Origin of the sequence: Paenibacillus sp. J22TS3, assembly GCF_018403205.1 — a bacterium.
GTDB classification, from domain to species: Bacteria; Bacillota; Bacilli; order Paenibacillales; family Paenibacillaceae; genus Fontibacillus; species Fontibacillus tuaregi.
Map to the genome: position 1 here is coordinate 1 of NZ_BOSF01000001.1, position 115343 is coordinate 115343.

Here is a 115343-nt window from a genome sequence, read left to right on the forward strand (position 1 = left end):
GGAACTATACGACTACGTCAACTGGTTTAACAAGCATCGAATTCATGGATCTCTGGGATACATGACGCCTGTTCAGTATCGTCAAGCAGCCCTTAAAAAAGCTGTCTGATTTAATGTTGACAATTCAAGGAGTTAGCAGATGACAAATCATATTTATTCCAGAGTTGTAATCAAAGGGACTGTTGGACAGCTGAAGGATATTATCAGAAGGGCGACTGTCGCAGATAGTGAAGAGGATTTGATAGATTTTAACCTTCTATTCCCTATGCCTGAAGCACTTAATAACACCGTTTCCCCTGTAAGAATTGTAACTGAAGAAGAGTACGCACAAGCTCGAAATAAGCAGGCTGAACTTTTAGCAAAGAATGCGCGTGCGGTAACATCAGGGTTACCGCTAACTAGAGAAATGTATGATTCCATAGTCCAAAAATATGGGTGTGCTGATTGGTACACATGGGCTAATAAAAATTGGGGTACAAAATGGGGGACTTATGATGTCGAATTCGAGCAGGCAGAGAGCATTCAATATAAACTAGATAATGACCCTGAGGATCAAATGATGGAGATATCATTTAGCTTTAAGACAGCTTGGTCACCTGCTAACGGCTTATGGATGAATATTTCAGGTCAATACCCTGAATGCAGCTTTGAGGTAGCCTTCTGTGAAGAGTTATGGAGTTTCTGCGGTAGAACTTCATATGTAAATGGAGAAGTCACTGAACATAGTGAAGTAGACTGTGGTTCTCCAAAAGGTCTCCAAATAGCATCTGAAGTAGGGTACGAAATAGAGCAAGACGACGAATAATTGGACCGCTGGAACAATTCTGAGAGGGGCCGAAATACTGTGAACTCTGCGTACAACCTTCCTTATGGACATTCGTATATAGCACTGCTATAATGGACTTATGAACACATATGACAAAATATTGGCAGCTGCTCTTAAGGTACTCGAAGAGGAGGGAGGAGCCCAGTTTTCGACGCGAGCCGTAACTGCGATCGCCCAGGTTACGGCTCCTACGCTCTACCACCATTTCGGCAATGCCGATGGACTTCTGAGTGCAGCTATAGTAGAAGCGTTCAAACAGTTATTTGAAAGCAAGATTGCCGCAGTGGAGTCGACCATTCCAGAAATGGCCCTTCGGCAAGGATGGGATGACTATGTTCGCTTCGCGGCAGCCCGTCCTCGGATTTATGCGGCAATGATGGGGCGGTTGCTCGAGGGCGCCCATATCGAGGCGGCAGATCAGTCGCACCAAGCACTAGTGCAAAATGTTCAGAGAGTCGATGCCGAAGGCAAATTGGCTGTGTCAGCCCAGGCTGCGGCAGATCTGGTCTGGGCTTCTGCCAATACGGCCTCTTGGCTGTATGTGACTGCCCAGATTCGTAAGACTCCCCCACCCCAACCCGACGTCATTGATCTCATTCGGGAAAGCGTGATGCAGATCATTTTGATCCAAAGGCCGGACGCCGATTCAAAATGAGGGATTCGGGTGACGGAGCCTTGAGACTCCAGGCAAAGCCCCGATTTAGGGGCTTTGTTTTATGGTAGAGGGGAAGCTTCCGAATAGAGAGACATAAGAAAGATCGCCTATCCAACCTGGTCCTCCAGGAGGGTGGCGATCTTTTTCATGTTTGGGGATGCGAGCATTAGTTCTCTTGAAATAATGTTGTGTGACAAGTTATTTGGAGAACTGCGGCAGACTTGGCGCCGGAGAGGCTGACCTCCACTTCCATAAGTTCCATGCAGCGATAAATCTAACCCCTCCCGCCATGGTACTTGGTGAGGGCCGAGTACATCTCGCTACGCCCGTCAAAACGATGTTCGGACCGCAGAACAACACTCCGAGAAAAATATAGCACTGCTATAGACAGCTTTGTATAACGGTGCTATAATGAACGTATAGCAGTGCTATACAGTGATCCACATCTTTTTAAACCTAGGAGGGTTACTATGCCATTCAAAACTCAAGAGATGGTCGTCGTCACAGGTACGTCCAGCGGTATCGGCAGGGCTACCGCGGAGCAGCTCGCCGCTGAAGGATTTCATGTTTTGGCGGGGGTTCGTCGTCAAGAAGACGCCGACAAAATCAAACGCAAAAATATCGAACCGGTGATCGTCGATGTTACCAATATCAACACACTAAAGGCGCTGGCCGAACGGGTGGAGCAAGATCCGCTTGGTCGCCCTTTGCGGGCCGTGGTCAACAATGCTGGCATCGCCGTTAATGCACCTCTTGAGATGGTTCCACTGGATGAATTTCGCCGCCAGATCGAAGTCAGTGTGATCGGGCAGGTCGCGGTTATTCAGGCGCTTACCCCGGCCCTGCTGAACAGCGGCGGGCGCGTGGTCAATATCGGTTCGCTTGGCGGCAAGGTCTCCATGCCCGGTTTCGGAATTTATTCGGCTGCAAAGTATGCTATGGAAGCGATCAATGACAGTCTCCGCAGGGAGATGTCCTCGTTTGGCCTCAAGGTAATCATGATCACTCCGGGTGGCGTCAGCACAGGCCTGTCGGAGCAAGGGATTACGACGGCGGAGCGGCTGGCCAAGTTAATGACACCGGACCAGCACAAGCGCCATGATCGTCTTTTTGATGCCGTGAAGGCTCAGGCTGAAACGTGGGCAGCGGACGGTATCCGCCCCGAGAAAGTGGCAGCAGTGGTTTCACGAGCAATCCACGTAAGTAAGCCGCGCACCCGCTATACGGTTGGTCGCGATTCCGCGCTGCTGACCCGACTAGTCCGAATTCTCCCGGATAAACTCCTCGATCGGATGCTCCGCAGCCAGATGAAGCTGCAGTAACGAGCATTTTTACCTGGAATTTCAAGCATAAGCGGGGAATTTGCCCATTTGAGAAAAACGCAAAAGTACAAATTATTTTATAAATTAGGAGGATTTAGTATGAACGATACTAAGAACGGTTACGTTACTGTACTCTGGGAGGCGAGGGCTAAGGCAGGGAGAGAAGCCGAGATGAAGGCATTCATGACTGCTGCTGTCACCCCGTCGCGCAACGACCTGGGCAACATTGACTACGAGGCTCACGAAGTAGAAGACCAGCCAGGCACATTCATCATCTACGAGCGCTGGGAAAACCGGGATGCTCTCGATCGGCACCTGAACGCCCCCCGGATGCAGGAACTGGTGCCCCAGCTCTTAGAACTAATGGAGGGATCTATTGAGGAAGGGATAAGGCTCCTGCAGCCGTTCCGCCCAGCTCAGTAAGAGCAACACCGAGTGGAACTCGTTAGGTTCTGTCGGGAAAGCGTGAGAGATATTTTCGTGAGCGGTTAAAAACTTTAGCGGAGGAGGCTAAGCGTTGGCAACGATCGATGATTTTGCAGCATTAGATATCCGTGTCGGAACGATTAGGGAAGCGGAGTTTTTTGAAGAAGCAAAAGTCCCTGCGATAAAGCTTAAGATTGATTTTGGACCGGAGATCGGGATGAAATCCTCAAGTGCACAACTAACTAAGCGTTACAAGGCTGAGGAAATTATAGGGAAGCAAATTATAGGAATCGTCAATTTTCCTCCTCGGCGCATTGCTGGATTCAAATCAGAGGTATTAGTGTTGGGAGCAGTCCCGGAAAAAGGAGATGTTATTCTATTAAAGCCCGATACTGAAATACCCAACGGTACGCCTATTGCGTAAAAACAAGGGTCGATCATTCTACACTTCATTCATGCAAATTCAGATCGCACAGCGTATCGCTTCGAAACATTGTTTTCATCAGAGGAATAATGCTTGGAAATAAAGGAATTTAAATTTTAAAAGCGTTAGCTTTAGGAGGTAAACATGGATCTTAAATTATCCAACAAAGTAGCTGTCGTTACCGGAGCAAGTAAAGGAATTGGACTCGCTATCGTTCGAAAATTTATCGAGGAAGGGGCAAGTGTCGTCGCGGTAAGTCGGACATTAACGGAGGAATTAGCTGATCTTGTTGAAAACAAATCAGTCAAACATCTACCTATTGATGTCAGTACGGAACGCAATACCGTTGAACTTTCTAAAAAACTCGGTGGCGTATTCGGCAGAGTCGACATTTTAATCAATAGTGTCGGGGCGGTTGACAAGAGGAGAGGAGAAGGTTTTTTGGCTACGCCAAATGAGGAATGGGAACAACTTTTTGATTTAAACCTGTTTAGCATTGTTCGTTTTACTCAAGCAGCATTACCGCATATCCTAAAGAACAATGAGGGTGCGATTGTAAATATCTCTTCAGTAAATGCACAAATGCCCGAATTGTTATTGCCTATTTATGGCACCACCAAAGCGGCGCTTAATAATTTGACGAAAATGCTGGCTGGTGAGTTTGGACCTCGTAATATTAGAGTTAACTCGATCTCACCTGGACCGGTAGTAACACCGTTGTGGCAAGACGCTGAGAATGGAATGGCCAAAACCATCGGTTCAGTTGCAGCGATGGATTCCGAAAAAGTTTTTGAAGAGCTGCCTAAAATGGCTGGTATAACATTGGGGAAATTTGCAGAAGCCGAAGATATTGCGAACCTTGCCGTGTTCCTTGCTTCAGAGCGAGCTTCAATGATTACCGGAGCAGATTACGTTATTGATGGAAATATGATTAAAACGATTTAAACCGAAATAGTTCAATAAATTAAATTTGAACTTCTAAACTGGGCTCTAGGCTAACGTGAAAAGAAAAGCCTACCGTTTCCGGTACGCTTTTTCATGGAAAGAAGTGATGTAACGGAACAGGGATTTACCGTCATCCTTAACCTCAAAGTCCGGCACAAGCGGCAGAAACAAGGCCCGATAAGGCTCAGGCACCCAAATGTAAGGATGTACGTAAGCTGTTGCTGTAAATCCGCAGCTTTCCCAGAATTGAAGGCGTGCCCTGTTGGTTTCATTATCTTCGGCTTCCGCTTCAATAATGATCGCTTTGATTCCGTGCTCCTGCACAGCCCAATCCTTAATCTGCTGCAGAAATTGATAACCTAAGCATTGCCCGCGAAGATCGCGGCGAACCGCCATGTAATCGATAATCAGCGTCGGCTCTTCCTCAGACCCGCTTAATCCGGTAACGGCCATGGCTGCAGCTTCTCCACCTATATCCCCCCCGTGGATGCACGCAATTCCCCGGTCCAGCATGCTGCTTAAAATGGATTCCGGTTTCGCTCCGTGCGGGAAGGCTTCTTCATAGATGGGTTTCAGCTTTTTCCACCAGCTCTGATCCCACTCCGTAAAGGTGGTAAATGACAAATTCATCGATGTATGTTCCTCCATTGTTCCAGCAGTAAAGCTTAAGATTATATTTTATCACAGCTGCACCCGTTACCCGCAAATGAGAGTATCAAAATTGATATAACCTTTTCATGAGATCGTAACCCCTTCACAGGAGGCGTTCGTTATAGTAGAGATAGCTTTTGAGACATCAGGGTAAAAGGAAAAGAAACCTGGCAGTCAATAACAAAAAAATTATGGGTAAATAAAATTGGTGAGAGTCATAAAAGGAGAGATCATCATGAACTTAAAAACACCATTCAAAAAAGCAGCTATCGCATTAACTGCAGCCGGCGTAATCGGCGCGGGCTCAGCAGGCTTGTACAGCACTGTAGTACCTGTTCCACAGGCCCACGCAGCTTCGGTCAGCCAATCGGATTCCCAGAAAGCATTGAATACGTTGAACAGCTTTTATAAACCTGCCCTTAACGGCCACTTTCCCGGTGTTGTAAGCAGCTTCACAGTCGGCAAAACGACTAAAGAAGAAGTGGTTAAGACTATCGGCAAAGCGTCAATGCCGGCTAAAGACGCCGATGGCTTCGACGTTTACGGAGCGGACATGGGGACACCGGGATACGCCTTCAGCTATAAGCTGGGTAAAATCCGTGAAATGCGTTATTTCGGAACCAATGTAGAACGTCAAACGAACATCGGCGGCATCACGATCGCTATGGTGAAGAAAAACTGGTTTGCGCCAAACTCGGTCACTACGATCAGAACGGGCAAACTGACCCAAACTAAGCTGACTTACATCCGCGGCGCTTATAAACTTGAATTTATTTTTAGCAGCAGCACGGAACTGGATCATATCAATCTTCTGAAAAAATAATAAAGGTTGGACGAATACGCTAACTTCTAATAACGGTAAACGGCCAGGCATCTTCTGGGATGCCTGGCTCAAGAAAGTGCATGAAAGTAACTTGAAGAGCTTAAAAAAATGTCCCAAAAAAGAGGGTTTGAAAATAAAGGCGATTTCCAGCAGTTACTGGAAGATGTAAGGATATAACGTTGACAAATGAAGATGTTGAATTTTTAATAGAACTATATTTTAAGGCTAAAAATTTGTACGCAACTCAATATTGAAAGCACTTGTGTTCTGTGAAGATATTGATTTAAAGGAATTCTTCTTAAAAGCGTTTAAAAAAGAGCGCTACCTAGATATGAGATTGACTGCAATTCGAGGCTATGCAAAGTATGCGACTGAGAAAGAAGTAGAGAAACTGATGTCTAAATTCACTGAAATTCTGATGAAACGTCCTGAAAGCACAACACGCACAGATTGTCTAATGACACAAAGTTACCTACATGTTAATTTAATGAAAGCCTGATTTAGCAGGCTTTTTTGTTTTTATGTAGGTATATTTGTATGTAAAATGCACAAAAGTGCCTACATTCAGGTGGAATACTGGTACGTATATCAAAGGACAATAACATATCTGCTTAAGTAACCGATGCCATTAAGCTAACGGGCAGGATACATCCAACTTCGTAAGTTGCAACTAAGATAGTTCATGATATTCTTATTGATAGAATAAAGCGACAGATCCAAGAAAGGCAGGCACATGTTATGAAACTAATGTTCCCACGCGTGAACACAGCTGAAGAAACTGCTGAGGTTGCCCGATTGGCGGCAGAAATATGGCAGGAGTATTATATTTCCATTATTACAATCGAGCAGATTGATTACATGATTGAAAAGTTCCAATCGGTTAGAGCGATTACGGATCAGATCCATCATCTGGGCTATGAATATTACTTGGTCCATAACCATGGCTCCGCAGTGGGATACATTTCGCTCAGACAAGAAGAGGGGAAGCTCTTCCTAAGCAAGTTTTATATAGCTAAGGAATATAGGGGACGCGGCTATGCCAGCCAAGCGTTGGAATTCCTGGAGAAGCTGTGTAAAGATCGAAACCTAAGTCATATTTGGCTAACAGTCAATCGTAATAACAACTCCAGTATAGCGGTATATGAGAAAAAAGGCTTCCAGACTGTGCGGGAACAAATTTCGGATATTGGAAATGGATTTGTCATGGATGATTTTATTATGGAAAAAGAGGTTTGTTCTTAATTCGGTTGCACTTTTAATTTCCCTACAATTTATCAGAATAATGCTGAGAAGTTGGGCGAAACAGGATATTACATCACCTAGTGACGAAGAAGAGAAGAAGCAGACTACTTCGCTGAAAGGAAACATTGCGGCATGATTGTGATCCCTGATACTTTTATTGAAAGAATCAATGAACTCTACGGTGAGCAAGGCGTAGCATGGTCGGAAGCCCTACCTGGGTTGCTTAACGATTATGCAAGCCGGTTCGACTTCACACCGGAATCTCCATTTCCTAATTTAACCTATAATTTTGTGCTCCGCGCAAAGCTCAACGGCGGGAAACCAGTAGTCCTAAAATCATCTTTCATGAAGGACGAGCTTTCTAGGGAAGTTAGTGTGCTACGTGCCTATCAGGGCCGGGGGGCGATTCATGTACTAGATGCAGACGAGGAGTTGGGCATGGTCCTGCTGGAGGGTGCCAACCCTGGTACTCCGTTGTCTACAATTGAAGATGATGAACGTGCGACTGATATCTTTTGTAAAGTATTTCGCCGCCTTCACCTTCCTGCACCAACTGGTAGTCTGTACCCGTCAATAAGACAACACTTCGCGGCAATTGAGCGATACCGCGAGCGATTCGACGATGTGAATATTGCCGCGCCACTGCCTGAGAGCTGGGTGGAAAATGCCGAAGAATGTCTGGCGTATCTCATTACGACCACGATTGAGAATCATCTACTGCATGGCGATCTGCATCATGATAACATCCTTCGCCAAGGCGAAGAGCAATGGGTTGTCATTGACCCCAAAGGACTGATTGGCGACATCCATTTTGATACTATCCAGTATCTGCTTAACTACGAAGATCGAGGCGGTGATTGCGAACAGGTACTGCGGGGTCGGATTGCGATTATGGCCGATCGCCTCGGCTTGGACCCTCGCCGTATCGCAATGTGGGGTGTGGCACGAGGCGTGCTCGAGGCATGCTGGACGATTGAAAACGGAGGGACTGATTGGCACAGGGGCATCCAAATAACTGAGCGCTTCGCCAAATGCCTGGATTGAGGTCTATCCAAAAAGCAGGCTAGAATCGTTGAGCTAAGGGAGAACGATCGTTGAATAAAATCTCAACTATAGTGACATTAACTTCTCAAACAAAGGAAGCGAGAGAGTAACCTTAAAGGTGAACAATTTAGATGAGGCTGAAGATGAGGCTCATATCTTATCTTGCCAGCAAAACTCCATTGAAACGGAAGAATTAATATTAAAAAATGCTCCTGTTCATGATATCCTCCATGGGCAGGGGCATTTTTTGTTCGGGGATCAGGGGATACCCACAAATTTATAGAAATTATTGATAGAGCTCGAGAGCAGAGTTAGAATGCCATTTACTTGAAAGGTTCGCCTGAATGAAAGACCGCTCTGTCCCGAGACTGATTCCAGCATACGCATTCTTACAGACTAGATAAAAAATTCGTGTGCAATGGCCATAACGAAATAGGAGATTCGATAATTCTTCCGTTCCTGTCGAGAAGAAAATAACTGAACTATTTGTAACCCTCTTTAATGGAAATATTTGTTGACCTTGTCTAAAATCATATGGTATATTTTGTTCGACTTTAATTGTAATTATTACGAATAAGGTTGAACATCTCTGAAGTGAGGTCGTTGCCGTGAGAAGGGAAATCGACTTTGTCAAATGCAGCCCCACCCAGAACATGACGATTTTGGTGGCAACCCGGCATCCGACGCGGGAGCATGCCCTCATCGCATCCAAAATCATGTCTTATGACAGCGTATATGCCGAGCAAGTGGGGTTTATCGAAGAATCGAATCTGGGTGCGGCTCGCGCCGCGTTAAGAATGGCAGGAGGTGAATTTTGCGGGAACGCCTGCATGGCCTTGGCAGCCCACATTGCAGCGGAAGAAAATATAAAACCCCATGCTTCGACCCGTGTTTTGCTTGAAGTCTCAGGAACCGATCAATTGGTATCGTGCGAGGTCAAAAACAAGAGGGATGTTTACGTCTGTCAGGTAGAAATGCCGCTACCGAAGCAGATCGAACGTAAAACGATACCCTTTGCGGAGGTGTCTCTGGATCTAGCGATTGTCAGATACGAGGACTTCATACATATCGTCATGGAAGTGGAGCAATTTGATGAGCCATCCCGTATCAACGCGCAAACCATAGCCAGGGTGATCGGAGCCGCAGCGGGCTCCAAATTGATCGGAATATTACTGTATCAACCCCAAGTCCAGGAACTTCAGGCGCTGATTTATGTTCCGAATCTGGACAGTTTAATCTGGGAGCGGGGATGCGGTTCAGGGACAGCTTCTCTTGGAGCCTACTTGGCATGGAAAAACCAAAAATCCATCGAGGCTTCCATCCGGCAGCCAGGGGGAACGATTGAAGTGGCAGCCTACTGGAATAATAGGGGGCTGGAGACCGTTACAATCTCCGGAAACGTCAGCATTGTAGCCAGGGGTAAAGCATTTGTGGATATATAGTCATTATATTAGGAAAAGAGGGACAGCGGAATGTTGACTGCCGTAGATTTTCATCAATGCCTGCAAGGTTACTTGGACAAATTTGATGACTTGGTACACAGATACATTCAGACAGCCTTGCATTACGAAGAGCTGAAGCTGGTCATCGATGATTATTCCAGATTTGTTACTGACGAAGACAACAGGAATGCCTGGGAACAGCTGGAGCTGGATCAATCCGATGCGCTGACCAGCATTGCCGGGCAGCTGAGAGCCATATCTGCGCGCTGCGTCGCCATCATAGAAAAATACCGGGCCCTCCGTCTGCAGCAAGGGCATGCCGAAATCACCGATTACTTCAAAAACATTGAAGCCTGCATCGAAAAAGAATTCGGCGGCTTTCAAATCACTTCCGCTTCCAAAGTGTTAATGGTGGGAGCCGGCTCGTTTCCAATGACACCGCTGTTGATCGCGAGGCGCACAGGAGCGGAGGTTGTGGGCATTGATATCGATGAGGAAGCGATTGCGCTTGGATCCAGTGTCGTCAAGCAATTGGGACGCGGCTTGAACATCCGTCTGGAGAACAAACGCGTGGAGCAGCTTGAACATTTGGAAGGGCTGACCCACATCATTTTCAGCTCTACGGTTGAACAAAAATATGACATCCTGGACCAGCTCTATCCCTTGACCAACGACGAGGCGGTTGTCGCGATGAGGTACGGAGACGGATTGAAATCGGTATTCAATTATCCCATGAAAGAACTTGACGGGCGAACCTGGAAGATTGCAGAGTACGTGCTGCGGCCAGACGATGTGTTTGACATTGCGCTGTATCAAAAATGAAAGGGCAAGCCGGAAAGGAGACACTTCATGGATCATCTCCAGCGTATTTTGTTGCTGGGAACAGGCCCAGCGACCATTCAACTGGCGATCCTCTTCAAAAAGTATATGAAATGCCATGTGGGGATCGTAGGAAGGGATTCGGTTCGTTCCACCGACTTTTTTGAGGCGCTTGAGCGCAGTGAACGACGGATCCAGGCTGATGTTCAAAATGAGCAGCATCGAAGGATGAAAGGCGAGTGCATCATTGATCAGATTTTTCATGGATATGAAACCATAGAGGGCGAATGGGACACGTATATTTTAGCGGTGACCACGGATGCCTATGTCGAGGTTTTGGACCGAATACATGCCTCGCTTCTGCACAACGTGAGGTGCACGGTGCTCATCTCCCCGACGTTCGGGTCAAACAGCCTGGTCAGCAACTATTTGCGCCGTATGAATATTGATGTGGAAGTGATCAGCTTCTCTACCTATTTGGGGGATACCCGTTGGCTGCATGGCATTCCCTCCAATCAAGTCATTACTACCGGTATCAAGAAGAAGGTGTTTATCGGTTCAACGCAGCAATCTTCGGCAGCTGTTCACAAGCTGCGCAGCATGTTTGAAACATTGGGCATTGCTTTGGAGGAGATGGCCACCCCCTTTGAGGCGGAGACCCGGAATATCTCGTTGTACGTTCATCCGCCGCTGTTCATGAATGAGTTCACGTTAGGGGCCATCTTCGATAACCCGGACACCCCCAAGTATGTATACAAGCTATATCCCGAAGGTCCGATTACACAGTACCTGATTCGTGACATGCTGTCCCAGTGGAAAGAAATTATGGATATTACAGACCGATTAAATATACAGAAGTTAAACCTTCTCCGATTCATGACGGATGATAATTACCCGGTAAGAACGGAGAGTTTGTCCCGCAACGACATCGACCGCTTCAATAAGTTGGAGGCCATCCATCAAGAATACTTGCTGTATATCCGGTATTCGTCGTTACTAATTGATCCATTTTCAGAACCGGACGCAGATGGGAAGTACTTTGACTTTTCGGCGGTGCCAATCCGATCGATGTTTCTCAATAAAGAAGGCTGCCTGGATATCCCAAGGATGCCCAAGGAGGATTACTACCGCATTAAAGTGATTCGGGGCATAGCCCATTATCTGGAGTTGCGATGTCCCACCATAGACCGGTTCGTCAAAACGTATGAGCACAAAATTACAGAAGTGGCACAAGCACATCAGGGCGAGCTGCTGTCGGATGCATTCACTGTTCAGGATTTTCAAGAACATATCAGCATGATTTGCCGGGAAATTGCTCACATCCGAAGTTAGATCAATGATCAATACAACCATTATAGTAAAGTTCAGGAGGGTAACTTGTGAAAAAAAGAGTTGCTGCGGGTCTGCTGCTTGCCTTTGCATTCCTTGGTGGATGCAACACTACCGATGAATCCCATGAAGGAGCGGCATCGGAAATCGGCCAAGCGGAAAGCAGGCCGGAAACGGAAATAACTTATGCTTCATCTAAAGATATCAATGACATGAATCCTCACTTATACTTGGGGTCCATGCCAGCCCAAGGCATGGTATATGAATCTCTGGTCGAAAACACGAAGGACGGGATCAAGCCGTTGCTGGCTGAATCGTGGGAAAATTCGGAGGACGGCAAAACTTATCTTTTCCACTTAAGAAAAGGAGTTACATTCCACGATGGAGAGCCCTTTAATGCGGAAGCTGTGAAGCGAAATATAGATGCTGTTCAAGCCAACGCCGACAAGCATTCATGGATCAAATTATCCAGCAAGATCAAGAGCGTCGAGGTGGTCGATGAGTACACCGTGAAGTTATCATTGACCGGGCCTTACGATCCAACTTTGGTTGAACTGTCCATGACCAGGCCCTATGTTTTCGTGTCTCCCAAAGATTTCAAGAACGGAGGAACGAAAGATGGATTGAACGGCTACCATGGTACGGGTCCTTACAAGCTGGCTGAGCATAAAGTGAATCAAATTGCAGTCTTTGTTGCCAACGAAAACTATTGGGGCGGCCCGCCCTCGATCAAACGCATCACCGCAAAAGTCCTTCCCGCCGGGGAAACCACTTTTTTAGCGCTGCAAAAAGGAGAAGTGAATTTTGTGTTCACCGATGACCGCGGTGCGGACAGCGTTGATCCTGAATCGATGAAACAGCTGGCTGATTCCGGGCAGTTTCAAGTCATTCGAAGCGAAGCGATGAATACCAAGATGATCGTTGCCAATACCAGCAGAACCGACAGTCCTGTCCATGAGACGGCGGTCCGGGAAGCTCTGTGGTACGCGATCGATCGTGAAACTATAAGTCAGGATATTTTCGACGGAATGGAAACACCAGCAAGTACACTGTTCTCGTCCAACGTCAATTACGCCAATGTGGAGTTGAAGGAGCGCGGTTATGATGCGGAGAAAGCGGAACAAATTCTGCAGGACGCCGGCTGGGTAGCCGGTAATGCGGAGAGTGCCAGAGTCAAAGAAGGAAAACGGCTTGCCATGAACTTGTACTACGACAGCAACTCTTCATCCCAAAAAACGGAGGCTGAATACATACAGCATGCTGTCAAAAACATTGGCATGGAACTGGAAATCATCGGAGAAGAATCCTCTTCCATCGCCAATCGTAGAGCCTCGGGGGACTATGATCTGCTGTTCAATCAATCCTGGGGACTGGCCTATGATCCGCAAAGCACCATTGCAGCCTTCACATCCACGTCATCCTACCTGCATGCGACTAAGGGGATTAAAGAAGCCGACAAACTGTACGGTGATATCGAAGCGGTCATGGCGTCAACGGATGAGAAGGCTCGGAAAAAGCTTTACGCCGACATTTTAACCATCGTTCATGACGAAGCGGTCTTTATTCCGTTAACCCATGGCCGGGTTACTGTGGTAGCTCCCAGCAGTTTACAAGGAGTTTCATTCAAACAAACGCAATTTGAGCTTCCTTTTGAACAAATGCACTTCACGCCATAAACGGTAACGCAGTTTGAGCCAAAGGAGATCTTATGGGAATTTATATTGTCAAAAGATTATTGATGTCTCTCCCGCTTCTTCTCCTGATTTCATTTCTGACCTTCATCCTCGTGAATCTGTCACCTATGGACCCTGCTGAAGCGGTGCTGCGGGCGCAGGAAGTCCCGGAAATCACGGATAAGCTGATGGCCCAGGCGAGAGAAGATTTGGGATTGAATGAGCCGTTTATCGTGCAGTATGCAAACTGGCTGGTAGCATGCTTGCATCTGGATTTTGGAGATTCCTATGTGAACGGGCAACCGGTGCTGTCATTGATCGGTCCGGCATTTCTCCATACGCTGCAGCTGACTCTCGTCTCATCGGTCGTCATTATCGTACTGTCGATCATTTTAGGTGTTCTCTGTGCCATCAAGGAAGGAACCTTGGTGGACCATTCGGTCCGTGCGGTTTCTTTCTTCCTGATCTCCTTGCCGTCTTATTTGCTGGGCGCTGTGATGATCTGGTTTTTCTCGGTGAAGCTGGACCTGCTGCCGACAAGCGGTATGGAGACGATACGCAGCTATATTCTGCCTGTTTCCGTCATATCGGCAGGCTATGTCGGCATCTATTTTCGAAATATAAGGAGCTCCATGCTGAACAATTTACATGAAGATTATGTGCTTTATGGAAGAGCAAGCGGATTACCGGAAAAGAAAATCGTCCTGCATATTTTGAGAAATTCACTGCAAGTGACTGTCTCCATCTTTTGCCTGTCCGTTCCTGCGATCCTGGGCAGCACGGTCGTTGTTGAGAATGTGTTTGCGTGGCCGGGCATCGGCAGGCTCAGCGTTCATGCCATTTTGAGCAGAGATTTCCCGATCATACAGGCGTATGTTCTGGTATTGGCGGCGGCTTTCGTTCTCTTTAACGCTCTGTCCGATATCGTCAATGCCGCGCTTAATCCCAGACTAAGAAAGGAGATCGGATGAGAACCATACGAAGTCTAGGCCAAAATAAGCTGACGCTGGCATCCCTGATGATTGTGCTTGTGATTCTTCTTGCAGGCATATGCGCCCCGGTGTTCGCCCCGCATGATCCGAATGAAGTCAACATGAAGCTAAGATACTCGGGCCCGTCCTGGGATTATTGGCTCGGGAACGATCATTTGGGAAGATGCGTATTATCCCGGTTAATCTTTGGCATTCGTCCAAGCGTGCTGTGGGTATTGATCACACTGGCCATTTCGGTAGGGATTGGGGCTGTCGTAGGCTTTATCGCGGGTTATTTCAAAGGAAAGACAGATAACCTGATCATGCGAACTTGCGATGTCATGCTTTCGTTTCCCGGTTATGTCATGACGCTGGCTGTCGTTGGCATTCTGGGTCCCGGCCTGTGGAACATATTGATTGCATTCGTCGTTATGAAATGGGCATGGTTCGCCAGAGTCATCCGCACATCCGTCATGCAGTATTCTGAGATGGGTTATATACAGTTTTCAAGAGCATGCGGTATCAGTCATGTCAACATTATACGAAAGCACCTCATTCCTGTAACTCTTTCAGATATCGCCGTGATCGCGAGCAATTCCATTAGTTCCATGATATTGCAAATATCCGGCCTTTCTTTTCTTGGTATGGGCATTCAGGCGCCTAATGCCGAGTGGGGCATGATGCTGAATGAGGCCAAGTCCGTGATGTTCTCGCATCCGGAGCTGATGCTGGCACCCGGCGCGGCCATGGTGATTATGGTAACGGCATTTAACTTTTTGGCGGATGGAATCCAGATTGCGCTGGATCCCAAACGGATGCGCTCCCAAGACAGCCGTCAAGAGGAGAAGGTGGAGAAATCAGTTTATGAATATGTTGGAAGTTAAACATCTCAAGGTTTGGGATTCAAGGACCCATCAACCGATTATTCATGGCAGTTCTTTTCAAGTGGAGTCGGGAAAATGCCTTGCTATCATAGGGGAGAGCGGGAGCGGTAAGTCCGTGACGTGCCGGTCGGTGATTCGCTTGAACTCTCCGTCCCTTGCAAGTTCCGGAGATATCTTTTTTCAGGGGGAAAACCTGACGGACCTGTCCGACCAAGACATGCGGAAGCGGAGAGGGAAACAGATTGGCATGATTGTACAAAACGGCATGCGGGCGTTTGATCCGTCCTGTGTCGTTGGCGTTCATTTCAAAGAAACGCTGAAAACCCATTATGGTTGGAGCAAGAGCGAAATGGAAAGAAACATGTCCCAAGCTATGGAAAAGGTAGCGCTGAGAAATCCGCTGGACCTGATGAACCGGTATCCTTTTCAACTGTCGGGGGGAATGCTGCAGCGTATGATGATTGCCTTGACTCTCGTCCTGGAGCCGGACTTGATCATCGCAGATGAACCTACGACGGCACTGGATACGATTACGCAATTTGAAGTTGTCGAGCAATTGAGGCTGCTGCGCGAACGACTGGATTGTTCCATGCTCTTTATTTCGCATGATCTGGGAGACGTAAAGAAAATCGCCGATGACGTGCTGATCATGAACCAGGGAAAGATTGTGGAACGGGGGGCTGTTCAAACCGTTTTTGAACAGCCCAGCCATCCGCATACGCAATTTTTGGTCTCGACGCGGATGGAGCTCGCCTCCCATTTCGAGCAGATCATGGAGGAGGACGATGCGCCATGCTGAACGTCGTGAATGTCGACAAGTCGTACAAGACTGGCGGGATGTTCACGGGGAAACCCCGGAAGATTCTGAAGAATGTGAGCTTCGAGTGCTTCAGCGGCGAATGTCTCGGGATCCTCGGTGAAAGCGGAAGCGGGAAATCAACCCTTGGCCGCCTGCTGCTGGGATTGGAGAAGCCCGATCGCGGCAGCGTTTTATTCGAAGGGAAGAACGTAATCCATCGAACGGTGAGAAAAGGTAAGCTGAGTGCCGTATTTCAAGATTATAGCTCATCCATCCATCCCATGTTTACCGTGGAGCAAGCCATTCTGGAGCCGCTGCTGAATGCACAGCAATCATTATCTCGGAACGAGAAACGAAGTAAGGTCGACCTGCTATTGACTCAAGTTGGATTGGACCCTGCCTACAAGAACAAGTATGCGCATGAGTTATCGGGTGGAGAAGCTCAAAGAGTATGTATCGCAAGGGCGATATCGACCGAGCCCCGATGCATCGTATTGGACGAAGCGGTCAGCTCTCTGAATGTTTCGGTTCAAATTCAGGTCCTGAAGCTGTTAAAACAGTTAAAGCAGCTGTACGCTATGAGCTACATTTTTATTACTCATGACATTATGGCGGCGTCCTACATTTGTGACCGGATTCTTGTTGTCAAGGATGGCCAGATTGAAGAATCCATAGGAGTGGAGAACCTGAAAGAGGCGCAGTCCGCCTATACGCAGCGATTGTTGAAATCCTTGATTTCGTTTTAAACGGGAACATGTATCGTCCAGATGGATAAGAAGGGAGGGAGAAGCGGTTGAATCAGGCAATGTCTTGGCCCTTTATCCGGTTGTACCTGCTGGCACTGCTTTACTTTAGCGCCAACGCGATACTGAATGTCATAATTCCGCTGCAGGGAAAAGCGTGGGGAGCGAGCAGCACGTCCATCGGACTGATCATGGGAGCTTATATGTTCACGACGATGTTTTTTCGGCCGTGGGCAGGCCGGATCATTCAAAAGCATGGACCGGTGAAAGTGCTGCGTCTCATCCTGATCACTAATGGCATTGCTTTGGTTCTGTATACCATCACGGGATTTAGCGGTTATTTGGTCGCGCGGATTTTGCAGGGCGTATCGACTGCATTTTTTTCCATGTCACTGCAAATTGGCATCATCGATGCGCTCCCCGAGAAGGAGCGTTCGCAAGGCATATCCTTTTATTCCTTGTTCACCTATATTCCCGGTATTCTTGGTCCGCTCCTGGCATTGGCATTGTGGCAAAGCGGAGGAATGAGCTTCTTTACCATAACCATGATCACCATAGCGATCATCACGGGAATGTTTGGTTACAGTATAAAAGTGGAAAGAACCGGCGATTTGCAAACAGCACCGGCTGAGCAGGGAGCAGGTCTATTGAAATCTTATGTCCAATTGGTCAGAAATCCGTTCCTGTTTCAGTGCAGCCTGCTCATGCTGACGGCTTCCATGGTATTCGGAGCAACGACGGCTTTTATTCCTGTCTATGCTATTTCGCTGCCACAGGGGAATGCCGGCATCTATTTGGCCATCCAGGCAAGTGTCGTCGTGATTGCTCGATATACATTGCGCAAAAGAATTCCGTCAGACGCTCAATGGTGCTCTTCCTTGATGATGGGAATGATGCTGATCCTCGCGTTTGCGGCCGGAAGCATAAGCTATTCGATCCATGGCGGGGCTGTTTTCCTTTACGCTGGCGCGGTTCTGATGGGCGCTGCCCAGGCCATTATATATCCGACGTTAACGACATTTTTATCCTTCGTCCTGCCGCAGCCGGATCGCAATGTTCTGATCGGTTTATTTATCGCCATGGCCGATCTCGGTGTCTCATTAGGCGGTGCGGTGATGGGACCGGTCGCTGATCTGACTTCCTATTCATGGATGTATATGTTTTGTGCATTTCTGGCGGGGGGGATGACACTTGCCGCCTATGATCGCCGTAAGTGGTTTCGGGGGGGAAAGCAAGCGGAGAGCCTGAGACATCCGGAGCGGATTCACTAATATGTCTGTAAAGGGATTACATCGATGGCTGAAACCCCTGATTAAAATCAGGGGTTTTTCTTTTTTTACAAATTCGGCAAAAGGAAGCTTAGCCAATGAGTTCTTGGCAAAAGCATATTGACCCTTATAATGTGCAGAGAGAAAAAAATAAGCCTGGTGAAGAAACAATTTGGTCAGTTATTTTAATACATGAGAGGAATTACGATCAATTAAGCACTATATTTTTAATTTCGTTCTTAATAAGGGGACGAAACTCGCGAACGCGTAAGCTTCTACAATCGGTGCCACAATGATCCCAAACTAATATATTATTTTCACCGAGTACCTGCGACTTATCTCATTGGACCAGGGGTGCAACAAATCGTCTGCTTCCAGTGTACACAAAAAAACAACGCGCAGCGATTCCTCATTCGCCAACGCGCTGTTTTATATTACCCAATCAGAATGCCGGTGTCCACTCCCCGCCGTTCTCCCGGGTTTGAACCGTAAATTTCTTGCTCTGCAGATTGGCGGACAGCTTGGCTTCGGTGTGCTCATGCGTCCAGACAATTTCCAGCTCGTGTTCGCTGCTCTCCTGGATGCTGATTTCACCGTTAAACGCCGGGCAGCTGTTCCGGAACCGCAGCAGCTGGAACAGGCGCTGCACGACCGGACGCTCCACTTCCGCGTCGATTTCCGCCTGGGAGTAATAATGACGGTTAATGTTGCGTCCTTCCTTGGTGTTTTCCAGCAGTTCAATGTCGTTTTCCCCGGCAAGCAGGCCGACATAGTAAATTTGCGGAATACCCGGAGCAAAACACTGCAGTGCCCGGGCGAGCAAATAAGCCTGGTCGTCGTTGCCGAGTGCGGAATAATACGTGCAGTTAATTTGGTAAATATCCAGGTTGTTGTACGCTTCGGTGCTGTAGATTTTTTTGACATTGGCTCCTTGGCTGTACAGGGCTTCCCGCGTCATTTCTGCTTCTTCATCCGACAAAAGATCCTTAACGTCCACAACGCCGATGCCGTCATGCGTATCCAGGGTCGTGAACTGCTTACGCGGGCAGATCCGCAGCCAGTGGGCCAGGCGGTTCACCTTGCCGCTAAACAGCGCATGCAGCACAAGCATTGGGAGCGCAAAATCGTACACATAATAGTCCTGATCGGCAATCTTCAGCTGAATGCTGTAATGCTCATGGATTTCCGGCAGCACCGTGATGCCATTAGGACGGACGATATCTTCGGAGAATTTGAGCATTTCCCAAATGTCTGGCTCGACGAAAAAGCAGTTGGTTCCGATTTTTTTGTTGGCATAAGCAAATGCGTCCAGACGGATGATCGAAGCGCCTTTTCCGGCCAGGAACGTTAGGTTGTCCCGGATGAAGTCTTTTGTCGTTTCGGTGGTCACATCGAGATCGATCTGCTGCTCGTCAAAAGTACACCATACTTTTTCCGTTGTGCCGTCCTTGAAGGTCACTTCCACATAAGGCGCACGCGGCTTGCGTTTATAGATCAGATCAACGTCCGCTTCCGTAGGTTCGCCTCCGGGCCAGAAGTTTTTGTAGCGGATGAACAAATCGGCGTAAGCCGACTCGTCTTTTTTCTCCAGGAAGTCCTGGAAGTAAGGGGACTGGCGGGAAATATGATTAATCATGAAATCGTACATCATATAAAATTTTTCGCTCGTAGCTTCCACTTCGGCCCAGTCACCAAATGCTTCATCCACTTTGGTATAATCCATAGGCGCAAAGCCCCGGTCGCCGGACGAAGGGTAGAAGGGCAGCAGATGGACCCCGCCGACGACCCCCTGAAGATGTTTGTCCAACACTTCATTAAGCTCCTTCAGATTGCTGCCCAAGCTGTCCGCGTAGGTAATCAGCATCGCTTCATTTTTAATTTGCATAGCGACAAGCTCCTTTCTGTTCAAATTATGGCCTTTGCGTAAACTTCCACACCATGCTTTCATAGTCTTCTTTCCACAAAGCGGGAATAGCAAGCCCGCTGCTCATCAATTCGTCGCCGCCGTACACTATTCCTTGTTCGCAGGCGTAATCCGCCTGTTCATCCAGTCCCTGAAGCAAAATGCGGCTGATGCGACTGTTCGCTTCCGCCCCTGTCCGGAAGTAAAAGACGAGCGCTTCACACTTGTCCTTGGACACGAACATCCAGGCCGTTTCGCTGCCCTCAAACGGACTGAGCAGCCGGTACAAATCGCCGAACTGGATCAGCGCACGATGGGCGGAATAAAATTCGATTTGACTCCGGATCGCCGTCTGTTCTTCTTCGCTTAAAGCTGTCACGTCCAGCTCGTAGCCGAAGTTCCCGCTCATGGCGACATGCCCGCGCATTTCCAGCGTTGTGGTGCGGTGCACCTGGTGGTTCGGAACGGCGGATACATGGGCGCCCATGGTGCTGACCGGGTAAACGAGGCTGGTGCCGTATTGAATTTTCAGGCGGGACACGGCGTCCGTGTTATCGCTGGTCCAGGTTTGGGGCATGTAATACAGCATCCCGGGATCGAACCGGCCGCCGCCGCCGGAGCAGCTTTCAAACAGCACATGCGGGAACGCTGACGTCAGCTCTTCCATGATTTTGTATAAACCGAGCATGTAGCGGTGTGCGGTTTCGCGCTGGCGTTCCGGCGGCAGGGCGGGGGAGCCGATTTCCGTCATGTGGCGGTTCATGTCCCACTTTACGTAAGTGATTGGAGCGGAGCGCAAAATATCCGATACGCTGCGTACAATCTCGCTGCATACTTCATCCCGCGTAAAATCGAGCACCAGCTGGCTGCGCCCCTCCGACCGGCTGCGGCCGGGAACATGCAGACACCAGTCGGGATGCTTGCGGTACAGCTCGCTGTCCCGCGAAATCATCTCCGGCTCAACCCATAAGCCGAACCTCATGCCTTTATCCACGATGGAGCCGGCCAGTTTGCCGAGCCCGCCCGGCAGCTTGCTTTCATTCACAAACCAGTCGCCGAGCGATGTTTTATCGTCATTGCGTTTGCCGAACCAGCCGTCGTCAAGCACAAACAGCTCCATTCCGAGTTCGCGACCCGCTTCCGCAAATTGTTCAATCGACTCCGCGTTAAAATCAAAATAGGTGCCTTCCCAGTTATTGATCAAGATCGGACGTTCCCGGTCGCGGAATTCGCCGCGGCACATCCGCTCGCGGAACAGGCTGTGAAAGGTCCGCGACATTCCGCCAAGGCCGTCCGCCGAGTAGACAAGCAGCGCTTCCGGACATTGGAAGGCTTCACCCGGTTCGAGCCTCCAGCTGAAGTCGAAATCGTTTAGCCCGATCGAAGCCCTAGCGGTGGAGAACTGGTCCACTTCCACTGAAGCGGTGAAGCTGCCGCTGTACACCAGGCTGAAGGCGTACACTTCGCCGGACCGCTCGGTGGCGTCTTTGCGCGCCAAAGCAAAAAATGGATTATGCTGATGGCTGCTTGCGCCTCTGCGGCTTTCGATGGACTGGATGCCGGTATGCAGCGGCTGGCGTTCCATATGCCGCTCTCTGGCCCAGGCCCCCGGGAGATGCACCAGGTCGAAGCCGTCGTCGCGGAAATCGACGTTTGCGCTAAAGGCCCGCAGCACCTGCTGCGGCTGAGTCCCTTCATTGCGCAGGAGAACGGAGCGGGTAATCACATTCCGCTGTTCATAGACGGTGTAAGACAAGGTGGCGGCCAGGCCGGACACCTCGTCCGCCAGCTCGATCAGCAGCGTTTCCGCTTCGCTGCCGTCTTCGGCGTAAGCGGCTGGCAGCCCGGGCAAAGCTGGTTTCCCCGCAACGATCCGGTGCGAACGCACCCGAAGGTCGGAGACGGTGGTGCCGTCCTGCAGCTGGACCTGATAAGCCGGATTGCGGAAATCCGTTGCGCCGTAGGCGGGATATTCCTGCGGCAGCGTGTCCAGCGAAAAGGTACGGTCGTCCGGATCGGGATTCGGAGAAAACCCCCGGTCCAGGTATTGAAGCTCGTTGCTGCCGGCATAGCGGCGGAGCCGTTTACCCCAGTACAGATGGCTCAAATAACCGTCACGGATGATTTGCATAACATAGCTGGTGCCGCCCGCAGTTAAATGAAAAATGCGGGATTCGGCATTATACTGAATACTCAAAAGGTCTCACTCCTTAGATGCATAGTTGCTTGCTGCTGTGAAGGGATCTGCCCGGCAGTGCCCGAGCATATCCGAAGCGGCGGAATGCCCGCTGCGCGGCGCAGCTCCTGCTGTGCGTTATGATGTCCGCAGCATTGTAACTCCCGTTAGGCGGCCGGGATGCCGACAACAAGCGGATCAGCTCTTGACGGCTCCGGCCGACAGGCCGGCGATAAAGAAACGCTGAAGGAACAAATACAGCAGGGTCAGGGGCAGCATCGACATTAAGGAACCGGCGGCTACCCAGCTTAAGTTACTGGTGAACTGGGAGAAAAACGCCGACAGCGCCACGGTGAGCGTGTGCATGCGGGTCGACTGCAGGAAAAATAGCGAAAACTGATAGTCGTTCCAGATCGACACGCCCGACAGAATGATCGCCGTTACCGTAACCGGCTGGAGTAGCGGCAAGATGATTTTGAAAAAGAGGCCGACACGCGACGTCCCGTCAATCATCCCGGCTTCGTCCAGCTCTTTTGGAATGGTGCCGATAAAACCGGTGTAGAGGAAAATCGTCATCGGCAGGTTGAAGGTAACGTTCAGCAAAGTCACGCCCCAGTAGGTGTTAAGGCCGTTCAGGTCCACGACGAACTGGTATAGTGGCACCAGTACCGTCAGCGGGGGCACGATCAACGCCGAAATAAAGACGATATAGACGAGTTTGTTCAAACGCGTCTGAAAACGGGACAACGGATACGATGCCAAGGAGCCGATGGCGATAATCAGCAGTACGGAACAAAACGTAATGATGATGTTGTTAACGAACGCGCGGTCAAGGTTGGCGTACTGCCAAGCGTTCTTGAAGTTGTCCATGTTAAGGTACCCCGGAAGAGTCCATTTGGAGCTCAAATCGCTGTCTTTTTTCAGGGCCGTGCTGACAAGCAAATAGAGTGGGATGATATGAATAAGTCCGATCAAGCCCATTAAACCGATTTGCCACTTTTTAGCTTTCGTTAGGTTCATGATGCATTCTCCTTTTTCCGCAGCAGAATCAGGGCGCCAATGCCAATGACGCTGGTAATAAAGAACATCAGGTTCCCCATAGAAGCCGCGTATCCGGCATCTTGTCTGGAGAAGTACATTTGATACATCATCGTCGACAGCGACTGGGACGCATAACCCGGACCGCCGTTGGTAAGCGCGACGATCACGTCGAACAGCTTCAAGCCGCCGATAATGTTGATGACGACGTTAATGGTGATAGAAGGAGCCAGCAGCGGGAAGGTGACACTTTTGAACCGCTGCCAGGCGGAGGCGCCGTCCAGCGAAGCGGCCTCGTAGTATTCGGCGGAAATGGACTGCAGCCCCGCCAGATAAATAATCATCGCCGTTCCGACGAACTGGAAGGTATTCACGAAGGTAATCAGCCAGACGTTCCACTGCGGGTTGGCCAGGAAGTTGACTGGTTCGCCGCCGAACAGCTTTACGATATCGTTCAAGGCTCCACCGTTCATTTGAAAAATAAAATACCAGATGTAACCCATAATCAAGGGACTGATGATGACCGGCAGATAAATGATGGTTCTAACGATCCCTTTGCCTTTGATGCTCATGTTCAGGAGCAGGGCGTAGAGCAGGCCGATCAGGTTCTGCAGAATGGTACTGCCGATGCCGTAAATCAGCGTATTGCGCACAACCGTCCAGATGTTCGGGTCGGTGAACAGGCGTTTATAGTTGGAGAGACCGACCCATGCGGACGATTGAGAGTACCCGTCCCAGTTCGTGAACGAGATCCGGATGCCGTTTATAAATGGAAAAAAAATGAACACGGCGAATAAAATCAACGCCGGGAAGTACATCAGGTTTATGCTGAAGGTTAATTTCTTCACGCTTATCCCTCCTATATCAGGAAGAGAGAGCCCTCCTTACCGCGAGGACCCTCCGCTTCCTTTCTCTTTTGCTTATTTATGCTGCGATTTCAAGCGTTCAACTTCCGTTTTCATGTTTTCGCTGTATTTCTGCGGGGTGATGTTGCCCGCCAGCAGTTCCTGGGCGTTTGTGATCATCACGTCCCACATGCCGTTTGGCAGATAAACGCGGTCGAAATAAGGCAGCACCTTAACGTCTTTGTATTTGTCGTAGTATTCGCTGAATGCGCCGCCGCCCGATACGTCTTTAAACGCGGCCGGCGACAGGGTGGCGTCGGATACTTTTTTTACGTTGTCCGGCTGGGCCAGATAGTTCAGGAACGCTTTGGTTTGTTCCGGATACTTCGTGTCCTTCCAGGCGGCCAGGGCCAGGCGTTCGCCGCCGGCAAAGGTAGGCGGATCGCCTGCTTTGATCGCGGGCAGCGGGGCAATCCCCATTTTTACGTCCGGATTGATTTTCTTGATATCGGCGTAGGAGGCCGGCGTATGGAATGCGAACGCCAGCTTGTCCTCGGCGAACAGGCGGGCTTCATCGGCATATTTTGCCGTCAGCAGGTCCTTGTTCGTGTAGCCTTTTTCGTAAATTTCTTTGAATTTCTCAGGCAGGTAAGTCCACTTGTTCCAGTCGAAGGTGCCGTTCAGCAGCGCCTGCGCTTCATTTTGTTCAGGCGTGATCAGCAGCGGGTTCGCCATCATGTCGAAAAATTGGCCGATCATCCAAGGATCCAGGCCGGAGAAGAACATCGGCGTGACTTCGCCGCTGCTTTCCGTTTTGATTTTTTCAGCGGCAGCCAGCATTTCATCAAGCGTAGTTGGCGGCGTAACGCCGTATTTTTCAAGCACGGCCGCATTATAGAACAGGCCGTCTTTTGCTTCATTCAGCGGAAGCGCATACACTTTACCGCTTTCATCTTTAAGGATCGGTTTGATGGAGTCCGTCATATTGGCGGCCCAAGGCTCGTTCTGCAGATCCATGGTATAAGCGCCGTAGCGGACTTTCGCCCAACCGTGTGTATCAAATATATCCGGCAGCTCGTTAGAAGCCATTTTCATCTTCATGATGCTTTCGTAGTTGGAGCCCGGAAATTGAATTTCGATTTGTGTATCCGGATGCTCGGTCTGGTAGTTGTTCACGATTTCCTGAATCGCATCCCGGACGCCTTGTTCGCCGACGGTCAGCATCATGGTAAGTTTAGCGGTCTCCGCGTCTCCGGCACCCTTGCTGTTTCCGCAGGCGGCCAGTCCAAGTGCGAGAACGATTGACAGTGCCGATAAAAGCCGTTTTTTCTTCATTGTTCATCCCCCCAAGTTTGTATTGTTGCGCTTACATAGATCAGAATAACATGGATAAAAGCGCTCACAAATGACACCAATCTACGATAAAAGTGCTCATTTCTCGAATTGACTTCTCCCCATGCTTTCTCTATTCTTGTTGTAGCAAAGGAGAGGCTTCCTGTGAAACTGCATACGCTGCGATCCAAATTAACCTTGTCTTACGCGCTTATAATCGCTATTCCGGTTGCGATCATCATGATCTGCATGCCTGCTTATTATCAGTACCTGCTCGAGCGGGAGACCGAAGCGCTCACCCGGAACACGATGACGTCCATGACGGAACATATCGTCACCTATCTTGAGCAGCTGGAGCAAATTACTTATCTTCCTTATTTTAGCCCCAAATTGATGCAGGCATTAATTACTAAAAATTCGACGGATTACGCTGGCGGCACCGACTTCGTAAAATATCCCGTTGAAATGACGTTAAATTCATTCCTTCCGGCTTTTTTTCTGACTTACGGCAACAATTTGTCCGCCGCGCTGCTGCTAACGGAAGACGGCGGGGTGTACAGCCAGACCAATCTGGCCGATATCGTGGAGGACTATCCGTTCCGGGAACAGGCCTGGTACCGGCAGACGGTGCAGGCGGACGGCAAAGCGGCCTTTATCAGCAGCCACCGCCAAAATTATTTGACCACACCGATTACGCAGCGCGTATTTTCAGTTGCCCGGCTGATCAAGGATCCAGAGACGATGCGGCCGCTGGCCGTGATTATGGCTGATGCGGAGACGTCCCTGCTTGACGAGATCGTCATCAAGGATTTTGGCGTCCGGTCGATCAGCGCTATTCTTAACGAGCAGGGCAAAGTCTTTTACGCCACGGCACCGCTTTCTGAGGATATTGTCCGTAAGATTTCAGTGGAGGGAACTTCCCAAGTAGAGGATGCGGAGGATTCGTATGTTGTCATATCCAAGCCAATCCGCCAGGCGAACTGGAAGATGGTAGTGCTGCTGTCCAAATCGGAGCTTCGGGAAAAAGTCGAATGGATGTATATTGTCGGTGTGCTGTTTGCCTTTATCGGTCTCGTGCTGACGCTGGTGCTGCTGCGTTATGTGTCCCGCTGGATCGTCGGTCCGTTTCAGCGGATGAAGCAGGCGATGAAGCAGGTGGAGCGGGGCAACTTCCAGGTTCGCCTGGAGCCTGACGGCAAAGATGAAATCGCCAGCCTGGGTTATACCTTCAACCATATGATCGATACGATCAATGATCTGATCCAGAAGGAATACGTCGCCGTACTGAATCAAAAAGAAATGCGGTTCCGCGCGCTGCAGGCCCAGATTGAGCCGCATTTTCTGTTCAATACCTTAAACGGGTTTGTGGCGCTGAACCGGATGGGGGAGAAAAAAAAGCTGGAGAACGCCATACTTTCGCTCAGTCAGCTGCTGCGGTATACGCTTGTTCAGGAGAACTGGACAACCATCGGCGAGACATTTGCGTTTCTGCAAAAATACTGTGGCCTACAGCAGCTCAGGTTTGACGACCGCATGCAGGTTGATTTGCGTTTCGATCCGCTTACCGCGGAGATGCGGATTCCAAAGCTGCTGCTGCAGCCGCTGGTGGAAAATGCCATTATCCACGGGATTGAGCCGTCCGCGGAGCCCTGCCGGCTGATGGTTGAAGCTGGCCTTGAGCAGGGGGACGAAGAAATGCTGCGGATTCGTGTGATGGACGACGGCGTTGGCTTCCCGGATCCGGCGGAGGAAGCCAAAGATAGCATCGGGCTGCGGAATGTCGAAGAGCGGCTGAAGTTTGCTTACCCGTCCGCCGCTTTTGACATCTGCAGCTCGCCAGGCAAAGGGACAACTGTCACAATTGAAATACCGGTGAAGGAGATGCAGGAATGAAAGTATTGATTGCAGACGACGAGAAGCTGTCCCGTGCTTTTTTGATCAGCATGCTGGAGGAAGCCGGGCGCGGCATTTCCATTGCCGGTGAAGCGGCTAACGGGGAAGAGCTGCTGGAAGCGCTGATTCGCCTGCAGCCTGACGTGGCTTTTGTCGATATCCGCATGCCGCGGATGAATGGGCTGGAAGCGATTGAGCGCGGCCGCAAGCTGTCGCCTCATACTGAATGGGTAATTTTATCGGGATACTCCGAGTTTGAATATGCGCGGCAGGCGATTAGCCTGGGCGCCTCAAAGTATTTGCTGAAGCCACTGGGCTTGGAGGAGCTGGAAGAGGTTCTGGATGAGCTGTTTATCCGGATGGAACAGACCAGCCGCAGACTGGATGAGGAATTCGGGCATCAGCTGCTCAGCACCATACGGAGTGGTCCGCCAGCGATAACAGAGGGCTTGGGGCAAAACGCCGAAGAGGAAGGCTGCCTGTACAGAGGGCTGCTGGCTGTGGCCGACACGGGAGCGCCGGCGGTGGACAAAGAGCGGATCATGCGGCAGCTGAGCGAAGTGCTGCGGGACACGGCACGCGGCAAGTCGGGTCATGCGCAGCGTATCGCCGTGATTCCGCTGGCAACCGGACAAATTGCGGCGGTCGTCCTCCGGCCGGCCGGCGTTTCGGCGGAAGATCCGCGGATGGACGGCTGGGCCGAAAGCCTCTACACCCGGGTGCAGCTTTTATCCGACAGCCGGACTGTTTATACGCAGATTGACGGCGGATTATGCGCAAGCCGGACAGAACTGCTGAAGCAGCTTGCGGACATGCATCGTCTGTCTTCGCTGCGCGCCGTGATGGGCGTGGGCCGCAAACTTCCGCTGGATGAGCTGCGGCGTCAGCCCGACCAGACGGTGCGCTTGGGACAAGTCCTAACGCAGCTGGCCGACGACTATCATCGGCGGCAGTATATGGACTACTGCAGAGAGCTGGAGGAGCTGACCGTTCTGCTGCGGACGAATGCGTATCCCCCGGACACGGAAAAAAACATCCGGCAGTATATCCGGTATGGAATCCATGAAGGGAATGCAGGGGAGAGGGAGGACCTGAAGGATATAAATGGTTTGAAGACCCTGCTGACCCGGTATGCCGACAAGCTTTTGGCCGACAAAAATAAAGCTAAAGGCGAGCCCGCGGACATGATTGCGGAAGCGATCCATTATATTGAGCGGCATTACGCAAGCGATGTCACCATTGCCCAGCTGGCGGAAAAGCTCGGAATCACGCCCAATTATTTGAGCACCGCTTTTCACAAAAAAACAGGGTCCACCTTCACCAAATACCTGACCCGGCTGCGCATTCACCGTGCCAAAGAGCTGCTCAGCACGACCAGCCTTTCGGTCAAAGACGTCGCACTTCAGGTCGGGTATTATAGCACCCGGCATTTTGTCAAATTGTTCAGCGAATACGAGGGCTGCTATCCGACGGAATACAAGAAGCAGCGCAGGCTGGCGGAAGAACGATGATTCGGAATGACGGCCTATCCTCACCTCAGCATGGTGGCCTTCAGCGGGTCCAGGCTTCTCTTTGGTCTATTCAGGTATTTCGCTGTAAAATGTTGTAAATTAAATATTTGTCTAATGACACAAAGTAACCTAGATTCTCGTGGGACTACTGGTACGTATATCAGAGGACAATAACTAATTCCTGAGATGGTTAAAAAGGCATTTGGGATTACATTAGATGAGATCAGTCCTATGATCCATTCGGAGTGGCCATGGATGTATACTCAAATCCGACTAGAGAAAACAAACCGCTTAAAAAGCACGTAGACCAGTATGTAGCTCAATATAAAATTAAGTCCAAAGAGATAGGGAGAGGATGAGCGGAACATGAATGTGGAAGTGTATACGTTAAATGCGTTTGCGAAAGGGGAGCGTGGTGGTAATCCAGCAGGCGTTGTCTTGGAGGGTGGCCTTTCGCTGTATGCTGCCGATATGCAGCTTATAGCGAAGGAATTGGGCTTTTCGGAGACGGCCTTTATGGAAAAATCCCTGCTTGCGGATTACAAAATCCGCTATTTCACCCCCGCCAGCGAAGTTGATCTGTGCGGACATGCCACGATTGCTGCATTTGGACTAATGCATTCGCTTGGCTTGGCAAAGGAAGGGACCTCCTATAAGATAGAAACCAAGGCAGGGATTTTGGATGTCGATATTAGCTCTGAGGGTCTTGTTTATTTGTCACAAGCCTTACCACAATTTCTTGAAAGGATATCCTGTGAGGAAATCGCTCCATCTTTGGGGATGGATGCCGAGGATCTGGAAACCGGGTTGCCCATCCAGATTGTTTCGACGGGGCTGCGGGACATTTTGATCCCGATCCGCAGCAGGAAGCTCTTGAATGAAGTTCAGCCAAATTTTGACGCCATAACCGCCATCAGCAAAAAATATGACGTGGTTGGGTATCATCTGTTCACGATGGATACTCCAGACGATACTGCTGCGGAATGTCGGAATTTTGCGCCGCTGTACGATATTCCCGAGGAGAGCGCGACAGGAACATCCAACGGTGCCCTTCTCAGCTATTTGTACCAACATGGCCAACTTTCTTGGCGGGAAGTGGAGCACGTCATGTTCAGGCAAGGGTATTCGATGAATTGTCCTTCTGAAATTAAGGTAGGAATGCGCCTGAGCGAGAGCGGTGAAATCAACCAGGTTCGGGTTGGCGGAGCAGTGGTTGGCATTGAACGAAGACATATCACGATATAAATGAAATCAAACAGGCTGTTTGCAGCTACGGTACCTTACGGGGCAACGGGCGTATTTTGCTACTGGCGAGTCTAGATAGCGGAGGATGCTTGCGTGAGCAGACGACGGGTTAACATTTCTTCATTCAATCTGTCGTTTCCCTTGATTTTATCGTTTTGCGGCGTTTCTTTCCTTCCTGAAAACAACAAATGTCGAGGGACAAGAACTTGGTCCCATTGAAGTCGCTATTTTAGCGGCTTTTTTGTTTTATCGGTACAAGTTCTTGTGTCCCAAGCCAAGGACAGGAACTTGTACCGATTACCGGAATGGACAAGAACATAGTCCGATTACTGATTAGATGTTTATCTAAACACAGCATCCAGCGACATACGATACACTCTTTAAAATGGCTACAGCATTAGAAATTGACCCATCCGATCCAACAACGTAATTTTTTCCGTATTATGATACGAGTGCATTCATTGAACCACTTAGGCTGCAAAATAACTATTTAGATTTAAGCAAGGGATCGAAAACATATAACTCATTCATGAAACTGGCAGGAAATGAGTTGCCTGGCGGTCAGCGTAAGTAATCTCACGGGGCGGATCTATAACTGGGGCCAAATCCTCCTCCAGCTCTCCGTCTTCTTCCCCGATCGCATCGGTCAGCATTTACGCTAAGATTCCACTGTTGGTGGGTTTACACAAAATTATTGACAGACCCTTACATTACAGGATGATGTGCTATATCCCAGAACATGCTACAAGACCGTTTCAGCAAGTCGATACATGCCTTCCACGATAAGCCTTTCGTCTACCTTGGCAAAGCCCAATACCCATCCTTTGCGTCTACTCTCCAAACAATAGGAATGAAGCTGGTGTACCCGAACTCCGCCCTGAAGCGCCCGAAGGGTCATCGTATCCTCGTCAAACGATTCATCCGCTTCCAGAAGTACATGCAAGCCGGTTTCAATCCCTCGCAACGTGAATTTGTTTCCGAGACCACTGGCTGTAATCGCCTTTTGCATGACTTCATGACGACGTCTATAAATATTTCTGGCTCGTCGCATATGGCGCATAAAATACCCATGCTCGATGAAATGTGCTAGTGCCACTTGTTCCATGATCGGGAGGTGGCGATAGGTGAATGCTTGCACGCGAGCCAGTTGTGCAATGGCTTCGGCAGGTCCAACAATTGCGGATATGCGAATGCCCGGCATGGTCAATTTCGAGAAACTCATTAAATAGAGACAATTTTGTGGAAGTTGGCTAAATAAAGTGAGCATCGGATCTCCACGGTATCGGAATTCACTGTCATAATCATCCTCGACAATCCATGCACGTTGCTGAGCGGCTCTATGCAAAAGCTGTTGCCTGCGTGGTTCTGATAACATTACACCTACAGCACACTGATGAGCAGGGGTCACAAGTATGAGCTTCGCGTCAGCGGGCACCTTCTCTATGACAAGACCGTGCTCATCAACAGGAACTGGAGTAACCTTCATTTGCCGGTATTTCATCGTCATCCAAGCAACGGGATAGCCTGGGTCCTCGACGGTTACGATATCTCCTTTGGTCAAAAGTGTTTGTGCGATGAGATCAATACTGTGCTGGGCTCCGGATGTTAGCAAAATTTGATCCGTTTGCACATGAATCCCGCGTTCTAGCGATAAATATCGTTGGATTTGTCGGCGTAACGGCTCAAAGCCATAAGCATCCCCGTAAAACCAGGAAGAAACATTGAATTGGGAAGAGGCATTCAAATACGATTTGCGCCACGCTTTTAACAACTGCGTATCTACAAAAGGTTGATAGGGACTAAAATCAATGACCGATTCCTGATTATCCTTACTTCTAAACCAGTGTTGGGACTGTTCGACTAGCAACGGCAGTTCAGGAAGCTGTGGCGGATCAAGCGAGGGAGCGCTTTTGTCAATGATCTGAATCCAATCATTAACGCGTGTTCCCCCGCGTCCTGATGTTACCGTATAACCACGGGTTAGCAGTTCATCATACACAATTTGGATGGTGGAGCGGGACACTCCCAACTGCTGAGCGAGCTCTCGAGTGGGCGTCAAGAGCTGTCCTGGCTTCCAGACACCATGGGTAATATGATCGATGGCCTGACCGAGCAATTGCTGCCATAGGGGTCTTTTATCGTCCCGGTTTACTTTCAGCAATTTGATCCCCCCGTATAGAATGAAGTGAATTCAGGCCTCTTTTGGATTGCTCAAATACATATTTATTGGACGTATGTAACCAATCCACTTATTGATATACTAGCATAGTGTTTTTCTTCTTTGCAATGCTGTACAGTTTTCGCATAGTGAACGGTCGATGCAGTTTTATATCTTGATTCGTCTCCCGCAGGAGTAGAGGATGATTTGGAGTTGACGATATATTATGCCGATATTCATGTGACCAAACCCAACCCTCCGGTTGCTATTTATTTTTCAGTGCTTGTTGTTGAGATTCACCATGAACGAATGCAGGAACGTGGTATATAGTCGCATCAGCAAACTTGTTCATCAAAATCTTGAGCGAGGTGATTTAAATGGCATCTATTGAACTTCTTTCATTAAATGTGGGCATGCCCACACAGGTCCAGTTTCAGCAGAAAGACGTTTCTACGGGGATATTCAAAACGGCTACAGGCGAAGCTTTGTACTTATCTTATCTAAACTTTGAAGGGGATGGGCAAGCGGATCTTGTTCATCATGGAGGCAGGGAGAAGGCTGTATGTGTCTATCCTTACGAACATTATCCATTTTGGGAGAATGAATTGAAAAGACCGTTAGTGTACGGCGCCTTAGGGGAAAATTTAACGATAAGAGGTTTGTTGGAAACCGATGTCTGCATTGGGGACATTTTTGAGCTTGGTAAAGCAATCGTTCAAGTTAGTCAGCCGAGACAGCCTTGTTACAAGTTGACGATCAGGCACGGTGTACCGGATATGCTCTTGAAGGTACAACAAACGGGCTACACGGGATTTTACTTCCGCGTTCTGGCAGAGGGGGTTGTCTCTAAAGACGACGGACTATCGCTTCTTCATCGTCATCCTAAGGAAATTACAGTTTCATTTGCCAATCGGATTATGCACCGAGAGAAGGATAATATCGAGGGCATCAAACAAATCCTCGAAGTGGAAGAATTGTCCTTGAATTGGAGAAATACGTTTCTAAAACGTTTGGCGGGAACCGAGACGGATTCTCGAGAGAGACTGACAGGCAACACGTAAGGCAATGAATCTGGAATGTCGTCTGTCCATGTAGAAAGGAATTGAATCTATAATGAATCTCATTTAAGGCGGTAGGCGGCGGGGCGCCCGTATTTATGAAGAGGGCCAGAGACGCTTACTTCTGGGATGAAGACGTAAGAGGAGTGATCCAATGAATCTGCAAGATCGTCTGTCCATGGTCGGACATCGCATCCGCGAAGCTTGCGGGCGATGCGGTAGAAGCGAAGAGGAGATCCAGATCATAGCTGTGACGAAATATACGACGATGAAAACCGTGGAGCAAGTATTGTCGTCTGGTATAGGCCATGTCGGGGAAAGCCGTACGAAAGAAGCTCAGTCAAAATATGAGACCTTCCATCCACTAGGAACGTGGCATTTTATCGGTCATTTGCAAACTAATAAAGTAAAAGATATTGTCGGTAAATTCGAGTATATACATTCATTAGACCGCTTATCGTTAATGAAAGAAATAGAGAAGAAGGCTGCTGATTTGAATGCCGTCGTAAATTGTTTTATTCAGGTTAACGTTTCGGGGGAGAAGAGCAAACAAGGGCTTTCTCCGGAAGCTTTATTTTCATTTGCGCAGGAAGTTTCGCGGATGAAACAGATTCGAGTCGTGGGGCTGATGACGATGGCCCCGTACGAGCTCGATGCTGAAGCGACTAGACCGGTTTTTAGAGAATTGAGACGATTACGCGATGAACTTAATGCAAAAGATATTTTTTCCTATCCCGTGCAACATCTCTCTATGGGGATGTCCAATGATTTCGAAATTGCGATCGAAGAAGGGGCTACCTGGTTGAGGCTTGGATCGGTATTAGTTGGAGAGGAACCGATTCAGAGGAGGGATGCTTGACGGTCGTGAACAACAATTTGCTAAGCTGGATGCCGTGCTCAAAATCTTGATTTTATCAGGCGATCGTTTCGATGAGCTGTCTGCAAGAATGAAACAGCTCGATGTTACCCTGCATTACCATTCTGCAGAAGGCATCCTTGACCTTACGTACAGTGGAGTAAACAAGTTTGCCGCGTTGCAGCAGTTCGGGCTTGAAGGGGAGCCATTTGTTTGTTTCGGAAACGACATGAATGATGTATGTTTATTTGAACAAGCACAACATTCCGTATTGATTGACGAATACAAGCCACTCCTGCCATTGGCAACTGAAAAAATTTACGTGGACGATCAGGTGGAACAAGCGATAATCGCCAAAGTGAGTGAGTTAGGCGCACAGTACATGCCGGTTCGACTTTGAATTTATTGTCAGAAGGGGAGGACAAGATGGACCAATCTTTAGCAATAAGACATCAAGCCTTACGCGAAGCGGAAACTAAAGCAGAGCTTTTGTTTTCGAGGATCGAAGAAAAAGGAATCATTCGCAGCGGCGTGACAGAAAAAGATATCAATCAGGAGATTTACGAGCTTGCCTTCCAAATGTTTGGGATCAAAAAGTATTGGCACAAGCGGATTGTTCGTGCCGGTAAAAACACCCTGCATCCGTACAGGGAGAACCCGCCAAACCTTGTCGTCTCTCCTGAGGATATCGTGTTTCTCGACTTTGGGCCGATTTTCGAGGATTGGGAAGCTGATTTGGGGCGTACGTACGTGCTTGGAAATGATCCACTGAAAATCAAGCTTCGCGACGATATTGAAAAGGCATGGGGTATGGGTAAAGCGTATTTCCAGTCCAAGCCGTATATCACCAGCAGCGAACTTTTCCAATACATGTGCGAAGTAGCCAGAGAGCATGGGTGGGAATTTGGTGGAACGCATGCAGGTCATCTCATCGGTAAATTTCCTCACGAGGAAATTCAGGGAGACGATATTGACAACTACATACACCCGGAAAACCACAAACGTATGAGAGAGCCTGATCAAAACGGGCATCCTCGTGACTGGATACTTGAAGTCCATTTTGTTGATCGTAAATTGGAAATTGGAGGATTTATAGAAAAGCTGTTAACGGTGGAATAGAGAAATCTGTGTTGATACATCGACTCTAACCCGAAACATTGAACCATCCCATCAGTCTAAAAAAATCGATTTCCTCTAAGGAAATCGATTTTTTTATTGCATCCCAGTCCTTAGCGTGGGTTTTATGTCATTAGGTTGGCGATACCCCAACATTAGAATTTACGGAGACTTGAGAATCAACTTTGTTTTATGGATTGCTCAAATACCCCATTTTTGGATATATAGATACAAACCATACTTTGATAAACTGACGTTGTGTTTCACTAATATCAGCAGCTAATGTGACCTTGCTTGGTGTCTGCGGCACTTTATGGTGACTTGTCGCAGAGTTAGCTGCCCATGTACAAGAATAACAGGAGGCGTGAATATGAATACGAACATGAATACAGGTACAGAGCGGGTAAAAAGAGGGATGGCGGAAATGCAAAAAGGCGGCGTCATCATGGACGTGATGAATGCCGAGCAGGCCAAGATTGCGGAAGCGGCCGGAGCAACAGCCGTTATGGCACTGGAGCGTGTGCCTTCCGATATCCGCGCAGCTGGCGGAGTAGCCCGCATGGCTGATCCGACCATTGTGGAAGAGGTCATGAAGGTTGTATCGATACCGGTGATGGCCAAAGCTCGCATCGGACATTATGTAGAAGCCAAAGTACTCGAATCGTTAGGCGTAGATTATATTGACGAGAGCGAAGTGCTGACACCTGCAGACGAAGTTTTCCATATTAGCAAAAGCGAATTCACCGTTCCTTTTGTCTGCGGTGCCAGAGATCTTGGCGAAGCGCTGCGCCGCATTCAGGAAGGAGCCGCCATGCTTCGCACGAAGGGCGAACCAGGGACAGGCAACATTGTGGAAGCGGTACGTCACATGCGATTGATCAATGGTCAGATTCGCAAAGTGCAAGGTCTATCTAAAGACGAATTGTACCACGAAGCGAAGTTGCACGGCGTATCGTATGATCTGCTATTGCAGGTTCACGAATCCGGCAAGCTGCCGGTGGTCAACTTTGCCGCAGGTGGGGTGGCTACGCCAGCCGATGCAGCACTAATGATGCATCTGGGCGCGGACGGCGTCTTTGTAGGATCGGGTATTTTTAAGTCGGATAGCCCGGAAAAGTTTGCACGTGCGATTGTTGAAGCCACGACACACTACGAAGATTATGCGTTGATCGCAAGCGTCTCGAAAAACTTGGGAACGCCGATGAAAGGAATCGAAATATCCAGTTTGCGGGAGCATGAACGGATGCAGGAACGCGGTCAGTAACAGTGTAAGAAAGCGGTGGTTAATCTGAAAAAGAGTTATTTATTTCCTACCTATAATAAGTTCCCGCTCACACTGGTGAGAGGACATCAAACCACCTTGTGGGATGATGAAGGGGAATCGTATTTGGACTTTATGGCTGGACTTGCCGTTTGTAATTTGGGTCATGTTCCGGAGCGGGTAAAAGCACGGATTCAAGATCAACTGGACCAATTATGGCATGTGTCCAATTTGTTTCATATCCCGGGTCAAGAGGAGCTTGCCGAGAAGCTTGTGACGATCAGCTGTGCGGATCTTGTGTTTTTCTGCAATAGCGGCGCTGAGGCAAACGAAGCGGCGATCAAATGCGCTCGCCGGTATCACCAGCGCGTGCTGGGAAATAATCGCTACGAGATTATTACGTTTGAACAATCGTTCCATGGCCGTACAATGGCTACTTTGACAGCTACCGGACAAGAAAAGGTTAAGGATGGGTTTCTTCCTTTGCCGGAAGGGTTTGTGCATGCTCGCTTTAACGATATTCAGAGCGTAAGAAACAGCATCACGAACAAAACGGCGGCTGTCATGCTGGAACTGGTGCAGGGAGAGAGCGGCGTTCATCTTGCCGAACCCAAATTCGTATTTGAGCTGACTAAGCTATGCAAAGAGGAAGGAATTCTCATGATCGTCGATGAAGTGCAAACCGGAATCGGGAGAACGGGGAGCCTGTTCGCTTATGAGCAGTATGGCATCGAACCGGATATGATCACACTGGCGAAGGGATTGGCCAGCGGTTTGCCGATCGGGGCGATGCTGGGGAAGGAGAAGCTAAAAGAGGCCTTTTCGGCCGGCAGCCATGCTTCCACGTTTGGCGGTTCGCCTCTTCCTATGGCAGCAGGGCTGGCAACGATTGAAACATTGCTGGAGGACGGATTGGCAAAGCAAGCGCAACAGACGGGAGCATATGCGCTGGATAAGCTGCGCAAGGAGTTAAAAGCTTATCCAGCCATCCGTTCCGTTCGAGGACTAGGATTGCTGATAGGTATTGAACTTGCCGAGCCTGTTGCGCCGATCATTCAGAAGCTGCACCAGAATGGACTGCTAGTTCTAGCGGGAGGAACCCACGTCATCCGTTTTATGCCAAGCTTATACGTAACTTGCGATGAGATCGATCAAGCGATCGACATTTTGAACAAGGTGCTGAAAGAACGCGATGGCAGCGCAAGCGGGGCTCCCATATAAGCAAACCTCTGGCAGGGCTACTTGTGCAAAAGGATCTCTGCCAGACGCTCAATCCCTTCTTCAATGGCGGCTTCGTCAACTTTAGCGAAACCCAGTACCCAACCTTTTCGCTTGCTTTCCAAACCATACTGGCTGAGCGGATAGATGCGGATTCCTCTTTGCAGCGCAAGGCTCGTCACGGTTACCTCGTCACACGATGGCTCAGCTTCAAGCAGCATATGCAGCCCTGTTTCTGCGCCGCTTAACGTGAAGCGTTCGCTCAAACCTGTCGCGACGATGGCTTTCGTCATGGCTGCGTGTCTTCTCCGGTATATATTCCGCACTTTTCTCATATGGCGCATGAAGTGACCGTGTTCGATAAAATGGGTGAGCGTTAATTGCTCCATAATCGGAAGATGACGATAGGTTAGTTCATGGACGCGAGCGAGCTGACGAATGGCTTCTTTGGGGCCAACGAGGGCCGACATCCGAATACCGGGAGCGATTATTTTGGAAAAACTCAACATATATAACGTGTTCTGAGGCCGCTGACTGAACAAAGTGGGAAGCGGGTCGCCGCGATAGCGAAATTCACTGTCGTAATCATCCTCAACGATCCAAAATCGCTGATCCGCAGCCAAATGCAGCAATTGTTGCCTGCGAGGCTCCGACATAATAACGCCAACCGCGCACTGATGCGATGGCGTAACATACACAAGTCTGGATTCCGGGTGAATGCCGTCTACGCATAGCCCGTGCTCGTCGACCGGGACGGATACAACTTGCATACGCCGGTACTTCATCGCCATCCATGCAGCAGGGAAGCCGGGGTCTTCAACCGAAACGGTTGCTCCTTCATGCAACAGAGCTTGGGCGATTAAATCGAGGCTATGTTGTGCGCCTGAGGTCAGCAGAATTTGATCGACCTCTACATGAACGCCTCGTTCAAGCGACAAATAACGCTGAATCTGTTTTCGCAGCGGCAGATATCCATAGGCGTCGCCGTAGGCCCAACTGTCCAGGTCTGTTTCTGTTGAAGCCTGCAAAAAGGATTGCCGCCAATTATTTAGAAAGTGCTCATCTAAATACGGTTCATGGGGACTGAAATCGATCTCCTCTCTACCCTTTTCTTTGTTTCCGAACCAGCTATGCAAATGGCCGATGGCGGTGTTTAATAACGGCAATTCTGGCGGAACAGGCCCCAGGGCTGGAACTTCGTCTGCAGAGTGGGGCTTATACGTCCATTCACTAACTCTTGTTCCGCCGCGGCGAGAGGTTACGGTGTATCCGCGACTGAATAGCTCCTCATACACACTTTGGATGGTTGAACGGGAAACCCCAATCAGTTGAGCGAGCTCGCGGGACGGGAGCAGCAATTCGCCAGGCGGCCATTTTCCGGTCGTAATATTATGGATCGCTTGGTCAAGCAGCTGCTGCCATATGGGACGTTCATCATCTCGGTTCACTTTGAGCATCGGATTCACCTCCAATATTTATTTTGGAATTATGGATTGTTCAGATGAATGGTTTATGGATAGTTTTTTATAATCCATTGATTGCTATACTATCATGAAAATCGTTGCTATTGCAACGCGTTGGTGGGAAGGAAGATGTCTGTGAAATTATTGGAACAGCAGGACAAAACAATTGCGAACGCCATTTGGCAAGAAGCAGCACGACAGCGGAATAAAATAGAGTTGATTGCTTCGGAAAATTTTGTGAGTCGAGCGGTTATGGAAGCAACGGGTACGGTACTGACCAATAAGTATGCCGAAGGATACCCGGGAAGAAGATACTATGGCGGTTGTGAATATGTGGATCGGGTCGAGGAACTGGCTATAGAGCGTGCGAAAACCCTTTTTGGTGCAGAACATGTCAATGTGCAGCCTCACTCCGGCGCTCAGGCAAATATGGCGGTTTATTTTGCTTCCATTGAACCGGGGGATACGATTTTAGGTATGAATCTATCTCATGGCGGCCATCTGACACATGGAAGCCCGGTTAATTTTTCCGGAAGATTCTACAATTTTGTGCCTTATGGTGTTGATGAAAAATCGGGATTTATTGACATTGAACTTGTGCGAAAACTTGCGCTTAAACACCGCCCGCGTATGATCGTTGTTGGTGCCAGCGCTTATCCGCGGACGATCGATTTTGAGCCGTTTGCTCAAATCGCAGCCGAAGTAGGAGCACTTTTCTTTGTAGATATGGCGCATATTGCAGGAATTGTCGCGGCAGGATTCCATCCTAGCCCCATTCCGCACGCGCACTTTGTTACGACGACAACGCATAAAACGCTGCGAGGTCCAAGAGGCGGTATCATCATGTGCCGCAAGCCGTGGGCGCAAGCGATGGATAGAGCGATCTTTCCTGGAGTCCAAGGCGGTCCTCTTATGCATGCCATCGCGGCAAAAGCGGTTGCGTTCGGCGAAGCGTTGCAACCGGAATTCAAATCTTATATCGAAAAAGTGCTGGTTAACGCCAAAGTATTGGCTGAGGCATTATTAAATGAAGGGTTAACCGTTGTGTCGGGAGGTACCGACAATCATATTACTTTGCTCGACCTGCGCCCGATCGGAATAACCGGGAAAGAAGCTGAAAGCATACTTGACGAGGTGGGGATTACGGCGAATAAAAATGCGATTCCTCATGATACGGCAAGCCCGCTTGTGACGAGCGGCATTCGCTTCGGGACTCCAGCTATGACAACAAGAGGATTGGGACCCCAAGAAATGAAAGAAATTGCTCGGCTTATTGGACTAGCACTTAAAAATCCTGAGAGTTCAGTCGCCAAGGAGCAAATTCGAAGAAGTGTGCAGGAAATCACGTCGCAATTCCCTTTATATGAAGGTCTACAGGAGTGATGAGCTATGGTCAATACCTATAATTTTAATGCCGGTCCGGGGGCGTTGCCGGCGGAAGTATTGCAGGAAGCGCAAGAAGATTTGCGAAATTATCGAGGGATTGGCGCATCCATTCTGGAAATCTCCCATCGAAGCAAAGCATACGAAGCCATTCATCATGAAGCACAACAGTTAATTAAAGAGTTGATGAGCCTCTCTTCAGATTATGAGGTTTTATTTCTTCCCGGAGGGGCAAGCCTGCAATTTTCGATGGTGCCGATCAACTTTTTGACAGAAGGAAAAGTCGCGGGGTATATACACTGCGGGACATGGTCGGGAAAAGCATGGCAAGAAGCGCAGAAAACAGGGCAGACCCTCGTGTTGGCAAGCGGGGAGAAACAAAATTTCAAACAGATGCCCGATTTAAGCAACTTGAATATTCCGAAGGAGATGGCGTATGTCCATCTCACATCCAACGAAACGATTGACGGCATACAATGTCGAAGCTTCCCTGATACCGGACATGTCTCCTTAGTGGTGGATATGTCTAGCGATATTTTTTCCCGTCCCATTGAAGCATCCCGATTTTCATTGATATACGCAGGCGCTCAGAAAAATTTGGGACCTGCGGGCGTCACGATCGTCATTGTCCGCCGCTCTTTGCTGGAGCGCATTCCGGAAGCAATTCCCGATATATTAAGTTATCGCACACATGTCAACCATCATTCGCTCTACAATACACCGCCAGTTTTTTCTGTATATATGGTGAACCTTGTGCTCAAGTGGATTATGAATCAAGGCGGCTTACAAGGGATGGCTGTCCGTAACCAGCAGAAAGCGGAGCTTCTTTATCATGTGCTCGACAACAGCGGCGGATTTTATAAAGGATTGGCTTATAAGGACAGCAGATCGATGATGAACGTTACCTTTCGTGCATCCAGTCCAGAAATTGAAAACAAGTTACTTGTTGAACTGGAGCAGGAAGGGTTCATGGGACTGAAAGGCCATCGGGATGCAGGACATTTGCGTGCTTCTATTTATAATGCAGTTCCTTATGAGCATTGCAAAGCTTTAGCGGATTTTTTGTCTGATTTCCAAAAGAGGAACGGCTGAATAAAAATGGTCTGGTTCTACTTGAAATTACAATAACTTGATCTTGCTATCTCGTTTTGAAAGGAATTGAACAACAATATGGATCATCACCGTACGCCATTGTTTACTGCTTTGCTTGAGCATGCGAATCGAAACCCGATTCCTTTTCATATACCAGGCCATAAAAAAGGAGAAGGGATGGAAGCCGGGTTTAAAACATTTCTGGGCGAAAATGCCCTGTCCATTGACTTGATCAATATTGCGCCATTGGATGATTTGCACCAGCCTACTGGCGTGATTGACGAAGCCCAACGCATGGCTGCCCATGCTTTTGACGCGGACTATACATTATTTTCCGTGCAAGGAACGAGTAGTGCGATTATAACGATGATTATGTCTGTGTGTGGGCCGGGCGATAAAATTATTGTGCCGCGCAACCTGCATAAGTCGATTTTATCTGCCATCATCTTTGCTGGAGCTAAACCTGTATTCGTCACACCCGAGAGAGACAGACGATGGGGGATCGATCATGGCATTTCTGTTCGTTCAGTGAAGAAGGCAATTGAAAGACATACGGATGCCAAAGCGGTACTCGTGATCAATCCAACCTATTTCGGTGTATGTACCGATCTGAAAGCCATTGTTGATTTAGCTCATGATTACGGCATACCGGTACTTGTTGACGAGGCGCATGGGGCATTGCTCCACTTTAATAACATACTTCCGTTATCAGCTATGCAGGCTGGAGCAGATATGGCTGCAACAAGCATGCACAAGCTTGGCGGATCGTTGACACAAAGCTCGCTGCTCCATATTAAAAAAGGGCTCATTCAGCGTGAAAAAGTACAAACCATCTTTAGCATGCTGACAACCACATCGACTTCCTATATTCTTTTGGCTTCCCTGGACGCAGCACGGAAGCATCTTGCCTTGAATGGCTCAAAAATGGCAGCAAAAGCGATTCAACTAGCAGAATACGCCAGAGATCAAATCAACCAAATTCCCGGTCTGGCTTCTTTCGGCAGGGAGATTCTGTGGACGGATGCGGCCTTTGATTTCGACCCTACGAAGCTTACCATACATGTCCGAGAGTTAGGCATTACCGGATATGCTGCGGAAGAATGGCTGCGGAAGCACTACAATATTGAAGTAGAACTGAGCGATTTGTACAACATTCTTTGCTTAATCACACCAGGTGATTCGACAGAAACGGTAGTTTGCTTGCTGGACGGCTTAGCTGAACTTGCCAAAGCTCATCAAAACTCAAAAGCAGAAGCTGGAGCCATTGATGTCAAATTACCAGAAATTCCGCTACTTGCTTTGACGCCAAGAGATGCCTTTTATGGGGAGGTCGAACTCATTCCCTTTGCGCAATCTGCTGGGCGCATCATGGCAGAGTCCGTTTATGTGTATCCCCCTGGTATTCCTATTTTACTGCCTGGGGAAGTCATAGCAGAACAACATATCCGATATATTCATGAGCATCTGGAAGTCGGTTTGCCTGTAAGAGGACCACAAGATTTAACTGTAAAAAACATCAAGGTAGTTATCGAAGCCAAGGCGTTTTAACTAAAGGGGGAGCAACTATGAATCTCAGCACAAAAAGAAAGGATTCCTGTTCCATTGCGGCATTCGAGCAAGCCAAAAAAGTGATACCTGGAGGGGTAAATAGCCCTGTTCGTGCATTTTCAACGGTAGACTTACCGCCTGTTTTTGCGGCAAGAGGTCAAGGGGCGCGCGTGTTCGATATCGACGGCAACGAATTTATCGACTATATCGGATCGTGGGGGCCTTTGATTCTTGGACATGCTCATCCTGAAGTGGTAGAGGCGATCAAGGAAGCAGCGTATCACGGAACTAGCTTTGGCTTGTCTACGGAAATTGAAATCAAAATGGCTGAATGGATATGCAGGAGTATGCCGTCTATTGAAATGGTGCGTATGGTGAACTCTGGTACGGAAGCTTCGATGAGCGCATTGCGATTGGCAAGAGGATATACAAAGCGGCAAAAAATCGTAAAGTTTCAAGGCGGGTACCATGGGCATGCCGATGCGCTATTGATTAAGCCAGGCTCGGGCGCCGCTACCCTGGGATTGCCGGATAGTCCGGGAGTACCCGATAGTGTTGCTGCCCATACACTTACAGCGCCCTATAATAGCTTGGACAGCGTCCGCTTCTTATTTGAACAATATGGAGAACAAATTGCTGCCGTTATCGTCGAGCCTGTTGCGGGCAACATGGGGGTTATCCCGCCAGCTCCCGGATTTCTCCACGGGTTGCGCGAGATTACGAAGCAGTATGGCAGCTTGCTTATTTTTGATGAAGTGATGACGGGATATCGCGTAGGTTTTCATGGGGCGCAAGGGCTGTATGGAATCGATCCGGATCTCACCTGTCTTGGTAAGATCATCGGAGGCGGGTTGCCCGTCGGCGCTTACGGCGGTAAACGCGAGATTATGGAGCAGGTTGCTCCTGTCGGGTCAATCTATCAGGCGGGCACATTATCAGGCAATCCGCTCGCTATGGCTGCCGGATATCGAACCTTACGATTGCTTGAAGAGCCGGGAGTGTATGAGGAGTTGGATAGAAAAGCGGCCAGATTGATAGAAGGTTTTGCACAAATTGCCAAACTGGCAGGCATACCGCTAAAAATAAACAGGGTGGGCTCTATGTTTTCAGCTTTTTTTGCTGAGCAGGAGGTTGTTGACTACGATACCGCCAAACGTTCGAATATGCAGTTATTTAAAGCGTATTATGCAGCCATGCTGGAGCTCGGTATTTTAACTGCCCCTACACCTTACGAGGTAAATTTCGTCTCGGCAGCTCACTCCGACGAGGATATCGAAAAGACGATCAGCGCTTATTATCAAGCATTGATTAGGATCAGCAACAAAGGGTGATAATTCTGAATACTTCTAACATAAGAAAACTGTTCCCCATATTGGGCCAAAAAGTTAACGGCCATCCGCTCGCCTACCTGGATAGCGCAGCATCGGCTCAAAAACCGATTCAGGTCATTGAGACCTTGAAACACTATTATGAACGAAATAACGCGAACGTCCATCGAGGCGTTCACACGTTAGGTTCGCGCGCAACAGATGCTTATGAAGGAGCGCGGGCGAAAGCAGCCCGCTTTATCCATGCAGAACGGGTTGAGGAAATTATTATTACGCGCGGGACAACTTCATCTATTAACCTTGTGGCCAGCAATTATGCACGAGCGGTATGCAAAGAGGGCGATGAGATTGTCGTCTCCGCTATGGAGCACCACAGCAATCTTCTTCCTTGGCAGCAAGCAGCAAAGGCGACAGGTGCAGTGTTGAAATATATACCGCTGCTGGCTGACGGAACATTTTCAATCGAAGCGGCGGAAAAGACGATCACAGATCGCACGAAAGTCGTATCTGTTTCACATATTTCCAATGTATTGGGTGTTGCCAATCCAGTGAAGCAAATCGCGGCAATCGCCCATAAGCATGGGGCGGTCGTCATGGTAGATGGAGCGCAGAGCATTCCCCATATCAAGGTGGATGTGCAAGAGCTGGATTGTGACTTTTATGCCTTTTCGGGACATAAAATGTGTGGGCCAACCGGCATCGGAGTGTTGTATGGAAAAAAGGCTTATCTTGACCAAATGGAGCCGATCGAATTTGGCGGAGAAATGATCGCGGATGTGGGTCTGTTTGACGCCTCTTGGAAGGAACTGCCGTGGAAATTCGAAGGGGGGACGCCAATTATCGCAGGCGCAGTTGGCTTGGGTGCGGCCATCGATTTTCTTGAGCAAATCGGCTTGGATGTTATCGAAGCGCATGACAAGCAATTGACCAGCTATGCGGTAGAACGAATGAAACAAATCGATCATTTAACGATGTATGGTCCGGAGGAAGGTCGGTTTGGCTTGGTGACGTTTAATTTGGACACGATCCATCCGCATGATCTGGCTACGGTGCTGGACACGTATGGCGTAGCGATTCGTGCCGGGCATCATTGCTGTCAGCCGTTGATGAGACATTTTGGAGCCAGTGCTACGGCCCGTGCCAGCTTTTATTTATACAATACGGAAGAGGATGTAGAGCAACTGCTTTTTGCACTGAACAAAACGAAAAAATACTTTAGGGAAGTGGAATAATATGAGAATTCATTACTTGCAGCATGTTCCATTCGAATCGCCTGAACGAATATCGGAATGGGTTAAGGACAAAGGCTATGAGTTAACGGGCACTTTATTATACGAAAGCACGCATTTCCCACTTCAGTCGGAGTTTGATATGCTCGTCATTTTGGGCGGTCCGATGGGAGTGTACGATGAGGAGAAGTTTCCATGGCTTGTCCGCGAGAAGGCGTTTATTAAAGAAACGATCCGGCAGCAGAAGATGGTACTCGGCATATGCTTGGGCGCACAATTGATTGCAGAAACGCTTGGCGGGAAAGTATATAGCAATCGGTACAAGGAAATTGGCTGGCATCCTGTAAAAATGACGGCAGAGTCTCAGAACTCTGTAGTTTTTAAACAGTTTCCGCAGGAGTATGTTCCTTTTCACTGGCATGGAGATACGTTTGAATTACCTGATGAAGTTAAGACGGCTGCAATCAGTCTTGGCTGCGCTAATCAGGCGTTCGAATACAACGGCCACGTGATCGGGCTGCAATTTCACCTGGAGAGCAGCAATGACAGCATCAAAAAGCTGATTGAACACTGCGGTGATGAAATTGAACCAGGCACGTATGTCCAACTTCCGGATCAAATGATGGATCAGACGTCTTTCCTGGCTCATTCGAATACCATTTTGGTACATTTACTCGATACATTGGATAAGAACAATCGGGCTTCTAATAAGGGGCAAGATTTGGTTTATAAGAAGAGCAGCGGGGAAGTGATTTAACTTCCAGGAGAAAAGGAAGGCTTACAATTACTAAGTTTGTGGAAGATGAGATTGAATCTTATCTCACGAAGCTATTCGAATACTATAAATCATACCAAGTCCAATTCCTATAGAAAGAAGCTAATTACATGAGAAATCGAAGAACCAACAGCTTTAGAGTACCAACGATGAGCCCATCACCTGAGAGTGTATCTCCCATACCAATCCTACCAAATGGCAAAGAGTATGAATTGAATCGTTGGCTATGCGTTACAGCACTTTTTATGGCATCCCTAAATCTCAGACCTGTTGTTTCATCTATTGCACCTGTCTTGGCGAACATTCAACATGACCTTGGCCTAAGCGGCGCTGTATCCAGCTTACTCGTTTCTATTCCGGTGTTATGTATGGGAATACTTGCTCCGTACTCTGTAAAATTGAGTGAAAGACTGGGGGTTGAGCAGGTCATCACCTTCTCCTTGATGCTGATCGGAGGGAGCACATTTTTACGCCTGTTTATCCATTCCGCTTCATTGTTATTTTTCACTACATTGTTATCCGGTGTGGGTATTGCTATGATGGGACCCTTGTTATCCGGTTATATTAAAAAGCATATGGCTGACAGAGCACCCTCCATGATTGCAATCTACTCAATGGCTCTAGCATTGGGTGCTGCACTTGGTTCAAGCCTTACTTCGCCCTTGCATTGGAAGCTTCATTCGTGGCAAATGTCATTATCGGTTTGGGTGATACCTGTCATTCTCGCATTGCCGCTATGGTTTAATGTACTAAAGCGACAGCCTTCTAGCTCTAAACTGAACTCAACCGTTTCACACAGAAAATCGTTAGAACTACCTTGGCAAAAGGGAAAAGCATGGATTCTAGCTGTGCAATTCGGAATGTTATCTCTTGTATTTTATTCCCTTTTAGGTTGGCTTCCCTTAATCCTTATTGGAGCAGGTGCATCCAAACTTCACGCCGGGCTTATGGTTACCTTGTTCGCATTGATACAAATTCCGAGTGGTACCGTTGTGCAGCAGCTTCTTATAAGACATCCTTCAAGACGAAATTGGCTCATCGTATCCTCCATGATTCAAGCTGCTGGTCTGTTACTTATTTTCTTTTCCACTTATTTATGGCTTGCTGTGTTAATTTGTGGTTTGGGATCGGGTATGCTGTTTGCACTGCTCAACTTGCTTCCGGTTGAACTGACTACTTCGCCTGAAGAGGCGGCCTCATGGGCGGCTATGACTCAGTGCATAGGCTTTCTGATTGGAGCGTCTGGACCATTCTTAACTGGTTATTTGTATGATCGTATGGGTCATTTTAATACAGGAATATTGGCAATGGTATTCATCTCTATTGCAATGGGAATTCTATCCCTAACTATGGTGTCTAAAGAAGATTCATTGGTTTATCAACAAGATAACAGAAAATATCAAAAGAATAGAATGTAAAAATGAACCTGGAGGTCTACATTTATGTGAATTTTCGTTGCTGGGGCAAGTGGTGTTATTGGAAGATTGTTGCTGCCGCAATTAGTACAGACTGGACACGAAGTTATTGCCATGACGCGGAAAGAAGGACAAAGAGAAGCCATTGAACAAACAGGAGCACTTCCTACTGGGGCATGAATCCATTTGTGACAAGGAAGGATGTAGATTGACACAAAAGTAGCCCCTTGAACGGCAAGATTAGAACAATTTACTCTTATAGCCGAGGACACTAGTAATCAATATAATATGAAGCACTCTTCTAGCTTAAACGGGAACACCACGGAAATTGTCCCACTTTCTCAAAGAGTAAGTCAAATGGGGCTACCTACTGGTGATGGTTTTACGTATGTTTTTTCAACATATATCCCCAGTACTCAAGCAGTGAGGGATTGGCATTATCAGAATCTTGAAATATACCGCTATCAAAACTCTACTAATGCTCCGGGATCGATTCAGTATGAACAACAAAACACCACATCTGGTAAGTGGAATGTATCAACTAACATTAGTGGAAAATCAGAGATCAAAGTACCGTTTTTATCTAAAATTGAAGTTCAAATTGGTGGCTCATGGGGCACGGAAAGAGGATGGACTAAGAATGTAAAATATGGCGCCGTTCAATCGGTATCATCAAATACAACAATCTATTTAACAAATTATAAAGTTGCGGCTAATTCAAGCGGGAAGTTGCAATGGAAAAAATACTCTTCATCTGGTACTCAGGTAGGAGTTTATGAGGAGTCTGCTGAGGGATATGCAGTATCTTTGAGTGATATTAATATTGAAGTTACAAAAACAGAGCCTAATTAATACGATAAATAGACGCAATTGATTTGATATCAGATCAATTGCGTCTATTTTTTACAAAACCGTGATTACTGGATAAATATTTGTCGGGGGACAAGAACATGGTCCCATAGAAAGTGCTCATGCGTGATTTCCGAAAAGGTAAAAATGTGTGGTTGTGGATATTAAGTAAGATTGAGTTATTATCGGTAGAGGTGATTCTATTGAAAGTTGAACATAGAGAGTATGCAGAAAAAGTTTTAACTCATTTATTTATTGGAAGTCAATTGGATGGCATTAAGTTCGGTCTAAGTCCCGCTACGCTTTTAATACGCTTTGAACACTACGAGGACAATTCTCCGGATCAACTTTGGCTTAATATTGAGTCGAAATGGGATCTATACCCCAAATACACCAATGACTTTCCTGATTCTGAAGGCGAAATGAGGGAGCTTTCAGAAGAAAATGAGTATAAAATGATTTTTGAATTACGCAGAGAAAAAGTGACAAATATAAAGCTTGGCAAGCTTGTTCCTCACCTATATATTAAGTTTGAGTCAGGGCAGTTTCGTTGAAGTTGAATCCGATGGTTGCAGATGATTTGACTCAACAGGTTTTTTTAAAAGCTGTCGAGAACCTTCACCGATTTCAAGGTAAATCAAATTTATTCACGTGGATATTCAAGATTGCTCAGAATGCAGTGAAAAACGAATATCGAAGGTTATCGCGAAAAAAAGAATCTCCGTTTGATTTTACGGGATATGAATCACAGTCGATCCCCCTTGAATTTACGAAGTATGTTGATTTTCGAATTGATATTGGAGTTGCGCTAAAAAAGCTAGATGAAAAGGACCAAGAAATCATTGCACTACGTTTTTTTGTGGACTGCACATTGCTTGAAATTTCTAAGATCGTAGGGATGCGTGAAAGTGCAGTAAAAAACAGACTCTACAGGGCCCTGGAAAAACTTAAAAAGGAACTGAAAGAATGGGGAGGTGTTACGATCATGTCTATTCAAAATTTAATTTCAATTGTTAATAAGAGTGAAAACGAGGGTTTAAATAACCGGCTAAATAAGGTACACCATGATCTGTTCAATGAACTAAGTGATCATATTGAACGAATCTCGTTAAAGTACAATTATCATCCATCACGTAAAGTAACTATTGAAGTATATCCTGATTTGCCATCGTTTCACCAAGCGGTCGGAGAAGCAGATGCTCCGAATTGGTTCATGGGTACCTATGAAGGAAGTATTCTTAAGATTGTATCTCCATTAAATCCAGGACCGGAGCATACCTATCAATCAATTCTCAAAGGAACAGTTCATCTGTTCACCATGTGGCTAATAAGTGAAATCAACCCGACGGCCCCAAAATGGATAAGGCTGGGGATTGGTGGATATGAAGCCAAACTGATGACTCAGGATTATATTGAGAGTACAACGAAAGAGGCTATTCAACATTTAGCGATCCCAACGTTCGAACAATTAGATAATGATACCTGGGATTTCGATACAATGAAAGGTTTTCAGTTCTCGTATCTATTCGTGAAGTTTGTTGTTCAACAATATGGAATAGACCATTTAAACAAATTGATCCGTAACCCTCAGGATTTTAATGGTATCTTTCAATGTTCCGAGAAGGAATTGCATCAGAAGATGGTTGAGTTTATAAGTAAGTAACTCATACAAAAGTGTATGTTGGGTATTAAACCGGGCATTTTTAATTGACTGGATAGGTATTTTACCAATTTTCATTGTTCCGATTCATCAAACTAACGGGAAAACGATAGCTCAATAAAAACAAGAAGCCAGCCGATCATTTTGACCAGCTGGCTTTATTCAACTAACGGGCAGGATATATTCCAGATTTTTTATGATAGGATGTCCGAAAACGATGTAGATTGACACAAAATTCCCCTTATGTTAAACGGTAGCGACACTGATCTTCCCTTATATTTCGTGGAGGTGTTTGTTTACGTAGGATAGACCTTAAAGTGTAAATTCACCATAAGCTGTTGTATGGAAAGTAAATATTTATTACAAACTAGAAGTAAGGGAATGTATGGGACAATGATTTAGAAATGGCTTCATCATCATCGATGGACAGCCCCTTGAACGGCAAGATTAGAACAATTTACTCTTATAACCGAGGACACTAGTAATCAATATAATATGAAGCTCTTCTAGCAGAACGAAGCGGGATCTATATCCGCTTCTTTTTTGTGTTATTTGCCCTTAAAATGGAAAACCTTGAATTTATTACAAACTAAATCACGCGACCATTGTTATATTATGTGAAAAGGCATTCATTATAGCAGGGGGGGTGAGATATATGAACAGATGACAAGATGGACTTTACTGCTACCGAAAACGCATATTTGGCGGCTTTTAAAATAATATATGAGGGAGATCAAATTATGAAACGAATTGCAGAAAGTCTCGGAGTTATCTTAATTAAAAAGGTTGCTCTTCTAGCAGTTGCTTTTCTATTTCTTTTTGCCTCCAGCGGTGTTTCCTTTGCGAGCAACGATCTGTCTCTTGGAAATACCAAGCTGCTTAAGCAAACAGATGTCCTGAAAATTGTACAAACCAACCTAGAGGGCTACATGAAGAATGACCTCCAGACGCATGATAAGAAGCTGACTGCTTCCAAGGATTTCATTCCCTTGTACGATTTAGATCATAACCTCTTTGCTTACATGGTCCCATTGCTTGAAGAGGGCCGAGAGATCGGATATATCACCGTTGGTGCCATTGAAGATGGCTATGCTACTTACGAGATAAATATCCAGGATAAGGCTCTCAGTGAAATTAAGGCCAAGCTGAAGGACAAAGCAGCTAAGTCTAATGGCAAGGGCGAGGTTGTTTTTATTCCCCCATTAGACTATCTGATTAAAGTGTCGGACCAAGGTCAGGATTTTTATTTTGATCCAGCTAAGGGCTCCATGGATGTCACAGATAAAGTAAAGCAGACGAAAGAAAAGTTAAAGGAAGACTTTAAACGTATTCGTAAAGTAGAAAACAAGAAACACATAAGCGACATGTTGGCACAGACAGTCACTACAGCTTCGGTCACGCAAGAAGACGTGGCTCTAACGGTCGAGCGTAACTATGGTATGTTTGTTCCCGTCGAATATACCACAAACACTTACAGCTACGGCGGAGACCAGAATTGGTACGATACCACGACTAAGAAGGATAGGGGTTGCGGCCCGACCGCCGCAGCTAATCTAACAAATTACCTTGCCAAGATTAAGGATCCCGTAAAATATGGAAAATTGTATGTTGGTAATACAAATTCCAAAACGGATTTTGTGGCCCACATGGATAAGCTATACTCTTATATTGATCCTGGTATGTTTGGCGAGACTTCAGGAACTGACTTTACCTCAGATGTCGAGAGATTCGCTAGGGACCGTGGAGTTGCCCTTAAGGGGGTAACAAACTCTGCCTCGTTTACTCTTGATAATGTTGCAAATTATATTAAAGCCGGTCTGAACATTAATTCACCTGTCGCTACACTTAACACCAAAAAATGGTCCGACTATGAATATGAGTGGCATTGGATGACGATCACAAAGTATTACCGCGATGTTAATGACAATCGTTGGATCGCCGTATCCACTTGGGGTCAGCGGCGCAGTATTGATTACCGCGTCCATTTTGATGCGATGGCTAATGGATGGGTAATGGGCGGAGTGATGTATTTCCAATAAAATTTACTATAGAATAAGGATAGGTCTATGACTGCCCATGGATCTATCCTTTGCATTTAGAGGAGGTGAGCCTGATGAGTAAAATGGTGCCGGTCGTGGTAGTAATCGTCTTTTTCTTAGCCGGCTGCATGACCCACAGAGCTATATCCACGGAACAATTGGATGACTTTAAAAAAACGGTGTTTTCTGAGCATAAGGACATTTCTGATCTAAAAATTCAAATGGCTCCCACTCAAATAGAGTTCAATTATTTTCTAAATCGTAAGGCAGATAGGGAAGCTGATAAAGACGTCTTTATCAAGACAAAAGCGCTTATTCTTTCTCCAGATTTTCAGAAAACCGTGATTGAGGAGTCTTATTTCAAACATTATTCCAAGGACAATCGACGATATCCCGACATCCACATTCGTTTCTTCGGCGCTCAAAAAGAAAGGTCCGATTTTGAATATACAACCTCTTATTATGGACCGGGCGTGGAGGGAGAGAAGGAGCGGCCGATCGACGGTTATAGGACGTGGTATTTTAATGATCTTAAGACAAAAGGTGTTCCAGTAACCCAATGATCTCGACTCCAGATTCATTAAGCTAACGGGCAGAATACTTCCAATATGTGTTATACAACTACATGTTTTGAAGGCAGAAATGGTAGAACAAATGCTTTAATAAATACAGTCTGACTTGAATACCAGTATCATTCTATCGGGAGAATATAGTTTCGGCAGTCGACCACGTGATCGACTACCGTTGTTGACGGTCAGAGCGTATTTAGAATTCACTTAACTTCGAACACGGTCTGCAAGTGAAAAAACCAATTTAATATACTCCAGTCGAGATACCTGTATCGTCACTTTATTCACGAATCAGCTTGGCATCCTTGGGCAGCAGAAATGCAAACACTCCAAGCAACGGCAAATAAGAGCAAAGTTGTATAACGTAGACCACGTTCGTCTGGTCGATCATCCAACCCAAAACTACGGAGCCGAGTCCCCCCATACCGAAAGATAGACCGAAAATGAGCCCTGCGATCGTTCCTACTTTGCCCGGAAGCATCTCTTGAGCATACACGATAATGACGGAGAAACCCGACATCAGGATGGCTCCAACGGCCAAACAGAGCAAAATGGAAACTACAGGACTGGCATATGGCAGCAGAATCGAGAACGGCGCCGTACCGAAGATTGAGAACCAAATGATCTTCTTCCGTCCAAAGCGATCGGCCAGCGGGCCGCCAAGCAACGTTCCTAGCATGCCGGCAAACTGGAGAGCAAATAATGAGAGTTGAGCTTTTTCAAGCGGAAGATCGTATTTTTCCATATAGTAGAAGGCATAATAACCGGTCATACTGGCCAAGTATACGAATTTGGAAAAGAGAAGCATGATCAGCACACCGAGCACGAAAACTACAAAGCTTTTACTATGCTTATCCTGTACCTTATTAGCAATACGGCGCTCTGTTCTGGCCGTTATTTGGAGATGTTGAGCATACCATCTAGCGACGTAAGCCTGAATAAAAATGCCGGCTAAGGCCAGAAAAAGAAACCATAGAAAACCCAACTGCCCCTGAGGGGTTATGACAAAAGCAACCAAAAGCGGCGCTAACGCCTGTCCCGTATTGCCGCCGACCTGAAACACCGACTGGGCGAGTCCCCTGCCCTTACCTGCAGTAAGGTGTGCAACACGGGAAGATTCTGGGTGCAGGATCGATGATCCGATACCAATTAACGCTGCTGAGACAATTAGCATGGTCAAGCTGGACGCAATAGCCATTCCCCCCATACCTAACAATGTAAATAGCATTCCCAAAGGTAGTAACATCGGCATTGGTCTGCGGTCAGTGTAAGCACCGATCAAAGGCTGAAGCACAGACGCTGTCACGTTGAGTGTAAATGCGACCCAACCGATCTGGGCAAAGTTCAGCTTCATCGAATGCTGGAAAAACGGAAAAACAGCGGGAACGACCGATTGCATCGCATCATTTAATAAATGCGCAAGACTGACACCGATCAGTAGGACCGCGGAATGTCGGCCGACTGTTTTTTTCTCAACGGCAGTTGAGGTTTTTGTTAACGACATGCGTATCACCTATTTCTTTTTGTTACTCATAATATCTAAGAACCTGGAAGAAGTCCTCGCGATAATTGCGCTTTATGAGAGCATTTTTTGATATAATGGGTCTCAGGTGATTTCAGATGATTGTACAAATAACTACGCCACAGATGGAATTTTGGCGCATCGGAGGGCAGTTTTCCAATCTGCCTCACGCTCATGAGGGCGAGTTTCAAGTGACCGTATCCGTCAACGGGACATGTTTTTTTACACAGGCGAATAAGGAGTATATGCTTTCCGGCGGCAGAAGTATTGTTCAGCATCCGCTCGAAAATCATTACTTTAACATAGGGCATGATGCGGAGGTGCTTATATTTAGATTTGGCCGCAGCAGCTTGAAAGAGGTCGCCCCTTACACGGAATTGGAGTTCGCCATTCGTCAGGAGTTCGATCCGGCCACCATAAGTGGGTATTTCCGCCGGTGGATGGGGGCGTTGCTGGAATGCGATCTCACCGATCGCATGGCGCAGGAGGAGACAGAGACAGAGGTGCTTCAATTTTTACTTGGCTCCCTCGTCGGGGGTCACGTAAATACTTCCAAAACGTATTGCGACCTACCGGTGGGGACCTTTTCATCCGATCCCTACCTGAGACAAGTGCTTGAATATATTCACACACATTACTCGGACGAAATATACATTGATGAATTGGCATCGATCGCATTGCAGAGCAGGTTCCATTTCATACGTTCGTTTAAAAATGCCATCGGCGTGACACCATACCAATACGTGCTACGCCTGCGAATCGAAGAAGCCATGCGTCTGCTCGAACGGACCGAGAAGTCTGTGATAGACATTAGTTGCAGCCTCGGCTTCTCGAGCCCAAGCCAGTTTTACCGTGCATTCGCGAGATCGGCTGGTATGACTCCAGAGAAGTATAGGAGCTCACTATAAAAAAAGATTCCACTAATGGGAAACGATTGTTCAATGAAAAACGAAGAACGGCAGCTGGTCAAATGGCTGCCGTTTTCTCAACTAATGAGCAGGATAGTTAAATGATGTTGGTCAGTCAGATATAGTAAAATGACGCTTAAAAGCGAAGGGAAATTTTCAGTGAATATTGTAAAAGAAATCAGGGCTCAAGGTCCTTATATTCGTTTTGAACTAGGACTCGAAAATTTAATAGATGAGGCGTATCGGTACGAAAGTATTCGTCGCGCTAGTACCATCTATCGTTCAATTTTCGATCCTGAAGACGAAGTGATATTTATGCATCGCACCAGCTATGGTACGAATGAAAAACGAATCAGTAAGATTCGATTAAAGCGTTTCTTCCTAACGCGATTGAAGCAAACGAGATCGTGTACTTTGCCGTATGAGTTTGATGAGTCGGATGACGAGATCTACACTAAAGAATGGACAGTTGAAGTTATAGCGAAAGAAATCCGAATGCTGTATGTACTTGAATCAATTGAAAATGCCAACTTCATGCGTAAACCTAGCGCTGGAGGTCAGATTTACCTATATAACAAAACAAAAGGCATTTTGTTTCACATGTATGACGATCGCGGCTGTGATGTCTACAGTTCCGACATAGGCACTCTTTTGCCTTTATACCATTTACATCGAAAATGGATTTTGGATTATAACCGATACGAAATTGACAACCTATTCGGCGAAGGACTTGCCGGTATAATTGAAACGGACGAAGAACGAAAGAATCGATGGGAATTTAACGACAAAAAAATAACTCATTCCGGAATTAATCTTAGGGAAGTTAATACCTGTCACATATCACATCATTTCGAGATTCCGTTCGTAAACGCCAAAGAATTTGCAAAAGAAATCGCGCTATCGTCATTTTCGATTCAGCAGATTTCCAAAATGGATGACAAGATCAGATTTATAGCTACCAAAACGCAAGCCTTAGCGCTTATTGATTATCAAACACACCTCATGAGTATGTACGGTAAAAAATTTGGGACTTATGCCGGTTGGAGCTTTGAAAAAACATTTTGATTCAGGTAGTAGGTAGCTAAGACCGGAGGAAGTTGCCTGGGTGAATGAAGAAAATGATCTCGAGAATTATAAGCATGAAGCAATACTTCTTCTAAAGGTGCATTACCTAACGGGGAAACATTAGTTGAATTAAACAAAGAGCAGTTTGCCTCGGCAGATTTGCTCTTTGTTTCGTTAAGCAAAAGGGCAGTAGAGTTCAAAGCACACGAGAAAAATTATTGTTACCATTAAATCACGAATTGGATATAAATTCCAAAAACCATCTCGATGATGAAGATAGTAGTTACAGTCGGGTGTGATTTAGCGAGTAAGTAGAGGGGGATTCTGCAAATGAATAACGTCGCCAACTATTATCAAATGATTGACGAAGCTTCAAGATTCTCAAGAAACTCCAGAAAAATTGAGTTTTTGACAACTAACTTTGTCTTGGAAAAGATTCTACCTTATTGAAGCGATTAAAGAGAAGTGCCATAAAAAATGTCTAATGACACAAAGTTACCTACAAACTAATTTTGATGAAAGCCTGATGCATCAGGCTTTTTTTGTTTTATGTTGGTACATTTATGTCATAATAAAATGCACAAAAGTGCCTACATTGTAGGATTATGACACAAAACTGCCTACATTCTGGCGGAACTAACGTTAAGAACGTTGGAGGAATCAGCATAACAGTACCTAGGCAATTCATTTTCTGATGGATGGGATTGTGGCTTTCAATGAACCTTATTTCCTTGATCACTTTCCCGATTATCCTGTCATGCCTGGAGTCTTGATTGTAGAAGCACTGAACAGGTGGTGGTATCGCTTTGTCCAACGTAGAGAGCAATACCATAAGATAGAGTTACTATGGACTTGCTGCTTCAACAGGCCACATTTTTCCTTATCTCGGTGCTTGTGGTCATAGTCAATTTCCTGGTCAGGAAGCTGTTCTCACGTACTGCCGGCGGGGCCGCCGGCGATACTAAGTGAGTTAAGTTTGATCGGTGCGCGACCCCGTGCACGTTTGGGGTTGTTCAGGGCCGTTCAATGCCCGCGAAGATGCGCAGGACTTCGGCGGCATGGGTGGTAGGGTCGAATGGCGGGTTGCCAATCCCATGTGTGATAGGTTCCGTGGTCACGGAGTTCCAAAGCCGATCGTGTTTGCCTGCGGCAAAGTCGAGGAGGGCGTCGCGGACGAAGGTATCTCGTATGGCTTGCTCGTCGCTATGTCGGGGGCGCTGCTGGCCAACGATGCCGTACATCTCCGTGCCGTGTACCGCTGGCGCACCCTCGACAGGGCCAACGGCGAGCAGATGGGCGTTGCCGCCTGCAGCGGAGTGGGCGAGTGCCGCACGGGCGGCGGGTAGGGTATAGATGTAGTCGGTCAAGAGCGCCCCGCGTACTTCAACAGGAGTGCGTCCGTTGACGTCGTAGGCGGCGACGATGCGCCGAGCACGGCTTCGAGGGATCCGCGACTTCGTTACCAGCTCGTTAACGAGATTGTCGATGCTGCCCGGGTCGAACTGCTCGGTCGCGTTGATAACCCACCAGTCCACCTCGTTCGTCGCCGTGCTAAAGAGAATCTCGACGTCGCGATGACGCCCGGATTCGAGGACACGCAGCGGCGTGTCTAAGAGAATGGCCCCGGGCTGAGAGTGGTCGTTCACGATGCCAATAGTCGTGTTGTCGATGCCGTTTCGGTCGCCGATGTCACGTGGGCCAACCTTAACGAGCGTCTCGGCGAGGAGCTTCCCATCCAGGGTGAGCAGTTGTTCGGGATCGTCCGCGATGCCAAGTTCGGTGAGAAACTTGTTCGCTAGTTCTTCAGCCCACCAGACCGGGACGATCCTAGATGCGCCGCCGGAGAACGCAGCGAGGCGATGGTAGAGGCCGTCGGCCAACGGAGCTGCGAGGAGCGCTATCGAAGAAAACGCGCCGGCGCTGTGGCCGGTGACGGTGACGTTCTGAGGGTCGCCACCGAAGCGAGCGATGTTCTCCTGCACCCATCTGAGCGCGGTGATGATGTCCTGCAGGCCGAGGTTAGTGGCGTCCGCGAACGCGCCACCGTATTGGGAGAGCGAGAGCCAACCGAAGGGGCCGAGCCGGTAGTTCAGGGACACCCCAATGGCACGGCCGGTCGCGGCGAGGCCTGAGGCGTTCGAGGTGGTCTGGGTGTTTGCGCCGCGTTCGAAGCCTCCACCGTAGATGTAGACGATCACGGGGAGCAGTTCGTCTCCAGCGTCTTCCGGTGCCCAGACGTTGAGGTTCAGACAGTTTTCGCTTAAACCGTTGTCGGCCTCTAACCAGCTATTGTCACCGGGTTGCAGCGGTGCGGGGCCCTTTTGGACGTATGGCAGATCCGGGTTGAACGGTAGCAAGATGGGGCGACGGAAGCGTTCTGTGCTGGCGTAGGGGATGCCCAGCCAGGAACGGACCGCTTGGGCAGAGGTATCAGTGTTGTTCGTGTGATGATTCTTTCCGTTGAGAGTGTGGTCAGGTTTCATTTGTATTTCTCCTTTCATAGATGAAGCGGTATGATCATTTTAGGCCATTATTTATAACAAGGAAAGGTGAAACTTAGACTTGATATGACATATTTAGGACATGTCAGTCAATCCCATCTACCTTAGAGTGATTAAGGATGCTGTGTTGGTGTGTATACGCCCAACATGAGGGAAGATCTCTTGAAGGCAATATTCATTCGATTAAACGGCTGTTGTGGACCAATTAGCCATTCATATTCACCCGCTTATTCAAATACTTTCCCTTTTAAGGGATAAACTTTATCGGAAGAAATAAATATCATTTCTTCCGGAAAAAACTTTTTAAAGTACTTTTCCACTCTAAGATGTATATCCATTTGATACCATCCGGACAACTCGTTCTCTTTAAACAAAAATGGCATACCTAAACGCTCAGAACGTTTCCCCCTTGTTCCATCTCCAATGTTAAGTGTGTCGATGTAGATCCGATCAACGATAGACTCCAGTGTTTTAGGAAAATCGGGTGTGAATGGAAGTACAGGCGAAATGGAAGCTTGGGTAGCGATTCCTACGTTATTCAATTCTTTTAATGCCTTTAAGCGTAATTTAATACCCGGAGCATGGGGAGCGAACAATCGTTTCATATCTTCCCGATCTGTTTCTATAGTCATGGAGACAAGGACCTCACATTTTTGATTTAGTTCAAGTAATAGATTAAGATCCCTTACGACAAGAGGACTTCGTGTTTGGATCTGAAGGAAATCTGGAGGGTATTTGACCATTTCCTCTAAAATAGAGCGTGTTAGCTCCGTCTTCCGTTCCAGGGGTTGATAGGGATCTGTTGCAGTAGATAAAAAAAGATTAATGGATTGATTTCTTCGGCGGAGATTGACCATCTCATTTCGATATTTGTCGGCCGCATTTGTTTTGATGGTTACCCATTCTCCCCATGGAGTATCACTGTACCTTTGAATAGGCATTTCTCTAACGTAGCAATACCTACATCCAAAAGCACAACCACTATAGGGATTTAATGAATGTGTGAACCCAACACTTGAATCTCCTTTCATTTCAGTTAAGATTTTTTTTGCTATTATGCTGTTAACCTGCATGTTAGCCTCCTTTATTTTGGATGCCGATACTCAATTAAGTTAAAAAGCTATCGGATCGATCACTACAAGTAACGTGAAAATTAATTTCGGGACAATAAACCGGTTTTGTTTCATCCCAGTATTGTGATATGATCATTTTAGGTCATTAGTAAGATCTTATGGAGGCAAAAAGGGGATATTTAATGATATTTTACGGACATTTTAATTCATCAAATGCTTTTAGAGGAGGCTAGTGTAATCGTTGGATTCATTCAAACAGAAAAATACAATAAGACCTCTTAAATACAAACCCGTGTTTTCTTACCCATACGATCTGGAGATTTTTAGTGTATCTTCTCTCAAAGAGCGAACCCCAGAGGAAAGCATGAAAATCACTTATCGTTATGAATTTTATATGCTCATTTGTGTCACCGAAGGAAGGTGTACTCAATGGGTCGATTTTGAACCCATCCCTTGTAAGGAAGGAACACTGATAGTAGTAACACCAGGACAAGTCCATAATTTTGGGCACGATGAAAACTGGGACGGATGGGTTATTCTATTCCGTGAAGAATTCCTTCTTCCTGCTTCACTTACGTTGAGTGAACTGAATTTAACGTTTGATATTGGAAGAGCGCCTAATTGTTCGACTTTAAATAATACAGAGCTGCATCGGGCAATCACTTTAATAGAGCAAATGGTTCAAGATTCTTTAATTCAAGTAGCCAAAGAGGATGTTCATTTGTTGTTACGCTATCAGCTTTATGCATTCGCAGCTTGGCTCAACATTATTCATAAACAAAAAAATATCCCTACTACTTCTCAGGTCTCACAAAAGTTTTTAAAATTTCAAGAATTAGTGGAGAAAAATTATGCCAAGTTAAATCATGTTAGTGACTATGCCGCCCTTTTAAATTGCACAGAAAAAACTTTAACACGGGTTACAGTCGCAGCCGTTGGAATAAGCGCTAAAGCTTTCATATCAGCTCGAATTAGTCTCGAAGCTAAGCGTTTGTTAATGCATACAGATTACTTGATTAGCGACATTGCAGAAATGCTTAACTTCCAAGAAACTACTCACTTTAGTAAATTTTTCAAACGAGAAACTGGCTTGACGCCTGTAGAATTCCGAAAGCAGAACCTTTAATTATATATTTTTAATCAGGCCTAAAGTATTTGTTGTTCAAAAGGGAGTGATACTGTGATACAAGGAACATTATTTGATAATGAAATTGATCGACCGTTGGCTAATCGTGTGCGTCCTCAATCATTGGAAGACTTTATAGGACAAAAACATTTACTTGGCCCTGGAAAGGTTCTGCAAGATATGATCAAAAATGATCAAGTATCATCTATGATATTTTGGGGCCCTCCTGGTGTTGGCAAAACAACGCTAGCTAAAATCATTGCCCATCAAACCAAGTCTAAGTTTATTGATTTTAGTGCAGTAACCAGCGGTATTAAAGAAATCCGAAATATAATGAAAGAAGCTGAGGAAAACAGGAAATTAGGGGAGAAGACCCTCTTATTCATTGATGAAATTCATAGATTTAATAAGGCACAACAAGATGCCTTTCTCCCATATGTGGAGAAAGGGAGTATTATTCTCATCGGCGCGACAACCGAAAATCCATCGTTTGAAGTTAACTCAGCCTTGTTATCTCGTAGCAAAGTTTTTGTCCTTCACCAACTAAGCAGTGAAGATGTTGTTGAATTATTAAAAAAAGCGATTTTGAATCCTAAAGGATTTGGAGATCAAAAGATAGGTTTAGAAGAGGGCGTACTTTCTGCAATTGCAGAATATTCAAATGGTGATGCCAGGGTGGCATTAAACACCTTAGAAATGGCTGTACTTAACGGAGAGAAACAAGGTGAAACTATTGAAATTAGCAAAGAAGGGCTGCTACAAATTATTCATCGAAAATCACTTTTGTATGATAGAGACGGGGAAGAACACTATAATATTATTTCCGCACTGCATAAATCCATGCGAAATAGTGATGTAAATGCATCTATTTATTGGTTGTCTCGAATGTTGGAATCAGGTGAAGATCCTTTATTTATTGCCCGTAGGCTAGTTAGGTTTGCAAGTGAGGACGTGGGTTTGGCAGACAATAGGGCGTTAGAAATCGCTGTTTCGGTGTTTCAGGCATGTCAATTCATAGGAATGCCAGAGTGCGATGTGCATCTAACACAAGCCGTTATATATCTGACCCTGGCTCCCAAATCGAATTCTGCTTACTTGGCTTACCGCTATGCGAAAAAAGATGCCCTACATTCCATGAGCGAGCCTGTTCCCTTGCAACTTCGGAACGCTCCAACAAAGCTTATGAAAGAGCTGAACTATGGTAAAGGGTACCAGTATGCCCATGACACAGAAGAAAAACTAACAACGATGCAGACTATGCCAGATTCCCTGATGGGACGCGAATATTACCATCCGACAACACAGGGATCTGAATTTAAAATTAAACAAAGAATGGAAGAAATTACAGCATGGCATAAGAAAAGCAGCAATCAGTAATAGACAGATAGGAGAATACCAAAATGAAATTAGAAGAAATCGTAGAATACTGTTTGTCTTATCCAGCCTCATATGAGGATCATCCTTTTGGAGATGGTTGGACAGCCATACGCCACAAAGGAAATGAGAAAATCTTCGCGTTAATATTTGAAAAAGATGGTCATCTTTGCATTAACTTGAAGTGTGATCCTGAACGGTCTGAATTCCTTCGAAACGCCTTTGAAGAAGTTATACCCGGATATCATATGAGTAAAGAACATTGGAATACGATCATTTTAGATGGGAACCTTCCGGAAGATGATCTTCATGATATGGTAAAACATAGTTTTGACCTAACGAAACCTAAACATAAATTGAAGTCTTAAAAGATCAGGGAGTTCTTATCTGCACATTATTCATGAGGGTGTGGAGCTAACGGGATACGATTGTTCAATGAACCAGCGACAGTCTAGAACTTTATTTTCCCGTCCTATGCTGTCACTGTATCAATTTCTAGGGCCAGTCCAAAACCTTATTATATGGAGTCTGACGGAATGCTAGATTGATCCTGAGTGCAATTCATACTTCTAGTTTCAAGGTACTAAATCAATGGCTATAATTTGGCGCGTTTGAGCATTTATTGTGAGAAATATATCAATTCCTTTGTCTACAAAGTAGGCTAATACAGGTGAAGACTTTAAACGATCATGTAGAAACCAATTCGTTGGAATAATAGGGTAAAAGCCATTTTTAGAAAGAATAGTTTGACTAATATATTCCCACGTTGGATCAAATGTATTGTCTAACATAAAATCTGAGACTTTGATTGGTGATGCTATTACTTTGTAGCTTTCTATCTTATTAGCAGGTTTTTCAAAATGTATTTCTTCTTTAGAACCAAACAGTTCTAATACCGTAAGGATGCAAAGTGTATTTTGAGTACTTATCTTTTAGCAGTTGAAGTGTTTCCTGCTTAATGTTCCTCGCGTTGTACTCGTAAGGGTTTTGATTAATCGTTGCAATTCGAACATCTTTGAAATGGATAAGTAACTGATCTTTTGTAATAGCATTAATATCATCATTTTCTGTGATTGGGAAAGTAAAAACAGTATTTGGGGCTTTAAGAGCAGATGTAAGAAGAATAAAATCGGCTAATGGCGAAGTATCAAGAACATGTGAGCAGGTATTTGGCAAAGTTACCTTTTGCATGAATAAGTCTACATTAGGTTTTTTATTTAGTTGCTCAAGATGATCATCCGTTACTTTTTGAACCCACTCCATATAAAATATTGCTCCTTTCTCATAGAAAAATAGAGGGGAGTTGTCAGTAGGAATTGACAACTCCTCTGTTGTATTAATAATTTAAGGTATAACCGGCTGCTTTTCCAGCGCTCGCACCATACACAGCTTTTCTTCCTGTTATGGTACCTCCTAATTGTTTTATTCGTGTCTGTACAATTAATATTAAAAGGAAGAAAACAAGCGAGCCGGGGTGGATTTGTGTCATTTGTGTAGGAACATTTGTGTGTCATTAGACAAAGAAGAAGGACAATAAGAACATTTACATATGTACAAAATACGGGTTTTGTGAATATGTACAATAAAAACGGAAGCCAACATCTACATTGTCTAAATTGTGCATTATTTTTCCTGCAGCCCTCATCATCAGAAACAATTCGTCAATGACTATTACAATAGTTTAAAGTCAAATCTCTCGTTGCCACTGAACCAAATCACTATAGAGCTCACTTGATTATTTTCTAAACTGCAATAAATATTTATATTCTTATAACATCTAAAAGCCAATTTCCGTTATTAGGAAATTGGCTTTTAACTCTTGTATTTGCATACGAAAATCAGGAACATCCAAACCTACTTAACCCACCAACTTAGGAGTACCTCTCACTCCTCAATAGCCGCTTTGCGGGAATTGATGCGGCGAATCACCTCCGGATCGAACTTCTGGCGCCGGTCGTAGGTATACAGACCGTTCACTTCCTGTTCCACGTCATACAGCTGGGTATAACAAAATCCGAACATCATCGGATGATCGAGCAGAGCGTTCGTCAAGCCCTCGTATCGCTTGATGAACTCCTCTTCGGATGCCGGCCGGTCCCCGTAACCCCAAGCCTTCTCTTCCTTTTGACCGGGGTTCCACCAAATGCCGCCGTATTCGCTGATGAAATATGGTTGCCCGCCATACGTCTGCCGGTCTGGGAACGTGTTATACACCTCTCCGCCGGTTTTCATCGGTTCATATCTGGCCCGGAACGTTTCCGGATCTTGATCGTAATCATGCAGGTCGAAAATATCCGTCACGACGTGGAAGTTGCCGCTGGTATCGATCACCGGGCGTGTCGGGTCCAACCGTTTGGTCATCTCGTACACGACGTGCAGCACCTCGTTATCCTGCTTGGCGCCGTCCCGGTCCCAAGTCTCGTTGAACGGGCACCAGCCGATGATCGCCGGATGATTGTAATCCCGCTCAACCCCTTCAACCCACTCGGGTAAGAACCGCGATAAGCTTGTGGTCGTGGTAATGTCGAGTCCCCAGTTGGCATGTTCGCCCCAGACGAGATATCCAAGCCGATCAGCCCAATACAAAAAGCGCGGCTCGAACATTTTCTCATGCAGTCTTGCCCCATTGAATCCAAGACCCATCGAAATTTCGATATCCTTCCGCAGATCCTCATCTGAGGGTGCGGTATAAATGCCGTCCGGGTAAAAGCCTTGATCCAGCACAAGCCGCTGGAACACCGACTTCTCATTGATCCGGAACGCCATGCCATCCAGCCGCACCGTGCGCAGCCCGAAATACGAATCAACCTTATCAGCAGCCAGGCCCGGCCGTTCGAGCGACAGCTTCAGGTCATACAGCCGACCGTGGCCCGCCTCCCACAAATGGACTTCCGATAAAGGTATGGCCATCTTGACGCATCGCCCTTGCACCCGGGCCACAGCTTCGCCGACGGCTTTCCCGTCATACAAGGCGGAAGCCTTCAGCTCGGCCCCGGCAGCGTTTCCGATGACCTTCACTTCCAGGTGTGCGCATGCATTAGCCGGATCGGCCACTACCTTCATGTCCGACATATATGCTTCAGGCACCGATTCAATCCATACCGTTTGCCAAATGCCAGTCGTACGTGTATAGTCGCAGCCATGCGAATGGAAGCGCTCACTCTGCTTGCCGCGCGGCTGACGTCCCGAGCGGACATCGTCCTCAGCGTAGACGGTTACCACGTTGACACCTTCCGTGACATGCGGGCTTATATCAAAGCTAAACGAGGAATACCCGCCGCGATGCATGCCAACGGAAGCCCCGTTGACCCATACCTCGGTTTCATAATCAACAGCACCGAAATGAAGCAGAACTCTGCCCTTCATCCAATCCTTAGGCAAGGTGAATTCCCGCTTATACCAGACCGCAGCCATAAAGTCCTTGTACTCCACACCAGACAGCTTGCTTTCTGGACAAAATGGAACGGTGATCGTTCCTTTTAGATCATGTTCCGGTTGATGATAGCCGCGCTCTTTCCCGCTTTTGCCGTGATCAATTTCGAATTGCCAGGCGCCGTTCAAATTCAGCCAGTGGTCCCGCACCCATTGCGGACGAGGGTATTCGGGACGGGGAATCGTGATCGTGGGTTCCATAGTAAAAACTCCTTTTCCCATGATTTGATAATTCAGAGTTAGCTTTGCGTATTGCGGTGGTTCACCTTCAGCGGCGCTTTACTACATTTGCATTCCCAAACATTCATTTTTTAGTTAACCAATTAGTTAATAATTAACCTATGAGATCTCACGTAAATATTAAATTAACCGTTAAATTTAGTCAATTATTTTCTTGTTTAGTTAATCAGATGGTTATAGAATAGATACAAAACAACTTATTAGATAACATCGGGGGCTCTATGGAAATTAAAGTAAGCCAGGAAAATTTGCCGTTATTCATGGCGCTGGCATCAGAGACGCGTATTCGAATGATCGAAATGCTCGGCAAGGAAAGCCTAAATATAAAAGAAATGGCGCAGAAGCTGAATCTCTCCTCTGCGATCGTGACCAAGCATGTACAGCAGCTGGAGGAAGCGGGCATTCTTCGCACGGAAATTACCGCTGGCAAGCGCGGCATGCAGAAGCAATGCTCCCTTCGTCTGGAGCAGGCCTCGCTGGTCTTCAAAACCGATGAAGACCGCCCGTCCGAGTCCCAGCAGGACGGCTACGACGTGGACATCCCTGTCGGGCAGTATGCCGACTGGCAGGTCAAGCCCACCTGCGGACTCGCCTCCGAGGCGAAGCTGATCGGCATGCGCGACGACCCGCGGTATTTCGCCGAGCCCGAGCATGTCAAGGCCCAGCATATCTGGTTCGCCAGCGGTTATGTCGAATACCGCATTCCGAACTACGTATCCGGCAAGAACCATATTAGCTCGCTGCGTATTTCTTTGGAAATTGGCTCAGAAGCACCAGGCTATGCCGAGGATTGGCCGTCAGACATTACGTTCCTACTCAATGACGTTCTCGTATGTGTCTGGACCTCTCCGGGTGATTTCGGCAGCGTGCGCGGGAAGCTGACCCCTTCGTGGTGGGAGATCGGCAGCACCCAGCACGGCTTGCTGAAAACACTGCTCGTCACCTCTTCAGGTACGTATATGGACGGCATGCGGATGTCCGATGTAACGATGAAGGATATTCCGATCCTGCCTAGAGAGGAAATCCGGTTTCGCATCCTCTCCCCAGAGGATGCTCGTCATGCCGGCGGCGTCAGTCTGTTCGGCAAGCACTTCGGCAACTACGAGCAGAATATCCAGGTGCGGATAAATTATTAAGTAAATGACAAATCAGGCCAAGCAGCATGTTCTATAAAAACATGACCGTTTGGCCTGATCTTGTTTCCTTGTTTGTCTTTAATAACTTATTCCTTGCCCATCATATGGAATGCCCTATCCGCCTCAAGTTATGGCTAAACAAGTGGGAACCCTGTTGGAAAGAAGTCTGTAATCCATGTAGATTTCCTATACCTGTCAATAAAATCCCCCTTTTTGAACAATTATTTGACTTGTTAATGTCAACTTTAAAAATTAAACTGTAAATGTAAACGTTTGCACAACATACACACGCGCGTGCAGTCCGTCGGTTTGGTTTGTTCCCTATTTATCTGAATAATGAGGAGGATGACCGGTTTGGCCTTTGTCAAAAAAATGTGGAAAGAAGGCTGTTTATTTACTCTTATTCTATCCCTCATCCTAGGCACTTTTCTTACTCCCCTCACGAACACTGCCAAAGCAGAAGTTGCATCTGACTTTCAAGCTTACGTAATGGCTCCACTGACCAAAATTACCGATTGGAATGCTTTTCGGAATCAGCTCCAAACTCTGAAGAACAATGGCGTATATGCCCTCACAACCGATGTATGGTGGGGGGATGTTGAAGCAGCAGGTGACAACCAGTTCGATTGGAGTTACTACAAGACGTATGCGAACGTGGTTCAAGAATCCGGCTTGAAGTGGGTCCCTATTCTATCGACGCATGCCTGTGGCGGCAACCCAGGTGATGACTGCAATATTCCGATTCCCTCCTGGCTTTGGAATAAAGGCTCTGCCGATGAAATGAAGTATAAAAGTGAGACCGGCTATGTAAACAATGAAGCCCTTTCCCCTTTCTGGAGCGGAATCGGCCAGCAGTACAACGATTTGTATGCTTCCTTTGCCTCCAATTTCTCAAGCAATAAAGGGTTGATCGCCAAAATATACTTGAGCGGAGGGCCTTCCGGCGAGCTTCGATTCCCTTCCTACTATCAGGCTGCTGGCTGGAGTTATCCATCCCGCGGAAAGTTCCAGGTCTACACAGACACGGCCAAGAATGCGTTCAGAACCGCCATGCTCAGCAAATATGGCTCCTTAAATGGTGTGAACCAGGCTTGGGGTCTTCAGTTGACCAATACCAGCAGCATTAATCCGCCAAGTGACGGAGATGGATTCTACTCTAACGGAGGTTATTCAACCGCTTATGGCAAGGATTTTCTAACGTGGTACCAAAGTGTGCTTGAGAAACATCTGGACACCATCGCGAGTGCGGCTCATGCCAACTTTGATCCTGTATTCGGGGTCCGGATTGGCGCCAAAATCTCGGGCATTCACTGGCAGATTAACAATCCTGCAGCACCGCACAGTGCCGAGCATGCCGCCGGTTATTACGATTACAACACCTTGATCCAGAAGTTTAAGGACAATAACATTGACCTTACCTTTACGGCTCTGGAAATGTATGATAGCGGGACTTCCCCCGCCTACTCTCTCCCCTCTACGTTAGTGGACACGGTTTCTTCCATCGCCAAGGGCAAAGGTGTGCGGCTAAACGGAGAGAATGCTCTGCCAACCGGCAATTTTCAGAAAATTGAAGAGAAGATTTTGAATTGGGGTTATAACGGATTTACCCTGCTGCGGCTGGGGAACCTTGTTAATTCGGATGGCTCGCCGACTGGAGATCTGGCGAATTTCAAGAGGTATGTAATTAATCATGCCACACCTGTAGTGGACCCGGGCGGGAACAACAAAGTCACAATTTATTATAAAAAAGGCTACGCAACGCCTTATCTGCATTACCGTCCAGCAGGCGGCACATGGACTACAGCTCCAGGCACGAAAATCCCTGATGCCGAATCAGCCTACCCGGGATATGGCAAAATCACGGTCGATATCGGGTCAGCCACCCAGCTGGAAGCGGCTTTTAATAATGGAAGCGGCACTTGGGACAGCAACAACATGAAGAACTATTTCTTTAGTGTGGGGACGTCAACCTACACACCAGCTGCAAATGGATCGGCAGGCACGATTACGGCAGGCGCTCCGACCGTTGATCCCGGCAATGGAAACACAGCCACGATTTATTATAAGAAAGGGTATACCACGCCCTACATCCATTATCGTACAGAAGGCGGCACATGGACCGAGGTCCCAGGGAAGCCCATGCCCGATGGGGAATCCTCTTATTCTGGATATGCCAAAATCACGCTCAATCTCGGCACAGCAAGCCGGATTGAAGCCGCTTTTAACAACGGAAACGGCACCTGGGACAGCAACAACATGAAGAACTATTTTTTCGGTAAAGGCACATCCACCTATACTCCAGGTGCAAACGGATCGGCAGGTACGATATCCCCGGGAGTCCCGGGGTCTGTCCCAGATGGAGGAACATCAGCGACGGACTGGAGCAAGCAAAGCATTTATTTTATCATGACAGACCGCTTCAGCAACGGAGATACTTCCAACGACAATTGGGGAGGCTTCGCATCGGTCAAGAATGATCCGGCGAAGTGGCACGGCGGGGATTTCCAAGGAATTATCAATCAGCTGGACTATATCAAGAACTTGGGCTTCACGGCAATATGGATTACTCCAGTTACCGCCCAGAAGAGTGTCAATGCCTATCACGGCTATCATACTTATGACTTTTACTCCATCGACGGACACCTGGGTACCATGGATAAACTGAAGGAGCTGGTGAATACAGCACATAGCAAGCAGATTGCTGTCATGCTGGATGTCGTCCCCAACCACACAGGAGATTTCCAGCCTGGCAACGGCACAGCTGCGGCTCCCTTCAATAATCCAGACTGGTATCATCATATCGGGAGCATTACTGATGCTGACTATGACTCCAATAACCAGTGGAAGATCGAGAACGGGGATGTAGCTGGGCTTGATGACCTTAATCAGGAGAATCCGGCAACAGCACAGGAATTGAAAAACTGGATTAAATGGCTCGTTCAAGAGACTAAGGTCGACGGTCTACGTGTAGACACTGCCAAACATATGCCTAAATGGTTCCTGAAGGACTTCGATACAGCTGCGGGTACGTTCACTATGGGGGAAATCTACGATGGCAACCCGTCCAAGATCGGGGACTACTCCAACTATCTCGATGCGGTGGTCGACTTCCCTATGTATTATACGATCAGGGACGTATTCGGCCATGACGCTTCAACAACCAAGATTAAGGACCGATACAGTGAAGATGCCAACTATCGGGATGCCAAGCTTAATGGTGTATTTCTAGACAATCATGACGTTAAGCGCTTCTTGAACGAGGCTTCCGGCAAGCCCGGTGCTTCCTATGACAAATGGCCGCAGCTCAAAGCTGCGCTTGGATTTGTACTGACCTCAAGGGGCATCCCGATCATTTATCAAGGGACGGAGCTGGGATACAGCGGCGGAGCTGACCCGCAGAACCGGGAGGACATTGTGCCGGACGCCAATCATGAACTGTATAAATATATTGCGAAGATCAACGCCGTTCGCAGCAGCCATCCGGCCCTGCAAAATGGATCACAGAAAGAAAAGCTGGCAGACGGTTCTTTCTACGGCTACCAACGCTCCAAGGATGGCGATGAGGTTGTGGTGATCATTAACAACTCCTGGAACACTGCCACCCGGACCGTCTCGAACATCGAGAATATCTCCAATGGTACCACACTAAAGAACCAGCTTGGGACAGATACAGTCCAAATCCACAACGGTTCCATGAACGTGACACTGGGGCCTAAGGAAGTGAAGATACTGGCCAAGGCGGGTTAAGATGATTTCCTCAGAAAAAATTAGGAGGCGGCTGCTTACCAGCCCCTCCCTCTCTTCTCTATTATTCAAAAAGGACCGTTCTTTGCTCCAGACTACTTTTCTTGGCTAATTCAATCACCTTAATCGTATTCATCGCTTCACTTGCGCTTACTGGTACTGGAGCTTGATCGGTTATCGATTGAAAAATGCCTTGATAGAAGGTTTCGTAAGAACCCGGTATTGTTTCTAGTTTTTTGGTTATCTCTTGTTCCCCAATTTCAGTTGTCAACTTACCATACCACTGCTCTTGGTCACTCCCCCAACCGGGACTTCCCGGCTTTTTGCCTTGACGAAGAGCATCCTCTTGTGAATCGAGACCAAATTTAATAAAGCTCCCTTTACTGCCGTGAACTTGAAATTTCGGCCCGGAGCTTCTAACTATTGAACCACTGTGCAGAATGGCCCGCATTTTCCCATAATTTAAGATAATATGAAAATAATCATCCACCACGGAACCCGCTCGTTGTGCAAATACATCCCCGTACACGCTTATCGGGTTACCAAATAGATACAGCGCTTGATCGATGAGGTGCGCTCCTAAATCATAAAGCATTCCGGCGCCTGGCCCACTTTGTTCTCTCCATCTTTCTCTAACTTCTGGCCGATACCGGTCAAAATGCGCTTCATACTGATAAATTTCGCCCATAACGCCGGATTCGATACAATTCTTCACGGTCAGAAAATCATTATCCCATCTCCGATTGTGAAAAACACTCAGCATTTTGTTCTGCCCGCTAGCAGTTTCGATCAGATCTTGTGCTTCTTCTTTTTGGATAACGAATGGTTTCTCAACTACAACGTGTTTCCCAGCGAGTAAAGACTGTTTAGCATAAGAATAATGTGTTGAATTCGGAGTTGTGATGACGACTAGATCAATTCTTTCATCGGATAGTAGATCTTCTATAGAAGATACTACTTCCGTATCTGGCAGCTTTCTTTTCACTTTATCAGCATTCCTGGAGACAATCTTAAGAATGTCCATTCCCTCAATAGATTGGATAAGTGGTGTGTGAAAGGTCTCACCCGAAAGTCCATAACCCACAATGCCGACCTTAATTGTATTCATTAATTATTCCCCGCTTTCTCTGGAGCTTATTAAGCCTCGAGTTTATTTCATTTATTTATTATACCGAAAGTAAATTACAAGTGGTAGTTTAAATAATTAAAAACTCAATTATTTAACTTAATTACACCTGATTTCTTACAACCTTTGTGCAGGTTAACAATGATAATAAATTGAGCTTTCATTGTATTAGGAGGCAACAAATACTAAAATAAAGGAAGACTAAACAGCTAAGGTGGACAAATATGAATCAGGAAGAAAGAATAAAATCCATTCTGGACTATTTAAAATCAAATCTGAAGATCAGCATGGAGGAAATTTGCTCACTATACGAGGTTTCTTATGATACGGCCAGACGCGATATGGTGAAGATGGAGCAGGATGGTTTAATCGTTCGAATCCGAGGCGGTGCTATGTTGCCTGCGCTTACCAAGCATATAAACAGCTATAAAGATCGATTAGAAAACGCTGAGAATAAACGTCGAATTGCCCATATGGCTGCTTCCATCATACAGGACGGGGACTATCTCCTAATGGATGCAGGGACTACGACACAATACACCGCTGAATTTTTAACAACGAAAAATAACATTATTGTGACTAATTCCATCGACATTGCTGCTATCCTGTGCGATAAACCTGAAATCACCATCCATTTGTTAGGCGGTGAGCTAAATACTTGGCATCGATACGTATTCGGTCCTCGTGCAATCGAAATGCTGTCCGATATCAAAGTAGATAGATTGTTCTTAGGTGCATGCGGGCTTTCACTCGAAGGCGTATTCGCTTCTACAGTAGAAGAAGCCTATATGAAAAGAGAGATGATCAAAAGAGCAAACCAGATTATTTTACTAGCAGATTCAAGCAAATTTGAAAAAAGTTTGTTTCACCGTGTTTGTCAATTCGATCAAATTGATATGATAGTCACAGATATCGAGCCAGAACAATCATTTGATAAAATTTTTAAGGACTTTGAAGTTAAGGTTATGATTGCGTCCGTCTAGACTGATACACATAAAAAAAGCCGCAGTAGTTGGTCATACCCCTGTCAAGTAGACAGGGGTATGACCAATGACCAAGTTGCTGCTTTTTTTATGTGTATGTTCTTGTGGTTTATAGATTAAAAGTCAAAATTGTCAGGGTCTGGACCTACCCGGTGATTTTGATTCAATTCATCAATCAGCTTCATATCTTCTGCAGTGAGTTCAAAATCAAAAATAGCAGCATTTTCTACAATACGATGCTCTTTAGTTGATTTTGGAATCGTAATAATACCGCTTTGCACATCCCAGCGCAAAATTACTTGAGCTGCAGATTTATTATATTTCGCAGCAATCGTAGTCAATACTTCGTTGTCTAATAGTCCACCTTGCATTAGCGGAGACCAAGCTTCCATTTGAATGCCGTGTTGTTCACAGAATGCTCGCAGCTCTTTTTGGGTTAAACGTGGATGATATTCCACCTGGTTGATTACCGGTTTAATTTCTGCGTCTTTCAACAAGTCTTCAAGATGATGGATTTGGAAGTTACTTACACCAATCGCTTTTACCCGTCCTTCTTTATAAAGCGTTTCTAATGCACGCCATGCTTCTTTATATTTGCCCTCAACAGGCCAATGAATCAGATATAGATCGAGGTACTCGAGTCCAAGCTTTTTAAGGCTTGTCTCATAAGCTGCGATTGTCGATTCATAGCCTAGATCAGCATTCCATACTTTTGAAGTAACAAATACCGCTTCTCTTGAGATACCTGCTGCTTGCAGTCCTTCACGGATGCCTTGACCTACGCCTTCTTCATTTCCATAAATCGCTGCTGTATCGATACTCCGATATCCATGCTTGATGGCTACTTTAACGGCATTTACTAGCTCTGGCCCCTCTTCCACTTTAAATACCCCGAGACCAAACCCTGGCATGTTCACACCATTGTGTAGAGTCATTGTATCTTGCAAATTCTTTATCACCGAAAATTCCTCCTAAACTAAACGATCTGCCGGAACTAATGATTTTGCTATTTAAAATTTTGACTACCTTGCCGGCGAAATCTATTATGTAATAGGACAATTAAAAATAAAAGTACGTACTTTTTAGTGCTATAGGTACTAAAAAGTGCCTATCCAATCATGCAGCTGGTAGAGTCTATTCATAACATTACGGTTATTAATCCATATTATTATTAAAAACTTTTGGAGGAATACACATGGAACTTCATTTACAAGGAAAAACAGCCCTGGTTACAGGGTCTACAGCAGGTATCGGAAAAGCGATCGCCACATCATTAGCGGCAGAAGGCGCTACCGTGCTTATCAATGGTCGCAGTGAGGAAAAAGTAACGAACACGATCAAGGAAATTCGAGACCAGCATGCCAGCGCTAAGCTCGAATCCGCTGTTGCAGATCTGGGAACAGAGCAAGGATGTCAGCAGGTGATTGAGAAATTCGCCGAAGTTGACATCTTGATTAACAACCTCGGCATATTCGAGGCTGCCGAATATTTTGATATTCCGGATGAAGATTGGTTTAGATTCTTTGAGGTCAACATTATGAGCGGGGTTAGGCTCTCCCGTCACTATTTAAACCGGATGATTGAGAAGAAAGAAGGCCGGGTCATCTTTATTGCCAGCGAAGCAGCCATCATGCCCTCACAAGAAATGGCTCATTATAGTGCAACCAAATCTATGCAGCTCTCGATTTCCCGGAGCTTAGCTGAGCTGGCAAAAGGAACGAATGTAACGGTCAATACCGTTATGCCTGGTTCCACTTTAACGGAAGGAGTTGAGACCTGGTTAAACACGCTCTATCCTGATGAGAAAATGACTGTAGAAGAAGCTGAGAAACGATTTATGAAAGAGAATCGGCCAACCTCGATCATTCAAAGGCTTATTCGGCCAGAAGAAATAGCCAACCTGGTTAGCTTCTTAAGCAGCCCCCTTTCCTCGGCCATTACCGGTGCTGCTTACCGTATTGACGGAGGACTTGTACGCAGCGTGTTCTAAGATTCACTTATAGAAATGGAAATGGATTGAGGAATGTCCTCAATCCATTTTTGTTTTCACGATTTCCTCGCGAAATCGTTAGCTGTCTAGTATTCTCCCTTAATTACAAAGAACGAACCCCGAATCGTTCCAGCTAATTTAGATTTCTGTCTGGCAAACTTGAATTTCCCTTCTAGCTCCTGAGGAACTTCCATCCCCTCGGACAGCTTAAAACCAACAGCCCGCTTCTTAGGGTCATCTATCGTGTACATCACATTGAGTCCGAGGCCATCTTCATAAAAAACATAGGCCATTTGGATATTTTCCACCTGAAAACGGGACGTCTCTAAAGGCTTGGCCGCGAACTCAATATCACGTTCTTCTTTCAAAATACGGTTCACGTAATCCAGTGTCTCCTGACTCTCACTGGCGGGCACGACCGCAAACTCATGCTTGTATTTGTTCATGTAATAACGCGCTTCATTAGCCCGTAGTCCAGCAAGAGCCTCAGCTACCGGTGAAGACTCCAAACCAACTGTAGACACATTTTTAAAATCAACGATATAGGACATTTTCATTCCTCCTAGCAAATTTTGCGAGCGTTACAAATCTGGTTATTTCCTTACAACGGGAATCCACATTTCACCAAATACTACACCGTCCCGCTGCCCCATCTCAACAGCTGTATTCGGCCCTCCTACATAGGCAATGTCATTAGCTTCTGGCAGGACTTGACCAAAGGCGATGCCGGCAAGCTGATTGCTCAGCTCCTCAGCCGTCTTCGCTTCCCCTTTAACAATCAGGTATTCCCCTTTAGGAAACTGAATAATTCTTGATTCTTCCGGCACCGACTCTTCAGTCATAACGCCAGCATAATACATCATCTTGTTATTGACTGCCTCGCTCACGGCAAAAATGTAATCATTGAGGGCTATGGATTTCAAAGCTTCCAGTCGTCCATCTTGTTCTACGGCTGACCAAAAGTCTGCCTTTTCCTTGTTGATGCCTGCATAGTCAGTGTAATGGCTCTTAAGCTCTGTTCCAATTCCTAAAACGGTAAAGCTGTCTTTTTCCTCCAAAGTGTACTGTGCCATATTCAAAACCATCCTTTTTCTCAAATTTTCAAATGATTTGTCTTTTCACTTGATGGGTTTATAATAACCTTAAATCATGTCAAAAAGTGATACTGTTTAGGAGGACCCGATGAGAAAAGTAGAACGGATTAATATCATCATGCGGTATGTCAACAACCGCGCCCACTTTACCATTTCTGAAATCATGCGGGAATTTAACATCTCCCGGTCGACAGCAATTAGAGACATTAGAGAAATTGAATCACTAGGGGTCCCCCTTGTCGCAGAAGTTGGAAGGGACGGGGGCTATTTTGTCATGAACAACTCTGTCCTTCCCACGGTTCGTTTTACCGATAATGAGATCAAAGCCCTCTTTATTGCGTTTATGGCTACAAGAAATCAACAGCTCCCCTATCTTAAGAGCCGCCAGTCTTTAGCTGAGAAATTACTGGGACTTATCTCAAAGAACCAGCAGGATGACCTTGTTCTTTTGAATCAAATCCTGCTATTTGAGGGCACCAACCCTAACAATCCCGACCTGCTTGATCTATCAGACCTGCCCCATCCTATGTTGGAAAAACTCATCCAAATCCTCCTTTCAGACAGCTATCTATCGGTTGCCCTCCAAGAAGAGAAGGAAATCGTGTCTTACCCCATCTATCTCTTGCACCTTTATCGTGAGAAGAGCCTGTGGCTAGTTGAAGGCTTTGACTTGGAAGAGAAGAAGAGGCGGACCTTTTCTGTCGACAATCTCGTCACAGTTGAACCCTACCCAATTAAAAAAAGATTAAGTAAAAAGAAGATTTTAGAACTCATGAAGCAGGAAGAAGCAGTCAACCTTGTCCTTGAGCTTGGGCCCAAAGCGATCGCTCAGTTCAGAAAATACCATCCTTTAAAAGTTTCAATTTCCTATACGAACCCCTACCAAACTACAGCTATTCTGCGGACTTTTATTAATGTTCATAAATCCGAAGAACTGAACGAAATCACAAATTGGCTGTTTTTCCTGGGTGGGGATATCAAGATCAGGGAAATGCCAGAAGAAGTGTTGGAAGGTATGCGGGAGAGATTAAGCTTATTTTGCCCATAAAAACCCCCAGTTAAAACCAATTTTTTTCAAGAGAGATTTAGCCAACGGTAGATGTTCCAGCCTCCTGTCTAATGAAGAATATATGTATTGGTTCTACTATCCCTTGAGTGCGTGAAAAACAAGGCGGCCGTCCTCCTCATAAACAGAAGGGCAGCCAGCCTTAGCATCGCGTTAAATGTTGTTTTGTAACAGCAGCCTCTTGGAATTGATTTCTTGCTGCCGTTGGCTCAAAGCGGCTTAATTCACGCCTCCAGCATTGTAATTAATTTGCGCAATAAAGCCGGCTCTTCCTCCCGGAACTGGTTAAACCGAAGCCTCAGCCGCTCGAACACTTCCTTATCTTCACGGATTTCGTGACGGATGTACTGATCCCTCAGCTTCATCGCCCTTTTGGTAATATCCTTGTAGCCTTCCACCAGCTCCTCATCATAGGGGATGATTCCCTCTTCGACCAAATAGGCAATCCGCTCACTCATCATTTTCTTATGCTCCCACAGGACATGAAGGTGTCTCACATCACTGCGGCTATCCAACCGGGGATCGTTGCTCTCTACGGCATCATAGTACATTTGCAGGTAGTCGTATACTTTAATTCCGAAGGCTTCCACGTCGTCGGTATTATAATTAATCCGGTTTAAGTGGTTCTCCCCGTTAATATAATCGCGCAGCTGATCGAGGACAGCCGTTTTATCAAATGGATACGACGAGTGTGGTTCATATTTAAAGAAATACGTATGATGATCAGCCGTGAGGTTGTCCCTCAGAAGATGTCTCATAGATTGGACAGCCTCTATGAACTCCTGAAACGGGATCTGCAAATTGCGGTATACTCCCGTATAGTCGAACATAGAAACATAAAAGAGGCTTTCATCCCAATCGAAACCATATATAAAAAGATGATGAGGAAACGGCTCCTTCTGATAGTAGGGTGCTGGTGATAGCTTGGACTCATCCAAAAATACGATGCAATAATAACCGCTCTTGATCTGATCCGCGAAAAATCTGGGCCAGTTGTCCATGGCCAGACTATCCAAAATCGTATAATTAACAGAGCAGGTGAGCAGAAACGGATTGTTAAAATTCAGTTCGTTGGGTTTGCCTCTGAAAAAGTCCATATAGCAATGGCTGCCGTGCTCCAGAAATTTCTTGGTGCAGGATATCTGAATAAAATTGCTGTAATACCATGGGATGGTTTCTTCATGGGCGCTGGTAATCGAAAGCGTGTAGGCCCATCGTAAAAATCCTTTAAGTGGCGGATTCAGCACTGGAAGCTGAACGGCATTCATATAATACCCCCCCTTTTGATGAGTATTCTGGAATCGTGACTGGCAGTGTTCCTGTAGGCTTCAGCTTGCCCATCAAAACGAGGGATAGAGCCTGCAATGTATGCGGATGAGGCTCATAACAGGCCAGGAAGCCCTTGGCATCCGGGAATGCCGCGAGATCCACGGGGTTGCGCAGGGAGACCGGAATAACCTTGGACTTTCCTGTTAACAGCTTGTCCACCAAAGCTGGCTGGCCAGGATTCGAAGCCGTGTGGAATACGCCCACGACGATCTGATCATAATTTGCGGCCTCCGAGATCAGAGCTTCAATCTCATCCGGTCCCGGACTGCTTCCGTACATACGCTCCTTAAACTTGGCTGTAATAAAAGAACACAGAATGCCCCCAAGGGTGGCGTCGTATATCGGTTCATCCTCAGATTTACTGGCGGCAGCTACTTGTGGCCAGAGCACTAGCGTGTCCATCTCGGGAGACAACCCGCAATAATCCGGTTCCCGATTCACGGCGGTGATGCTCATCTCGCGCAGCCGCTCAATGGCCCGGAGGGTCTGGGGTTGCTGCAGACGACGGCTTACCTCTTCCCAGCTAAGCTCCCTCCCCTCGACAATGTGGCGCTCCTTAAGATAGAGGATCCGTTTCACAGAAGCATCAATCCTCTCCTCCGTCAGACGCCCTTCCGCCACCGCACGCTCCAGGGCCGCCACTGCCTCCAACTGGCTTTCATAAATATGGCTGACAAGATGAAGGTCCGATCCGGCCAGTACAGCCCGGACGACGGCCTCGCCCACGCCGATCCCCTGTGTTACGGCATCCATCTCCATGCAATCGGTTACAACAAGGCCGTTAAAATCAAGTTCTTCCCGCAGCAGGCCTGTCAGAATTTCCCGGGAGAGCGTGGCGGGTACAGGCTTGCCGCCAGTGAGCACCGGAACGCCAACGTGTGCCGTCATGACGGCCTCGGCCCCCGCCCGTGCAGCCTTATGGAACGGCACAAGCTCCACGAGCCGCAGCCGTTCAAGGGAATGCCTCAGGACAGGCAGCTCCGCATGGGAATCCGTCTCCGTATCGCCATGGCCGGGAAAGTGCTTGATGACGGAGACGATTCCCCCGTCCTGAAAGCCCTGCATGGCGGCGATTCCCAGCTCTGCGACAAGCTCCGCATCGTCTCCGAACGAGCGGACATCAATAATTGGATTTCGCGGATTAACGTTGATGTCCACTACAGGCGCGAAATTCATATTGATGCCAAGTGTCCTCAGTTCCTCCGCTGTTCCCTTGGCGGCTTCGTAAAGCAAGCGGGGATCACGGGCCGCCCCCAAGGCCATAGCCGCTGGCAGCTGGGCGATGCCCTGCCTTAAGCGGACAACCATGCCTCCCTCCTGATCCGTCCCGATCCATAGCGGGATGCCAGTAGATGACATCGCCATCCGTTGGAGTTCCTGTGTTAAAGCAAATGCCTGCCGGGTAGTATCCAGGTTACGGGAAAATAATACGACTCCCCCGGCGAAATGGTTGTGCAGCAGGTCCTGAATATTCGCATCCGGTGTGAGACCCTCAAAGCCAACCATCAGAAGCTGGCCAATTTTCTCCTTAAGTGTAAGCTCATTGCACGCTTTCATGTTGGCTCTCCTTTGACCTTACAATTGTGTCCAATCGAATAATACTCCCATGAAATCGGATCTGCGATCGACGAGCTGGGAATAGACGGATACGGCTTCGAGCGGGCTTGCTTGTTCTGTAATGAGTTTCTTCACATCAAGTTTTCCACGGCGAATGGATTCAAAAATGAATCCATCCATATCCTCTTCCGTCCAGCCTTTAAATCCCTGCATCAACCGGCCATGGGCCCCCAGGATGCTGACAGAATTAAAAACCACTTTGGGCCCGACCGTCTGCTTGGAAGGTTCCGTTGTATCACCAAGCAAGATGACTTTGCCGAGCTCCCGGGTTAACATCGTGCAGTAAGGCAGCACAGGATAAGAGCCCGTCACATCGTAGATTGTGTCCAGCATTCGGCCCCCGGTAAGCTCCTCGATAGCTTCGAAGGCTTCGGCTATCGGAAGATTCAGCAGATCCGTTGCCCCGTTGTTGCCGGCTTGCTCCAGTCGAAGGGGTTCCGTTCCTATCGCTACAATCTGACGAGAGCCGCTCATAGCAAGAAGCTGGATGACAAGCTGGCCGATCAGACCGAGTCCAACAACGCCCACTCTTTCTCCGAATGCCGGTTCGGCGCGCAGGACCCCGACCAGGGCAACCTTTGCAATCTGTGTAAACACCGCTTCCTCATCACGGACTGAATCAGGAATAGGAGCCGCTTCTTTCTCGTTGGCAAGAAAGAACTGGCGGTGTCCAGCCGGACAGATAATCCTGTCACCAGGCTTCATCCTCTCCACCTCAGCTCCTGTCTTCAGCACTTGCGCGGCCATAGAGTATCCTGGGTAAAACGGGTACTTGACCCAAGAAGACCAGACGGTCCCCTCATCGAATTGACCCTGCAGACAAGCCAGCTCCGTTCCCGTACTAATCAGTGACTTCTGGGCTGCACATAAAATTTGTCCTGGTCCCGGCTCCTGCACCTTCTCCTCAACTAGTTCAACGCGGCCTGGACCCTGAAATACGCAACTTAACGAAATGCGGCCTTGAGTATTTGTAAGGTTGGACATGCGTTTAACACTTCCTTTTCTACATTCAGGATAGAAAGCATTAATAACTTTAAACGCTTAAATTCCATTGTTATAAAGAAGTACGCATTTCGAGCAAATCGGCATTAAGCCGCAGGCCACAACCTCGCGCTGTTTGCGGAGATCTTCGCCGTGGAAAATATCAGCCACACTTTCTTCATTGAGATTCCCAACGCTGAATTCGGGGAAAAACTTACACGGATTCACTTTGCCGTCCGGCATAACATCCATCCGGTTTGAGATCGAAAAACATTTGGTCCGGTTCATGGCCGGCTTCTCACTGCCCCGGATAAATCCTTCCACCTCTTCGGGTTCCAGTGCAGGCTGATAGCGGATACGGATGTTCCATACCCTTGAGTTGACGCGGTTAAGCTCTTCAATCAATGTATCGAAATTGTCAGGTGCGATGTGAAAGGTGAAGGAATGCCAGCTGTTCTTGTGGTCGTCGGCAAAACGGGAGGCGAGATGCGGGAAATGAGCATCAAAGTAAGTGTCCATTTTCTCCGCCGTATCAGAAGGGATATACCAAGGGAAGCAGAAGTAGACGGAATCTACACCCATCTCTTCAAAGAACTCCATGAAGCTGTAAAGCTGGCCGACCATCTGGTCGTTCACCGTCAATGCAACAGACACTTTGCCTTTATACAAGCCTTGCTTTTGCAGATCCAGCAGCAGCTGTATGGCGTGGATCACTTTCTTGAATGTGCCTTTGCCCCGGATCGCGTCGTTCTCCTTCTCGAAGCCCTCCAGGCTGACCAGCATGACCAAATTCTCCGACATTTTCAGAATGGAATCCAGCTTCTGCTCAATGAGGATCGCGTTCGTACAGATCGTCGTGTACCGGTCTTCTCTAGCCAGCAGCTCAGCCAGTTCATCGAACTTGGAATAGAACAGCGGCTCCCCGCCCCACAGGAATACACGTGATTTGCGCTCTCTCGTCTCAAGCAGAAGCTTCTCCACAACGGAAATCTCGATCTCATCATTCTTCACTTCTTTGGCGAAGCCGTGATGGAAGCCTTCCGGATTCCATTCGAAGCAGTGCTTGCAGCGCAAATTACAGCCGTTATTCAGCTTGATCCCGATCTCATAAGGCACAGGGGCTGCATAAGTGGGGTCTTCCCGGCGCTTTCTTTCTGTTTCCGCCAGCGGAATCAGGGTTCTTTTCATATTACGGAATGTCAGTTGGTCAAACGTAACTGCTGTTTTCGGCTGCATAAATTTCCCTCCCAAAATGATTGATTTTTGATCGCTGCTCCAGCAAACGTCTGCTAATCTCTTTCAGAGGATGACCGGAAAAGCCCTGGGCTTTCCAATCCGCATAGCGGATACCCAAACCGCAGGTTTCCCAATACGTCATATTATGAAGCTCATGGTCGCCGAACGGCTCCAGCATGACAAAAGGGACTCCGAGCGACAGAGAATCGTTCAGCGTCGCTCCCCCCGGCTTGCTAACGACCGCCGCACAATTCCGCATCAGATCCGTATATGCGGAATAATCTCCCAGCGGATACTCGCCCAGAACACCGTCCTTGCGGACATAACGGACCATCGGCGGAAACGTATGCTGCCCTTGGGTGTCCCTGCTCCACGGGTTCCAGGAAGCTTCCGCTGCGAAGTAGCGCGTGGCCCCGTCGTCCTCCTCTACTTCGGAGGGATCGTAGACGATCACATCAAGACTGTAGCCGACTGTGCGAAGCTCAGAGATTGTACTGGCGTAAGTGCCGATTCCCCAGCCGCCACCGTGCACCAGAACGCGTCCGGTGCGGTTCCCGTAAGGCAGCGGCTCCGCCTCGTCTGAAGCGATATAGCTGCTCGGGGAAAGCTTCGTGGGCTCGTAGAACCAGATATTATCGTAGCTGGGGTACAGCTGCTTGTGTACCTTAAACGAAGGGGTATCGAACGCATCGAGCCGGATCAGCCGGATGTCGAGGGGCATGCCAGCCGCAGCCTTGTAACGCTCTAGGATCGGCAGCCAAAAGCCGGTAAACGCGATAAACCGGGAGGCCCCCGCCTGTTTCCAATCTTGCACCAGTCTCTGAACCGCTTCCTCATCCAGGGAAGAGTCAATAGGCTTGGCCAGCTTATGACCCATACGGGCAACAGAGAAATCCGCATGGAACGCTTTCTTGGTAGAGCTGATCTTGTTCCGGACTTCCTCGTGATACAGGTTCTCCAGAACTTGAACTTCTGTTCCGATTCCTCTGCCCTGCAGGTAGGTGTGCAGGTGCATAGCCGGAATGTACGCGCCGAGCGAATTCCCCGACGCCAGTAAGGTAACCGAAGTTGAAGTCATACGCGGCCTCCGAGTTCCAGATTTAGTTGTACACCTTAACGGACAAGTTAGCGAGCAGCTGCCTCAGACCCTCCGCCAATTCACTGCGGTGTCCGTCATCCCGGCCCACCACAGATACATAGAGCCTTCCCTTAGGCAATCCCCGCTTGGTCAGTGTTCCATCAGCAATACGGCGGCGGGTCAGAATTTCATTGACCATTAAGGTATTTGAAGATAGAGGAACGATGCCGTACCCTCCCGGGGCAGTCAATAGAAGATCCAATTCACGCAGAGCATGAAGCAGCCTCTCGAACTCGAAGCCTTCTGGAAGTCCCAGGGACAAGAACGTAAGCCATCCGTTATGGCCGAACGGTTCCCAGTATCTGTCAAGATAAGCGTTGATCAGGCCCATGGATTTGCGGGCATTAATCTCCACAATGGGTACGACTTCACCGTCGTCCAGGATCATAGAGTCGAAGCATACGTAACCGTGATAGCCATCCTCCCTTAGAATCCGGAGCGCTTTCTGGATCACACTGAAATAACCGGCATTCTCCAGCAAGTCAATGAAAGCTTGATCCGCTTGGATGGAGCCCCCGTAATTTTGCTGGTGATTAATCATACGCTGAACAGAAATGAACTCCTTCTCACCGTTCTCGCGGATGAACCAGTGAGAACTGAAGTCGGTCCCCTTCCTAAGCAGCGGCTCCAATAAGAATTGGCAGCGTAATCCGCCAACCTCTTGTTTCTGCAGGTGCGCTGCCATCCTCCGCTGCATAGCTTCGCTGTCGATAAGCAGGTTTCCCTTACCAGAAACACCGAAGGGATCTTTCAGCAGGTATGGTCCGCGCTTCAGAAGGGCATCTCCGGCCAGTTCAAGCTCGACTGCGCTGTTCACCTCAGTGCCATGGCACTTCTCGCCAATCCTGGCCAAAAGCCGGTTGGAGTATATCTTGGAGTTCACGCGCACAACTGTCTCCAGGCTGGGCAAAGGACCAAATGGTCCGGCAGCGTGCAGGTAATCTTCCGTATCTGCCGTGATGGCATACGGTGACAATAATTTTGAAATGTTAGTAACTACGTCTTTATCAGGTAATTGGGTTTGCCGTGGATTTACGTCGGCATTCATAGGAGAGTTAAGTTCTGGCAAGGATGCATCCTGAGGATATTTGGAACCGGCTGTCTGCAGCACCCTGTTAGCCGGCTGTACAAGCAGAGCCCGATCAGCGGCCAGCCTGAACATACATGTTTTGAAAACGTCCGGTTCAGGCAAGGGCTGGTTCTCATCGTTTAAATCATAGTAATAGCGGTTTCTAAACGAAAAACCCAAACCGTTCAGATAATCGTGCAGCACCGGATCGATCTTGCAGCGGCTGTGGAGATCATCCTCCGGCCGGCAGAATGGAAAGAGCAGCTCGTCCATACACAGGACAATCGATTCCCGGTCCTTGTCAGGCATTGCCGGAAGCCGGGCCAGTCCCGGGTCTCTCCAGCGGGTTTCGGGATCGAAGTTACCCATCACGATTTTGGGTATCATGCTGGCGTCACGGCTTGGCATCTTCATACAACGGCTGCTCCTGCGGGGTGCAGCTTTTCAGAAAAGTGATAAAAGCATCAATAGATTGGAGATGTTCGTAATCGAATTGGTCATAGTCAATCACCACGTTTAACTGATTTTCGACTTTGAGCATAAACTGGATCATTTGGAGAGAATCGAGGCCAACATCGTTATTCAGATCTGTTTGAGGGGACAGGGTTTGGCGGAATTCCGGCTGCTCTTCTTTGATAGAGCACAAAATGTCAACGATTTTATCGTACATAACTACACTCCTTTAAAGGGTTAATGTGTGAGGGTACAACCGAATCCTTGCATTTACAAATTCCATTAAATTAATACTAGGTACTAATCTGCTGTATCGCCTCCCTTTCCCATAGTTACAATTATTATCCTTGTCATGTTAAAATCTGTCAATAAAAAAAGAGTTAATAGAGTTCGTTTTTTGCCTCTTACTTAATTCAGAACCAATTAGGCGTACCGTGAATAACATCTAAGGAATCACTTTAATCATGAAGGGAAGGTTGAAATGGAAGTCCCTATTCAAGGTTACCTTGTTCACTCCGATAACTCGGATTCTTCTCACTCGCATAAACTGTACATTACCTCTTGGGATGGCCGCCCCGTCCATACGCATCATTTCTCCGGCCATACCTCGTTTGATGTAGGTCACAATCACTATTACGCGGGAGTGACTGAACCCGCACCTTCAGGCGTGCAGCACGTACACAATTACATGACCAAAACGTCCTTCAACGACGGTCACCTTCACAGCATTAGCGGTACAACGGGTCCGGCGGTGCCTCTGCCTTCGGGTGGGCACTACCATTTTTTCGAGGGTTATACGACTGTTGACGGGAGAGTACCTCACAGGCACGCATACCATGGGCGTACAGGGAACGAGGATTGAGAATGTGAGGAAAGAAGGCCCCTTCAGCTATAGCTCAAAGGGCCTTCTATGCATATGCTTAAGTTCTAACTTTAACAAATTTCCTAAATAAAAACCGGACAAGAGGACCCACGATGAACAACTGCAGCGGGAAGGCAAATATGAAATTTTTTAATACGATGAAGCAATAACTCTCGATCAAGGGCTCGCTGCCCAGAGTATTCGAGAAATAAGCTGTTCCCAGCCCATAAAGTGACATAATCAGGACCATCCCGGTAACCATGCATAAAGCCAGAGCTACAATCACATACAATTTGTTGGATTTGTCAAAAGGCATGGCAAAAGCTATTCTTTTCGCCACAGGCCCTACTATCAGCAATTCAACGATAGCGGCAGTGAAAAAGATAAGCAGCAGTTGAGTAAGTAATCCCTTAGCGGATATATTCCCTAACTGGCCGTGGATCGTTAGATTATAGAATGTCATAAAAATGACCATTCCACAGCACATCATCAATCCCAAAATCATGTTTTCTCTTTTCGTTGTCGGCATTCTCCATCTCCCTTTCTGTTTACCTCTGCTATTATAGAGATAACAGTTAAGCCCTCATAAGTGAACAGTTTGTGAACATTAAGATAGGTTTCTGTCCTATGAGCAGTTTAAGAATACCGAACGGCACCTCGTGGAACCAACATAGATTAAGACGGCAATCTCACCAAAATAAAAACTCCGCGGGCTGCAAGCCTGCGGAGGAAATCCTATTCTACGACACGCCAAACCTCTATCCAAACCCTTGAATGGATTGTTACCGTACAAGCCAATGACTGGTTGCTAAGCTCACCAGATTATTGCTTTATGCCTTTCTCGGATAACCGGGTGGCTTTGACCAGATAAGTGGCAAGCCATGGAAGAACTCGCGCTAACCCCGGATATAACCGATTCGTCTTGGCGAAAGCGATCTTCTGAATCCATCTTGCTCTGCTCAGAAGCTGCGTAAATTCCTGCGCGGCCTCCGCCATATAGCCCTGCTCCCATTCGTTAAAGCTTACTTCCCCTCTCAAATATTTGTCCGTCCATTGGCTGCACAATAGTGAGGATCGAAGAGCAATGGACATTCCATCTCCACATAATGGAGGTATCACAAGCATAGCATCTCCAATGTGCGGAAATTGGGACCAGGGCTCGGGAACTTCGGACAACCGGATTGGAGCAATAGACACCTGGGTACCGGGAACCGGAGTCCCTTCACTCAGCCTGGCGCCAAATCTCGTATTTTCCCGGGATGCTCCGCTCAGGATGTCCAGCACCGATTTGCCAGCACGCTGAACCATATCCAGAGGCAATAGGGCGGCCACATTGACGAGCCCATCTTCGATTGGAGAAAGACCCACATAACCTCCTTCACAGAAATACAGCTCGACCTGTGAAGGAATACTAATCCCCTGGTAATGGGATTTAACACCAACATAGACCGTTTCATCCTGACCTTCGCCCGAAGAGGCCAGACCACGTGGCTTTCTTGCTCCATAAGCGCCAATAACGGCCTTTGCTTCGTAGCGGACCAACTGCCCCTCATGCCTTGCTTCAACCTCATAATATCCATTCGGAAGACGCTTAACTCCGGTTATGGTCGCCTTGGCTGCAATCTCTGCACCAGATATACATGCCTGCTCATGGAGAAGACGATCAAGCGTGAAGCGGCTGATGCCAATGGCTTGGCCTGGCAAGGGGGCTTCGATTACTCCCCCATGAGGCATGATGATAACTGCCTTGTCTATGGTGCTGGGAGCGATCTGTTCGACAAGGAGATCCACACCCAGGAACTTTAGCATCTCCTTTGTCTCCGGTGACATGAACTCACCGCAAGTTTTGTGACGGGGAAATGCCTGCCGATCAAGCAAGACCGTTCGGTGTCCACACCGGGCCAACTGCAGCGCACAGCTGCTTCCCGCGATTCCCGCACCGATGACCAAGACGTCAATTTGCTTCAACAAGGATTAGCACCGCCTTCATACTATGCATTACTTGACTATTGGGAAATACCTTTGGCCGGGATAACTACGGAATACCTGAACAAGGGCTTCCAGGCATAGGTCATGGAATCATGGCCGAGTTTCTCTTTTAACTGCTGCCAATCCGTATTTTTGAACCCCTTGGCTACGGAGAGAGGCCCGTCGTGACGGATATAGCGGTTGCGGGAAATGAGCCGGGTTGTTACCCATACTGCGGAGTATGATAATCTGTGCCGGTGAATGTCGTTAATCACTACGCCATATCTGGAAGCTCTGAGCATATGCGATATGATGTCAATCAGCTGCTCCCCCTCAAAATGATGAATGAACTGGGCCCCCGTAACTATGTCTGCGGATGCATCCGCCAGCTCCCTCACATCGGCCTGGCGAACCTTAACCCGTGGTTCGTGCCTGAAGAGCAGCTTGGCTTCTTCGCAGGCCTCACGGGTCATATCGACCAGGGTAACATTCAGCTGAATCCCCTTGTGCTTAGCCCACCGTAGAAGCCTCGAGTTAACGTCCCCCGAGCCAGCGCCAACGTCCAGAATGCTGAGTGTGCCGGGGCATCCGGCCAGAGTCCACAGCTTCTCAACCCCGTCCTTGGTAGGTCCCGGCGCCGCGAATATTTTGTTCAGACGCCTCAGGTGCCGCAGAGCTTCACGAAGTTCATCTCCCCCCATGGAGAAATCATCCATGAGTTCATCCTCCTGCGCCCGGTTAGATAAGGCTCTAAAGAAGGACATGATCCTGCTCCAGGTTTAAGGAGGAATACGACGGAACATAGGCAAATCGCATAAGCTCTGCGGTTAGACCTGGACCGAACGCCATGGCCACACCCTCTGTTAATTCCCGGCTGCTGTCTCTCATTTCACGCCGCATCATCTGCAGTACGAACATAATTGTCACGGATGACAAATTGCCAGCGGTTCTCAAGATTTCCCGGCTGTATCGGGTCTGATCAGCTGAAAGGCTCATCACAGATTCCACGGAGTCAACGATTCCTCGTCCACCTGGGTGGATAGCCCAAAGCTCAGGCAGCGGGTCTCCCTGCAGCAGATGTTGAAGCTCTGCCTCAAGGTGCGTGCCGAGCAGCTTCGGAATCCGCGGGGATAGGTAGAGATGATATCCGGTATTGCCAACCTCCCATGTCATATCCTCGGTAGAATCGGGAAGGAGTACAGAGTATCCCGTGCTCAATGTGAGAAAGTGCTTATGCTGCAGCTCCGGGGCTCCAATCACACAGGAGGATGCGCCGTCACCGAAGAAAGAAGCGGCAAACAGCGCCTCTCTTTCCTGAATAGGTTGAAAATGAAGCGTGCACAGCTCCACACACACCACCAGAACCTGTGATCCGGGCGCTCCCTGAACGACGTCACGCGCCAGTTGTACCGCTTTTAGACCGGCCGCACAGCCTTGAAAAATAAGTGGAAGCCGGTTCACACGAGGGGACAACCCTAACTCCTTGATCAGCATAACATCCAGGCCTGGCAGGTATTGGCCAGTACAGCTGACCGTAATGAGATGCGTAATCCGCTTGGGTGACATGCCCGCCTCATTCAAGGCTCTCCTGGCTGCTTCTAGTCCAAGAGGAAGTGCCTTACGCTGATATGTATGCATCCGTTCTTCAGTTGTCGGAACGTCGATCTTATCGTCTAAGGGGAGGTAACGGCATGCCTCTGGCTCCCCAAGATAGCTTGGATCACAAGTATACCTTGTCTCCACTCCACATGTCTTGAAGATCCGCCTGGTGAAGCGGGCTAAATCCGGCCTGTCCTTCAACGATGAAGCAATAAGATCAGCAACGTCAGACTGGGAGATGGAATGGTCCGGCAGGGCTGTTCCAATCCCCAGGATGGCTGGCTGAGAACTGATGATCGATAATTTCATTTTCAAACCTCCTGTAACAGATTGACACGAATTAACATCTCTTACCCTGAACCCTATTGGTGTAATCTGACCTATTGGATATATTTCTCTTGTTAAGGGTAGGATATCCAAACCCAGGAAGCCGAATTCCACAGTTTATTTAATTCATGATATGAATTATTAATCTAGTTATTTATTTCAACTTTAAGGCCTTCAAGTGTAAGCAGAATATATGACGAACCCTTGAAAAAACAAAACAGCGACAACAAAGGACGTTAAACAAAGTCCAAGTTTGTCGCTGTTTTCGCATGCAAAAAAACGCCCGCAAATACGGGCGCTCTATAGCGGACAAATCAGCAGAATCAGTTGTCCGGTGTCCACCAGTTGCCGGATACTACGATCATACTAAGAAGACGGATGCTGTTGTCAAAATAGTAGCTGTCAGAGGTAGGAGAATCCACGAGTTCGGTCCACAATTTGTTGAGCCACTGCTGATTGGATGAATCCACCATAGCGCTTACGGCAAACGGTGCAGTAAAGGCGATCGCATGCGCTTTATCATTTACCTTGCCGTCAAGCTCGTAACCCGATGCGATCTTGGTCGGATTGCCCCCAGTCGCGGACTGAATCCAGCTGTTCATCTTGCGAAGCTGGTCCAGTGCGCGGGTATCTCCGCTAACCAGATAATCGGTTGCAATTCTCCAAGGCGTGCGGCAGGAGTTCCAGCTGTAACTATCATCGGTATCTTCTTCCAGGTATCCATCAGGAGCTGGAGCGTAACTGCCGTCGGATTTGCGAACCACAAAGTCAGGCAGCAGCCCGGTCTTTGGTGAATATTTAGAGAAGATAGCATTGATGATTTTGTACGTTGTGTCAGTAACCTTGTCCCACTTCGAATCACCCGTTGCTGCCTTGTATGCTTTTAAATGATTAAGCATGAAATCAGATGGACGTGTTCCCGGACCGAACTCAGAATCGCTGTCCGAAGCCCAATCCCCCAACTTTAAGTGAAAATTCTTGGCGTGAACATCGCTTTTCATAATCGCGTTGATCATCTTCACAGCTTCAGCCTTGTAGTTAATCGAGCCGGAGCTTCCCCACTGCTTGTCTGCCAGAAGCAGGGAGTAAGCGATGTCCATATCCCCATCAGTAGCAGAGTTATCATCGTTGGAATCTACGATATTGCCTGAAGAGTCCTTCTTCTGCTGCCAAGCCATTAGCGCCGAATTGATTGAACTTGGATGCGCTTTATAAAAGCGGTATAATCCGTCATAATAGGTTTGGGCTTTGGAATCATAACCCGCCATGTAAGCCGTGATCAGCATGCCGTAACCATGCCCCTCTGAACAGGAAACGACCTCCGGCTCGACTATTTTCTCCAGATTATAGTATACATAATATTGATTCGAGATCTTGGGATGTTTGATGAGATACTTGGCCTTCCATTCATCGTATTTCTTGGTTACCTGCTGGTCGAGCTGAGCCTGGGTGAAATGGTTGGGTTTAATTGTGCCTGATAAATAGGAAATGTGTTGAGGGAATGGTTTGTTGATAGCTGCGGCAATTGCGGATTCTTCCACACTGACGCTGCCAGCGGCTTCGTTCTGATAGGATGGAGCCAAGCCTGCATCTGATTCCAAAGCCAGAGCTGGCCCTGCAGCTAAGCTGCAAATCAAACATGCGGATACACTTAATCCAAGTATTTTCTTGTTCATAAATGCGTCTCCTCTCAAATTAGGTTTCCTGCCTCTCAGATATCCCTACAACTTGCAACCTTATAAGTTTGACTGCCCGCTGCCCCTCCCCCCACCTCCTTAAGGTACGTAACACCATTCATCAAATTAAAGCGCTTTAATTTTAAAACAAAAAAATCAGCTGCTCTTCTCTGAACCCTTAGTATCTTTGACGAAAAAGAGAATGTAAGAGTAAAGCAGCAGCTGATTTCACTTAAAACAATAAACGCTTTAATTTTACGTGTCAACCGGAAATTTGTAAAAGCCCCACTTCCTTTAAACTTCGATAATAATTGGAAGAATCATCGGCCGTCTCTTGGTTTGGCTGTAGATAAAACGTCCAACGCTGTCCTTAAGCGTCTGTTTGATCAAGCTCCATTGACTGATCTCCGATTCACTCAGACCATTCAAGGTTGTCATCACGAGCTCGTGAATCTGCTTCATCAGCGCTTCGGAATCACGCACATACACGAATCCCCTGGAAATAATCTCAGGTGCTGCCATCAGATGTCCCTCGGTCTTGCTGTACGTGGTTACAATGATCAGCATGCCATCCGACGAGAGCTGCTTACGGTCGCGCAGTACAATATTGCCCACATCCCCAATCCCGAGGCCATCCACCAGACTGTTGCCGGAAGGAATTTTTGGCCCGAGATGCACCATGCCACCCTCAACCTGAACGGTATCCCCATTGTTAACGATGAATACATTCTCAGTTGGGATGCCTACCGACTCGGCCAGAATCCGGTGCTGGTAAAGCATCCTGAATTCCCCGTGTACAGGAATCAGATAGTCAGGCTTCATCAGGGTTAGCATTAACTTCAGCTCTTCCTGGCTCCCGTGCCCGGATACGTGCATACCGGCAGCACTGCCAGACCCGTATATCACACGCGCACCGATCACATACAGATTGTCAATGACCCTGGCTAGATTGCGCTCGTTCCCTGGGATGGCTCCGGCAGCGATGATGACCGTATCCCCCGGCAGGATTTCAATCTGCTGATGCTTGGAACTGGCCAACCGGGACAAAGCAGCCATCGGCTCGCCCTGGCTGCCCGTGCAGAGAATCGCGATTTGTTCAGGGGGAAACCGCTCCGTATCCCCTGCATCAATCAGCAGCCCCTCCGGCATCTTCAAGTACCCTAGGTCCTTGGCTACCGAAACTACATTGACCATGCTTCGTCCCAGGAGAACCAGCTTTCTTCCGGTCTCTACGGCAGCATCAATAATTTGCTGAACACGATTTACGTTCGAGGCGAACGTGGAAATAAACACCTGCTGCTTTGCCCGGACAAAAGCCTCAAGGATATGGTCACCCACAACCCTCTCAGAAGGCGTAAAGCCTGGTCTTTCCGCGTTTGTGCTCTCCGACAGAAGCACTTTTACTCCCTGCTTGCCGATTTCGGCCATCCGGTGCAGGTCTGGAAACGGCCCTGTCACCGGAGACATATCAAATTTGAAGTCACCAGTATGAACAACGTTCCCTTCCGGTGTTTTGAAACAGATGCCCAGGCAATCGGGAATGCTGTGGCTGGTAGTAAAGAACGAAGCCTCAATGCTCCCTGCATGCACTATAGAATCGGCATTGATGGTGTGAAGCTGAGCCTGATTCAACAGTCCGTGTTCCTTTAATTTGATTTTGATTAAGCCAAGTGTAAGCGGGGCTCCATAGACCGGTATGTTGATCTGCTTGAGCAGATACGGGATACCCCCAATATGATCCTCATGGCCGTGGGTTACGATTAAAGCTCTGACCTTCTCCTGATTATCAAGCAGGTAACCGATATCCGGCACGATCAGATCGATTCCTGGAAGGCTCTCATCGGGAAACTTCGAGCCGCAATCAATCACAACAATATCTTGGTCATATTGAATAAAGTACATATTTTTACCGATTTCATTGACGCCCCCCAGCGCGGCAATAAACAATTTGTTCCCTGTAAGATTCAATATTTAGCCCTCCCTGCCCCAATTGATGAGACCTTATTAGAGTAATGATTTCCTCATGCGTTTATTATTGAAATCTGGGGGAAACTTATACACTATTGGTCGGGAAACATACCATTTGGTATCAGGAGGTCTGTTCATGTCAACCAAACACATTAAGCTTACTATTATGTTCTAGCCATTCAAACTTCGGTGAATTGCATCCAGAAGCCGATGCGTCCGGTCGCAGCCATATTCCCAGAACATCACTCCAGCCAGATTATTGCTCTTCACATACTCGCACTTATGCCGGATCGATTCCTCATCATCATACGAGATAAAGCTGGTGCCATTGAACAAATATGGGGCACATGCTTCTGCATCCCAATAGCGGGCATATCCGTTCTTATTGATGTATTCAGCTTCAAGCTGGGTATAATCCGGCCCATAACCGCCTGCACTGCCGGCCATTTGATGCAGCCCATTATTCCTGTCAGGAACCTCATGCCAGATGCGTGAATAGAAAGCCACCCCGATCACAATCTTCTCCTTAGGGACACCTGCACGGATAAACATATTCACAGAGAAATCCGTACTGATCCGGAACAAGTCTCCGGAAGGGGTGTACAGATTGGTATGATGTCCTGTCAGGATTTGAAAGCCGCCGCGCATGTCATACGTCATCAATTGAATGAAATCCAGATATTTCTGAACCTCAGCCATTTCCGTGCCGTCCACATAATACTGGTCTGCGCCTGCCGCTATAGTGAGCAGGTAATGTCTCCCCTCCAGGTCTCCCAAGTGATCCAGTGCCTGCCGGAAAGCCTTCAGCAAAAGAGTGAAGTTGTGCTTATCCTCTGGACTTGCGGTAATACCTGCCTCTCCATAGCAAGGGTATTCCCAGTCCAGATCTATGCCGTCCAGTGGGTAGCTTGTCAAGATTTGTACGGCTGAGGCTGCCATGTCCCCTCTTCCTTTCTCCGAGGAAGCAGCCTCCGAGAAGCCGCCGACACTCCAGCCACCTACGGACAAAATCAGGCGGAGATCGGGATGATTCCTTTTGATATTTTCCAATAAATCAAGGTTATTCAGATGATCCACAGAAATTACACCCTCTACAACATGTCCAAAAGCCACATTCAGGTGGGTTAACTTAGCCAAATCCTCCGTGGTTAGTTCTGGCAGCTTGTCATCCACGACATATCCGGCAGCGATATAATGATGCTCCATCACTTGACGCCTCCTTCTCCGCTTAGTTCCCAACTCAATCTGTCCAACAATTGCCAAGAGTCCTGGCCAGTTCCAATCCGGTAACCCGATGACGAGAAGCGAATGCGGTGATTCCCATCAAGGACAAACAGATGCGGGAAGCCAGACTCCTCTGATCTGAGGGTGGAGGCCACCGAATCAAGCATTTGGTGACCATGATCTCTTACCAGTACCGTATTCACCGGCATACTGGACAGCCGGGACGCATCAAAGGCCGGATTGCTGCCGGCGCTGCCAAGAATGAGGATGACCGGCACGCCCAGATCATCAAATGCGTCTTTCAGCTCACTCATTTCCCGTATTAAATGCTGGGTTGGCTCACGCTCCGGCTCAATCCAAGCAGCCAAAGCGCCAGACATGCTGGTGAGCTCACCCAGGGTAAGAACCCGGCCATCCATGGAAGCCAGCCTGGCGTTACGATCCAGCTGGCCTAGTACCGGGATCTCTTCGCTCTCCTCGCGGAAGCTTAATTTGTGAGTAGTCTCTTCACCGGCTAGCAAGGGGAAATAACTGAACCTTACGCGAACACTCCCGTCCGGAAGGCGGATACCCGTTGTCATCCGATATGCTCCCGGTTCCACTTCAAGCGGATTTTGGCATAAGTCTTTGGCTGCATAAGGAAAAATCAGCGTTTTATACCACCCACTCTCCAATCTGGCCAGCGTAAAGTTCTCGTAATATGAAGGAGTCACATGTCCTTCCCTTTGTGAATCAGACTGAAGGATGAGCCGCGCCGCAGGAGTGTTGTGATCTCCAGACACAACGTCTGGTAAAGCATCCTCCCATTTCCCGTGTGACCAATACTCCGGCTTAAGCTCAATCGGGTGAAGTCTTGCCGGAATTCCCAGGCTGCGGCACAAGGCCACAAAAAGAATGCCCACCGAAATCTGATCACCACGCTTGAGCTTGTAGGTTCCCGCTGCAGTCCCTTTTCCGCGGAGCCCAGGAAGATCTCCGTCAATTTCAATTTCATTCGTTAACCTTCTCATAAGTAGTGCAGGGTCCGCTCTAAAAGTGGCGGAATCATAAGGAGAATAAGCTCTTTGGAATAACTGCCTGTATGGAGCGATCATCTCAAACCATACCCGTGGACATAAAACGTAGGGTACAAAGATGTCCTCTGGGAACTCGTGCACATGCGTAAGTCCACCCGTCAAATGATCGTCCAAGGTCTCCCTGAAGGTGTCAATCAAGTCCTTCTCGTTTAAACTTTCAAGCAGAAGAAGCGGCCACTCCCCATACTCGGGGCAGCGCTCCAGCAGGAAGATATACAGCTCCCGGCCGTTCCCCCTCGCCTTTCTGAGCACATCCCATAACCGGTCACATGGAAGTCCGGTCGAGCGGGCCAGCTCTGAAACCTGCTCTTCCTGGATGAATGTACTCTCATATTCTGAGCGAAGCCTGCTCCCTTCTTCTAACCGAAGCTGATGCTGCTTCAGTAATTCATCAGACACGGGGGCAGGAGCTTCCCCGGTTCCTTCTGGCGGAGGAACCATATCCAGATCAAGGGTCCCTTCCGGTTGGCGGGATTTATCGAGCACAATTTTGGCATGATCCCCATCTGCAGCGGCCGCCTTCATCTCACCCCATCTGCCATCTTTAACCGCGCGGACAAGCAAGTCGCCATGCCCTGTCTTGAAGGAAACCCTGCCTTCTTCATTCGTAAATAAAGAGGCGAGCGGGTAGAATTCGGCCATGTTATAAAGCTCGAAATGCACTTCCGCGTCCGCTGCTGGCGTCCCGTTCGGGTCCGTAACCAATATGCTGAGTGTTCTAGTCTTGGCATACCCCTCCAATAGATTTATCTCGGTATAGATGTCTTCCCGGAGTGTAATATCCTCCGGCCCAGGATAATCAGCCAATACCCGGGTGTTGACCAGCATTGCCCGGCGTGAAGGCGGTGTGAACCAGCCCCGGTTCAGGCAGGGCTCCGGCTCACATGCCCCGAAGTAGTACCACTGCCCGTCAGCCCAAGCTTCCACCCATGCGTGGTTGTCATCGCAGTGGGCCCAGCGCGGGGTATACACCTGCCGCGCCGGAATCCCTATGCTGCGAAGTGCCGCCACCGCCAGGGTGGACTCTTCCCCGCAGCGGCCCCGAGCGCTGCGGATCAGCGTTAAGGGGGAAGCTGTGCGCTGATCGCTTGCGATGTATGTTGCCTTCTCGTGGCACCAGTAATTCGTTTCCAGAATGGCCTCTTTCATCGACAGGCCCTGGGTCCTTCCGGAAAGCTCCTCATACAGAATACCCCTGGAATCCTCAATGTTCTCCGTATTCACCCGGTAAGGCAGCACGAAGTGAAGAAACAAATAGTCAGGAACCAGGTGTCCCCAAGCAACTTCATCCCGGACTTTCAGGGTCTGCCTTACATGACTTAAGAATAAATCCCCGTCGTAATCGGCCAGATCATTAACCGGCATAAAGGCATACAAATACTTCAGCGCCCAAATCTCTTCCTCGGTTAGCGGCTTTTCAAATATATCGAACAATTCATGCTTTCTTGCACGGCCCACCTGCTGTCTATTCAGAAATCGCTGTTCAATTTCATATTTGGTCTTCGTATCTAACGAATCAACAAAGCTGTTAAGGGTCAATGAAATTCACTCCTTCCAAAGTTTTCCGTCCTCCCGAATGCAGATCAGGGAGTTTCCATCTGCGGACGGGAGCGATATCTGGAACAGGCTGCGGGTGATCTCAATCTGCGGTAGCGTCTCCGTCTCCCATGTCTCGTTATCCGCAATTTCATGGATGTTCTTGGCATATACGCCATGTTCCTTATAATAATTGCGCTGGCGATAATACAAAGTTCTCAATTTCCACTTGATCATTTCATCGGGTGGAAGATCGAAGGAGTCGGGGGCTTCAGCTTCCGCAAACAAAACATAACCCCACAGTTCGGGATAATGCATATTGATGAGACCCATTGGGGACCACACCCAATTGTCCTCCGGCAGCGGCCTGCCCGTATCTGGATCAAGAACTTTGCTGTACTTCCCGTCCCGGATTTCAACCTTCCACTGCACGCGTGAGAAGTTCACCCTCCAGAATTCACCAGGAACCGGAGCCCGACCTTCGGGAGCACACTCGCGCAGACTTGACCAAGGAAGTGCACACTCCACACTCCACTTCCGGTTCTCCGCGCCCGGCTTGTTCAATTCCCCATCGATATGTACGGCTGTCTTAAGCCCCTGTATATCCCAGCCGTTCACAGGCGGTCCTCCGTCACGGTATGGCTTGATCAGGAGCAGGTCCCATACGGTATTGAGTGCGTTAACCTCAAGCTCATAATAGTGATGGCTGTCCCCATCCGGGTCAATAAACACCTCAAAGTCGTTATCATGAAAAATGACCGAATCCCTCTCCGTAAGAGTGGCCCAAATCTCATCCTCCTCCAACTCCGCCCCGATATAGAAAAATTGTTCGTCCCAGAGCATCTTTACCCGGGTCCGCTTGGACGGCCTGGGGCGCAAATCGCCCTCAATATCTACGAAATCCCCGGTCCACGCGGCATTCGCCCAAAAGGGCTTGTCGATTCTTCCGTCCAATATCGGCTTCTGTGCCGTACGGCGGCATACGTACTGTTTCGGAGCATATTGTATCTTCGGCTCCGGTACTCCGCTCAGTTTCATGATTTTACCTCCATCTCCTTTGTTGGAATCTCTATCTATTCATCCTATTCATCGTCGGCGTCTCATCATCGGGTGTCCTGAAGCCTCATTTCTTGATGCTCAACTAGTTGTGGGTGACTACCGCTCCAGAACCTCCATACATTTCGATCTCACCATCCAGCTCTAACTTCAGCACGGTAACCTGATCGTGGGTATCCTCTTTAGACATATAAATCCAAGTGGTTCCGGGGATATCAAACCACGGTACACCTCCATGTATTTCATGTTCCAATTCCTTGCCGGAATGAAGCACAGTGATCTTACGAATCGAATTACATAGGCCCTTCAAGCATATATTCTCTTTGGGATCGTCATATACAAACAGGTATAAGATCTTTCTGTCTTTGGACAATGTGCTGCCGCCAAGATAATACCGGTTCATGATCCCTTCGGTGGTACCGTATACCGCCTCTTCATGTGTCCGGATCCAGTCGCCAAGTCCAAGCAGGATTTGCTCCTGCCGTGGGTCAAGCGTGCCATCTTCCTTCGGCCCGATATCCAGCAGCATATTGCCACCCATGGAGATACAGTCACAGAACATTCGTATAATCTGGTTTAACGACTTATACTTATTGTCGGTTGGCACATAACCCCACGAGGAGTTTATCGTGGTGCAGAATTCCCAGGGCCCTGCCGGCCTTGTAATGGGAAGTCCTTGCTCGGGTGTCTTGTAATCGCCATAGCCCTGTAACCGGGAGTTGATGATCACATTCGGGTTCATAGACAGCAGATAGGTTTTGAAATCCGGCAAATTCCACTGCTCCGCACTCCGCTCCCAATCCCCATCGAACCAGAGCAGATCCACTGTTCCATAGTTCGTCATAAGCTCCTGAAGCTGGTTGTTGTTGAACTCCAAAAACCTCTTCCACCGCGCTTCATCCTGCTTCCCCCCAGCCGGGCTGGAATATGGATTCGCCTGGGCCGGATTCTCCGGTTCCTTTCCCCCTTCATACACGGTTGGATAATCCGGATGCGACCAGTCAATCAGCGAGAAATACATGCCAAGGCGGATTCCTCTTTTACGCATGGCTTCCGCATATTCCTTAACCAGGTCCCGTTTGGCTGGCGTTCTGGCAACCACATTGAGGTCACTGTATTTCGTATCCCAGAGCGCCACACCATCGTGGTGTTTGGTGGTAAGCACAGCATATCTGGCTCCAGATTTCTCAATCAGGTCCGCCCATTGATCGGCATCATAATTGGACGCTGTGAATCCCTGCAATTGATTCATATATTCTTCATAAGTGATCCTGCCGTTATAGAACGACCAGGATTCCGAAACTCCATTTACTGCATAAATTCCATAATGTATGAAAATACCCAGCTTCGCTTCCTCAAACCATTTTTGCATTTTCGGCTTGCCTCCTCACAGATTTTTACAACCTTGTAAATCCGTCTTGTAATTCTGCCTTTGGCTCTATGTGCAAGCCCCGATTTTGTTGCTATCATAATAGGAACAACAGAGATTTGCGTTCATAGGAGGCGGTAAAATGAAATCCAATTACTTCCGATCCAAGCTCTTTCTGAAATATATTTGGTCTTATCTGTTCATTTTGCTTATTCCTTTAGTCCTGATGACCATTCTGATCTACCGGAATGCGGTCGAGAGCCTTCGCTCGGAAATCGAGCAGTCCCGCTCTTCCCAGCTGACCCAGACCAAAATCATCGTTGACGGACGAATGAAGGAGCTAAATGACATTGCCTCCCGCGTCTCGTATGACAACCGCTTAACCCCTTACCGGGTGCATGATCCTATATACAGTGGGGAGGCCATTCAGGCGCTGGATCAATATAAAGCCACCAGTTCCATCATCAGTGAAATGTATTTGTACTTTCACAAAGATTCCAAGATCTACTCAAGTAAAGGTCTCTCTAATTTCGAGGTCTTCGCGAAGACACTCAGCTTCCACAATTGGAACAAGACCTCCTTGCTGAGCGATCTGAACAGTATCCAATATCCGACTATGAGGCCTGCGGATACAGTGAACCTGACTCCTCACAGGCAGGAGACCATGATGGCCTACCTTATTCCGATTACACCGAATAGTCCCCACCCGCACGGTACAGTGATGTATCTGATCAAAGAATCCGAGCTAACCAGCTTGATCGATTCCGTTCTGGGAAACTTCCAGGGACTGAGCTACATTCTGGACAATCAAGGACAGATTCTTGCCAGCAACCGGCAGGGTGAAGGGCTGACGGAGGCCGAAATGAAGGAGATTTCGGAGATGAAGCCCGGCATCTTTGAATTGACCCTAAATAAGAAAGCGCTGTCAATCGTGTCGGTGAAATCAGACAATAACGGCTGGACCTATGTCACCGTGATGCCCAGCGCCCAGTTCTTCAGCAGCGTCCTTCATGTACGCAGCTTCATCATCATATTGTTCGTCATTCTGGTTCTTATTGGTGTGGGAATCGCACTTATTCTGGCAAGAAAACAATATCAGCCGATCTCCATGCTGGTGGAATTTGCGGCTTCCAAGTCCAGTACAAAGCAAGTGGCTGATCGGACCCTGGTTAACGGCGGCAACGAACTAGAACGGATTCGAACTGCCCTACAGGAGTATGGCTCACGAATTGATTTGCAGGAGTCCTTTGCCCGCAATCACTTATTGTCCACCCTGTTAAAGCACGGAAATGCGCACAGTCTTTCCCCTGAGTTTCAGGAAGCGCTGGATATTCATTTTGATGGCTCCTGCTATTTTGTGATGGTCATTGGCTGGGAACCTTCTGGTGATCTGCAGGAAGACAGGCTGGAGCAGGAACGCCGGGATATAACCGAACTGCTCACCCAAGTGGAATTTCCAGAGATGAACGCGGCAGCTTTTGGTGTAGAGCTGCCACAGCTGGATCAGTTTGCACTCATCATCAACTTTAATCCACTAGCGGAAATGGACAGATTCCATCAGGTGCAGCATATCGTCGAAGCCGTCCGAAGCATACTGCTTGAGACTTTTGCGGTTATTCCCAAGATAGGTGTGGGCAGCTGTTACCACAGTCCGAGTTACTTGAACCAAACATTTATTGAAGCCTGCTCCGCATTTGACTTGAAGGTGTCCTCCTTATCCGGCACGGTCACTTACTTTGAGAAACTGACATTTTCTATGGATAACCTGACCCTATGGATTCCAAGCAGTTCGCTAATGAAGCTATCGCAAAGTCTTAAACAGGGAAGCTTCGAGGTTGCCGAGCAAACAATACGGTCGGCTCTCCATAATCTTCATGTCTCTGAGCTGCCCGTGCTGCTTAAGCGCTGCATTTGCTTTGACGTACTGAACACCCTGCTAAAGACCGCTTCCGGTCTAGGAATTCATCATTTCGTTCAGGATGTCGATCCCAATCTGATATACAGCCAGTCCCCAGAGGAAATTGAACGGGGCCTCCTGGAATTGGCAGGCAGAATCTGCAATCAGGTTGAGCAGAACAATAAAAAGAAGGAACAATCCCTGATTGACCAGATTGTGGCCTATATCAATCACCACTTTACCGACCAGGCCTTGAGCCTGGAGGCGGTAGCGAACGAATTTTCAGTGTCGGCTGCCCATGTCAGCCGCTCATTTAAAGAGAAGACTGGCGTCAATTTTGTGCAGTATATTTGGCAAAAGCGGCTGGATGAAGTCATGAGACAGCTTGTTTCCAGCACCGATCCACTCAAAGAGATTATTCAGAGGGTTGGATATCTCGATACGCCTAACTTTATCCGCAAGTTCAAGAAGGAGACTGGGCTTACCCCAGGCCAATACCGAAAAATTTACTCTGGCACCTCCCCGGACTCGGCCGCTGCTGGCCAGCAGTCCGACGCTTAAAGATACAGCCAACACCCGGTCTCTTGCAGACCGGATATGTTGGCTGTTTTTTTGCCCGGTTAGGCGCTACTTGCCGGAATTCCAGCGGTCATATGCCGCCTGATAGAGCTCTACAATGCGGTCTCCGCCCATCTTTTTCACTTGAGCGATATATTTATCCCAGTTCGATAAAGGCTCCTGGCCGGTGATGAACTTCGCTTCCATCTGCTGAACGTAGGTGTTCAAGTCTGAGAGAAGACCTGTTGCTTCCGCCTGCTCTTCATTAGTCAGGTACACGTTAGGGAACGGCGACTTCGCAATAGGAACGAGCTTCTGCTTCGTTTCTTGGTCAATCCACTCATCGAAATCGGTCCGCAGGCCTTTGACGATTTCTGGATCATTCATACCTGGGGTCAGAATGCCGTAGTTCGGTGTAATGGTTCCGCGATATTCCTCCCGGTCTCCTCCACCCGGAACAGGCAGCCACTCTTTGACATGATTAGCTTTGTCTTTATACTTCCAGAGCAGGTTCTCCGGTCCTTGGGAGAACAGGGTTGCCCCATCATAGCTGTACAGGTAATCAATCCAGCGCATACTGGCTTCTGGAGCTGGATTACTGCTAGTGATCGCAAAAGTGCCGTTAGTGCTTATGCCCGGATGCTTGCCGTACACCGGAGAGCCAGGAATCTCGCTCTTCACCGGGGTCATGAGCGGATTGTCCGGTCCAGGCTCGCCTCCCAGCGTGAAGTAAGGGAACCAGTCGCTGAACAAGGCAACCTGGTTGTTTTTGCCCTTGGCTTTCTTCTGCTCATCGGTTTGCGAGAAGGTCTCGTGGTCCAGCAGATCCTCCTTCCATAGACGGTTCATAAAGGTGAGATAGCCCTTATACCCTTCTTCCTGCGGCGCGTAATGGACTTTGCCACCGGCATCCGCGTAATAGGTCTCGCTGTACATTCCCCAGAATCCGAAGAAATACATGCGAAGGTCGTCCAGCTTTACTGAAGTAAGAGGGATTTCATCCTTCTTGCCGTTGCCGTTCGGATCTTCATTCTTCACCCGCTTCAAGAGCGTATACAATTCATCCGTTGTCTTAGGCAGCTCAGTCAGCTTGAGCGTTTTCAGGAATTTGCCGTTATACCACATCGGCCCACGGTACCATACCGCAGCTGTATCAATAAACGGCAGGGCGTACATGTGCCCGTCAGGTGTGGTGAACGACTTGCGGATATCCGGATGTTCATCCAGGATCTTCTTCAGGTTGGGAGCATAACCTTCATCAATATATTTTTCCAGGGGAATCAGTACCCCTTGCGAGCCATAGGTCACTTGCTCCGCTGGCTTCAGATCGGCGGCATAGAAGATATCCGGGAGATTGCCGCTCGCAAAGACCAAGTTCTTCTTGGTAGCAAAGCTGTCGATCGGGGCATTCTGGAATTCAAGCTTGATGCCCGACAGCTTCTCCATCTCCTGCAGAACCGGCATCTTGCTCCAATCGGCAATCCCGGCATCCTGGGACATAACCTTGAGGGTAACCGGCTTGTTTACAATCGGGAAGCCTTCCTTCTTCACCCCATCCGTACTTCCTGCATTTGGGGATGCGGTATCCGCTTTGCCTGAACTGCACGCGGACATCAGGGATGCTGCCAGTGTGAGGCTTAGAAGTAAAACAGACGCTTTGCGAAGTTTTCTCATTCAATAACTCCCCTTTTTTAATTGGTATATGAGTAAGATCAGCCCTTAACCGAACCGATCATCACACCTTGAACAAAGTACCTTTGCAGGAATGGATACACGGCGATCACAGGTACGGTAGCAACAATAATCACCGCATATTTGACCAGTGCCGCAATCTGCGCTTTATTGTTCAGTGCGGATGCAGTAGCCGCATCCATCACACCCCCCGCTTGCGCGGACATCTCCTGAAGGACAAGGATTTGTCTCAAGACCAGCTGAAGCGGATATTTAGCCGAATCATTCAGGTAGATCAGCGCCGAGAAGTAGCTGTTCCAGTTGCCCACGCCGTAGAACAGAGCCATCACAGCAATGATTGGCATCGATAACGGCAGGATAATCTTGACGAACAGCCTGAGGTTCGTACAGCCGTCAATCTGAGCCGCTTCCTGAAGCTCTTTCGGAATGGACGTCTGGAAGAAAGTCCGGGATACAATGATGTTCCAGATGGATGCAGCAGACGGAATGACGATAGCCCACATGGTGTTCACCATGCCAAGCTCTTTCACAAGCAGATAGGTCGGCACCAGCCCCCCGCCGAAGAACATGGTTACCATGAACATACCCATGAAGAAATTCCGGCCCAGAAAATCCTTGCGGCTGAGTGCATAAGCTGCGGGCAGCGTTACGATCAGATTGATAGCTGTGCCTACCCCGGTATATAGAATAGTGTTCGCATAGCCCGACCAAATGCTCTTGTCCTGAAATACTCTTTGGTAGCCTTCAAACGTGATGCCTTTAGGCCACAGCCACATTTCACCGGAACCGACAAACTTCGGATCACTGATTGAAGCGCTGAGCATATAGATGATCGGATAAGCCACAAGGATAAAGGCTAACCAAACATAGATATAATTGCAAATCAGAAAGATTTTGTCCCGGCCGCTCTCTCTCACTGCTGTTGTCATCAGCAGTCCCCCCTTTCTGCACACGTTAGTGCTACCATAAGCTGTTGCTCTCACTTGTCCGCCGCACCATCTGATTCACGGCAATGAGCAGGATGGCATTCACCAGCGAGTTGAACAGACCGATCGCCGTCGAGAAGCTGTACTGGGCGTTAACAAGACCGGACCGGTAAACAAAGGTGGAGATCACGTCCGAAGACTCCATGTTGAGTGGATTTTGCAGGAGCAGAATCTTCTCAAATCCGACCCCGAGCAGACTGCCCATATTCAGTATTAAAAGAATCGTCATCGTGGGCACAAGGACTGGAATGTTAATATGCCTTACCCGCTGAAAGCGTGATGCCCCATCGATTATCGCGGCCTCATGCAGGCCGGGGTCAACTCCAGACAATGCCGCAAGGTAGATAATCGTCCCCCACCCGGCACTCTGCCACACTCCTGAGAAGACATACATTGTCTTGAACCACCTCGGATCTGTAAGGAAATCCGGAGGTTGTATCCCAACCCACTCCATGATATGAATGACAATTCCTGTGGTAGGTGACAGGAATGTGATGATCATACCCGCCATAACCACCACCGAGATGAAGTGAGGCGCATAGGTGACGGTCTGGGCCATTTTCTTAAAGAAACCGCTCTTTACTTCATTAAAAGCCAGAGCCAATATAATCGGAATCGGAAAGCCGATGACCAATTCATACAAGCTGATGCTTAACGTGTTCCAGATCAAATCCCAGAAATAATAGGAATTGAAGAATCTCTCAAAATGATCAAAGCCAACCCATGGACTGCCAAGTATCCCTTTGCTGGGGATGAAGTTTTTGAAAGCAATCTGAATTCCGTACATCGGCAGATAAGAGAAGATAAGGAAGTAGAAAAAGGCGGGGGCAATAAACACATACAGCTCCCAATTTAAAATGATCCTTTTCCAGACCGTTCGTTTCACCTTCCCTGGCTCCCGTATGACACTGCCTGCAGCGATACTCTTCGTATCCTGCATAGAATCACCCCTTTATGTGTTCATAATCCACAGCTGATTCAAGCCGGGTTCCCTGCTGCGCAGCGTATACAATGGAAGGAGATTCGTCTGACTGCGGCTCCGCTTCGTATGCGCTTACATTTCCACGGTATACGAGGGTTTGCAGCTCCGTAAATATGTTATTTCGGACTTAATCGAAAGCGCTTTATCCATCTGGATTGCACTGTCATTGGCCAGCCCTATGACAATTGCTGAATGTGTGGTTTTTGATCCCGGTTAATGCACGTGTAAACTGACAATTTGCTGATATACCGGGGGAACTTACACGCCTCTTTAAGTAAACAGCTGCAAAAATACAAAGAACCCGAATCCTAAGATCCGGGCTCCTTGTTTTAAGTTAGGGCTTGAGTGTCTTCCAGTATTCATATGCGTGAACAGCAATGCCTGTATAGGAATCGTACTTACTGAGAAGAGTTGGAAGCTTAGCTAGTTCTCTCTCAAGAATCGCGCTGCCCAATTCATGGAAGCTGACGTAAGGACCTTCTGAGCTGACTTTGGTCTCGACGGCGAGAACGACAGGCTTGCCCAGTTCGCTGCCGAAGGCGAGTTCTTCCTTGGCCATGTCTGCAATACCGCCGATACCGGACGCATAGTTCCGGAAATCCATAATGGTTACATGATCCATCTTTTGAATGAACCATTTGCTGATTGAGATTCCATCCTCGTCTTTCACCTTGTATCGGTCCAGCCATGCTGCAATGTCTACACTAGTCTGAAGCTTAGAGTTTTTCTTAACTTCTCCGATAAAATAATTCATGTTGCCGGTCCACTCGTTAATGACTCGATCGGTCGCCGACTGCCAAGCCGGGAGTACCCATGGCTCTACATCAAGATGGATACCAAAGAATCTTTCATCCGCGTCGACAAGCCGGTTATAGTTCTTCACATAATTAATTAATTTGGTGATCTGCGCACGGTTCTCGGTAAAGGCATAACCAGTGTTGCCGCCCATGGCATGCACTTCGATTCCTGCTGCGGAGGCCTTCTTCATGAACGGACGGTATGCTGCATAGCCGTAGTCCACATCAATGTGCAGATACAGTACATTAATCTTCTTATTCTTGGCAAATGTGAGAACTTCATCCGGCCGGTTAACTACATCTCCTGCCTCCCAAATATACGTAGCTCTTATATCAGAGCTCCGGTTGACCGGCTTAGCCTCCGGTACCGGGGAATCCGGTTGAGTCGGTTCAGGCTGAGGCACCGGAGTAGGATCCGGTTGCTGCGGAGGCTCCTGACCTGGGTCCGGTTGAGGTACCGGGTCAGGTACGGGTACTGGAACTGGAGCAGGAGTTACAATGTCCTGCTTCATAAGCGCCGCCCAGCCCTCTGCGTCGTTAATCGCCGCTCCGGCATACGATCTCTCACTGCCGAACTGGTCATTCACTTCCCAAAGCGCATCATCAACTAGTTGAGGATCCTTGCCGTAGAAGGATGCATCTGTGCTGCTGGCATCCTCTCTCGTATTCAGGGCAACAACAATTTGTCTGCCCAGCGAGGAAGCCATCTGAATCTGCGGCCGTACACTTTCTATAATTCCACTCTTGTCGTATACACTCGTCTTATAATCTAGAATCGTAACATGATTAAATGATTTGATGAACCATTGCAGAGTTGTGTCCCCGCCGGGGAGCTTATCTCCTTTTAGCCAGTACGGGAGATCGATTCCGAGCTCTGTCCCGGGAAGCTTAGTTGCGGCTGCGGTTATGAACTCCTGTAGATTCGACTTCCAAGAATCCATCACCTCAGAAGCTCCGGTAGTCCACTGCGGAAGGGAATACGCCTCGATTCTCAGATGCACACCTTTTATCTTTTGATCCGCAGCGGCCTGGGCATTGTATGCGCTAACCCAGCTAACCAGGTCAGTCAGCTTAGACTTGCCCGCAGTTAATGCCCAATCAGCACTGCCGTCTAAGGCATGGACTGCAATGCCCCGCTTGCTGGCATTCGCGATAAATTGCCCGTAAACCGTGTTTGGTATCGACCTGTTAACTTGCAGGTAAATGACGTTCACACCTTGTGATGTGGCAAAATCCAGCAGTTTCCCTCCACCATTCTCGATCAGCTCCGTCTGCTTCACCCATGTCGCTTTCACATCATGCCTGGAAGAGAACCCCGTGAGCATGGTAGCTGTGATGACCAACAAGACAATAGCTGCCCAAGAAAACATCCGTTTCATTATTTTCCCCCTCTTATTCGTTAAAATTGGATATGGAACCGACGAAGAAATTTATCGCTCCATGTCTTTTTTTATCGGATTTTGACGAGTGGAATTTAGTAATTTCTACATATTCAGACTAATTTTCATTAATTTTTTTAATATTTTATACACTACGCAATTTCTATTCTAACTTGGTTAATAACATAAAACAAATAAACCGATCCAAAGGATCGGTTTACAGTGCTTATTTACGGGATTAATCTACGATTTCCTCGACTTTTTCAGACAAGAACAATTTGTACAGCCTTACCGTAACAATCTTGATAATCATATATACCGGGATGACCAGAATCATGCCAAGAATTCCGGCATACTCCCCGCCGATTAAGAGCAAAATCACCGTAGTCAGCGGGTGAATGTTGATTGTTTTGCCATAGATATACGGGGCGATCAGATTCCCTTCCACCTGTTGTGCGACAACGATGACAATGAGCACCCACAGGGCCATTGATGGGGATACGGTAAAAGCAACGATGAGACAAGGAATAGCTCCAAGAAAGGCGCCCACATATGGAATGAAATTGAACAAGGCTCCTATAACAGCGAGCAGGAGCGGATATGGAAGTCCAACAATCCAAAATCCGACAAAGCTCATCACCGCAAGGATCACCGCACTGATAATTCGACCGGAGATGAAGCCGCTGAGCGCAGCATCAATGCTCTGCACAACCTGAGCGCCATCACGGGCGAACCGTTTAGGCATGGCTCTGACAATCGCCGGGGAGATCCGTTTGTCCTCTTTTAGCATGTAGTACAGAATAATTGGCACGGTACCAATGATTACAACGAAATCACTAATAAAGTTAAAGAAGTGGGACATATACCCGGTAACCATCTCTACAGCACCGTTAATGTACTCCGTGATCTTGGTCGAGATCTGGGTATTGCCTGAATCGATCATGGACAAGAAACGGCTTTTCTGAATCATTCCGATCTGGGTGCGGACTCCCTCAAGCAAGCTTGGCAGATTGCTTATGAACTCCTGAACCTGCTTCGTGAGCGGAGGCCAGACGACGAAGAAGAAGAGTGTAATCAGTCCCGCAAAGCATAAATAGATCAACAGCACGGATAACATCCGGTTTACGTTTTTGGTATCCAAATAATGCACGATGGGACGAAGCAGATAGTAGAGAAATCCTGAAATCGTCAGCGGCACAATAAGGATTTTGACGAAGGTGACCACCGGATTGAAGATAAAACTGACTTTATGTAACAGAAAAACAATCGTTAACAGCATGATAATGCCTAGGCATGTGCGAAAAAAAGGTTTTTCCAGCAAAAACATCCCTCCCTATTCCTGTATTGGTCTAAAGACCTTACTCTTCGTCCGGCAGCGTATCCATCGCTGCATCCAGCAACCGGTCGAACCACTCGTCATCCTCCTCAATGCGGGCATCAACCGCTAACAGCTCGTCCTCATCCCCGGATTCATTTGCAAAATGGAGACTATAATCCCACTCTTTCCCCCTTTTGCTGAAAAACGTAATTTCATAGTCCTGCTTGTGCCCGGTAACCTTAAATACGGTTCGTCCCAGATAAGTTTCGTCCTCTTGCCGCTGCATAACTGCACTAATTAACTCAAGTTCCACTTTGCCTTCTCTCCTTCGCAATATCAATAGCTTCTATTATTGTATATCCATTGTTATACTGGCATAATCAGAATCAGCTGCAGTATGACATTTGGAGTATGACCTATTATCCTAAATTTTAGAAATAGATTGCTGTAGGTTCACGCTATATCGTATCATGTTTTAGAAAGTCATTCATTTCTTTTTATACCATATCCGAATTAGCAATACCCGCATTTGGTGAATACCTAGTGAAGAGGTGTCTACATCTTGAAAACAGCTATACGCTTCCATCATACCCTTTCGCCCTCCAAGGTTCTGACGGCAGGCTTCGCTATGATTATCCTGACAGGAACAATTCTGCTGTCACTTCCGGTTTCTTCGACTGATGGAAATCGTATTCCCTTGTTGGATGCATTCTTTATGGCCACCTCTGCTACGTGTGTAACCGGTCTTACGGTCCTCGACCCGGGCACAGACCTGACTCTGCTGGGGCAGCTTGTCCTGCTTGTCTTAACCCAGGTGGGCGGTCTGGGTTTCATGACCATGGGGACTATCATTGCGCTGGCTTTCAACAAGCGTATATCATTAAGAGAACGGCTGATTCTCCAAGAGGCTATGAATTACAACTCTATGGAGGGGCTGATCTCACTGATCCGGCGCGTCATCATGTATTCTTTTGTCATCGAAGCCATTGGTGCCGTCCTGCTCTCAAGCCGCTGGGCGCTGGATATGCCGCTTACCCAAGCTGTGTATTTCGGAATCTACCACAGTATTACGATGTTCAACAATGCGGGTTTCGATTTGTTCAGGCAGGTCACAGGCCCGTTCTCGGGTTTAAGCGCTTATGCCCAGGACCTGTATGTCAATCTCGTCATTATGGGATTGATCTTTCTTGGCGGAATTGGTTTTGTGGTGATGTCGGATCTTCTCGAATTCCATACCAAGCGGAAATTAAGTTTGCACTCCAAAGTTGTTCTCTCTTTCTCTCTTGCACTTGTTGTTTTAGGTGCGCTTCTCATTTACATTATGGAGCGGACCAATGAACATACCATGGGACCACTGGGGGAAGGCGGACGCATCCTAGCCTCTTTCTTTCAATCGGTAAGCTCGCGGTCAGGTGGAGTCAGCACGCTTGGCACAACGGATATGAATCCGTCAACCCAGTTCCTTCTAGTTATTCTGATGTTCATTGGAGCTGCTCCCGGCTCAACAGGCGGTGGAATTAAAGTAACCGTATTTGCTGTACTTATTGGAGCTGTGTTCGCCCTCATCAGAGGCAAGGACGACATTGTAATGTACAAGAGACGGCTTGCCAAAGATACGATTATCAAAGCGGTCACCCAAACCTGGTTAGCTTTATTCCTTGTCATTTTCGTTACCATAGCGCTATCTGTGCTGGAGGACCGCAGTTTTTTGCCTATATTATTTGAGACTACCTCCGCATTTGGCACAACCGGCATGAGTCTTGGACTTACGCCCATGCTCACACCAGCTGGCAAAATCATTATATGCATCGTGATGTTCCTTGGAAGGGTCGGCCCCCTCACTCTGGCATATGCACTTGCTCCCCGGTCATCTAAGGAGCTTTACCGTCATCCTGAAGGCAGAATCACAATTGGTTAGCCAATTTACAGATGTCGTGCGTATATACCTTTGAATATAAAACAATTTGAGGAACGAACCAAACCTTCGTTCCATGGGAGGTTAATCAGATGAACAGCTTAGCTTATGCCCTGCTGGCCATGCTTGTCCGTAAGCCGTGCTCCGGTTATGAGCTTGCGGAGATGCTGGAAGTATTCTGGCAGGCCAAGCACAGCCAAATTTATCCGCTGTTGGCCAAGCTTGAGAATGACGGGTATTTGACCCCAGAGAACGTGGAACAAACCGGACGGCCCAACAAGAAGCTGTATCACATCACCGATTCTGGCAGGGACAAGCTCAAAGCCTGGATGGATAAGGCCCCTTCCGTTCCGGTTAGCAGAGATGAATTTCTAATTAAGGCATACTCCATCTCACTGACAGATTCTGCAACAGCCAACCGGTTGTTCGAGGACCGGATCACTTATTACAAAGACAAGGTTTATAAACGGGAGAAGCTGATCCAGGAGATGGAAGCGGAATATGGACCTGACTTAAAAAATCTGGAGCATCAAATCTTCGGAAGATACATTGTTCATCAGCGCAAGCTGCTGATGGAGCAGCAGGAAATCGCTTGGTGCAGGTGGGTGCTTACCTTAATTCGATAATGAATATAAGCTTTGCCATGCACATGTTAATGTTTATAATTCCACGCGGTAAATAGATGAATTATATTTTCTTTATAATTAAGTTTCCTGTAATATAGTACCTGTAACTTAATTGAATGGAGGTCAATTCCATGTCCGATTTTCAACAAAAATTGAACAAATATGCAGAACTGGCAGTTAAAGTAGGTGTCAATGTACAGCCAGGCCAGACGCTGGTGGTCAACTCCAGCTTGGAAGGCGCTGAGCTGGTGCGCCTCATTGTGAAGAAAGCCTATGAAGCCGGGGCCAGAACTGTCAAGGTGAACTGGAGCGACGATACCGTTACCCGTCTGCGGTATGAAATGGCCGCTGAGGAATCTTTCCTTGATGAACCAAAATGGTATGCGGGCGAGATTCTGGAGCTGGTTGAGAACGGAGCTGCCGTGCTTCACGTCATCTCTTCGGACCCGGACTTGCTGAAGGGAATCTCCAGTGAGCGTCTGACCAATCACCAGAAGACTTATGGCAAAGCCATGAGCAAATTCCGCCAATACCAGCAAGCGGACAAGTTCAGCTGGTCCATCGTTGCTGTCCCTTCTGCCGCATGGGCTGCCAAAGTATTCCCGGATGTGCCGGCAGATCAACAGGTTGACAAGCTGTGGGAAGCGATCTTCCGCACCGTTCGTGTGGATCAACCAGATACGCTTGCTGCCTGGGATGAGCACGTGAAGAATCTGAATCAGAAATCGACGTACTTAAACGACAAGAACTTCAAGAAGCTTCATTACATAGCTCCAGGGACGGATCTTACGATTGAGCTTCCGGAGGGTCACCTCTGGGTTGCTGCGGACAGCACTAACGAGCGCGGCCACAAGTTCCTCGCCAATCTGCCTACAGAGGAAGTCTTCACCGCACCGCATCGCACAGGGGTCAACGGGAAGGTGTCCAGTACGAAACCTCTGAGCCATGCCGGCAATATTATTGACGAGTTCACCATTACTTTTGAGAATGGCCGGATCGTCGATGTGAAAGCCAAACAAGGCGAAGAAACGTTGAAGCAGCTCGTCGAGCTGGACGAGGGCTCCCACTATCTGGGCGAAGTTGCCTTGGTTCCACACGGCTCGCCGATTTCTCAATCGGATATTCTTTTTTATAACACTTTGTTTGATGAAAATGCCTCAAATCACCTTGCGATCGGCAGTGCCTATGCCTTTAATCTTAAGGACGGCAAGGGACTATCCCAGGAAGAGCTTCATGAGCGCGGCTTGAACACAAGCATTACACATGTGGACTTTATGGTTGGCTCTGCGGAGATGGACATCTTCGGCATCACAGCTGACGGGGAAGAAATCCAGCTGTTTAAGCAAGGGAATTGGGCTATCTAAACTGAGATAAGTCAAATAAGGATGCATTACGGCTGTTCTAACTTCAGGCCGGATGCATCCTTTTTTTATAACGATTATAAAGGCAGTCTGATCGGCTGCTTGTTTTTAAAACATACGATTTCCTCATAACCGATCGATTTGGCCATAATCACCGCTTCATCCAGCATCGTGCCGATGTCGTCTGGAAAATGGGCATCCGAGCTAAGTGTCACCGGAACTCCATAGCGGTACAGAACTCTGAGGAAATTCGGACTCGGACACATCTCCTTAACCGGATAACGGTAAGCGAGACCGGTGTTAATTTCCGAGGCGACTCCCGCATTAGCCAAAGCCGATGCAACAGCTTCATACCAACCCAGCAATTTGCCCTCCGATGGGCGATAGCCAAACACTTTCAGGTTATCCAAGTGGGCAATGAACTGGAACAAGCCGCTGTTCACGGCTTTAATCACCGTCTCAAAGTGCCGCGCGTACAATTCATGAAGCGGCTGTTCCTTGAAATGATGCTGGGTTTCCGGATTGTCAAAGCCCCAACCGTTAAGAAAATGCACCGAACCGATAATATAATCGAACTCATATTGGGAGAGCAGCTCGCCCAGTTCCACTTCCCCGTCCTCGAAGTAATCTGCTTCGACTCCAACCGATAAATTCCCATAGAACCTGGCGGCGTTCTGAACACCTTCCAGATAATTGCGAATGGAATATATACATACCTGATCGAGCCACTCCCTTTGAAGCCTCCCGATGGGGCTGTCATCCAGCAGCATGTGCTTCTCATAATAGGGCTTAAATTCCTTAAACCGGTACAGATGATCTACAACGCCAAAATAGCTGATCCCCTCGCGTGAACCCTTTTCCAAGTACTTGGTGATCCATCGTTCCGAATAACAGCCCTCCTCCATGCGTCTTGAGAGCTGACGCACTACAGATTGGACCGCTTCCAGACTGTTTGGACTTACCGACTCCGGTGTCCGCCGTGTAGACTGAAGAGCCAGACATGTGCGCTGAAGCCAATTTAGACTATAAGGCCCTTCTTCCAAGTGAAAATGAAAATCTACCTTCACATCAATTCCCTCCCGGATGTTCTCCATTAAACTTAAAGCCTGGCACCTTGGTGTAGATCATCTCTTCCGTTACTGGAAGGGACATCATCCGGCACAGCAGCGGAGCTATGGTGAGCTGCGGGATATATTGATCCGTATAACTGCCTGGCTCGAACATAGAGCCTATGCCATAAAGTGGAACATCCCTCTCTTCCTCTCCCGTACCACCATGCTGTCCATCCTTGTTCATGCCGTGATCGGACGTCACGATGATCTCGTACCCGAGAGACATCCAGAGTGGAAGGAATGTCGCCAGAATCATGTCGGCCTCAAGCGCCTTCCCCCGGTACTCTCTGGAATCTGAGGAGAACTTGTGTCCGATATCATCAATTCCCATGGGATGGATGTAGAGGAAGTCAGGGTCATGCTGGCGCCGCAGAATCTCGGCATCTACAAATAAATGAGAATCGGGATATCCATCGTCAAAATAAAACTTGCCATGCTGGATCGGTAGCTTTACGTCATGCTGCTCCCGGTCTTCAATCCGGTCGAAGGGAGCACGGTTATACAGTTCGCTTACCCAGTAATAAGCGGCTGCAGCGGTAGTCAACCCCTTCTCCGCAGCCAGATGAAACAGACTCTTCTGCTTGGATAATCTGACGATATGATTCGCAGT

General features: G+C 47.7%; 99 protein-coding genes and 2 pseudogenes (1 of these 101 running past the window's edge). 58 read left to right on the top strand and 43 right to left on the bottom strand.

Features of this window, described 5'->3' with window-relative positions:
- The 7 genes from KJS63_RS00005 to KJS63_RS00035 all read left to right on the top strand — a co-directional run.
- Window positions 1-109, top strand: a 109-nt coding sequence (locus KJS63_RS00005) for an IS3 family transposase (RefSeq protein ID WP_213618275.1), incomplete at its 5' end; no start/stop codon positions are given.
- A gap of 30 nt (window positions 110-139) precedes the next feature.
- Window positions 140-805 (top strand): DUF1281 family ferredoxin-like fold protein, encoded by a 666-nt coding sequence (locus KJS63_RS00010; RefSeq protein ID WP_213617409.1) that lies wholly within the window; start codon window positions 140-142, stop codon window positions 803-805.
- A 100-nt stretch (window positions 806-905) separates the two neighbouring features.
- The gene (locus KJS63_RS00015) at window positions 906-1481 is read left to right on the top strand and encodes a TetR/AcrR family transcriptional regulator (RefSeq protein WP_213617410.1); all 576 of its coding nucleotides are present in this window, start codon (window positions 906-908) and stop codon (window positions 1479-1481) included.
- 470 nt (window positions 1482-1951) lie between these two features.
- Complete coding sequence (locus KJS63_RS00020) at window positions 1952-2803, top strand: SDR family NAD(P)-dependent oxidoreductase (protein ID WP_213617411.1); 852 nt, start codon at window positions 1952-1954, stop codon at window positions 2801-2803.
- 99 nt (window positions 2804-2902) lie between these two features.
- Window positions 2903-3226: a putative quinol monooxygenase gene (locus KJS63_RS00025; RefSeq protein WP_213617412.1), complete on the top strand. Its 324-nt coding sequence runs from the start codon at window positions 2903-2905 to the stop codon at window positions 3224-3226.
- A gap of 94 nt (window positions 3227-3320) precedes the next feature.
- Entirely contained in the window at window positions 3321-3653 is a 333-nt protein-coding gene (gene csaA / locus KJS63_RS00030; protein ID WP_213617413.1) for a chaperone CsaA, read from the top strand.
- Between the two features lie 144 nt (window positions 3654-3797).
- Window positions 3798-4598: an SDR family NAD(P)-dependent oxidoreductase gene (locus KJS63_RS00035; RefSeq protein ID WP_213617414.1), complete on the top strand. Its 801-nt coding sequence runs from the start codon at window positions 3798-3800 to the stop codon at window positions 4596-4598.
- A 69-nt stretch (window positions 4599-4667) separates the two neighbouring features.
- On the opposite strand, the gene KJS63_RS00040 is transcribed toward KJS63_RS00035, so the two are convergent.
- Complete coding sequence (locus KJS63_RS00040; RefSeq protein WP_213617415.1) at window positions 4668-5228, bottom strand: GNAT family N-acetyltransferase; 561 nt, start codon at window positions 5226-5228, stop codon at window positions 4668-4670.
- A gap of 256 nt (window positions 5229-5484) precedes the next feature.
- On the opposite strand from KJS63_RS00040, the gene KJS63_RS00045 reads away from it, so the two are divergent.
- The 13 genes from KJS63_RS00045 to cntE all read left to right on the top strand — a co-directional run bounded on the left by KJS63_RS00045 (window position 5485) and on the right by cntE (window position 18289).
- Window positions 5485-6072 (top strand): YjgB family protein, encoded by a 588-nt coding sequence (locus KJS63_RS00045; RefSeq protein WP_213617416.1) that lies wholly within the window; start codon window positions 5485-5487, stop codon window positions 6070-6072.
- Between the two features lie 738 nt (window positions 6073-6810).
- Window positions 6811-7314 carry a GNAT family N-acetyltransferase gene (locus KJS63_RS00050; protein WP_213617417.1) on the top strand — a complete coding sequence of 168 codons (504 nt, stop codon included), beginning with the start codon at window positions 6811-6813 and terminating at the stop codon, window positions 7312-7314.
- A gap of 132 nt (window positions 7315-7446) precedes the next feature.
- The gene (locus KJS63_RS00055) at window positions 7447-8358 is read left to right on the top strand and encodes an aminoglycoside phosphotransferase family protein (RefSeq protein WP_213617418.1); all 912 of its coding nucleotides are present in this window, start codon (window positions 7447-7449) and stop codon (window positions 8356-8358) included.
- A gap of 118 nt (window positions 8359-8476) precedes the next feature.
- Complete coding sequence (locus KJS63_RS00060; protein ID WP_213617419.1) at window positions 8477-8641, top strand: hypothetical protein; 165 nt, start codon at window positions 8477-8479, stop codon at window positions 8639-8641.
- Between the two features lie 325 nt (window positions 8642-8966).
- Window positions 8967-9800, top strand: coding sequence for a histidine racemase CntK family protein (locus tag KJS63_RS00065; protein WP_213617420.1), 834 nt, complete (start codon window positions 8967-8969; stop codon window positions 9798-9800).
- Window positions 9801-9830: 30 nt separating this feature from the next.
- Entirely contained in the window at window positions 9831-10622 is a 792-nt protein-coding gene (locus KJS63_RS00070) for a nicotianamine synthase family protein (protein WP_213617421.1), read from the top strand.
- 27 nt (window positions 10623-10649) lie between these two features.
- A complete protein-coding gene (locus KJS63_RS00075) occupies window positions 10650-11951 on the top strand; it encodes an opine metallophore biosynthesis dehydrogenase (protein WP_213617422.1) in 1302 nt (433 codons plus the stop codon).
- Window positions 11952-11998: 47 nt separating this feature from the next.
- Window positions 11999-13624, top strand: coding sequence for a staphylopine-dependent metal ABC transporter substrate-binding lipoprotein (cntA, locus tag KJS63_RS00080; protein ID WP_213617423.1), 1626 nt, complete (start codon window positions 11999-12001; stop codon window positions 13622-13624).
- A gap of 32 nt (window positions 13625-13656) precedes the next feature.
- Window positions 13657-14592, top strand: coding sequence for a nickel/cobalt ABC transporter permease (opp1B, locus tag KJS63_RS00085; protein ID WP_213617424.1), 936 nt, complete (start codon window positions 13657-13659; stop codon window positions 14590-14592).
- Complete coding sequence (gene cntC / locus KJS63_RS00090; protein ID WP_213617425.1) at window positions 14589-15476, top strand: staphylopine uptake ABC transporter permease subunit CntC; 888 nt, start codon at window positions 14589-14591, stop codon at window positions 15474-15476. The genes opp1B and cntC overlap by 4 nt, the downstream gene beginning before the upstream one ends.
- Entirely contained in the window at window positions 15457-16275 is an 819-nt protein-coding gene (gene cntD, locus KJS63_RS00095) for a staphylopine uptake ABC transporter ATP-binding protein CntD (protein ID WP_213617426.1), read from the top strand. Before cntC ends, cntD begins: the two co-directional genes overlap by 20 nt.
- Window positions 16269-17021 (top strand): ABC transporter ATP-binding protein, encoded by a 753-nt coding sequence (locus tag KJS63_RS00100; RefSeq protein ID WP_213617427.1) that lies wholly within the window; start codon window positions 16269-16271, stop codon window positions 17019-17021. The genes cntD and KJS63_RS00100 overlap by 7 nt, the downstream gene beginning before the upstream one ends.
- 47 nt (window positions 17022-17068) lie before the next feature.
- A complete protein-coding gene (gene cntE, locus KJS63_RS00105) occupies window positions 17069-18289 on the top strand; it encodes a staphylopine family metallophore export MFS transporter CntE (RefSeq protein ID WP_213617428.1) in 1221 nt (406 codons plus the stop codon).
- Between the two features lie 439 nt (window positions 18290-18728).
- Here cntE and gtfA read toward each other — a convergent pair whose 3' ends face one another.
- The 5 genes from gtfA to KJS63_RS00130 form a co-directional block, all read right to left on the bottom strand.
- Window positions 18729-20171 carry a sucrose phosphorylase gene (gene gtfA, locus KJS63_RS00110; RefSeq protein WP_213617429.1) on the bottom strand — a complete coding sequence of 481 codons (1443 nt, stop codon included), beginning with the start codon at window positions 20169-20171 and terminating at the stop codon, window positions 18729-18731.
- 25 nt (window positions 20172-20196) lie between these two features.
- The gene (locus tag KJS63_RS00115; RefSeq protein WP_213617430.1) at window positions 20197-22386 is read right to left on the bottom strand and encodes an alpha-galactosidase; all 2190 of its coding nucleotides are present in this window, start codon (window positions 22384-22386) and stop codon (window positions 20197-20199) included.
- A gap of 177 nt (window positions 22387-22563) precedes the next feature.
- Window positions 22564-23385 carry a carbohydrate ABC transporter permease gene (locus KJS63_RS00120; RefSeq protein WP_213617431.1) on the bottom strand — a complete coding sequence of 274 codons (822 nt, stop codon included), beginning with the start codon at window positions 23383-23385 and terminating at the stop codon, window positions 22564-22566.
- On the bottom strand, window positions 23382-24221 hold the full coding sequence (locus tag KJS63_RS00125; RefSeq protein WP_213618276.1) for a carbohydrate ABC transporter permease: 840 nt from the start codon (window positions 24219-24221) through the stop codon (window positions 23382-23384). Before KJS63_RS00125 ends, KJS63_RS00120 begins: the two co-directional genes overlap by 4 nt.
- A gap of 102 nt (window positions 24222-24323) precedes the next feature.
- Window positions 24324-25583, bottom strand: coding sequence for an ABC transporter substrate-binding protein (locus KJS63_RS00130; RefSeq protein ID WP_213617432.1), 1260 nt, complete (start codon window positions 25581-25583; stop codon window positions 24324-24326).
- Window positions 25584-25745: 162 nt separating this feature from the next.
- Between KJS63_RS00130 and KJS63_RS00135 the strand changes: the two genes are divergently transcribed.
- From KJS63_RS00135 to KJS63_RS00145, 3 genes are all read left to right on the top strand, one after another.
- Window positions 25746-27473 (top strand): cache domain-containing sensor histidine kinase, encoded by a 1728-nt coding sequence (locus KJS63_RS00135; RefSeq protein ID WP_213617433.1) that lies wholly within the window; start codon window positions 25746-25748, stop codon window positions 27471-27473.
- Window positions 27470-28984 carry a response regulator gene (locus KJS63_RS00140; RefSeq protein ID WP_213617434.1) on the top strand — a complete coding sequence of 505 codons (1515 nt, stop codon included), beginning with the start codon at window positions 27470-27472 and terminating at the stop codon, window positions 28982-28984. Before KJS63_RS00135 ends, KJS63_RS00140 begins: the two co-directional genes overlap by 4 nt.
- Before the next feature lie 366 nt (window positions 28985-29350).
- A complete protein-coding gene (locus tag KJS63_RS00145) occupies window positions 29351-30229 on the top strand; it encodes a PhzF family phenazine biosynthesis protein (RefSeq protein ID WP_213617435.1) in 879 nt (292 codons plus the stop codon).
- A 527-nt stretch (window positions 30230-30756) separates the two neighbouring features.
- Here the strand turns inward: KJS63_RS00145 and KJS63_RS26380 are convergent.
- Both KJS63_RS26380 and pdxR (KJS63_RS00150) read right to left on the bottom strand, forming a co-directional pair.
- A complete protein-coding gene (locus KJS63_RS26380; protein ID WP_280520763.1) occupies window positions 30757-30882 on the bottom strand; it encodes a hypothetical protein in 126 nt (41 codons plus the stop codon).
- 89 nt (window positions 30883-30971) lie between these two features.
- Window positions 30972-32390 carry a MocR-like pyridoxine biosynthesis transcription factor PdxR gene (gene pdxR / locus KJS63_RS00150; protein ID WP_213617436.1) on the bottom strand — a complete coding sequence of 473 codons (1419 nt, stop codon included), beginning with the start codon at window positions 32388-32390 and terminating at the stop codon, window positions 30972-30974.
- Window positions 32391-32764: 374 nt separating this feature from the next.
- Here pdxR (KJS63_RS00150) and KJS63_RS00155 point away from each other — a divergent pair, with 374 nt between their 5' ends.
- The 6 genes from KJS63_RS00155 (at window position 32765) to KJS63_RS00180 (ending at window position 37899) form a co-directional block, all read left to right on the top strand.
- Window positions 32765-33448: an MOSC domain-containing protein gene (locus KJS63_RS00155; protein ID WP_213617437.1), complete on the top strand. Its 684-nt coding sequence runs from the start codon at window positions 32765-32767 to the stop codon at window positions 33446-33448.
- 151 nt (window positions 33449-33599) lie between these two features.
- Complete coding sequence (locus KJS63_RS00160) at window positions 33600-34304, top strand: YggS family pyridoxal phosphate-dependent enzyme (protein WP_213617438.1); 705 nt, start codon at window positions 33600-33602, stop codon at window positions 34302-34304.
- Window positions 34297-34701 carry an HAD hydrolase family protein gene (locus KJS63_RS00165; RefSeq protein ID WP_213617439.1) on the top strand — a complete coding sequence of 135 codons (405 nt, stop codon included), beginning with the start codon at window positions 34297-34299 and terminating at the stop codon, window positions 34699-34701. Before KJS63_RS00160 ends, KJS63_RS00165 begins: the two co-directional genes overlap by 8 nt.
- Window positions 34702-34727: 26 nt before the next feature.
- Entirely contained in the window at window positions 34728-35420 is a 693-nt protein-coding gene (locus KJS63_RS00170; protein ID WP_213617440.1) for a M24 family metallopeptidase, read from the top strand.
- Between the two features lie 379 nt (window positions 35421-35799).
- A complete protein-coding gene (gene pdxS / locus KJS63_RS00175; RefSeq protein WP_213618277.1) occupies window positions 35800-36681 on the top strand; it encodes a pyridoxal 5'-phosphate synthase lyase subunit PdxS in 882 nt (293 codons plus the stop codon).
- A gap of 15 nt (window positions 36682-36696) precedes the next feature.
- Window positions 36697-37899: an acetylornithine transaminase gene (locus tag KJS63_RS00180; protein WP_213617441.1), complete on the top strand. Its 1203-nt coding sequence runs from the start codon at window positions 36697-36699 to the stop codon at window positions 37897-37899.
- A 17-nt stretch (window positions 37900-37916) separates the two neighbouring features.
- Here KJS63_RS00180 and pdxR (KJS63_RS00185) read toward each other — a convergent pair whose 3' ends face one another.
- Window positions 37917-39353 carry a MocR-like pyridoxine biosynthesis transcription factor PdxR gene (pdxR, locus tag KJS63_RS00185; RefSeq protein WP_213617442.1) on the bottom strand — a complete coding sequence of 479 codons (1437 nt, stop codon included), beginning with the start codon at window positions 39351-39353 and terminating at the stop codon, window positions 37917-37919.
- Between the two features lie 141 nt (window positions 39354-39494).
- Between pdxR (KJS63_RS00185) and KJS63_RS00190 the strand changes: the two genes are divergently transcribed.
- From KJS63_RS00190 to KJS63_RS00250, 13 genes and pseudogenes are all read left to right on the top strand, one after another.
- Window positions 39495-40742 (top strand): serine hydroxymethyltransferase, encoded by a 1248-nt coding sequence (locus KJS63_RS00190; protein WP_213618278.1) that lies wholly within the window; start codon window positions 39495-39497, stop codon window positions 40740-40742.
- 6 nt (window positions 40743-40748) lie between these two features.
- Window positions 40749-41834: a 3-phosphoserine/phosphohydroxythreonine transaminase gene (gene serC, locus KJS63_RS00195; RefSeq protein WP_213617443.1), complete on the top strand. Its 1086-nt coding sequence runs from the start codon at window positions 40749-40751 to the stop codon at window positions 41832-41834.
- A gap of 78 nt (window positions 41835-41912) precedes the next feature.
- Entirely contained in the window at window positions 41913-43382 is a 1470-nt protein-coding gene (locus tag KJS63_RS00200) for an aminotransferase class I/II-fold pyridoxal phosphate-dependent enzyme (protein ID WP_213617444.1), read from the top strand.
- A 17-nt stretch (window positions 43383-43399) separates the two neighbouring features.
- Window positions 43400-44713 (top strand): glutamate-1-semialdehyde 2,1-aminomutase, encoded by a 1314-nt coding sequence (hemL, locus tag KJS63_RS00205; protein WP_213617445.1) that lies wholly within the window; start codon window positions 43400-43402, stop codon window positions 44711-44713.
- Between the two features lie 5 nt (window positions 44714-44718).
- A complete protein-coding gene (locus KJS63_RS00210) occupies window positions 44719-45942 on the top strand; it encodes a cysteine desulfurase (RefSeq protein WP_213618279.1) in 1224 nt (407 codons plus the stop codon).
- Between the two features lies 1 nt (window position 45943).
- A complete protein-coding gene (locus KJS63_RS00215) occupies window positions 45944-46696 on the top strand; it encodes a type 1 glutamine amidotransferase (RefSeq protein ID WP_213617446.1) in 753 nt (250 codons plus the stop codon).
- Between the two features lie 128 nt (window positions 46697-46824).
- Window positions 46825-48132 carry an MFS transporter gene (locus KJS63_RS00220; RefSeq protein ID WP_213617447.1) on the top strand — a complete coding sequence of 436 codons (1308 nt, stop codon included), beginning with the start codon at window positions 46825-46827 and terminating at the stop codon, window positions 48130-48132.
- A 30-nt stretch (window positions 48133-48162) separates the two neighbouring features.
- A pseudogene (locus tag KJS63_RS00225) lies at window positions 48163-48297 on the top strand (NAD(P)H-binding protein); the annotation flags it as partial.
- Window positions 48298-48486: 189 nt separating this feature from the next.
- On the top strand, window positions 48487-48981 hold the full coding sequence (locus KJS63_RS00230; protein ID WP_213617448.1) for a hypothetical protein: 495 nt from the start codon (window positions 48487-48489) through the stop codon (window positions 48979-48981).
- Between the two features lie 200 nt (window positions 48982-49181).
- Window positions 49182-49532, top strand: a complete 351-nt coding sequence (locus tag KJS63_RS00235; protein ID WP_213617449.1) for a hypothetical protein — start codon at window positions 49182-49184, stop codon at window positions 49530-49532.
- 11 nt (window positions 49533-49543) lie between these two features.
- Entirely contained in the window at window positions 49544-50641 is a 1098-nt protein-coding gene (locus tag KJS63_RS00240; protein ID WP_213617450.1) for an RNA polymerase sigma factor, read from the top strand.
- 737 nt (window positions 50642-51378) lie between these two features.
- Window positions 51379-52677, top strand: a complete 1299-nt coding sequence (locus KJS63_RS00245; RefSeq protein ID WP_213617451.1) for a C39 family peptidase — start codon at window positions 51379-51381, stop codon at window positions 52675-52677.
- Window positions 52678-52751: 74 nt separating this feature from the next.
- Window positions 52752-53240, top strand: a complete 489-nt coding sequence (locus KJS63_RS00250; protein ID WP_213617452.1) for a hypothetical protein — start codon at window positions 52752-52754, stop codon at window positions 53238-53240.
- A gap of 286 nt (window positions 53241-53526) precedes the next feature.
- Here KJS63_RS00250 and KJS63_RS00255 read toward each other — a convergent pair whose 3' ends face one another.
- Window positions 53527-54750, bottom strand: coding sequence for an MFS transporter (locus KJS63_RS00255; RefSeq protein WP_213617453.1), 1224 nt, complete (start codon window positions 54748-54750; stop codon window positions 53527-53529).
- A 143-nt stretch (window positions 54751-54893) separates the two neighbouring features.
- On the opposite strand from KJS63_RS00255, the gene KJS63_RS00260 reads away from it, so the two are divergent.
- From KJS63_RS00260 to KJS63_RS26050, 3 genes and pseudogenes are all read left to right on the top strand, one after another.
- Window positions 54894-55676: an AraC family transcriptional regulator gene (locus KJS63_RS00260; protein ID WP_244862452.1), complete on the top strand. Its 783-nt coding sequence runs from the start codon at window positions 54894-54896 to the stop codon at window positions 55674-55676.
- A gap of 159 nt (window positions 55677-55835) precedes the next feature.
- Entirely contained in the window at window positions 55836-56741 is a 906-nt protein-coding gene (locus KJS63_RS00265) for a DUF3885 domain-containing protein (protein ID WP_213617455.1), read from the top strand.
- 706 nt (window positions 56742-57447) lie between these two features.
- A pseudogene (locus tag KJS63_RS26050) lies at window positions 57448-57528 on the top strand (ApeI family dehydratase); the annotation flags it as partial.
- 226 nt (window positions 57529-57754) lie between these two features.
- On the opposite strand, the gene KJS63_RS00275 reads toward KJS63_RS26050, so the two are convergent.
- Together KJS63_RS00275 and KJS63_RS00280 are read right to left on the bottom strand one after the other, a co-directional pair.
- The gene (locus KJS63_RS00275; protein ID WP_213617457.1) at window positions 57755-59224 is read right to left on the bottom strand and encodes a carboxylesterase family protein; all 1470 of its coding nucleotides are present in this window, start codon (window positions 59222-59224) and stop codon (window positions 57755-57757) included.
- Between the two features lie 245 nt (window positions 59225-59469).
- The gene (locus tag KJS63_RS00280; protein WP_213617458.1) at window positions 59470-60315 is read right to left on the bottom strand and encodes an SPL family radical SAM protein; all 846 of its coding nucleotides are present in this window, start codon (window positions 60313-60315) and stop codon (window positions 59470-59472) included.
- 241 nt (window positions 60316-60556) lie between these two features.
- On the opposite strand from KJS63_RS00280, the gene KJS63_RS00285 reads away from it, so the two are divergent.
- The 3 genes from KJS63_RS00285 to KJS63_RS00295 are packed head-to-tail and all read left to right on the top strand — an operon-like array spanning window position 60557 to window position 63183.
- Window positions 60557-61441 (top strand): AraC family transcriptional regulator, encoded by an 885-nt coding sequence (locus KJS63_RS00285; protein ID WP_213617459.1) that lies wholly within the window; start codon window positions 60557-60559, stop codon window positions 61439-61441.
- Between the two features lie 54 nt (window positions 61442-61495).
- Entirely contained in the window at window positions 61496-62818 is a 1323-nt protein-coding gene (locus tag KJS63_RS00290) for a replication-associated recombination protein A (RefSeq protein ID WP_213617460.1), read from the top strand.
- Window positions 62819-62841: 23 nt separating this feature from the next.
- The gene (locus KJS63_RS00295) at window positions 62842-63183 is read left to right on the top strand and encodes an MmcQ/YjbR family DNA-binding protein (RefSeq protein ID WP_213617461.1); all 342 of its coding nucleotides are present in this window, start codon (window positions 62842-62844) and stop codon (window positions 63181-63183) included.
- Window positions 63184-63688: 505 nt separating this feature from the next.
- Here KJS63_RS00295 and KJS63_RS00300 read toward each other — a convergent pair.
- Together KJS63_RS00300 and KJS63_RS00305 are read right to left on the bottom strand one after the other, a co-directional pair.
- Entirely contained in the window at window positions 63689-64078 is a 390-nt protein-coding gene (locus KJS63_RS00300) for a hypothetical protein (RefSeq protein WP_213617462.1), read from the bottom strand.
- A 621-nt stretch (window positions 64079-64699) separates the two neighbouring features.
- Window positions 64700-66448 carry a glycoside hydrolase family 2 protein gene (locus KJS63_RS00305; protein ID WP_213617463.1) on the bottom strand — a complete coding sequence of 583 codons (1749 nt, stop codon included), beginning with the start codon at window positions 66446-66448 and terminating at the stop codon, window positions 64700-64702.
- A gap of 260 nt (window positions 66449-66708) precedes the next feature.
- Between KJS63_RS00305 and KJS63_RS00310 the strand changes: the two genes are divergently transcribed.
- Window positions 66709-67623: an ArsR/SmtB family transcription factor gene (locus KJS63_RS00310; protein ID WP_213617464.1), complete on the top strand. Its 915-nt coding sequence runs from the start codon at window positions 66709-66711 to the stop codon at window positions 67621-67623.
- A 354-nt stretch (window positions 67624-67977) separates the two neighbouring features.
- Window positions 67978-71370 carry a family 14 glycosylhydrolase gene (locus KJS63_RS00315; RefSeq protein WP_213617465.1) on the top strand — a complete coding sequence of 1131 codons (3393 nt, stop codon included), beginning with the start codon at window positions 67978-67980 and terminating at the stop codon, window positions 71368-71370.
- A 61-nt stretch (window positions 71371-71431) separates the two neighbouring features.
- Here the strand turns inward: KJS63_RS00315 and KJS63_RS00320 are convergent, their stop codons facing one another.
- Window positions 71432-72475 (bottom strand): oxidoreductase, encoded by a 1044-nt coding sequence (locus KJS63_RS00320; protein ID WP_213617466.1) that lies wholly within the window; start codon window positions 72473-72475, stop codon window positions 71432-71434.
- A 242-nt stretch (window positions 72476-72717) separates the two neighbouring features.
- Here KJS63_RS00320 and KJS63_RS00325 point away from each other — a divergent pair, with 242 nt between their 5' ends.
- Window positions 72718-73476 carry a DeoR/GlpR family DNA-binding transcription regulator gene (locus KJS63_RS00325; RefSeq protein ID WP_213617467.1) on the top strand — a complete coding sequence of 253 codons (759 nt, stop codon included), beginning with the start codon at window positions 72718-72720 and terminating at the stop codon, window positions 73474-73476.
- A gap of 116 nt (window positions 73477-73592) precedes the next feature.
- Here the strand turns inward: KJS63_RS00325 and KJS63_RS00330 are convergent, their stop codons facing one another.
- A complete protein-coding gene (locus tag KJS63_RS00330; RefSeq protein WP_213617468.1) occupies window positions 73593-74435 on the bottom strand; it encodes an aldo/keto reductase in 843 nt (280 codons plus the stop codon).
- A gap of 236 nt (window positions 74436-74671) precedes the next feature.
- Here KJS63_RS00330 and KJS63_RS00335 point away from each other — a divergent pair, with 236 nt between their 5' ends.
- On the top strand, window positions 74672-75466 hold the full coding sequence (locus KJS63_RS00335; RefSeq protein WP_213617469.1) for an SDR family NAD(P)-dependent oxidoreductase: 795 nt from the start codon (window positions 74672-74674) through the stop codon (window positions 75464-75466).
- A gap of 86 nt (window positions 75467-75552) precedes the next feature.
- Here KJS63_RS00335 and KJS63_RS00340 read toward each other — a convergent pair whose 3' ends face one another.
- Entirely contained in the window at window positions 75553-76017 is a 465-nt protein-coding gene (locus KJS63_RS00340; protein WP_213617470.1) for a phage tail protein, read from the bottom strand.
- 42 nt (window positions 76018-76059) lie between these two features.
- Complete coding sequence (locus KJS63_RS00345; RefSeq protein ID WP_213617471.1) at window positions 76060-76539, bottom strand: GyrI-like domain-containing protein; 480 nt, start codon at window positions 76537-76539, stop codon at window positions 76060-76062.
- A gap of 109 nt (window positions 76540-76648) precedes the next feature.
- Between KJS63_RS00345 and KJS63_RS00350 the strand changes: the two genes are divergently transcribed.
- The gene (locus KJS63_RS00350; protein ID WP_213617472.1) at window positions 76649-77608 is read left to right on the top strand and encodes a helix-turn-helix transcriptional regulator; all 960 of its coding nucleotides are present in this window, start codon (window positions 76649-76651) and stop codon (window positions 77606-77608) included.
- A gap of 242 nt (window positions 77609-77850) precedes the next feature.
- Here the strand turns inward: KJS63_RS00350 and KJS63_RS00355 are convergent, their stop codons facing one another.
- The 7 genes from KJS63_RS00355 to KJS63_RS00385 are packed head-to-tail and all read right to left on the bottom strand — an operon-like array spanning window position 77851 to window position 85666.
- Complete coding sequence (locus tag KJS63_RS00355; protein ID WP_213617473.1) at window positions 77851-78894, bottom strand: hypothetical protein; 1044 nt, start codon at window positions 78892-78894, stop codon at window positions 77851-77853.
- The gene (locus tag KJS63_RS00360; RefSeq protein ID WP_213617474.1) at window positions 78854-80512 is read right to left on the bottom strand and encodes a glycoside hydrolase family 3 protein; all 1659 of its coding nucleotides are present in this window, start codon (window positions 80510-80512) and stop codon (window positions 78854-78856) included. Before KJS63_RS00360 ends, KJS63_RS00355 begins: the two co-directional genes overlap by 41 nt.
- Window positions 80513-80530: 18 nt before the next feature.
- Complete coding sequence (locus KJS63_RS00365) at window positions 80531-81556, bottom strand: zinc-dependent alcohol dehydrogenase (protein ID WP_213617475.1); 1026 nt, start codon at window positions 81554-81556, stop codon at window positions 80531-80533.
- Window positions 81557-81613: 57 nt separating this feature from the next.
- On the bottom strand, window positions 81614-82789 hold the full coding sequence (locus KJS63_RS00370) for a radical SAM protein (protein ID WP_213617476.1): 1176 nt from the start codon (window positions 82787-82789) through the stop codon (window positions 81614-81616).
- Window positions 82761-83867, bottom strand: coding sequence for a glycosyltransferase family protein (locus KJS63_RS00375; RefSeq protein ID WP_213617477.1), 1107 nt, complete (start codon window positions 83865-83867; stop codon window positions 82761-82763). The genes KJS63_RS00370 and KJS63_RS00375 overlap by 29 nt, the downstream gene beginning before the upstream one ends.
- 22 nt (window positions 83868-83889) lie before the next feature.
- Window positions 83890-85410 carry a hypothetical protein gene (locus tag KJS63_RS00380; protein WP_244862453.1) on the bottom strand — a complete coding sequence of 507 codons (1521 nt, stop codon included), beginning with the start codon at window positions 85408-85410 and terminating at the stop codon, window positions 83890-83892.
- Window positions 85391-85666 (bottom strand): acyl carrier protein, encoded by a 276-nt coding sequence (locus KJS63_RS00385; RefSeq protein ID WP_213617478.1) that lies wholly within the window; start codon window positions 85664-85666, stop codon window positions 85391-85393. The genes KJS63_RS00380 and KJS63_RS00385 overlap by 20 nt, the downstream gene beginning before the upstream one ends.
- Window positions 85667-85930: 264 nt before the next feature.
- Here KJS63_RS00385 and KJS63_RS00390 point away from each other — a divergent pair, with 264 nt between their 5' ends.
- A complete protein-coding gene (locus tag KJS63_RS00390) occupies window positions 85931-86311 on the top strand; it encodes a YmaF family protein (protein ID WP_213617479.1) in 381 nt (126 codons plus the stop codon).
- A 58-nt stretch (window positions 86312-86369) separates the two neighbouring features.
- Here KJS63_RS00390 and KJS63_RS00395 read toward each other — a convergent pair whose 3' ends face one another.
- The 10 genes from KJS63_RS00395 to KJS63_RS00440 form a co-directional block, all read right to left on the bottom strand.
- Window positions 86370-86840 carry a DUF2798 domain-containing protein gene (locus KJS63_RS00395; RefSeq protein WP_213617480.1) on the bottom strand — a complete coding sequence of 157 codons (471 nt, stop codon included), beginning with the start codon at window positions 86838-86840 and terminating at the stop codon, window positions 86370-86372.
- Between the two features lie 293 nt (window positions 86841-87133).
- On the bottom strand, window positions 87134-88282 hold the full coding sequence (locus tag KJS63_RS00400; RefSeq protein WP_213617481.1) for an FAD-dependent oxidoreductase: 1149 nt from the start codon (window positions 88280-88282) through the stop codon (window positions 87134-87136).
- A 35-nt stretch (window positions 88283-88317) separates the two neighbouring features.
- Window positions 88318-89043, bottom strand: a complete 726-nt coding sequence (locus KJS63_RS00405; protein ID WP_213617482.1) for a methyltransferase domain-containing protein — start codon at window positions 89041-89043, stop codon at window positions 88318-88320.
- Window positions 89030-90187, bottom strand: coding sequence for a type III polyketide synthase (locus KJS63_RS00410; protein ID WP_213617483.1), 1158 nt, complete (start codon window positions 90185-90187; stop codon window positions 89030-89032). The genes KJS63_RS00405 and KJS63_RS00410 overlap by 14 nt, the downstream gene beginning before the upstream one ends.
- A 341-nt stretch (window positions 90188-90528) precedes the next feature.
- On the bottom strand, window positions 90529-91881 hold the full coding sequence (locus KJS63_RS00415) for a family 8 glycosyl hydrolase (protein ID WP_213617484.1): 1353 nt from the start codon (window positions 91879-91881) through the stop codon (window positions 90529-90531).
- A gap of 294 nt (window positions 91882-92175) precedes the next feature.
- A complete protein-coding gene (locus KJS63_RS00420) occupies window positions 92176-93849 on the bottom strand; it encodes a ribonuclease J (RefSeq protein WP_213617485.1) in 1674 nt (557 codons plus the stop codon).
- A 171-nt stretch (window positions 93850-94020) separates the two neighbouring features.
- Window positions 94021-95055: a glycoside hydrolase family 18 protein gene (locus tag KJS63_RS00425; RefSeq protein WP_213617486.1), complete on the bottom strand. Its 1035-nt coding sequence runs from the start codon at window positions 95053-95055 to the stop codon at window positions 94021-94023.
- Window positions 95055-97688, bottom strand: coding sequence for a transglutaminase domain-containing protein (locus KJS63_RS00430; RefSeq protein ID WP_213617487.1), 2634 nt, complete (start codon window positions 97686-97688; stop codon window positions 95055-95057). The genes KJS63_RS00425 and KJS63_RS00430 overlap by 1 nt, the downstream gene beginning before the upstream one ends.
- A gap of 6 nt (window positions 97689-97694) precedes the next feature.
- Entirely contained in the window at window positions 97695-98723 is a 1029-nt protein-coding gene (locus tag KJS63_RS00435; RefSeq protein ID WP_213617488.1) for a carbohydrate-binding family 9-like protein, read from the bottom strand.
- 103 nt (window positions 98724-98826) lie between these two features.
- Complete coding sequence (locus tag KJS63_RS00440) at window positions 98827-100113, bottom strand: alpha-L-fucosidase (protein WP_213617489.1); 1287 nt, start codon at window positions 100111-100113, stop codon at window positions 98827-98829.
- Between the two features lie 139 nt (window positions 100114-100252).
- On the opposite strand from KJS63_RS00440, the gene KJS63_RS00445 reads away from it, so the two are divergent.
- Entirely contained in the window at window positions 100253-102568 is a 2316-nt protein-coding gene (locus KJS63_RS00445; protein ID WP_213617490.1) for an AraC family transcriptional regulator, read from the top strand.
- Window positions 102569-102634: 66 nt separating this feature from the next.
- Here the strand turns inward: KJS63_RS00445 and KJS63_RS00450 are convergent, their stop codons facing one another.
- From KJS63_RS00450 to KJS63_RS00475, 6 genes are all read right to left on the bottom strand, one after another.
- Window positions 102635-104239: an extracellular solute-binding protein gene (locus tag KJS63_RS00450; protein ID WP_213617491.1), complete on the bottom strand. Its 1605-nt coding sequence runs from the start codon at window positions 104237-104239 to the stop codon at window positions 102635-102637.
- 38 nt (window positions 104240-104277) lie between these two features.
- Window positions 104278-105186 (bottom strand): carbohydrate ABC transporter permease, encoded by a 909-nt coding sequence (locus tag KJS63_RS00455; protein WP_213617492.1) that lies wholly within the window; start codon window positions 105184-105186, stop codon window positions 104278-104280.
- Window positions 105187-105217: 31 nt separating this feature from the next.
- Window positions 105218-106183 carry an ABC transporter permease gene (locus KJS63_RS00460; protein WP_213617493.1) on the bottom strand — a complete coding sequence of 322 codons (966 nt, stop codon included), beginning with the start codon at window positions 106181-106183 and terminating at the stop codon, window positions 105218-105220.
- A 376-nt stretch (window positions 106184-106559) separates the two neighbouring features.
- The gene (locus tag KJS63_RS00465) at window positions 106560-108401 is read right to left on the bottom strand and encodes a hypothetical protein (protein WP_068617633.1); all 1842 of its coding nucleotides are present in this window, start codon (window positions 108399-108401) and stop codon (window positions 106560-106562) included.
- A 238-nt stretch (window positions 108402-108639) separates the two neighbouring features.
- On the bottom strand, window positions 108640-109728 hold the full coding sequence (locus tag KJS63_RS00470; protein WP_244862454.1) for an AI-2E family transporter: 1089 nt from the start codon (window positions 109726-109728) through the stop codon (window positions 108640-108642).
- A 31-nt stretch (window positions 109729-109759) separates the two neighbouring features.
- On the bottom strand, window positions 109760-110005 hold the full coding sequence (locus tag KJS63_RS00475; protein ID WP_213618281.1) for a hypothetical protein: 246 nt from the start codon (window positions 110003-110005) through the stop codon (window positions 109760-109762).
- 342 nt (window positions 110006-110347) lie between these two features.
- On the opposite strand from KJS63_RS00475, the gene KJS63_RS00480 reads away from it, so the two are divergent.
- The 3 genes from KJS63_RS00480 to KJS63_RS00490 all read left to right on the top strand — a co-directional run bounded on the left by KJS63_RS00480 (window position 110348) and on the right by KJS63_RS00490 (window position 113624).
- On the top strand, window positions 110348-111637 hold the full coding sequence (locus KJS63_RS00480; protein ID WP_213618282.1) for a TrkH family potassium uptake protein: 1290 nt from the start codon (window positions 110348-110350) through the stop codon (window positions 111635-111637).
- 89 nt (window positions 111638-111726) lie between these two features.
- Complete coding sequence (locus KJS63_RS00485) at window positions 111727-112260, top strand: PadR family transcriptional regulator (RefSeq protein WP_213617495.1); 534 nt, start codon at window positions 111727-111729, stop codon at window positions 112258-112260.
- A gap of 131 nt (window positions 112261-112391) precedes the next feature.
- Window positions 112392-113624 (top strand): aminopeptidase, encoded by a 1233-nt coding sequence (locus tag KJS63_RS00490; protein WP_213617496.1) that lies wholly within the window; start codon window positions 112392-112394, stop codon window positions 113622-113624.
- A gap of 74 nt (window positions 113625-113698) precedes the next feature.
- On the opposite strand, the gene KJS63_RS00495 is transcribed toward KJS63_RS00490, so the two are convergent.
- Both KJS63_RS00495 and KJS63_RS00500 read right to left on the bottom strand, forming a co-directional pair.
- Window positions 113699-114688, bottom strand: a complete 990-nt coding sequence (locus KJS63_RS00495; RefSeq protein WP_213617497.1) for a PHP domain-containing protein — start codon at window positions 114686-114688, stop codon at window positions 113699-113701.
- 1 nt (window position 114689) lies between these two features.
- On the bottom strand, window positions 114690-115343 hold the 3' portion of the coding sequence (locus KJS63_RS00500; RefSeq protein WP_213617498.1) for an alkaline phosphatase family protein. The gene runs 192 nt beyond the window's last position; the window shows 654 of its 846 coding nt (coding positions 193-846); its start codon lies beyond the right edge, outside the window; its stop codon occupies window positions 114690-114692.

Bases quoted from the DNA above. Each gene is read 5' to 3' on its own strand.
- KJS63_RS00320 (WP_213617466.1), bottom strand. From the start codon at position 72,475: ATGAATACAATTAAGGTCGGCATTGTGGGTTATGGACTTTCGGGTGAG.
- KJS63_RS00345 (WP_213617471.1), bottom strand. From the start codon at position 76,539: ATGGCACAGTACACTTTGGAGGAAAAAGACAGCTTTACCGTTTTAGGA.
- KJS63_RS00470 (WP_244862454.1), bottom strand. From the start codon at position 109,728: ATGTTTTTGCTGGAAAAACCTTTTTTTCGCACATGCCTAGGCATTATC.
- KJS63_RS00040 (WP_213617415.1), bottom strand. From the start codon at position 5,228: ATGAATTTGTCATTTACCACCTTTACGGAGTGGGATCAGAGCTGGTGG.
- KJS63_RS00295 (WP_213617461.1), top strand. From the start codon at position 62,842: ATGAAATTAGAAGAAATCGTAGAATACTGTTTGTCTTATCCAGCCTCA.
- KJS63_RS00260 (WP_244862452.1), top strand. From the start codon at position 54,894: ATGGAATTTTGGCGCATCGGAGGGCAGTTTTCCAATCTGCCTCACGCT.
- KJS63_RS00120 (WP_213617431.1), bottom strand. From the start codon at position 23,385: ATGAACCTAACGAAAGCTAAAAAGTGGCAAATCGGTTTAATGGGCTTG.
- KJS63_RS00440 (WP_213617489.1), bottom strand. From the start codon at position 100,113: ATGCAAAAATGGTTTGAGGAAGCGAAGCTGGGTATTTTCATACATTAT.
- KJS63_RS00335 (WP_213617469.1), top strand. From the start codon at position 74,672: ATGGAACTTCATTTACAAGGAAAAACAGCCCTGGTTACAGGGTCTACA.
- serC (WP_213617443.1), top strand. From the start codon at position 40,749: ATGGTCAATACCTATAATTTTAATGCCGGTCCGGGGGCGTTGCCGGCG.
- KJS63_RS00475 (WP_213618281.1), bottom strand. From the start codon at position 110,005: ATGCAGCGGCAAGAGGACGAAACTTATCTGGGACGAACCGTATTTAAG.
- KJS63_RS00165 (WP_213617439.1), top strand. From the start codon at position 34,297: ATGCTTGACGGTCGTGAACAACAATTTGCTAAGCTGGATGCCGTGCTC.
- KJS63_RS00220 (WP_213617447.1), top strand. From the start codon at position 46,825: ATGAGAAATCGAAGAACCAACAGCTTTAGAGTACCAACGATGAGCCCA.
- KJS63_RS00370 (WP_213617476.1), bottom strand. From the start codon at position 82,789: ATGCAGCCGAAAACAGCAGTTACGTTTGACCAACTGACATTCCGTAAT.
- KJS63_RS00325 (WP_213617467.1), top strand. From the start codon at position 72,718: ATGAATCAGGAAGAAAGAATAAAATCCATTCTGGACTATTTAAAATCA.
- KJS63_RS00020 (WP_213617411.1), top strand. From the start codon at position 1,952: ATGCCATTCAAAACTCAAGAGATGGTCGTCGTCACAGGTACGTCCAGC.
- KJS63_RS00465 (WP_068617633.1), bottom strand. From the start codon at position 108,401: ATGAAACGGATGTTTTCTTGGGCAGCTATTGTCTTGTTGGTCATCACA.
- KJS63_RS00360 (WP_213617474.1), bottom strand. From the start codon at position 80,512: ATGAAAGCGTGCAATGAGCTTACACTTAAGGAGAAAATTGGCCAGCTT.
- KJS63_RS00425 (WP_213617486.1), bottom strand. From the start codon at position 95,055: ATGGAGCATCATTATATCGCTGCCGGATATGTCGTGGATGACAAGCTG.
- KJS63_RS00250 (WP_213617452.1), top strand. From the start codon at position 52,752: ATGAGTAAAATGGTGCCGGTCGTGGTAGTAATCGTCTTTTTCTTAGCC.
- KJS63_RS00415 (WP_213617484.1), bottom strand. From the start codon at position 91,881: ATGAACAAGAAAATACTTGGATTAAGTGTATCCGCATGTTTGATTTGC.
- KJS63_RS00355 (WP_213617473.1), bottom strand. From the start codon at position 78,894: ATGAATGCCGTTCAGCTTCCAGTGCTGAATCCGCCACTTAAAGGATTT.
- KJS63_RS26380 (WP_280520763.1), bottom strand. From the start codon at position 30,882: ATGCTGACCGATGCGATCGGGGAAGAAGACGGAGAGCTGGAGGAGGAT.
- KJS63_RS00460 (WP_213617493.1), bottom strand. From the start codon at position 106,183: ATGCAGGATACGAAGAGTATCGCTGCAGGCAGTGTCATACGGGAGCCA.
- cntC (WP_213617425.1), top strand. From the start codon at position 14,589: ATGAGAACCATACGAAGTCTAGGCCAAAATAAGCTGACGCTGGCATCC.
- KJS63_RS00380 (WP_244862453.1), bottom strand. From the start codon at position 85,410: ATGAAGATGCCAAGCCGTGACGCCAGCATGATACCCAAAATCGTGATG.
- KJS63_RS00245 (WP_213617451.1), top strand. From the start codon at position 51,379: ATGAAACGAATTGCAGAAAGTCTCGGAGTTATCTTAATTAAAAAGGTT.
- KJS63_RS00050 (WP_213617417.1), top strand. From the start codon at position 6,811: ATGAAACTAATGTTCCCACGCGTGAACACAGCTGAAGAAACTGCTGAG.
- KJS63_RS00055 (WP_213617418.1), top strand. From the start codon at position 7,447: ATGATTGTGATCCCTGATACTTTTATTGAAAGAATCAATGAACTCTAC.
- KJS63_RS00340 (WP_213617470.1), bottom strand. From the start codon at position 76,017: ATGTCCTATATCGTTGATTTTAAAAATGTGTCTACAGTTGGTTTGGAG.
- KJS63_RS00350 (WP_213617472.1), top strand. From the start codon at position 76,649: ATGAGAAAAGTAGAACGGATTAATATCATCATGCGGTATGTCAACAAC.
- pdxR (WP_213617442.1), bottom strand. From the start codon at position 39,353: ATGCTCAAAGTGAACCGAGATGATGAACGTCCCATATGGCAGCAGCTG.
- KJS63_RS00395 (WP_213617480.1), bottom strand. From the start codon at position 86,840: ATGCCGACAACGAAAAGAGAAAACATGATTTTGGGATTGATGATGTGC.
- KJS63_RS00450 (WP_213617491.1), bottom strand. From the start codon at position 104,239: ATGAGAAAACTTCGCAAAGCGTCTGTTTTACTTCTAAGCCTCACACTG.
- opp1B (WP_213617424.1), top strand. From the start codon at position 13,657: ATGGGAATTTATATTGTCAAAAGATTATTGATGTCTCTCCCGCTTCTT.
- KJS63_RS00145 (WP_213617435.1), top strand. From the start codon at position 29,351: ATGAATGTGGAAGTGTATACGTTAAATGCGTTTGCGAAAGGGGAGCGT.
- KJS63_RS00445 (WP_213617490.1), top strand. From the start codon at position 100,253: ATGAAATCCAATTACTTCCGATCCAAGCTCTTTCTGAAATATATTTGG.
- KJS63_RS00310 (WP_213617464.1), top strand. From the start codon at position 66,709: ATGGAAATTAAAGTAAGCCAGGAAAATTTGCCGTTATTCATGGCGCTG.
- KJS63_RS00140 (WP_213617434.1), top strand. From the start codon at position 27,470: ATGAAAGTATTGATTGCAGACGACGAGAAGCTGTCCCGTGCTTTTTTG.
- KJS63_RS00015 (WP_213617410.1), top strand. From the start codon at position 906: ATGAACACATATGACAAAATATTGGCAGCTGCTCTTAAGGTACTCGAA.
- KJS63_RS00280 (WP_213617458.1), bottom strand. From the start codon at position 60,315: ATGCAGGTTAACAGCATAATAGCAAAAAAAATCTTAACTGAAATGAAA.
- KJS63_RS00405 (WP_213617482.1), bottom strand. From the start codon at position 89,043: ATGTCCTTCTTTAGAGCCTTATCTAACCGGGCGCAGGAGGATGAACTC.
- gtfA (WP_213617429.1), bottom strand. From the start codon at position 20,171: ATGCAAATTAAAAATGAAGCGATGCTGATTACCTACGCGGACAGCTTG.
- KJS63_RS00025 (WP_213617412.1), top strand. From the start codon at position 2,903: ATGAACGATACTAAGAACGGTTACGTTACTGTACTCTGGGAGGCGAGG.
- KJS63_RS00170 (WP_213617440.1), top strand. From the start codon at position 34,728: ATGGACCAATCTTTAGCAATAAGACATCAAGCCTTACGCGAAGCGGAA.
- KJS63_RS00070 (WP_213617421.1), top strand. From the start codon at position 9,831: ATGTTGACTGCCGTAGATTTTCATCAATGCCTGCAAGGTTACTTGGAC.
- KJS63_RS00300 (WP_213617462.1), bottom strand. From the start codon at position 64,078: ATGGAGTGGGTTCAAAAAGTAACGGATGATCATCTTGAGCAACTAAAT.
- KJS63_RS00305 (WP_213617463.1), bottom strand. From the start codon at position 66,448: ATGGAACCCACGATCACGATTCCCCGTCCCGAATACCCTCGTCCGCAA.
- KJS63_RS00075 (WP_213617422.1), top strand. From the start codon at position 10,650: ATGGATCATCTCCAGCGTATTTTGTTGCTGGGAACAGGCCCAGCGACC.
- KJS63_RS00365 (WP_213617475.1), bottom strand. From the start codon at position 81,556: ATGTCCAACCTTACAAATACTCAAGGCCGCATTTCGTTAAGTTGCGTA.
- KJS63_RS00035 (WP_213617414.1), top strand. From the start codon at position 3,798: ATGGATCTTAAATTATCCAACAAAGTAGCTGTCGTTACCGGAGCAAGT.
- KJS63_RS00490 (WP_213617496.1), top strand. From the start codon at position 112,392: ATGTCCGATTTTCAACAAAAATTGAACAAATATGCAGAACTGGCAGTT.
- KJS63_RS00385 (WP_213617478.1), bottom strand. From the start codon at position 85,666: ATGTACGATAAAATCGTTGACATTTTGTGCTCTATCAAAGAAGAGCAG.
- pdxS (WP_213618277.1), top strand. From the start codon at position 35,800: ATGAATACAGGTACAGAGCGGGTAAAAAGAGGGATGGCGGAAATGCAA.
- KJS63_RS00375 (WP_213617477.1), bottom strand. From the start codon at position 83,867: ATGACTTCAACTTCGGTTACCTTACTGGCGTCGGGGAATTCGCTCGGC.
- KJS63_RS00010 (WP_213617409.1), top strand. From the start codon at position 140: ATGACAAATCATATTTATTCCAGAGTTGTAATCAAAGGGACTGTTGGA.
- KJS63_RS00160 (WP_213617438.1), top strand. From the start codon at position 33,600: ATGAATCTGCAAGATCGTCTGTCCATGGTCGGACATCGCATCCGCGAA.
- KJS63_RS00390 (WP_213617479.1), top strand. From the start codon at position 85,931: ATGGAAGTCCCTATTCAAGGTTACCTTGTTCACTCCGATAACTCGGAT.
- KJS63_RS00435 (WP_213617488.1), bottom strand. From the start codon at position 98,723: ATGAAACTGAGCGGAGTACCGGAGCCGAAGATACAATATGCTCCGAAA.
- KJS63_RS00045 (WP_213617416.1), top strand. From the start codon at position 5,485: ATGAACTTAAAAACACCATTCAAAAAAGCAGCTATCGCATTAACTGCA.
- KJS63_RS00410 (WP_213617483.1), bottom strand. From the start codon at position 90,187: ATGAAATTATCGATCATCAGTTCTCAGCCAGCCATCCTGGGGATTGGA.
- KJS63_RS00255 (WP_213617453.1), bottom strand. From the start codon at position 54,750: ATGTCGTTAACAAAAACCTCAACTGCCGTTGAGAAAAAAACAGTCGGC.
- KJS63_RS00240 (WP_213617450.1), top strand. From the start codon at position 49,544: ATGGTTGCAGATGATTTGACTCAACAGGTTTTTTTAAAAGCTGTCGAG.
- KJS63_RS00215 (WP_213617446.1), top strand. From the start codon at position 45,944: ATGAGAATTCATTACTTGCAGCATGTTCCATTCGAATCGCCTGAACGA.
- KJS63_RS00155 (WP_213617437.1), top strand. From the start codon at position 32,765: ATGGCATCTATTGAACTTCTTTCATTAAATGTGGGCATGCCCACACAG.
- cntD (WP_213617426.1), top strand. From the start codon at position 15,457: ATGAATATGTTGGAAGTTAAACATCTCAAGGTTTGGGATTCAAGGACC.
- KJS63_RS00200 (WP_213617444.1), top strand. From the start codon at position 41,913: ATGGATCATCACCGTACGCCATTGTTTACTGCTTTGCTTGAGCATGCG.
- KJS63_RS00230 (WP_213617448.1), top strand. From the start codon at position 48,487: ATGGGGCTACCTACTGGTGATGGTTTTACGTATGTTTTTTCAACATAT.
- KJS63_RS00275 (WP_213617457.1), bottom strand. From the start codon at position 59,224: ATGAAACCTGACCACACTCTCAACGGAAAGAATCATCACACGAACAAC.
- KJS63_RS00485 (WP_213617495.1), top strand. From the start codon at position 111,727: ATGAACAGCTTAGCTTATGCCCTGCTGGCCATGCTTGTCCGTAAGCCG.
- KJS63_RS00100 (WP_213617427.1), top strand. From the start codon at position 16,269: ATGCTGAACGTCGTGAATGTCGACAAGTCGTACAAGACTGGCGGGATG.
- hemL (WP_213617445.1), top strand. From the start codon at position 43,400: ATGAATCTCAGCACAAAAAGAAAGGATTCCTGTTCCATTGCGGCATTC.
- KJS63_RS00130 (WP_213617432.1), bottom strand. From the start codon at position 25,583: ATGAAGAAAAAACGGCTTTTATCGGCACTGTCAATCGTTCTCGCACTT.
- KJS63_RS00480 (WP_213618282.1), top strand. From the start codon at position 110,348: ATGATTATCCTGACAGGAACAATTCTGCTGTCACTTCCGGTTTCTTCG.
- KJS63_RS00125 (WP_213618276.1), bottom strand. From the start codon at position 24,221: ATGTACTTCCCGGCGTTGATTTTATTCGCCGTGTTCATTTTTTTTCCA.
- KJS63_RS00455 (WP_213617492.1), bottom strand. From the start codon at position 105,186: ATGACAACAGCAGTGAGAGAGAGCGGCCGGGACAAAATCTTTCTGATT.